The sequence below is a fragment of the Streptomyces sp. NBC_01216 genome, from assembly GCF_035994945.1.
Classification (GTDB): Bacteria; Actinomycetota; Actinomycetes; order Streptomycetales; family Streptomycetaceae; genus Streptomyces.
In genome coordinates, this window is record NZ_CP108677.1 from 1,949,828 (window position 1) to 2,065,170 (window position 115,343).

The 115,343-nt window shown below is 71.8% G+C and carries 86 protein-coding genes, 3 pseudogenes and 1 riboswitch (2 of these 90 running past the window's edge); of the genes and pseudogenes, 19 read left to right on the plus strand and 70 right to left on the minus strand.

The window, feature by feature from the left end:
• A protein-coding gene (gene dnaN / locus OG393_RS08190; RefSeq protein ID WP_327373963.1) for a DNA polymerase III subunit beta crosses the window boundary here: on the plus strand, positions 1–48 show its end. It extends 1,071 nt beyond the left edge of the window; only the last 48 of its 1,119 coding nucleotides appear in the window; the start codon falls outside the window, past its left edge; it ends in the stop codon at positions 46–48.
• A gap of 18 nt (positions 49–66) precedes the next feature.
• On the opposite strand, the gene OG393_RS08195 is transcribed toward dnaN, so the two are convergent.
• The 7 genes and pseudogenes from OG393_RS08195 to ureA all read right to left on the minus strand — a co-directional run bounded on the left by OG393_RS08195 (position 67) and on the right by ureA (position 9,971).
• Positions 67–1,413: a hypothetical protein gene (locus OG393_RS08195; RefSeq protein ID WP_327373964.1), complete on the minus strand. Its 1,347-nt coding sequence runs from the start codon at positions 1,411–1,413 to the stop codon at positions 67–69.
• Between the two features lie 105 nt (positions 1,414–1,518).
• Positions 1,519–3,777, minus strand: a pseudogene (locus OG393_RS08200) (glycoside hydrolase family 3 protein); the annotation flags it as partial.
• A gap of 83 nt (positions 3,778–3,860) precedes the next feature.
• The gene (cimA, locus tag OG393_RS08205) at positions 3,861–5,477 is read right to left on the minus strand and encodes a citramalate synthase (RefSeq protein WP_327373965.1); all 1,617 of its coding nucleotides are present in this window, start codon (positions 5,475–5,477) and stop codon (positions 3,861–3,863) included.
• Positions 5,478–5,821: 344 nt separating this feature from the next.
• Positions 5,822–6,367 (minus strand): TetR/AcrR family transcriptional regulator, encoded by a 546-nt coding sequence (locus OG393_RS08210; protein ID WP_327378350.1) that lies wholly within the window; start codon positions 6,365–6,367, stop codon positions 5,822–5,824.
• A gap of 188 nt (positions 6,368–6,555) precedes the next feature.
• Complete coding sequence (locus tag OG393_RS08215; protein ID WP_327373966.1) at positions 6,556–7,572, minus strand: agmatine deiminase family protein; 1,017 nt, start codon at positions 7,570–7,572, stop codon at positions 6,556–6,558.
• Between the two features lie 9 nt (positions 7,573–7,581).
• A complete protein-coding gene (locus OG393_RS08220; protein ID WP_327378351.1) occupies positions 7,582–9,264 on the minus strand; it encodes an urease subunit alpha in 1,683 nt (560 codons plus the stop codon).
• Positions 9,265–9,272: 8 nt separating this feature from the next.
• Positions 9,273–9,971 carry an urease subunit gamma gene (ureA, locus tag OG393_RS08225; protein WP_327373967.1) on the minus strand — a complete coding sequence of 233 codons (699 nt, stop codon included), beginning with the start codon at positions 9,969–9,971 and terminating at the stop codon, positions 9,273–9,275.
• A gap of 139 nt (positions 9,972–10,110) precedes the next feature.
• On the opposite strand from ureA, the gene OG393_RS08230 reads away from it, so the two are divergent.
• On the plus strand, positions 10,111–11,544 hold the full coding sequence (locus tag OG393_RS08230) for a cytosine permease (RefSeq protein WP_327373968.1): 1,434 nt from the start codon (positions 10,111–10,113) through the stop codon (positions 11,542–11,544).
• Positions 11,545–11,653: 109 nt separating this feature from the next.
• On the opposite strand, the gene OG393_RS08235 is transcribed toward OG393_RS08230, so the two are convergent.
• The 5 genes from OG393_RS08235 to OG393_RS08255 all read right to left on the minus strand — a co-directional run bounded on the left by OG393_RS08235 (position 11,654) and on the right by OG393_RS08255 (position 17,302).
• Positions 11,654–12,742: a branched-chain amino acid aminotransferase gene (locus OG393_RS08235; RefSeq protein WP_327373969.1), complete on the minus strand. Its 1,089-nt coding sequence runs from the start codon at positions 12,740–12,742 to the stop codon at positions 11,654–11,656.
• A gap of 241 nt (positions 12,743–12,983) precedes the next feature.
• Positions 12,984–14,024, minus strand: a complete 1,041-nt coding sequence (locus tag OG393_RS08240) for a 3-isopropylmalate dehydrogenase (RefSeq protein WP_327373970.1) — start codon at positions 14,022–14,024, stop codon at positions 12,984–12,986.
• 166 nt (positions 14,025–14,190) lie between these two features.
• On the minus strand, positions 14,191–14,319 hold the full coding sequence (locus tag OG393_RS08245) for a hypothetical protein (protein ID WP_327373971.1): 129 nt from the start codon (positions 14,317–14,319) through the stop codon (positions 14,191–14,193).
• A gap of 394 nt (positions 14,320–14,713) precedes the next feature.
• Positions 14,714–16,345, minus strand: a complete 1,632-nt coding sequence (gene pruA / locus OG393_RS08250; RefSeq protein WP_327373972.1) for an L-glutamate gamma-semialdehyde dehydrogenase — start codon at positions 16,343–16,345, stop codon at positions 14,714–14,716.
• Positions 16,346–16,375: 30 nt separating this feature from the next.
• Positions 16,376–17,302: a proline dehydrogenase family protein gene (locus OG393_RS08255; protein ID WP_327373973.1), complete on the minus strand. Its 927-nt coding sequence runs from the start codon at positions 17,300–17,302 to the stop codon at positions 16,376–16,378.
• A gap of 194 nt (positions 17,303–17,496) precedes the next feature.
• Here OG393_RS08255 and OG393_RS08260 point away from each other — a divergent pair, with 194 nt between their 5' ends.
• Positions 17,497–18,612: a PucR family transcriptional regulator gene (locus OG393_RS08260; protein ID WP_327373974.1), complete on the plus strand. Its 1,116-nt coding sequence runs from the start codon at positions 17,497–17,499 to the stop codon at positions 18,610–18,612.
• A 179-nt stretch (positions 18,613–18,791) separates the two neighbouring features.
• On the opposite strand, the gene serA is transcribed toward OG393_RS08260, so the two are convergent.
• The 6 genes from serA to OG393_RS08290 all read right to left on the minus strand — a co-directional run bounded on the left by serA (position 18,792) and on the right by OG393_RS08290 (position 28,688).
• Positions 18,792–20,381 (minus strand): phosphoglycerate dehydrogenase, encoded by a 1,590-nt coding sequence (serA, locus tag OG393_RS08265; RefSeq protein WP_327373975.1) that lies wholly within the window; start codon positions 20,379–20,381, stop codon positions 18,792–18,794.
• Positions 20,382–20,617: 236 nt separating this feature from the next.
• Complete coding sequence (gene ilvC, locus OG393_RS08270; RefSeq protein ID WP_327373976.1) at positions 20,618–21,619, minus strand: ketol-acid reductoisomerase; 1,002 nt, start codon at positions 21,617–21,619, stop codon at positions 20,618–20,620.
• Positions 21,620–21,745: 126 nt separating this feature from the next.
• On the minus strand, positions 21,746–22,270 hold the full coding sequence (gene ilvN / locus OG393_RS08275; protein WP_327373977.1) for an acetolactate synthase small subunit: 525 nt from the start codon (positions 22,268–22,270) through the stop codon (positions 21,746–21,748).
• 32 nt (positions 22,271–22,302) lie between these two features.
• Positions 22,303–24,159, minus strand: a complete 1,857-nt coding sequence (locus tag OG393_RS08280) for an acetolactate synthase large subunit (RefSeq protein WP_327373978.1) — start codon at positions 24,157–24,159, stop codon at positions 22,303–22,305.
• Positions 24,160–24,363: 204 nt separating this feature from the next.
• Positions 24,364–27,342, minus strand: a complete 2,979-nt coding sequence (locus OG393_RS08285; RefSeq protein ID WP_327378353.1) for a putative bifunctional diguanylate cyclase/phosphodiesterase — start codon at positions 27,340–27,342, stop codon at positions 24,364–24,366.
• A gap of 383 nt (positions 27,343–27,725) precedes the next feature.
• On the minus strand, positions 27,726–28,688 hold the full coding sequence (locus tag OG393_RS08290; protein ID WP_327373979.1) for a 2-hydroxyacid dehydrogenase: 963 nt from the start codon (positions 28,686–28,688) through the stop codon (positions 27,726–27,728).
• A 75-nt stretch (positions 28,689–28,763) separates the two neighbouring features.
• On the opposite strand from OG393_RS08290, the gene OG393_RS08295 reads away from it, so the two are divergent.
• From OG393_RS08295 to OG393_RS08305, 3 genes are all read left to right on the plus strand, one after another.
• Positions 28,764–29,762, plus strand: coding sequence for an aldo/keto reductase (locus tag OG393_RS08295; protein ID WP_327373980.1), 999 nt, complete (start codon positions 28,764–28,766; stop codon positions 29,760–29,762).
• Positions 29,763–29,990: 228 nt separating this feature from the next.
• Positions 29,991–31,112, plus strand: a complete 1,122-nt coding sequence (locus OG393_RS08300) for a PQQ-dependent sugar dehydrogenase (protein WP_327373981.1) — start codon at positions 29,991–29,993, stop codon at positions 31,110–31,112.
• A 13-nt stretch (positions 31,113–31,125) separates the two neighbouring features.
• Positions 31,126–31,359, plus strand: coding sequence for a DUF6191 domain-containing protein (locus OG393_RS08305; protein WP_327373982.1), 234 nt, complete (start codon positions 31,126–31,128; stop codon positions 31,357–31,359).
• A 59-nt stretch (positions 31,360–31,418) separates the two neighbouring features.
• Here OG393_RS08305 and OG393_RS08310 read toward each other — a convergent pair whose 3' ends face one another.
• From OG393_RS08310 to OG393_RS08330, 5 genes are all read right to left on the minus strand, one after another.
• Positions 31,419–32,048, minus strand: coding sequence for a flavin reductase family protein (locus tag OG393_RS08310; protein WP_327373983.1), 630 nt, complete (start codon positions 32,046–32,048; stop codon positions 31,419–31,421).
• A gap of 153 nt (positions 32,049–32,201) precedes the next feature.
• Entirely contained in the window at positions 32,202–33,431 is a 1,230-nt protein-coding gene (locus OG393_RS08315; RefSeq protein ID WP_327373984.1) for an acyltransferase family protein, read from the minus strand.
• The gene (locus OG393_RS08320) at positions 33,428–35,518 is read right to left on the minus strand and encodes a bifunctional polysaccharide deacetylase/glycosyltransferase family 2 protein (protein WP_327378354.1); all 2,091 of its coding nucleotides are present in this window, start codon (positions 35,516–35,518) and stop codon (positions 33,428–33,430) included. Before OG393_RS08320 ends, OG393_RS08315 begins: the two co-directional genes overlap by 4 nt.
• A gap of 116 nt (positions 35,519–35,634) precedes the next feature.
• Complete coding sequence (locus OG393_RS08325) at positions 35,635–36,366, minus strand: hypothetical protein (RefSeq protein WP_327373985.1); 732 nt, start codon at positions 36,364–36,366, stop codon at positions 35,635–35,637.
• 119 nt (positions 36,367–36,485) lie between these two features.
• The gene (locus OG393_RS08330; protein ID WP_327373986.1) at positions 36,486–36,611 is read right to left on the minus strand and encodes a hypothetical protein; all 126 of its coding nucleotides are present in this window, start codon (positions 36,609–36,611) and stop codon (positions 36,486–36,488) included.
• A 399-nt stretch (positions 36,612–37,010) separates the two neighbouring features.
• Between OG393_RS08330 and OG393_RS08335 the strand changes: the two genes are divergently transcribed.
• Entirely contained in the window at positions 37,011–37,910 is a 900-nt protein-coding gene (locus OG393_RS08335) for a chitosanase (RefSeq protein WP_327373987.1), read from the plus strand.
• A 131-nt stretch (positions 37,911–38,041) separates the two neighbouring features.
• Here OG393_RS08335 and OG393_RS08340 read toward each other — a convergent pair whose 3' ends face one another.
• The 14 genes from OG393_RS08340 to mnmA form a co-directional block, all read right to left on the minus strand.
• On the minus strand, positions 38,042–40,390 hold the full coding sequence (locus tag OG393_RS08340; RefSeq protein ID WP_327373988.1) for an MMPL family transporter: 2,349 nt from the start codon (positions 40,388–40,390) through the stop codon (positions 38,042–38,044).
• A 295-nt stretch (positions 40,391–40,685) separates the two neighbouring features.
• Positions 40,686–42,785 (minus strand): phosphocholine-specific phospholipase C, encoded by a 2,100-nt coding sequence (locus OG393_RS08345; protein ID WP_327373989.1) that lies wholly within the window; start codon positions 42,783–42,785, stop codon positions 40,686–40,688.
• 271 nt (positions 42,786–43,056) lie between these two features.
• Positions 43,057–44,559: an Asp-tRNA(Asn)/Glu-tRNA(Gln) amidotransferase subunit GatB gene (gene gatB, locus OG393_RS08350; protein ID WP_327373990.1), complete on the minus strand. Its 1,503-nt coding sequence runs from the start codon at positions 44,557–44,559 to the stop codon at positions 43,057–43,059.
• Between the two features lie 16 nt (positions 44,560–44,575).
• On the minus strand, positions 44,576–44,809 hold the full coding sequence (locus OG393_RS08355; RefSeq protein ID WP_327378355.1) for a hypothetical protein: 234 nt from the start codon (positions 44,807–44,809) through the stop codon (positions 44,576–44,578).
• A 5-nt stretch (positions 44,810–44,814) separates the two neighbouring features.
• The gene (gene gatA / locus OG393_RS08360) at positions 44,815–46,308 is read right to left on the minus strand and encodes an Asp-tRNA(Asn)/Glu-tRNA(Gln) amidotransferase subunit GatA (protein ID WP_327373991.1); all 1,494 of its coding nucleotides are present in this window, start codon (positions 46,306–46,308) and stop codon (positions 44,815–44,817) included.
• Between the two features lie 5 nt (positions 46,309–46,313).
• Positions 46,314–46,610 (minus strand): Asp-tRNA(Asn)/Glu-tRNA(Gln) amidotransferase subunit GatC, encoded by a 297-nt coding sequence (gatC, locus tag OG393_RS08365; RefSeq protein ID WP_028813792.1) that lies wholly within the window; start codon positions 46,608–46,610, stop codon positions 46,314–46,316.
• Positions 46,611–46,716: 106 nt separating this feature from the next.
• On the minus strand, positions 46,717–48,831 hold the full coding sequence (locus OG393_RS08370; RefSeq protein WP_327373992.1) for a putative bifunctional diguanylate cyclase/phosphodiesterase: 2,115 nt from the start codon (positions 48,829–48,831) through the stop codon (positions 46,717–46,719).
• 232 nt (positions 48,832–49,063) lie between these two features.
• Positions 49,064–51,250, minus strand: coding sequence for an NAD-dependent DNA ligase LigA (gene ligA, locus OG393_RS08375; RefSeq protein WP_327373993.1), 2,187 nt, complete (start codon positions 51,248–51,250; stop codon positions 49,064–49,066).
• A 33-nt stretch (positions 51,251–51,283) separates the two neighbouring features.
• Positions 51,284–52,300 (minus strand): methionine synthase, encoded by a 1,017-nt coding sequence (locus OG393_RS08380; RefSeq protein ID WP_327373994.1) that lies wholly within the window; start codon positions 52,298–52,300, stop codon positions 51,284–51,286.
• 28 nt (positions 52,301–52,328) lie between these two features.
• On the minus strand, positions 52,329–53,027 hold the full coding sequence (locus tag OG393_RS08385) for an SDR family oxidoreductase (RefSeq protein WP_327373995.1): 699 nt from the start codon (positions 53,025–53,027) through the stop codon (positions 52,329–52,331).
• A gap of 14 nt (positions 53,028–53,041) precedes the next feature.
• Positions 53,042–53,626 carry a hypothetical protein gene (locus OG393_RS08390; protein WP_327373996.1) on the minus strand — a complete coding sequence of 195 codons (585 nt, stop codon included), beginning with the start codon at positions 53,624–53,626 and terminating at the stop codon, positions 53,042–53,044.
• A complete protein-coding gene (locus tag OG393_RS08395; protein ID WP_327373997.1) occupies positions 53,623–55,431 on the minus strand; it encodes an alpha/beta hydrolase in 1,809 nt (602 codons plus the stop codon). The genes OG393_RS08390 and OG393_RS08395 overlap by 4 nt, the downstream gene beginning before the upstream one ends.
• Entirely contained in the window at positions 55,428–55,817 is a 390-nt protein-coding gene (locus tag OG393_RS08400) for a hypothetical protein (RefSeq protein WP_327373998.1), read from the minus strand. The genes OG393_RS08395 and OG393_RS08400 overlap by 4 nt, the downstream gene beginning before the upstream one ends.
• A 357-nt stretch (positions 55,818–56,174) precedes the next feature.
• Positions 56,175–57,305, minus strand: a complete 1,131-nt coding sequence (gene mnmA / locus OG393_RS08405; protein WP_327373999.1) for a tRNA 2-thiouridine(34) synthase MnmA — start codon at positions 57,303–57,305, stop codon at positions 56,175–56,177.
• A 61-nt stretch (positions 57,306–57,366) separates the two neighbouring features.
• Between mnmA and OG393_RS08410 the strand changes: the two genes are divergently transcribed.
• Positions 57,367–58,020, plus strand: a complete 654-nt coding sequence (locus OG393_RS08410) for an N-acetylmuramoyl-L-alanine amidase (RefSeq protein ID WP_327374000.1) — start codon at positions 57,367–57,369, stop codon at positions 58,018–58,020.
• Here OG393_RS08410 and OG393_RS08415 read toward each other — a convergent pair.
• The 11 genes and pseudogenes from OG393_RS08415 to OG393_RS08465 all read right to left on the minus strand — a co-directional run bounded on the left by OG393_RS08415 (position 58,013) and on the right by OG393_RS08465 (position 69,525).
• Positions 58,013–59,176: a cysteine desulfurase family protein gene (locus OG393_RS08415; protein ID WP_327374001.1), complete on the minus strand. Its 1,164-nt coding sequence runs from the start codon at positions 59,174–59,176 to the stop codon at positions 58,013–58,015. The genes OG393_RS08410 and OG393_RS08415 overlap by 8 nt on opposite strands.
• A 471-nt stretch (positions 59,177–59,647) precedes the next feature.
• Positions 59,648–60,487, minus strand: a complete 840-nt coding sequence (locus OG393_RS08420) for a thioesterase family protein (RefSeq protein WP_327374002.1) — start codon at positions 60,485–60,487, stop codon at positions 59,648–59,650.
• A 23-nt stretch (positions 60,488–60,510) separates the two neighbouring features.
• Positions 60,511–60,792 (minus strand): annotated as a pseudogene (locus OG393_RS08425) (trimeric intracellular cation channel family protein); the annotation flags it as partial.
• A 160-nt stretch (positions 60,793–60,952) separates the two neighbouring features.
• On the minus strand, positions 60,953–62,086 hold the full coding sequence (locus OG393_RS08430; protein ID WP_327374003.1) for an ABC transporter ATP-binding protein: 1,134 nt from the start codon (positions 62,084–62,086) through the stop codon (positions 60,953–60,955).
• A complete protein-coding gene (locus OG393_RS08435) occupies positions 62,083–63,084 on the minus strand; it encodes an ABC transporter ATP-binding protein (RefSeq protein ID WP_327374004.1) in 1,002 nt (333 codons plus the stop codon). The genes OG393_RS08430 and OG393_RS08435 overlap by 4 nt, the downstream gene beginning before the upstream one ends.
• Positions 63,085–63,090: 6 nt before the next feature.
• The gene (locus OG393_RS08440) at positions 63,091–64,044 is read right to left on the minus strand and encodes an ABC transporter permease (protein ID WP_327374005.1); all 954 of its coding nucleotides are present in this window, start codon (positions 64,042–64,044) and stop codon (positions 63,091–63,093) included.
• A gap of 1 nt (position 64,045) precedes the next feature.
• Entirely contained in the window at positions 64,046–65,050 is a 1,005-nt protein-coding gene (locus tag OG393_RS08445) for an ABC transporter permease (RefSeq protein ID WP_327374006.1), read from the minus strand.
• Positions 65,051–65,137: 87 nt separating this feature from the next.
• Complete coding sequence (locus OG393_RS08450; protein ID WP_327374007.1) at positions 65,138–66,808, minus strand: ABC transporter substrate-binding protein; 1,671 nt, start codon at positions 66,806–66,808, stop codon at positions 65,138–65,140.
• Between the two features lie 260 nt (positions 66,809–67,068).
• A complete protein-coding gene (locus OG393_RS08455) occupies positions 67,069–67,857 on the minus strand; it encodes an enhanced serine sensitivity protein SseB C-terminal domain-containing protein (protein ID WP_327374008.1) in 789 nt (262 codons plus the stop codon).
• 54 nt (positions 67,858–67,911) lie between these two features.
• Positions 67,912–68,652, minus strand: a complete 741-nt coding sequence (locus OG393_RS08460) for an enhanced serine sensitivity protein SseB (protein WP_327374009.1) — start codon at positions 68,650–68,652, stop codon at positions 67,912–67,914.
• Positions 68,653–68,853: 201 nt separating this feature from the next.
• Positions 68,854–69,525 carry an AAA family ATPase gene (locus tag OG393_RS08465; RefSeq protein WP_327374010.1) on the minus strand — a complete coding sequence of 224 codons (672 nt, stop codon included), beginning with the start codon at positions 69,523–69,525 and terminating at the stop codon, positions 68,854–68,856.
• Between the two features lie 143 nt (positions 69,526–69,668).
• Positions 69,669–69,780, plus strand: a riboswitch (glycine riboswitch).
• Between the two features lie 171 nt (positions 69,781–69,951).
• Here OG393_RS08465 and gcvT point away from each other — a divergent pair.
• The 4 genes from gcvT to OG393_RS08485 all read left to right on the plus strand — a co-directional run bounded on the left by gcvT (position 69,952) and on the right by OG393_RS08485 (position 74,392).
• Positions 69,952–71,088 (plus strand): glycine cleavage system aminomethyltransferase GcvT, encoded by a 1,137-nt coding sequence (gene gcvT, locus OG393_RS08470; protein ID WP_327374011.1) that lies wholly within the window; start codon positions 69,952–69,954, stop codon positions 71,086–71,088.
• A 100-nt stretch (positions 71,089–71,188) separates the two neighbouring features.
• A complete protein-coding gene (gcvH, locus tag OG393_RS08475) occupies positions 71,189–71,569 on the plus strand; it encodes a glycine cleavage system protein GcvH (RefSeq protein ID WP_327374012.1) in 381 nt (126 codons plus the stop codon).
• A gap of 20 nt (positions 71,570–71,589) precedes the next feature.
• Complete coding sequence (glyA, locus tag OG393_RS08480; protein WP_327374013.1) at positions 71,590–72,849, plus strand: serine hydroxymethyltransferase; 1,260 nt, start codon at positions 71,590–71,592, stop codon at positions 72,847–72,849.
• Positions 72,850–73,006: 157 nt separating this feature from the next.
• Positions 73,007–74,392: an L-serine ammonia-lyase gene (locus OG393_RS08485; protein ID WP_327374014.1), complete on the plus strand. Its 1,386-nt coding sequence runs from the start codon at positions 73,007–73,009 to the stop codon at positions 74,390–74,392.
• 446 nt (positions 74,393–74,838) lie between these two features.
• Here the strand turns inward: OG393_RS08485 and OG393_RS08490 are convergent, their stop codons facing one another.
• The 12 genes from OG393_RS08490 to OG393_RS08545 all read right to left on the minus strand — a co-directional run bounded on the left by OG393_RS08490 (position 74,839) and on the right by OG393_RS08545 (position 84,436).
• On the minus strand, positions 74,839–75,252 hold the full coding sequence (locus OG393_RS08490) for an RNHCP domain-containing protein (RefSeq protein WP_327374015.1): 414 nt from the start codon (positions 75,250–75,252) through the stop codon (positions 74,839–74,841).
• A complete protein-coding gene (locus OG393_RS08495) occupies positions 75,252–75,632 on the minus strand; it encodes an RNHCP domain-containing protein (RefSeq protein WP_327374016.1) in 381 nt (126 codons plus the stop codon). The genes OG393_RS08490 and OG393_RS08495 overlap by 1 nt, the downstream gene beginning before the upstream one ends.
• Positions 75,633–75,922: 290 nt before the next feature.
• Positions 75,923–76,834, minus strand: a complete 912-nt coding sequence (locus OG393_RS08500) for a CopD family protein (protein WP_327374017.1) — start codon at positions 76,832–76,834, stop codon at positions 75,923–75,925.
• A gap of 131 nt (positions 76,835–76,965) precedes the next feature.
• A complete protein-coding gene (locus OG393_RS08505; RefSeq protein WP_327374018.1) occupies positions 76,966–77,181 on the minus strand; it encodes an EF-hand domain-containing protein in 216 nt (71 codons plus the stop codon).
• 105 nt (positions 77,182–77,286) lie between these two features.
• A complete protein-coding gene (locus tag OG393_RS08510) occupies positions 77,287–77,478 on the minus strand; it encodes a hypothetical protein (protein ID WP_327374019.1) in 192 nt (63 codons plus the stop codon).
• The gene (locus tag OG393_RS08515) at positions 77,475–77,684 is read right to left on the minus strand and encodes a hypothetical protein (RefSeq protein ID WP_327374020.1); all 210 of its coding nucleotides are present in this window, start codon (positions 77,682–77,684) and stop codon (positions 77,475–77,477) included. Before OG393_RS08515 ends, OG393_RS08510 begins: the two co-directional genes overlap by 4 nt.
• A gap of 76 nt (positions 77,685–77,760) precedes the next feature.
• On the minus strand, positions 77,761–78,948 hold the full coding sequence (locus tag OG393_RS08520) for a YncE family protein (protein ID WP_327374021.1): 1,188 nt from the start codon (positions 78,946–78,948) through the stop codon (positions 77,761–77,763).
• Positions 78,948–79,784 (minus strand): polysaccharide deacetylase family protein, encoded by an 837-nt coding sequence (locus OG393_RS08525; RefSeq protein WP_327374022.1) that lies wholly within the window; start codon positions 79,782–79,784, stop codon positions 78,948–78,950. The genes OG393_RS08520 and OG393_RS08525 overlap by 1 nt, the downstream gene beginning before the upstream one ends.
• 390 nt (positions 79,785–80,174) lie before the next feature.
• A complete protein-coding gene (locus tag OG393_RS08530; protein WP_327378356.1) occupies positions 80,175–80,690 on the minus strand; it encodes an ATP-binding protein in 516 nt (171 codons plus the stop codon).
• Between the two features lie 191 nt (positions 80,691–80,881).
• Positions 80,882–81,649 carry an enoyl-CoA hydratase/isomerase family protein gene (locus OG393_RS08535; RefSeq protein ID WP_327374023.1) on the minus strand — a complete coding sequence of 256 codons (768 nt, stop codon included), beginning with the start codon at positions 81,647–81,649 and terminating at the stop codon, positions 80,882–80,884.
• A 108-nt stretch (positions 81,650–81,757) separates the two neighbouring features.
• Positions 81,758–83,023, minus strand: a complete 1,266-nt coding sequence (locus tag OG393_RS08540; protein WP_327374024.1) for a L,D-transpeptidase — start codon at positions 83,021–83,023, stop codon at positions 81,758–81,760.
• A 183-nt stretch (positions 83,024–83,206) separates the two neighbouring features.
• Entirely contained in the window at positions 83,207–84,436 is a 1,230-nt protein-coding gene (locus OG393_RS08545; protein ID WP_327374025.1) for a L,D-transpeptidase, read from the minus strand.
• 169 nt (positions 84,437–84,605) lie between these two features.
• Here OG393_RS08545 and glgX point away from each other — a divergent pair, with 169 nt between their 5' ends.
• Entirely contained in the window at positions 84,606–86,840 is a 2,235-nt protein-coding gene (glgX, locus tag OG393_RS08550) for a glycogen debranching protein GlgX (protein ID WP_327374026.1), read from the plus strand.
• Between the two features lie 6 nt (positions 86,841–86,846).
• On the opposite strand, the gene OG393_RS08555 is transcribed toward glgX, so the two are convergent.
• Positions 86,847–87,929 carry a hypothetical protein gene (locus tag OG393_RS08555; protein WP_327374027.1) on the minus strand — a complete coding sequence of 361 codons (1,083 nt, stop codon included), beginning with the start codon at positions 87,927–87,929 and terminating at the stop codon, positions 86,847–86,849.
• A gap of 391 nt (positions 87,930–88,320) precedes the next feature.
• Between OG393_RS08555 and OG393_RS08560 the strand changes: the two genes are divergently transcribed.
• The 3 genes from OG393_RS08560 (at position 88,321) to OG393_RS08570 (ending at position 95,015) form a co-directional block, all read left to right on the plus strand.
• Positions 88,321–90,240: an ABC transporter ATP-binding protein gene (locus OG393_RS08560; RefSeq protein WP_327374028.1), complete on the plus strand. Its 1,920-nt coding sequence runs from the start codon at positions 88,321–88,323 to the stop codon at positions 90,238–90,240.
• Positions 90,237–92,243: an ABC transporter ATP-binding protein gene (locus tag OG393_RS08565; RefSeq protein WP_327374029.1), complete on the plus strand. Its 2,007-nt coding sequence runs from the start codon at positions 90,237–90,239 to the stop codon at positions 92,241–92,243. Before OG393_RS08560 ends, OG393_RS08565 begins: the two co-directional genes overlap by 4 nt.
• A 750-nt stretch (positions 92,244–92,993) precedes the next feature.
• The gene (locus tag OG393_RS08570) at positions 92,994–95,015 is read left to right on the plus strand and encodes a M4 family metallopeptidase (protein ID WP_327374030.1); all 2,022 of its coding nucleotides are present in this window, start codon (positions 92,994–92,996) and stop codon (positions 95,013–95,015) included.
• A 173-nt stretch (positions 95,016–95,188) separates the two neighbouring features.
• Here the strand turns inward: OG393_RS08570 and glgP are convergent, their stop codons facing one another.
• From glgP to OG393_RS08595, 5 genes are all read right to left on the minus strand, one after another.
• Positions 95,189–97,771 (minus strand): alpha-glucan family phosphorylase, encoded by a 2,583-nt coding sequence (gene glgP, locus OG393_RS08575; RefSeq protein WP_327374031.1) that lies wholly within the window; start codon positions 97,769–97,771, stop codon positions 95,189–95,191.
• A gap of 138 nt (positions 97,772–97,909) precedes the next feature.
• Positions 97,910–99,385 carry an FAD-dependent monooxygenase gene (locus OG393_RS08580; RefSeq protein WP_327374032.1) on the minus strand — a complete coding sequence of 492 codons (1,476 nt, stop codon included), beginning with the start codon at positions 99,383–99,385 and terminating at the stop codon, positions 97,910–97,912.
• A 10-nt stretch (positions 99,386–99,395) separates the two neighbouring features.
• On the minus strand, positions 99,396–100,553 hold the full coding sequence (locus tag OG393_RS08585) for a monodechloroaminopyrrolnitrin synthase PrnB family protein (RefSeq protein ID WP_327374033.1): 1,158 nt from the start codon (positions 100,551–100,553) through the stop codon (positions 99,396–99,398).
• A 138-nt stretch (positions 100,554–100,691) separates the two neighbouring features.
• Positions 100,692–102,212 carry an MFS transporter gene (locus OG393_RS08590; RefSeq protein WP_327374034.1) on the minus strand — a complete coding sequence of 507 codons (1,521 nt, stop codon included), beginning with the start codon at positions 102,210–102,212 and terminating at the stop codon, positions 100,692–100,694.
• Between the two features lie 112 nt (positions 102,213–102,324).
• Positions 102,325–103,755 (minus strand): 4-hydroxyphenylacetate 3-hydroxylase family protein, encoded by a 1,431-nt coding sequence (locus OG393_RS08595; protein WP_327374035.1) that lies wholly within the window; start codon positions 103,753–103,755, stop codon positions 102,325–102,327.
• Between the two features lie 185 nt (positions 103,756–103,940).
• Between OG393_RS08595 and OG393_RS08600 the strand changes: the two are divergent.
• Positions 103,941–104,219, plus strand: a pseudogene (locus OG393_RS08600) (site-specific integrase); the annotation flags it as partial.
• Positions 104,220–104,339: 120 nt separating this feature from the next.
• Here the strand turns inward: OG393_RS08600 and OG393_RS08605 are convergent.
• The 4 genes from OG393_RS08605 to OG393_RS08620 form a co-directional block, all read right to left on the minus strand.
• Positions 104,340–105,122 (minus strand): transposase family protein, encoded by a 783-nt coding sequence (locus OG393_RS08605; protein WP_327378357.1) that lies wholly within the window; start codon positions 105,120–105,122, stop codon positions 104,340–104,342.
• Between the two features lie 222 nt (positions 105,123–105,344).
• On the minus strand, positions 105,345–105,623 hold the full coding sequence (locus OG393_RS08610) for a hypothetical protein (protein WP_327374036.1): 279 nt from the start codon (positions 105,621–105,623) through the stop codon (positions 105,345–105,347).
• Positions 105,620–111,370 carry a polymorphic toxin-type HINT domain-containing protein gene (locus OG393_RS08615; protein ID WP_327374037.1) on the minus strand — a complete coding sequence of 1,917 codons (5,751 nt, stop codon included), beginning with the start codon at positions 111,368–111,370 and terminating at the stop codon, positions 105,620–105,622. Before OG393_RS08615 ends, OG393_RS08610 begins: the two co-directional genes overlap by 4 nt.
• Positions 111,371–112,048: 678 nt before the next feature.
• Positions 112,049–113,155, minus strand: a complete 1,107-nt coding sequence (locus OG393_RS08620; RefSeq protein ID WP_327374038.1) for an AraC family transcriptional regulator — start codon at positions 113,153–113,155, stop codon at positions 112,049–112,051.
• Positions 113,156–113,271: 116 nt separating this feature from the next.
• On the opposite strand from OG393_RS08620, the gene OG393_RS08625 reads away from it, so the two are divergent.
• Both OG393_RS08625 and OG393_RS08630 read left to right on the plus strand, forming a co-directional pair.
• Positions 113,272–114,213 (plus strand): SDR family oxidoreductase, encoded by a 942-nt coding sequence (locus tag OG393_RS08625; RefSeq protein WP_327374039.1) that lies wholly within the window; start codon positions 113,272–113,274, stop codon positions 114,211–114,213.
• Positions 114,214–114,766: 553 nt separating this feature from the next.
• Positions 114,767–115,343, plus strand: partial view of an alpha-1,4-glucan--maltose-1-phosphate maltosyltransferase gene (locus OG393_RS08630; RefSeq protein WP_327374040.1) — the 5' portion only. The gene runs 1,418 nt beyond the window's last position; only the first 577 of its 1,995 coding nucleotides appear in the window; its start codon is at positions 114,767–114,769; its stop codon lies off the right edge, out of view.

Below are 115,343 nucleotides of genomic sequence, written 5' to 3' on the forward strand. Positions count from 1 at the left end.
ACCTCCCACCGCCACCTGCTGATGTCGGTCCGGGCGCCTCTGGACTGAGAGCCTGACGGCACGGCGTCAGAATCCGCCGCCGCCGTCGAAGCCGCCGCCCCCGCCGAAGTCACCGCCGCCGAACCCGCCGCCGAAGTCGCCCGACCCGAAGTCACCGGAGCCGGAGTCACCGCCGGAGAAGCCACCGCCCTGGAAGTCCCCGCCTCCGTATTCGGCGGCGTAGGACGGGGTGGCGAGCATCGACCCGAGCAGGGTTCCGGCAAGAATGCCTGGGAGCATGCCGCCGCCGAAGTAGCCGCCCGCCCACGGGCCGTAGGCCGGGCCCGCCTCCCAGTAGGGGCGGCGGGTGCCGTCGGCGTCGACGATGCGGGACACCGGGTCCCGCCCGTCGTCGAGGCGGGCCGCGTCGGCGGCGCAGACCGGGACCTCGCGGACGGCGCCACCGGGCGGGCACCAGGAGCGGTCCGTCACCGAGGGGCCGTGGCGCGGGTCGAAGAAGCAGGGTGCGCGGCGTTCGGGCAGCGGGCGCGCCTCCCGGCGGGCGGCCAGGACCGCGAGCGAGTAACGGCCGTCCTCCAGCTGCTCCGTGACCGGTCGCACCTCGTGCGGACGGGTGGCCGAACCCATCAGGGACTTGGCCTTGTCGTAGGCGTCCAGCGCTCGTTCGTAGTCGCCGCGCATGCCGTCGGTGGCGCCCGCCTCCGCCGGGTGGAAGTCGAGGCGTTCCAGTTCCTCGCCGAAGGCGGTGATGTCCTCGTCCACGACGACCCGCAGCTTGTCGAGCGCGTCGCGTTCCTCGGCCTCTCTGCGCAGCCGCTTGCGCCGGGACACCGTGTAGGCGCCGGCGCCGGCGGCGAGGACGACCGCGCCGAGGGTGATCAGTCCGCCGACCGGGACGCTGTCCGGCCCGGTTCCCGCGGTGCCCCAGGAGGCGGGTGCGGCTCCACGCAGGGCGGGAAGGGCCTGGTCGGCGAAGTTGTTCAGCTCGGTGACGGCGTCCACCCCGGGGCCGCGTACCGAGGTCACGAGGTCGTCCACGGTGCCGCGCGGCATGACCGCGCTGTCGGCGCGGGCGTCGAAGGCGTCACCGAGCCGGACGGCGTACAGCCCGGTGATCCCGGTCTCGTTGCGCAGGTCCTGGAACAGGTCCTCGGCGGGGAACCGTGCGTCGGCGGGCAGGACCGCCACGAAGAGCGGCTTGTCGGCGTCCTTGATCTTCTGGGCGAGGGCGTCGGCCTGGGCGGCGGACAGCTGGTCCGCCGCGCCTGGGTCGACGTAGACCGGGCCCTGCTTCAGCGCCGCGGCGGCGTCCTCGATCCCCGTGGTCCTGGCCCCCGCGGCGGGGGCCAGGACCAGGAGCAGCAGCAGGAGCAGTCCGCCGACGGTGGACAGCACCGGAATCCTCGTCCTCATACCACCTGCATTACCCCCAAAAGGGGGCATTGAGTCCTCTTGGTCGGGTCGCTGTACGGCCGGACCGGGCGGCGGCCGTACGTCCGGTCAGCGCGCACGGACCCGGGTGGTGAGGCCCCAGCCGTACGGGAACTCGGGGTCGTAGCCGCGGTCGCCCGCGTTCAGCGGCAGCTGCGCGGCCGACTTCGGCCAGCTCAGCGGCAGGCGGCCGGTGAAGGGCCGCCGCCCGTAGAGCACGTCGGCGACCCCGTCGCCCTCGCTGCCCGGCAGCCAGGAGGCGACCAGGGCGTCGATCCTCCCGAGCCGGTCACCGAGGAGCTGGGGGCGCCCGGAGACGACCAGGACCGCACAGCGCATCGCGGCGCACACACGGTCCACGGCCTTCTTGTCGGCCGCGGACAGCTCCAGGTCCCGGCCGTCGACGCCGACGTCTCCGACCCCCTCCGCGTACGGGGTCTCGCCGACGACGACCACGCCCACGTCGTGCCCGGCGGTCGACGCGGAGGCGTCCGCGGAGTAGGTGACCCGGGCCCCGGGATCCGCCCGGCGGATGCCCTCCAGGATGGTCGTGCCCCGCAGGGGGCGGTCGCCGGCGCCCTGCCAGCCGACGGTCCATCCGCCCGCCTGGTGGGCGAGGTCGTCGGCGTTGGATCCGGCGACGTACACCCGGCCGCCGACCGGCAGCGGCAGCGTGTCCCGGTCGTTCTTCAGCAGCACCTGGGACCGGGCGACGGCCTCACGGGCGACGGCGCGGTGCTCGGCGGAGCCGATCCCGGCGAGGTGGGTGGTGTCGGCGTACGGCTTCTCGAAGAGTCCGAGCCGGAACTTCTGCTCCAGGACACGGCCGACCGCGTCGTCGACGCGGGCGAGCGGGATGCGGCCCGCGGCTACCTCGTCGGCGACGATGCGGCCGAACTGCTTGTACGTCAACGGGGCCATGGTGACGTCGATGCCGGCGTTGACGGCGGCGCGCACGTCGGCGGCCGCGTCGCCGGGCATCTGGTCGACGGCCTCCCAGTCACTGACCACGATCCCGCGGAACCCGAGCTCCCCCTTGAGCAGCCCGCTGATCATCTCGCCGTCCGCGTGCATCTTGACCGGGCCGCCGCGCCGGCCGGCCAGCTCCAGCGAGGAGAAGGAGGGCATGACCGCTCCCGCGCCGAGCCCGACGGCCCGCCGGAACGGGGTGACGTGCACGGCCTCCAGCTCGTCCCGGTCGATCCGGGTGACGCCCTGGTCGATGGTGTACGGGGAGCGGCCGGAGCCGAAGGCGGTGCCTCCGTCGCCGACGAAGTGCTTGGCCGTGGCCAGGACCTTGTCGTTGCGGGCGAGGTCGCGGCCGTCGGCGGCACCCTGGAGCCCTCGGACGGCGACGGCCATGGACGCCACGAGTTCCGGGTCCTCCCCGAAGGACTCGTAGGTCCTCCCCCAGCGCACGTCGCGCACCACGCACACACAGGGCGCGAAGTTCCAGGTGATGCCGGTCGCGCGGGCCTCCTCCGCGGTGATCGCGGCGAGCCGCTCGACGAGGGCCGGGTCGCGGGTGGCACCGAGGCCGATGTTGTGGGGGGTGATCGTGGCACCCTTCACGAGGGCGTGGCCGTGGACTGCGTCGGCCGCCAGGAGCAGCGGGATCTGCAGCCGGGTGGCGCGGGCGTACCACTGGTAGGTGTCCGTCGCCTTCCGCCATGCCTCCGGAGGCCGCGCGGGCGATCCGTTCGCCTCGGCCTCGTAGATGACCGAGCCGAGCGCGTAGGTGGTGACGTCCTCGGCGGAGGCGAGGTAGTTGCGGCCGGCCTGGGTCATCTGACCGGCCTTCTCGGCGAGGGTCATCCTTCCCAGGAGGTCGGCCACCCGCTCCCGGACGGGGCGGCGCGGGTCGAGGTACGGCAGGTCGTGGGCGTCCACGACGACCAGGGGTGGCTCCTCGGGTGCGGCGGCACCGGTGACGTCGAGTGTGACCGGCACGGCCTCGGCGGTCTCGGCCGTCCGGTCGCGCAGGGTGGCGACCTCGATGGTGCGTACCGCCCCGGACCGGGTCCCGGCGGGGAAGGTGAGGGTCCCCGCCGCGGCCCGGTAGTCCCGCCCCGCCTGCGCGACACCCGCCCGCGGGGCGGCACCCGCCCGGACGGCCGGACCGGCGGCGGAGCGGGCCGCCGTCTTCCAGCGGACCGTCACCGGGCGCGCCAGCGGCCGGGCGGATTCGATGCCGAGGCGGATCCGGGCCGTGGCGCCTTCGGCGACGGTGGTGACCGGGGAGACGGTGAGCCGCGCGGGCCCCGGGGGGTGCGCGGGCGCCGTCGCCGCCGTCGCGGTGAGACATCCGGTGAGGACGGCGCCGGCCGCGACGGCCGCCGCCGTACCCGCCCGCGTCCCACGAAACATATGACAAGTCATATCGGACATGGTGGGGCGTACCGCCCCCGAAGGGCCGGTACGACGCGCGGCTACTCCGCCGGGTCGACCCCCACCCGCAGCAGGCCGTACGTGTACGCGTCCTCCAGCGCCTGCCAGGACGCGGCGATCACGTTCTCGCCGACGCCGACGGTCGACCAGTCGTTGTTGCCGTCGCTGGTCGTGATCAGGACGCGGGTCGTGGACTCCGTGCCGTGACGCCCCTCCAGGATGCGGACCTTGTAGTCCACCAGCTCGAACTTGGCGAGCTGCGGGTAGATCCGCTCCAGGCCGACCCGCATGGCACGGTCGAGGGCGTTGACGGGACCGTTGCCCTCGGCGGTGGCGACGATCCGCTCGCCCTTGGCCCAGAGCTTCACCGTGGCCTCGTTGGCGTGGGTGCCGTCCGGCCGGTCCTCCACGATCGCCCGCCAGGACTCCGTACGGAAGTAACGGCGCGCCCTGCCCTCGGCCTCCTCGCGGAGCAGCAGCTCGAAGGAGGCGTCCGCTGCCTCGTAGGTGTAGCCGCGGAGCTCGCGCTCCTTGACCCGCGCGACGACCCGGCCGACGAGTTCGCGGTCGCCGCCGAGGTCGACGCCGAGTTCCTTCCCCTTGAGTTCGATGGAGGCGCGTCCGGCCATGTCCGAGACGAGCATCCGCATGGTGTTGCCGACCAGCTCGGGATCGATGTGCTGGTAGAGGTCGGGGTCGACCTTGATGGCGGACGCGTGCAGTCCGGCCTTGTGGGCGAAGGCGGAGACGCCGACGTACGGCTGGTGGGTGGAGGGCGTCAGGTTGACGACCTCGGCGATGGCGTGGGAGATCCGGGTCATCTCGGCGAGCGCGCCCGGCGGCAGCACGGACTTGCCGTACTTGAGCTCCAGGGCCGCGACGACCGGGAAGAGGTTGGCGTTGCCCACTCGCTCGCCGTAGCCGTTGGCGGTGCACTGGACGTGCGTGGCGCCGGCGTCGACGGCGGCCAGGGTGTTGGCGACGGCGCAGCCGGTGTCGTCCTGGGCGTGGATGCCCAGGCGGGCGCCCGTGTCGGCGAGGACGGTGGCGACGACGGCCTGGATCTGGGCGGGCAGCATGCCGCCGTTGGTGTCGCAGAGGATGACGACCTCGGCGCCGGCCTCGTGGGCGGCGCTGACGACCGCCTTGGCGTACACCGGGTCGGCCTTGTAGCCGTCGAAGAAGTGCTCGCAGTCGACGAAGACCCGGCGGCCCTGGGAGCGCAGGTGGGCGACGGTGTCGCGGACCATCTCCAGGTTCTCGTCCAAGGTGGTGCGCAGGGCGAGTTCGACATGCCGGTCGTGCGCCTTGGCGACGAGCGTGATCACCGGGGCGCCGGAGTCGAGCAGCGCCTTGACCTGCGGGTCGTCGGCGGCGCGGCCTCCGGCCCGGCGGGTGGCGCCGAAGGCGACGAGCCGCGCGTGCCGGAAGTCGATCTCCTGCCGGGCGCGGGCGAAGAACTCCGTGTCACGCGGGTTGGCTCCGGGCCAGCCGCCCTCGATGAAGCCCACGCCGAACTCGTCGAGGTGCCGCGCGATGGTCAGCTTGTCCGCGACGGTGAGGTTGATGCCCTCACGCTGCGCCCCGTCGCGCAGCGTCGTGTCGAAGACGTGGAAGCTGTCGTCGGGACGCGGGCTCGCGTCGGTCTCCGTGGTCATGACTCTGATGGCTCCTGTCGGATGTGGCTCCGGAAGGTATGGATCCACTTGCCCCCATTTTCACGCGCCGCCCGCCTCCGGCCTCGGTGGGGCCGGAAAACGAAAAAACCCCTCGCGGGTGCGAGAGGTCTGCGCGCGGGTCTGGGGCACGGTGTCCACTGCCGCGGGGGATCGAGCCACGGGTCAGTGGTCACTGCGGACCGGCGCGCTGCTGCCGATAATCATGGTGGGAGCAGACACGCCCGCAGTCTCCCATACGGCCGCGGTCCGCGGGACACGGATCTCACGATGCGGGCAGGTCCCGGTCGCGGGCGGACTGCCCGGCCCGCCGCCGTGTGCGGTCGTCAGGGGCGCGCCAGCAGGCTCTGCTCGACGAACTCCCTCACGTGCTCCAGGACCTGTTCGCGCCCGGTGCCGGGGAGGCCGACCGCGACGTGGACGCTGAATCCGTCGAGCAGGGCGCGCATCCGGGCGGCGAACCGGTCCGGATCGACGGCCCGGAACTCGCCGCGCGAGATGCCCTCGGCGAGCAGGGCGACCAGATCACGGTGCCAGGCCCCCTCGATGGCGGCCTGCCGGACGCGGGCGTCGGCGTCGGCGTTCTGGGACCGGTTCCAGACCTCGAGCCAGAGAGTCCAGTGCGGATCGCGCGGGCCGTCGGGCAGGTAGACGTCGACGTATCCGGCGAGCCGCTCGCGGGCGGTGCCGGGCCGGGACAGCAGTGCGCTGCGTTCGGCGCCCAGGCGGCCCTCGCTCCACTCCAGGGTCTGCAGCAGCAGCTCGTCCTTGGTGCGGAAGTAGTACAGCAGGTGCCCGCTGCTCATGCCGACCTCACGTCCGAGCCCGGCCATGGTCAGCCCGTCGAGTCCGCGCGCCGCGATGGTGTCCATGGCGGCGGCGAGGACGTCCTCGCGGGGCGGGGCGGACTGGTTGCGGCGGCGGGGGCCGGCGGGCGGGCTGCTGCTGTTCACTCGTACGTTCTACCGCATGGTCCCGGCGGGTCCGCGGCCGAAGCCGGCGTTCCGGCGGACGCGGGACTGCCGCGTCCGCCGGTCCGCACCGGTGGACGGGCGGGCGCTCAGGGCCTGGGCTGCTGCTGCGTGATGCAGTGGATGCCGCCGCCGCCCGCGAAGATCGCGCGCGCGTCCACCAGGGTCACGGTCCGCTCGGGGAAGAGCCGTCGGAAGACGCCCGCCGCGATCTCGTCGTTCGGGTCGTCGAATCCACAGAGCACCACGCCCCCGTTGCAGAGGTAATGGTTGATGTACGAGTAGTCGACCCAGTCACCCTCCTCGTCCCTGAGGACGGTGGGGGCGGGGACCTCCACGACCTCCAGGGCGCGGCCCTTGGCGTCCGTCTGGCGGCGCAGGAGTTCGACGTACGCGCGGGAGCGCTCGTGGTCGGGGTGGGCCGGGTTCCGCTGGCTGTGGACGACCACCACTCCCGGCCCGGCGAAGGCGGCGACGATGTCCACGTGGCCCTGGGTGCCGTACAGGCCGTAGTCGCCCGCCAGGCCGTGCGGGAGCCAGATGGCCTTGGTGGTGCCGAGCCGGGCGTGGATCTCGGCCTCGACCTCCTCGCGGGTCCACTCGGGATTGCGGCCGGGGCCGAGCTGGACGGTGTCGGTGAGCAGGACCGTGCCCTCGCCGTCGACGTGGACGGCACCGCCCTCGTTCACGAGGGTGCTGGCGTGGACCGGGACACCGGCGAGGTCGGCGACGTGACGGGCGATCTTGGAGTCGTGCTCCCAGCGGGCCCAGTCCTGGCCGCCCCAGCCGTTGAACACCCAGTCGACGGCGGCGAGTCCGGAGCCGTCGGTGACGAACGTGGGGCCGATGTCCCGCATCCAGGCGTCGTCGAGTTCGCGTTCCACGAGGTCGACGTCCGGCCCGAGCAGGGCACGCGCGGAGTCCGTTCCGCCGGGCCCGACGACCATCGTCACCGGCTCGAAGCGCCGCACGGCGCGGGCCACCGCTGCCCACGCGGCACGCGCCCGCGCCAGTTCCTCCTCGTCGGTGAAGGTCGGGTTGGGGCCGGGCCAGGCCATCCAGGTGCGCTCGTGGGGGGCCCACTCGGGCGGCATGCGGAACGTCATGGTCGGGTCCTAGAGGAAGTAGAGGCGGTTGAGGGAGACGGAGTCGGCCGGTTCGGAGCGGACCGGCGCGCCGTCCAGGGAGACGAGACCGGTCCGGCCGTCGACGCCCACCTCGCCGATGCGGGAGTTCAGCAGCAGGTCGGCGGGGCCGATGCCCCGGGTGCCGCGGACGGCGACCCGGCGACGGCGGGTGGTCATCGCGTCCGAGCCCAGGTCGACGGCGGCCTGCGCGACGAAGGCGACCGAGAGGTCGGCCGGTGTCGCCCCGTGGGCGCCGAACAGCGGCCCGAGGACGAGGGGTTCGCAGGTGTCCGTGGCGGCGTTCGGGTCGCCCACCACCCCGTGCGCCGGGAATCCCGACTTCAGCACGAGCTGGGGCTTGGCGCCGAAGAACCGCGGTCGCCAGAGGACGAGGTCGGCCATCTTGCCGACCTCGATGGACCCGATCTCGTGCGCGAGGCCGTGGGCGATGGCCGGGTTGATGGTGAGCTTGGCGATGTAGCGCAGGACGCGCGCGTTGTCGTCGTGCGCGCCGTCGCCTTCCAGCGGGCCCAGCTCGGCCTTCATCTTCCCGGCCATGGCGAAGGTCCGGCGTACGGTCTCGCCGGCCCTTCCCATGCCCTGGGCGTCGGACGAGGTGATGCCGATCGCGCCCAGGTCGTGCAGGACGTCCTCCGCTCCCATCGTCCCCGCCCGGATCCGGTCGCGTGCCATCGCGGCGTCGCCGGGCAGGTCGGTCTTGAGGTCGTGGACGGACACGATCATCCCGTAGTGCTCGGCGACGGCGTCGCGGCCGAAGGGGAGCGTGGGGTTGGTCGAGGAGCCGATGACGTTCGGTACGCCCGCCATCTTGAGGACGTTGGGCACGTGCCCGCCTCCGCAGCCCTCGATGTGGAAGGCGTGGATGGTGCGGCCGTCCAGGACGCGGAGGGTGTCCTCCACCGAGAGGCACTCGTTCAGGCCGTCGGAGTGGAGGGCGACCTGGACGTCGTGCTCCTCGGCGACCCGCAGCGCGGTGTCCAGGGCGCGGGTGTGGGCGCCCATGTCCTCGTGGACCTTGAAGCCGGAGGCGCCGCCCTCCGCGAGCGCCTCCACCAGCGGAGCCGGGTCGGAGGACGAACCGCGGGCCAGGAAGCCGATGTTGACCGGCCAGGCGTCGAAGGCGTTGAACGCGTGCCGGAGCGCCCAGGGAGAGTTGACCCCGACGCCCCAGACGGGGCCGAACTCCTGGCCGATGATCGTGGTGACACCACTCGCGAGCGATGCCTCCATGATCCGCGGCGAGAGCAGGTGGACGTGGGTGTCGACGGCACCGGCGGTGGCGATCAGCCCCTCACCGGAGACGATCGAGGTGCCGGTGCCGACGACGACGTCGACGCCGTCCAGGGTGTCGGGGTTCCCGGCCCGGCCGATGGCGTGGATTCGGCCTTCGCGGATGCCGATCGACACCTTCCTGATGCCCAGGACAGCGTCGATCACCAGGACGTTGCTGATGACGACGTCGCAGGTCTCGCGGACGGCGGCGGCCTTGAGGTGCAGGCCGTCCCGGGCGGTCTTGCCGAAGCCGGCGAGGAACTCGTCGCCGGGCCGCTGGGAGTCGGACTCGACCCGGACGACGAGCCCGGAGTCGCCCAGGACGATCCGGTCGCCGGCGCGGGGGCCGTGCACCGAGGCGTACGCGTAGGGGTCCATGGGGTCCGTCACGCACGCTCCTTTGGGTTCCCGGCGCCCAGGTAGCCGCAGGCGGCGGCCCTGCGCAGGGCCTCTTCCCTCGCGCCGGGCGCGTCCAGCGGGCCGTCGACCAGGCCCGCGAAGCCGATGGCGACGCGGGCACCGCCGATCGGCACCAGGCCGACTTCGGCCTCGCCGCCCGGCTCGAAGCGGAAGGAGGAGCCCGCGGGGACCGCGAGCCGCAGGCCGTAGGCGGCGGCACGGTCGAAGTCGAGGCGCGGGTTGGCCTCGAAGAAGTGGAAGTGGGAGGTGACGCTGACCGGCACGGCCGCGGTGTTGCGGACGGTCAGGGTCACCACCGGCGCCCCCACGGCCCGCGCGGGTCCGGGCAGCAGCGCGCCGGGGGCGGCGTCGCCCAGCGCTCCCCCGCCGATCGGGTCGGAGACGACCGCGAGCCGCGAGCCGTCGTCGAAGACGGCCTCGACGTGCACTTCGGTGACGACGTCGGCCACTCCCGGCAGGACGTCGTCGGGGCCGAGGACGGAGCGCGCCGCGGCGATGGCCTCGGCGAGCCGCCCGCCGTCGCGGGCCGCCTCGCAGACGGTGTCCGCGATCAGGGCGGTCGCCTCGGGCACATTGAGCCGCAGGCCCCGGGCCCGACGGGTCCGGGCGAGCTCGGCGGCGCCGAAGAGCAGCAGCCGGTCACGTTCCGTGGGGGTCAGTCGCACCTGGAAAACACCTCCTGTTTGATCGACACTCTAAACGCTCGATCCGTGCGATCCAAGGATTGACTTGCGCGGCTGCCATGCGCCACATTGAGCGCCACTCAAATTCTTGGCGAACGGCGCACACCACAGGGAGTCCCGCATGCCGATCGAACAGCGCGGAGTCGACACGATCCCGGAGGCGGAACGCACCAGCGGCCCCCGCGACCTCTTCTCGATCCTGCTCGGCTCGAACCTCTGTCTGGGCGTGATCGTCTTCGGCTGGCTGCCGGTCTCCTTCGGCCTCGGGCTGTGGGCGTCGGTGACCTCCGTCGTCACCGGCACGGTCGTCGGGGTCGCCGTCACGGCGCCGCTCGCGCTCGTCTCGCTGCGCACAGCGACCAACCTGTCCACCTCCAGCGGCGCCTTCTTCGGCGTGCGCGGCCGGCTCGTCGGCTCGGTGGTCGGCCTGCTGCTCTCCCTCGGCTACACCGCGCTGACCCTGTGGATCGGCGGTGACGTGATGGCCGGCACCCTGGCCCGGCTGACCGGACTGACGGCCGACGGCCTCGCGCACACGGTGATGTACGCCCTGCTGGCCGCCGCCACGGTCGTCGGCGCCGTCTACGGCTACCGGCTGCTGCTGCGGCTCAGCAAGGCCCTGACCCTGGGCATGACCCTGCTGCTCGCCCTCGGACTCGTCGCCTACGCGGGCGACTTCACCACGGCCGCGGTACCGGGCACGCCGTACCTGCTCGGCTCGTTCTGGCCGACCTGGGCGCTGTCCGCGGTGGCGGCCGGACTCAGCGGGCCGGTCGCCTTCATCACCCTGCTCGGCGACTACACCCGTTACATCTCACCGGAGCGCCACCACACGTGGACGGTGTGGCGCACCACCTGCCTGGGGCTGCTCGCCGGACTGCTGGTCCCCCAGCTCTTCGGTACGTACACGGCGCTGGCGGCCCGCGGCGGCCTGGACTACGCCGGCCCGCTCGTGGCGGCCTCACCCGTCTGGTACCTGGTGCCGCTGCTGCTCGCGGCGACCGCCGGCTCGGTCGGCAACGCGGGGCTGATGCTCTACTCGATGGGCCTGGACCTGGACGCGATCCTGCCGCGGGCGACCCGGGCCAGGGCGACGCTGGTGGTCGCCGCGGTGGCGACGGCGTTCGTCTTCCTCGGGCACTTCGCCTCGGACGCGCAGACGGCGATGACCTCGTTCGTGCTGCTGCTGACGGCGATCGGCACGCCCTGGGCGGTGATCACGCTGATCGGCCACCGGCGGTGCCAGGGCGCGTACGACCCGGAGGCGCTCCAGGTCTACAACCGGCGCTCGCGCGGCGGCGCGTACTGGTACCGGTCGGGTTGGCACCCGCGGGCCACGGCGTCCTGGGCCGTCGGCGCGGCGGTGGGCCTCGCCGGAGTCTCGACCCCCCTCTACGAAGGACCGCTACTGGCCCTGACCGGCGGGATCGACTGCAGTTTCGTCCTGTCCGGGCTGGTGGGCGGGGTGCTGTACGCGGTCCTCACCCCGCGGGCGGTCCCCGTGCGGGAACCCGGGCCGGGCCTCGGCAGGACGCGGGAAGCGGTCGCCTCCTGAACGGCCGCGCGGGCCGCCTGCCCGCCACCGCGCGGCGCATCGCGAGGGACGCCCGGGGTGACCCGGGCGTCCGGCGGGCGGGAGCCGCGGCGCGGCCCCCGCGCGGCACTCAGCCCAGCTCGTGCGTCCAGCCGTGGACGTCCTCGGCCTTGCCCGTCTGGATCGCGAGCAGCGCGTCGCGCAGCTTCATCGTGACCTCGCCCGGCCGTCCGCCGGACTGCTGCCACTCGCCCCGCGCCGACTTCACCGTGCCCACCGGCGTGATCACCGCCGCCGTACCGCAGGCGAAGACCTCGGTGAGGGTGCCGTTCTCCGTGTCGGCCTTCCACTGGTCGATCGAGACCCGGCTCTCCTCGGACTCGAATCCGAGGTCCCCGGCCAGCCGGAGGAGCGAGTCACGGGTGATGCCCGCGAGCAGCGATCCGGTCAGCGTGGGGGTGACGATCTTGTTTCCGTACACGAAGTACAGGTTCATGCCGCCGAGTTCCTCGACCCAGGTGTGCTCCACCGCGTCGAGGTACGCGACCTGCTCGCAGCCCTTCGAGGCGGCCTCGGCCTGCGCCAGGAGGGAGGCCGCGTAGTTGCCGCCGGTCTTCGCGTCACCCATGCCGCCGGGGACGGCGCGGACGCGGTCCTCGGACAGCCAGATGGAGACGGGCTTCACGCCGCCGGGGAAGTACGGGCCGGCGGGCGAGGCGATGACCACGAAGAGGTACTCGTTGGCCGGGCGGACCCCGAGCCCGACCTCGGTCGCGATCATGAACGGGCGCAGGTAGAGGGACTCCTCGCCGCCGTGCGCCGGAACCCACGCCTTGTCCTGCTGCACCAGCACGTCGCATGCCTCGATGAAGGTCTCGACGGGGAGCTCCGGCATGGCCAGCCGGTGGGCGGACGCCTGGAAGCGGCGCGCGTTGGCGTCGGGGCGGAAGGTGGCGACGGAGCCGTCGGGCCTGCGGTACGCCTTCAGACCCTCGAAGATCTCCTGGGCGTAGTGCAGGACGTTGGTGGCCGGGTCGAGGGAGAGCGGGCCGTAGGGCACGAGCTGACCGTCGTGCCAGCCGCGCCCCTCGGTCCACCGGATCGTCACCATGTGGTCGGTGAAGTGGCGGCCGAATCCGGGGTTGGCCAGGATCGCCTCGCGCTCCGCGTCGGACAGCGGGCTGGAGGAGGGCTTGAGCTCGATGGTGGGCGTCGTCATGAGTGCTTGTCCTTCACCGGTTGTGTGTGACGGACCGCGCTCACGCCGCTATCAGTGCTCTGCTAGGACGTCCGAGCTTTCCCGCATGACGCGGCCCCACGTCCGATTATCGCTCGTGAGGGACGGTGCACGGAAACGGCGTGTGCGTGGTCCATGAAGGGATGGTGGCACCCGACGCCCACACAGGTACAGCCGCCGGGTGCGGAAACGACCCGGCGGCTGTGAGAGAGCAGTCCGCGGGTCAGCTCGCTACGCGTACCGCGAGCGCGTCGCCGATCTCGCCCGTGGTCCGCACGGAGTCGCCCCGCTCGGTCAGATCGGCGGCGACGGCCGCCTCGACACGGGCGGCCTCGGCCTCGAAGCCGAGGTGGCGCAGCAGCAGCGCGACGGAGAGGACGGTGGCCGTGGGGTCGGCCTTGCCCTGACCCGCGATGTCCGGCGCGGAGCCGTGGACCGGCTCGAACATCGAGGGGAACTCGCGGCTCGGGTTGATGTTGCCCGAGGCGGCGACGCCGATGCCGCCGGAGACGGCCGCGGCGAGGTCGGTGATGATGTCACCGAAGAGGTTGTCGGTGACGATCACGTCGAACCGGGCCGGGTCGGTGACCAGGAAGATCGTCGCGGCGTCGACGTGCAGGTAGTCGGTGGTGACCTCGGGGAACTCCGTGGCGACCTGGTGGAAGATGTTGGTCCACAGGTGGCCGGCGAAGGACAGGACGTTGTTCTTGTGGACCAGCGTCAGCTTCTTGCGGGGGCGGGCCTGCGCGCGGGCGAAGGCGTCACGGACCACGCGCTCGACACCGAAGGCGGTGTTCACGGAGACCTCGGTGGCGACCTCGTGCGGTGTACCGGTGCGGATGGAGCCGCCGTTGCCTGTGTACGGGCCCTCGGTGCCCTCGCGGACCACGACGAAGTCGATCTCGGGCTGCCCCTTCAGCGGGGTCGACACGCCCGGGAGCAGCTTCGAGGGCCGCAGGTTGACGTGGTGGTCGAAGAGGAAGCGGAGCTTCAGCAGGAAGCCGCGCTCCAGGACGCCGGAGGGGACCGACGGATCGCCGATCGCGCCGAGCAGGATGGCGTCGTGTCGCTTCAGGGCCTCGGCGTCCGCGTCGGTGAGGGTCTCGCCGGTCGCGTGGTAGCGCCGGGCTCCGAAGTCGTACTCCTTGGTCTCCAGCTTCACATCCTGCGGGAGGACGGCCGCGAGGACCTTGAGGCCCTCGGCCACGACCTCCTGGCCGATGCCGTCGCCGGGGATGACTGCGAGATCGATGCTGTGAGACATGTCGGCACCCTACTCCTCGTCCCAGTTCCTGACACGCTTGGTCCACCATGCGGACAGGGGCGCGTCGTCGGATCGTGCGCCGCCGCCCCGGGGCCGTGCACGACGGGCTCCGGGCGGCGTCGCCGGACGTCACCGGCGACCGGACGAATCGCTTCGGCGACCGGCCTCAGTGGCCGGTCTCACCGCCGTTGTCGCGGCGGTCGAGGGCCCGCTGGAGGGCGGCGGCGGCGTTCTTGCGGGCGTCGTCGCCGGGACGGACGGTGCGGCGGACACGACGGGCGGTCTGAGTGGCCATGAGGGATCGACTCCTTGAGATCAGTGATGATCCGAGATCAGTGGTGATCGAAGGCGCCGGAGGGGGCGGGGAGCGCCGCCGCAGGGGTTGCCTGCACAGGGGCGTCGCGCTCTCGACCGCCATTCGCTGATGAAGCGAGACGTTCGGCTCCTACAAAGCTAGGACAGGCATCCGCTTCTGTCTCCACAATTACTCGGACTTCCTACTATCTGAGACGGCCGGCCGCGAAGACCCCGACGAGACCGCTCACCGGGCACGGTGCCGGACCGGACGACGGCACCGTGGCGGACCGGCGTCCGGGCGTCCCCATGAGAACCGCCCCCGTCCTCGGTTGGGGGACCAAGGAGGGGGGCGGTGTCGGTGGACGGGCCGCCGCGGGGGGCCCGGGTGGGCGTCAGCCCATGTGGGGGTAGGAGTAGTCGGTCGGCGGGACCAGCGTCTCCTTGATCGCGCGGGTCAGCGTCCAACGCATCAGGTTCTGCGGAGCGCCGGCCTTGTCGTTCGTGCCGGAGGCGCGGCCACCGCCGAAGGGCTGCTGGCCGACGACGGCGCCGGTCGACTTGTCGTTGATGTAGAAGTTGCCCGCGGCGAAGCGGAGCTTCTCCATCGTGTGGGCGGTCGCGGCCCGGTCGCCCGAGATGACGGCGCCGGTCAGCGCGTAGTCCGAGACCGACTCCATCTGGGTCAGCATCGCGTCGTAGGCGTCGTCCTCGTAGACGTGGACGGCGAGGATCGGGCCGAAGTACTCGGCCGTGAAGACCTCGTTCTCCGGGTCCGCGCACTCGATGACGGTCGGGCGGACGAAGTAGCCCTCCGAGTCGTCGTAGGTGCCGCCCGCGATGATCGTGCAGCTCGGGTCGGCGGCGGCGCGGTCGATGGCCGCCTTGTTCTTGGCGAAGGAACGCTCGTCGATGACGGCGCCGATGAAGTTCGACAGGTCGGTGACGTCACCCATGCTGAGGGCGTCGACCTCGGTCGCGAACTGCTCCTTGAAGCCGTCGTTCCAGATCGAGGCGGGGATGTAGGCGCGCGAGGACGCCGAGCACTTCTGGCCCTGGTACTCGAAGGAGCCCCGGGTCAGCGCGGTCTTGAGGATGGTGCGGTCGGCACTGGGGTGCGCCACGACGAAGTCCTTGCCGCCGGTCTCGCCGACGATCCGCGGGTAGGAACGGTACTTCTCGATGTTGTTGCCGACCGTCTTCCACAGGTGCTGGAAGGTCTTGGTCGAGCCGGTGAAGTGGATACCGGCCAGGTCGGGGTGGTTCAGGGCCACCTCGGAGACGGCGATGCCGTCACCCGTCACCAGGTTGATGACGCCCTTGGGCAGACCGGCCTCCTCCAGCAGCTCCATGAGGAGCACCGCGGCGTGGGTCTGGGTCGGGGACGGCTTCCAGACCACCACGTTGCCCATGAGGGCGGGGGCGGTGGGCAGATTGCCGGCGATGGCGGTGAAGTTGAACGGCGTGATCGCGTAGACGAAACCCTCGAGCGGGCGGTGGTCCAGCCGGTTCCACACACCCGGGGAGTTCGCCGGCGGCTGCTCGGCCAGGATCTGGCGGGCGTAGGCCACGTTGAAGCGCCAGAAGTCGACGAGCTCGCAGGGGGTGTCGATCTCGGCCTGCTGGGCGGTCTTGGACTGGCCGAGCATCGTGGAGGCGGCCAGCGTCTCGCGCCAGGGACCGGCCAGCAGCTCGGCGGCGCGCAGGATGATCGCGGCGCGGTCGTCGAAGGACATCGCGCGCCAGGCCGGAGCCGCGGCCAGGGCCGCGTCCACGGCGTCCTGGGCGTCCTGCTCGGTGGCGCCCGCGAAGGTGCCGATGACGGCCCTGTGGTTGTGCGGCTGCACGACGTCGAAGCGCTCGCCGCCGCCCATTCGCTTGACGCCGCCGATGGTCATCGGCAGGTCGCGCGGGTTCTCGGCCAGCTCCTTGAGCTTCGTCTCCAGACGGAGGCGCTCGGGGGAGCCGGGGGCGTAGCTGTGCACCGGCTCGTTGACCGGAGCGGGGACCTGGGTGACAGCGTCCATGAGTCTCGTTACTCCTTGTGAGAGGTGGGATCAGCCCTTGGTGAGGATGGAGCGGGCGAAGAAGAGCAGGTTGGCCGGCTTCTCCGCCAGACGGCGCATGAAGTAGCCGTACCAGTCGGTGCCGAAGGCCGTGTAGACGCGCATCCGGTGGCCCTCGGCGGCGAGCCGGTTCTGCTCCTCGCTGCGGATGCCGTACAGCATCTGGAACTCGTACTCGTCCAGCTTGCGCCCCGCGCGCCGGGCGAGCTCCTGGCCGATGGAGATCAGGCGCGGGTCGTGCGAGCCGATCATCGGGTAGCCCTCGCCCTCCATCAGGATCTTCGTGATCCGGACGTACGCCTTGTCGATCTCGGCCTTGTCCTGGAGGGCGACGGAGGCGGGCTCCTTGTAGGCGCCCTTCACGATGCGGACCCGGGAGCCGTCGGCGGCGAGGCGGCGGGCGTCCTCCTCGGTGCGGAAGAGGTACGCCTGGATGACGCAGCCGGTCTGCGGGAAGTCCTTCCGCAGCTCCTGGTGGATGGCGAACATCGAGTCGAGGGTGGTGTGGTCCTCGGCGTCCAGGGTGACCGTGGTGCCGATGGCGGCGGCGGCCTCCACGACGGGACGCACGTTGGCGAGCGCGAGCTCGTGACCGCCCTCAAGTGCCTGGCCGAACATCGAGAGCTTGACCGACATCTCGGCGCGCGGGCCGAGGCCCAGCTCCTCGAGGCGGCCGACCAGCTCCAGGTAGGCGTCACGGGCGGCGTGGGACTGCCCGACGGTGGTGATGTCCTCACCGACGACGTCGAGGGTGACCTCCAGGCCGCGGCCCGTGATGTCCTCGACGACCGGGATGACGTGGTCGACCGTCTCGCCGGCGATGAAGCGGCCGACGACCTGCTTGGTCCCGGGCGCGGCCGACACGAAACGGCGCATCTTGTCACTGCGCGACGCGGCGAGGATCACGGGACCCAGCACGGGGCACCTCCGAAGGGCGGGGGGTCGAAAGGGGCTGTACCCGGTCGTGGGGAACATGTCGGGAACAGCGAGGAGAACCACCGTGAAACCTAAGGATCGCTCCGATCCTGTGCCATCGACAGCTGTCACGCATCCGCGGACGGCATCTCAGACATTTGGATGAAGGGCCGTGGCGCGGGTGCGAGAATGTCGGCGTGAAGGGCGATTACCAGGAGTTGGTGGACGAGATCTCGGCGCTGCTCGGCGCCCCGGCCACACTGGAGAACCGCGATTTCGGGCTGATCGCCTTCGGGGCCCACGACAGCGACGACGACAGCGCCATGGACCCGGTCCGCACCCGGTCGATCCTGACCCGGAAGTCCACCCCGGCGGTCCGCGCCTGGTTCGAGGACTTCGGCATCACGCGGGCGACGGGCCCGGTACGCATCCCGGCGGCGCCGGACGCGGGCGTCCTGCGGGACCGGATCTGCCTGCCGGTACGCCATCGGGGCGTCGTCCTCGGCTACGTCTGGCTGCTGGACGCCGAGCCGGGCCCGGCACCCGACCGGCTGGCGGCGGCCATGGACGTGGCCACCCGGATCGGGGGGCTGCTCGCCGACGAGGAGCGCGCCGGCCTGGATCTCTCGCGCGAGTTCGCCGCTGTCCTCACCGCCGGCGGAGGGCGGCGGGGCGACGAGGCCGTCGCGGCGCTCCGGGCGGCCCTCGGGCCGGGCGCGGACGGACTGCACACCGTCGTCTGTGTCACACCGTGGCGGGGGGAGGCTCCCTCCGTCCCGGCGGTGCCCGGGGCGGCGGCGGTGGCCACGCTGCCGGAGGCCGACTCACTGGCGGTGCTCGTGCGGCTGCGCACCGCCGAGGACCTCTCCCCCGCCCGCACGGCCGCGGAACGGCTGCGGGGTACCGCCCCGGCCGGCATCGCGACACCGTCGCGGGGCCTGGCGGAACTGCCGTCGGCCTGGCACGAGGCCGCCACGGCGGCCCGCACCGTCGCGGCGCAGCCCTCGCTGGGCCCGGTGGCGGTGTGGGCGGACATCGGCCCGTACCGGATGCTCGCCTCGCTCCCGCACCCCGCCGCGGACCCCGCCGTGGCGCCCTTGCTGGCCCCCGCCCACACGGAACTCGCCCGCACCGCCGAGGTGTTCCTCGACAACGCGGGCCAGGCCGGCCGCACGGCCGCCGCCCTCCGGGTGCACCGGCAGACCCTCTACTACCGGCTGTCCCGGGTGGAACAGCTGACGGGCCTGGACCTGGACGACGGCGAGGACCGGCTGCTGCTCCACATGTCGCTGAAGGCCGCGAGGCTCCGGTAGGGCCTGGTCGGGTTCGGGCGAGGAGCATCCCGGCCATTGCCGAGCCGGCTCGTGCGCCGCGGCTCCTTGATCGCGTCCCGGAGTCTCGCGGTGTCCCGTGCCGGCACCGCACCCGGCCCATCGACGAACGTCCGGAGATCGTCTGTGGGCCGGGTGGCCGTGCCGGGGAACGCCGTGGATCAGACCAGGTTGACCGAACGCGCCGAGTTCGCGCCGATGGCGGCCGAGATCTCGGTGATCACCGTCGCCGGAACGGTGTCGTCCACGGTGAGCACGACGAGTGCCTCGCCGCCTTCCTCGGTGCGCGAGACCTGCATGCCGGCGATGTTCAGACCAGCCTCGCCGAGGATGCGGCCGACCGTGCCGACGACGCCCGGACGGTCCTCGTAGCGCAGCACCACCATGTGGTCGGCGAGCGCCAGGTCCACGTCGTAGTCGCCGACCGCGACGATCTTCTGGAGGTGCTTGGGACCGGCCAGCGTGCCGGAGACCGCGACCTCCTCACCGTTCGCCAGCGTGCCGCGCACGGTGACGACGTTGCGGTGGTCGGGCGACTCGCTCGACGTGGTCAGCCGGACCTCGACCCCGCGCTCCTGCGCGAACAGCGGGGCGTTGACGTACGACACCGTCTCGTCGACCACGTCCTCGAAGACGCCCTTGAGCGCGGAGAGTTCGAGCACCTTGACGTCGTGCTGGGTGATCTCGCCGTACACCTCGACGTCGAGCCGGGCCGCGACCTCGCCCGCGAGAGCGGTGAAGATCCGGCCGAGCTTCTCGGCCAGCGGCAGCCCCGGCTTCACGTCCTCGGCGATGACACCGCCCTGGACGTTGACCGCGTCCGGCACGAGCTCACCGGCGAGCGCCAGACGCACCGAGCGGGCGACGGCGATACCGGCCTTCTCCTGGGCCTCGTCCGTGGACGCGCCCAGGTGCGGGGTGCAGACGACCTGGTCGAGCTCGAACAGCGGGGAGTCGGTGCAGGGCTCCTTCGCGTACACGTCGAGGCCCGCGCCCGCGACCCGGCCCTCCTTGAGGGCCGTGTACAGCGCCGCCTCGTCGACGATCCCGCCGCGCGCGGCGTTGACGATCCGGACGCTCGGCTTGACCTTGTGCAGGGCCTCGTCGCCGATGAGACCAAGGGTCTCGGGGGTCTTCGGCAGGTGGACGGTGATGAAGTCGGCGACCTCCAGGAGTTCCTCCAGGGCCAGCAGCTTCACCCCCATCTGGGCGGCGCGGGCCGGCTGCACGTAGGGGTCGTACGCGACGATCTTCATGCCGAAGGCGGACATCCGCTGGGCGACCAGGACGCCGATGCGGCCGAGGCCGACGACACCGAGGGTCTTCTCGCTGAGCTCGACGCCCGTGTACTTCGAACGCTGCCACTCGCCGTTCTTCAGGGCGGTGTTGGCCTGCGGGATGTTGCGGGCGGTCGCGACGATCAGGCCGCAGGCCAATTCGGCGGCGGTGACGATGTTGGAGGTCGGGGCGTTCACGACCATCACGCCGGCCTTGGTGGCGGCGGAGACGTCGACGTTGTCCAGACCGACGCCGGCCCGGGCGACGACCCGGAGCTTCCTGGCGGCGGCGATGGCCTCCGCGTCGACCTTGGTCGCGGAGCGGACCAGGATCGCGTCCACGTCGGCGATGGCGGGGATCAGCTCGGCACGGTCCGCGCCGTTGCAGTGCCGGATCTCGAAGTCCGGGCCCAGCGCGTCGACGGTGGCGGGCGACAGCTCTTCAGCGATGAGTACGACAGGTTTCGAGCTCACGTGAGTCCTCACAGATCCAGTGCGGACGGCCGTCCCGACGGCCGCAGGCGGTGGAGGGGCTTGCCGCGTGAAAGCGCACGACGCTGTGGGCCTGACGCGAATGTTGTTGAGCAGTGTAGTGGGGCGCCGACGCCGTGCATGCGCCTCGTCGGAAGGATCACCCGTCCGTGGTTGGACGGGCTGTCCAACGATGCGACGGGGGGCCGGACCAGGTGTCCGGCCCCGCGCCGGAAGGCTTACGCCTCCTCGTCGTTCACCCAGCTCATGAGCTTGCGCAGCTCCTTGCCGGTGGTCTCCAGGAGGTGGTTGGAGTCCTGCGTCTTGTACTCGTTGTACTTCTTCAGGCCGCCGTGGTACTCGGCCATCCACTCCTTGGCGAAGGTGCCGTCCTGGATCTCGGCGAGGACCTTCTTCATCTCGGCCTTGGTGGCCTCGGTGATGATCCGCGGGCCGGTGACGTAGTCGCCCCACTCGGCAGTCTCGGAGACCGACCAGCGCATCTTCTCCAGGCCGCCCTCGTACATGAGGTCGACGATGAGCTTCAGCTCGTGCAGGCACTCGAAGTAGGCGATCTCCGGCTGGTAGCCGGCCTCGGTCAGGGTCTCGAAGCCCGCCTTGACCAGCGCCGCGGTACCACCGCAGAGGACGGCCTGCTCACCGAACAGGTCGGTCTCGGTCTCCTCGGTGAAGGTCGTCTTGATGACGCCCGCGCGGGTGCCGCCGATGCCCTTGGCGTACGAGAGCGCCAGCGCGAAGGCGTTGCCGGTCGCGTCCTGCTCGACGGCGGCGATGCAGGGAACCCCGCGGCCTTCCTCATACTGGCGGCGGACCAGGTGACCCGGGCCCTTCGGGGCGACCAGGGCGACGTCGATGCCTTCGGGCACCTTGATGAAGCCGTAGCGGACGTTGAGACCGTGGCCGAAGAAGAGCGCGTCGCCCTGCTTCAGGTTGCCCTTGATGGACTCCTCGTAGACCTGGGCCTGGATGGGGTCCGGGGTGAGGATCATGATCAGGTCGGCCTCGGCCGCGGCCTCGGCGACGGAGACGACACGCAGGCCCTGCTCCTCGGCCTTGGCCTTGGACTTCGAGCCCTCCTGCAGACCGACACGGACGTCGACACCGGAGTCACGGAGGGACAGCGCGTGGGCGTGGCCCTGGCTTCCGTAACCGATCACCGCGACCTTGCGGCCCTGGATGATGGACAGGTCGGCGTCGTCGTCGTAGAACAGCTCGGCCACTGGAATCTCCTTGATGTGCTGGTGTTGCGTCCCACCGTACGGCGGGCAGCGGGAGGGAAGTCTTCGGGTCTCGCCAGGCGGACCGCCGGATGCGCCGGCGGGAGCGGCCGGCGGCCGGGGGGTCGGTCAGGCGCTGCGGTCGAGAGCGCGGAGGGAACGGTCCGTGATGGACCGGGAACCACGCCCTATGGCGATCGTGCCGGACTGCACGAGTTCCTTGATGCCGAACTGCTCCAGCATCTTGAGCATGGCCTCGAGCTTGTCACTCGAACCGGTGGCCTCGATGGTGACCGCCTCGGGCGAGACGTCCACGGTCTTGGCGCGGAACAGCTGGACGATCTCGACGATCTGGGACCGGGTCTCGTTGTCGGCGCGGACCTTCACCAGCACGAGCTCGCGCTGGATCGCGGCGCCGGGCTCGAGTTCGACGATCTTCAGGACGTTGACCAGCTTGTTGAGCTGCTTGGTCACCTGCTCCAGGGGCAGGTCCTCGACATTGACCACGATGGTGATGCGGGAGATGTCGGGGTGCTCGGTGACACCGACGGCGAGCGAGTCGATGTTGAAACCGCGGCGGGAGAACAGCGCGGCGATCCTGGCCAGGATGCCGGGGGTGTTCTCCACCAGGACGGAGAGCGTGTGCTTGGACATGTGCGTCGTACCTCTTCCTACGGCTCTTCGTCTCAGTCGTCTTCGTTGTCGCCGAAGTCGGGGCGGACTCCCCGGGCGGCCATGACCTCGTCGTTGGAGGTGCCGGCGGCGACCATCGGCCAGACCTGGGCGTCCTCGTGGACGATGAAGTCGACGACGACCGGGCGGTCGTTGATGGCGTTGGCCTCGGCGATGACCCTGTCCAGGTCGGCCGGGGACTCACAGCGGAGTGCGACACAGCCCATGGCCTCGGACAGCTTGACGAAGTCCGGGATGCGGGTGCCCTTCGAGGGCTCCAGGCCCGTCGCCCCCGGGCCGGAGTGCAGCACCGTGTTGGAGTAGCGCTGGTTGTAGAACAGGGTCTGCCACTGGCGGACCATTCCGAGGGCGCCGTTGTTGATGATGGCGACCTTGATCGGGATGTTGTTCAGCGCGCAGGTGACGAGTTCCTGGTTGGTCATCTGGAAGCAGCCGTCGCCGTCGATCGCCCAGACCGGACGGTCCGGCTGGCCGGCCTTTGCGCCCATGGCGGCGGGGACCGCGTAGCCCATCGTCCCGGCGCCGCCGGAGTTCAGCCAGGTGGCCGGCCGCTCGTAGTCGATGAAGTGCGCGGCCCACATCTGGTGCTGGCCGACGCCGGCGGCGTAGATGGTGTCGGCGGGGGCGAGCTGGCCGATGCGCTGGATGACCTGCTGCGGCGAGAGGCTGCCGTCCTCCGGCAGGTCGTAGCCGAGCGGGTAGGTCTCGCGCCAGCGGTTCAGGTCGCTCCACCACGCGGTGTAGTCGCCCCGGTGGCCGTCGCTGTGCTCCAGCTGGACGGCCTGGACCAGGTCGGCGATGACCTCGCGGGCGTCACCGACGATCGGCACGTCGGCGACCCGGTTCTTGCCGATCTCGGCCGGGTCGATGTCGGCGTGGACGATCTTGGCGAACGGGGCGAAGCTGTCCAGCTTGCCGGTGACGCGGTCGTCGAAGCGGGCTCCGAGGGCGACGATCAGGTCGGCCTTCTGCAACGCGGTGACGGCGGTGACCGCACCGTGCATGCCCGGCATCCCCACGTGCAGCCGGTGGCTGTCGGGGAACGCGCCCAGCGCCATCAGCGTGGTGGTGACGGGGGCGCCGGTGAGCTCGGCGAGGACCTTCAGCTCGGCGGTGGCACCGGCCTTCAGGACGCCGCCGCCGACGTACAGGACGGGACGCCGGGCGGTGGTGATGAGCTTCGCGGCCTCGCGGATCTGCTTGGCGTGCGGCTTGGTCACCGGGCGGTAGCCGGGCAGGTCCGCCTGCGGGGGCCAGCTGAAGGTGGTCTTCGCCTGGAGGGCGTCCTTGGCGATGTCGACCAGGACCGGTCCCGGGCGGCCGGTGGAGGCGATGTGGAATGCCTCGGCGATGGTCCGCGGGATGTCCTCGGCCTTGGTGACCAGGAAGTTGTGCTTGGTGATCGGCATCGTGATACCGCAGATGTCCGCCTCCTGGAAGGCGTCCGTGCCGATGGCCTTGGAGGCGACCTGGCCGGTGATCGCGACCAGCGGAACGGAGTCCATGTGCGCGTCGGCGATCGGGGTGACGAGGTTCGTGGCACCGGGACCCGAGGTCGCCATGCAGACGCCGACCTTGCCGGTGGCCTGCGCGTAGCCGGTCGCGGCATGCCCCGCGCCCTGCTCGTGGCGGACCAGGATGTGGCGGACCCGGGTCGAGTCCATCATCGGGTCGTACGCGGGGAGGATGGCGCCGCCCGGGATACCGAAGACGGTGTCGGCCCCCACTTCCTCGAGAGAACGGATGAGGGACTGCGCACCCGTGACGTGCTCGACGGTGGTGGCGGTCTGTCCGCCGCTACGGGCCCGCGGCTGCGGATGGTGCCCGGTGGCCTGCTCGGTCATCAGCATTCTCTTCTCGAAGCAGAGGTTTTTGCGAGGGTTTGGGGTGATCCGGTGCAACAAAAAACCCCTCGTGCCGGGAGGCAAGCGAGGGGAGCGCGTCGGTAGCGTTCTCAGCGGGCCGTTCAAGGCCCTGCTTCAGCCGACGCGCTTTCCAAGTACGAGAATTCGGGTGCGCATGGCCCTGACCCTCCCCCCGACGCACCATCAGTGTCAAGCGGGTGGGACGGGCGTCTCATTATTTGAGCGGAACGGAGGATGGAAACCGGCCGCAGCGCGACTACCCGGCAGGCCGGCCGCACCCCCGCTGAGCACGGGCAACGGTGTCGCGCCCGGTAGGGGGTACGCGCCCCGGAGCAGCGCCCGGCGCAGCCGGTACTCGTCCAGCGGGCCCGAGAAGGCCAAGCCCTGACCGTGGGTGCACCCCATGGCCCGCAGGGCGGCCACCTGCTCCGGTACGTCGACGCCGTCGGCGACGGACTGGAGCCCGAGGTCCCGGGCGATCCGCAGCAGCCCACTGGTGATCTTGCGCAGCCGGGCGGACTCGACCACGCCCTCGACCAGCCCCTTGTCGAGCCGCAGCACGTCCACGGGCAGACGGCGCAGCGCGTGGATGGCGGCGTAGCCGCTGCCGAAGCCGTCCAGGCCGATCCGGACGCCGAGTCTCCGCAGGGCCACCAGCCGCTGTTCCAGCTCGTCGAAGGAGGTCCGGGGGTCGTTGTCGACGATCTCGATCATCAGGGAGCCGGAGGGCAGCCCGTGTCGGGTGAGCAGGGACTCGACGGAGTCGAGCGGCAGGGAGCGGTCCAGCAGACCGCGGGCGGAGAGGCGGATGGAGACCGGGGTGAGATAGCCGAGGCCGGCCCGTTCGGCGGCCTGCTCGACGGCCTCCTCCAGGAGTCGGCGGCCCAGCTCGGCGGTGAGCTCGCCCTCACCGGAGTCGACCGGGTCGGTGACCCGGAGGAACTCGGCGGGGGTGAACAGGATGCCTTGCGCCGAGCGCCAGCGGGCCTGGGCGGCGATGGCGGTGACACGGCCGGTGGAGAGGTCCACCACGGGCTGGTGGAGCAGCGCGAACTCGCCCTCGTGCAGGGCGGCGCGCAGCCGGGTCGCCCGTTCCGTCCTGCGCACGACGTCGGCCTGCATCTGCGGGGCGTAGAGCTCGACGCGGTCCTTGCCGCCGGCCTTGGCCCGGTACATCGCGAGGTCGGCGTTGCGCAGCAGGTCGCCGGCTCCGATGCCGGGCTCGGCGAAGGCGACGCCGATGGAGGCGGCGACCCGCACCTCGTTCCCGTGGTCGAGGCGGTACGGCTGCGAGAGCGTGAGGCGCAGCCGGTCGGCGATCTCCCGGACCTGGGCCTCGCGGGCGGCCTGGTCCCGGGTGCCGTCACCGAGGATGAGGGCGGCGAACTCGTCGCCGCCGAGGCGGGCGGCGGTATCCCCGGCCCGCACGGAGTCCTGGAGCCGGCGGGCGGCCTGGACGAGCAGTTCGTCGCCGGCCTGATGGCCGAGCCGGTCGTTGACACCCTTGAAACCGTCGAGGTCGATGAAGAGCACGGCGGTTCCGGGGTCGGAGGAGCGCCGGCCCGCGAGCGCGCCCCGGACCCGCCGGGTGAACAGGGCACGGTTGGGCAGGTCGGTGAGCGAGTCGTGCTCGGCGTTGTGCTGGAGCTGCGCCTGGAGTCGGACCCGTTCGGTGACGTCCCGGCTGTTGAAGATCAGCCCGCCCTGGTGGCGGTTGACGGTGGACTCGACGTTGAGCCAGTCCCCGCGACCGGAGCGGAAGCGGCACTCGATCCGGGTGGTGGGTTCCTCCGCGGGGGATGCGGCCAGGAAGCGGCGGACCTCGTGCACCACGCCGCCGAGGTCGTCGGGATGGATGAGGGAGGCGAGTTCCTCGCCGATGAGCTCCCCGGCCTCCCTTCCGTAGACCCCGGACGCGGCGGGGCTGACATAGCGGAGTATGCCGGTGGGCGCGGCGATCATGATGACGTCGCTGGAGCCCTGCACCAGCGACCGGAAGTGGTTCTCCTTCTGGGCCAGTTCGTGGGTGAGGGCGATGTTGTCGAGGAGCATGATGCCCTGGCGCACGACCAGCGCGAGCACGACCGTGCAACTGGTCATGACGACCACGCGGTCCACGCTTCGCCCCTCGACGACGTTGTACAGGATGCCGAGCATGCAGACGGCGGCGGCGAGGTACGGGGTGAGGGCGGCGAGCGAGCCGGCGACCGGGCGGCTGGGCGACCGCTGGCCACGCGCCGCGGGCGGGCCGGGGTCGGGGCCGCGGCAGGCGCCCCACGGGGCGTAGGCGAGGAGCAGCGAGCCGGCGAACCAACCGGCGTCGAGCAGCTGGCCCGAGGTGTAGTTCTCGCGCAGCAGGGGCGAGGTGAACAGGGCGTCGCAGAGCACGGTCAGCGCGAGCGCGGCGATGGCGGTGTTGGTCGCCGAGCGGTTCACCTGGGAGCGACGGAAGTGCAGGGCGAGGACCATGCTGACGAGCACGATGTCCAGGAGGGGGTAGGCGAGGGAGAGCGCGGCGCGGGTCACGCTCTCGTCCTGGAAGTGCGCGGTGTGCGCGAGAGCGAGGCTCCAGGAGAGCGTCAGCAGGGAGCCGCCGATGAGCCAGGCGTCCAGGGCGAGGCAGACCCAGCCGGCCCGGGTGACGGGTTTCTTGGCGAGCACGAGCAGGCCCACGATGGCGGGCGGGGCGAAGAGAAGGAAGAAGACGTCGGCGAGGGAGGGACTGGGCACCTCCCTGCGGAGCACGACCTCGTACCAGCCCCAGACGGCGTTACCGGCGGCGGCCATGCCGGAGGAGAAGGAGAAGAGCAGCCAGGCGGGGCGGAACCGGTTCCCGCGGACGCGGGCGTGGAGCAAGCAGGAGACGCAGGCGGCGAGGGCGGCGGCGCTCAGGCCGAAGTCCCCCATGAAAAGGGCGAGTTCCTCGGAGCCCCAACCGAGGGCGGCGCCGGTGGCGTAGCCCGCGCAGACCAGTCCGAGGAGGATCTGGGCCACGATCGCGCCGGTCCCGGTGTCGGTGCGGCCCGGCCCCGGGTCCTGGGCGCCGGGAGTGCGGGGGCCGGGGATCCATGGCCCTGGACCGCTCCGCCGGGGGCCGGGCGCCTCCGAGCCGTCGGTACCGCCGCGCCCGCCCGTGGCCTCGGCGTCGCGGGCGCCGCCCCTCCGCATCCCGAGGAGGGCGCCCGGGGTGCTCACCGCGTCCCCCGGGGCGGCTTCGTGTCGGCCGCGTGGGCCTTCGGGCATGGCCGGGCGGGCGGCCTGGCTCGGGAGAGGATGGCCGCCACACGTCGCGCCCGCGGGGCGCACCGGGGTCGGCGACGGCTGCCCCGCCGCATCGGATCGTCGGTCCGTCGGCCGTCCTTCACCCGCTACCCCCCTCAGTGCCTGATGACCCGTCACATCGCTCCCCGGCGTCAACTCGTACTCGACGCGGCCCCCCACCCTCGGGACGATACACCAGGACCGTCACTCAGGGACAGGGCTCCTCTACTCAGCGTGACGGACCGGAGGGGTTGGCGGGCGCCTGGGGGCGCACGGCGCACGGGCGCGGCTCAGGTGGTGAGGACCACGTTGGCCAGTGGTTCCCCTGCCGCGAAGCGCCCCAACTGCGCGACGAGGAGACGCTTCGCCCGCGGCATGAACGCCGAAGTGGAACCGCCGACATGGGGGCTCAGCAGTACACCGGGAGCGTGCCACAGGGGGTGACCGGGCGGCAGCGGTTCCGGATCGGTGACGTCGAGCGCCGCCGTGACGCGGCCGGTCTCCGTCTCCTTGAGCAGGGCGGCCGTGTCCACGACCGGACCCCGGGCCACGTTGACCAGCAGGGCGCCGTCCTTCATCCGGGCCAGGAAGGCCGCGTCGGCGAGATGCCGGGTCTCGGGCGTGAGCGGTGTGGAGAGCACCACCACGTCCGCCTCGGGCAGCAGGACGGGGAGATCGGACAGGGGGCGCACCGGGCCGCGCTCCGTGGCACGGGCGGAGCGCGCGACGCGCGCCACCCGCGCACACTCGAAGGGAACGAGCCGGTCCTCGATGGCGGCGCCGATCGAGCCGTACCCCACGATCAGCACGGACTTGTCGGCGAGGGCGGGGTAGAAGCCGGCCCGCCACTCCTCGGCGTCCTGGCCGCGGACGAATCCGGGGATGCCACGCAGCGAGGCGAGGACGAGGGCGAGGGCGAGTTCGGCGGTGCTGGCCTCGTGGACGCCCTTGGCGTTGCACAGTTCGACGCCGGAGCGCAGGGACCCGACGCCGGGGGTCACGTGGTCGATGCCGGCGGACAGGGTCTGCACGGCCCGAACGGCGGTCATCCCGGCGAGCGGCCGGCAGGCGATCTCGGAGCCCTTCATGTACGGGACGACGTAGAAGGCGCAACGCGCCGGGTCCGCGGGGAAGTCCGGCCCGCCGTCCCAGAACCGGTAGTCGAGCCCCGAGGGGCCCGGCTCGGGCAGGCCGTCGATCTCGTCCGCCGGGATCGGAAGCCACACGTCAGAGGTGGTGTCGTCAAGTGTCATGTCCGGGAGGCTATGCGATGGATCCCGGGCGTCATTGGTTACTTTGGGGGACGGCACAGGGAGGGGTTGCGGCGGGTGGAGCGCAGGACTATCGGGGCGGCGGCGCTCGACGTGGGGGCGGTCGGTCTGGGCTGCATGCCGATGAACTGGGCCTACAGCGCCTCGCAGCGGCGGGGTGACCGCTCACTTCGGACGGTGCACGCGGCGCTGGACGCCGGGGTGAGCCTGCTGGACACCGCGGACATGTACGGGCCGTTCACCAACGAACTCCTGGTGGGGCGGGCGCTGAAGGAGCGCCGGGCCGAGGCGTTCGTGTCCACGAAGTGCGGGCTTCTCGTCGGGGACCAGCACGTGGTCGCCAACGGCCGCCCCGCGTATGTCCGGCGGGCCTGCGACGCCTCGCTGCGGCGGCTCCAGACGGACGTGATCGACCTCTACCAGTTGCACCGGGCGGATCCGGAGGTGCCGGTCGAGGAGACCTGGGGCGCGATGGCCGAGCTGGTCTCGGCGGGCAAGGTGCGGGCGCTCGGACTGTGCGCGGTGGGCGCGCGGGCTTCCCGGCGGGGCGGGGCCGACCGCTACGAGGGAACAATCCGCCGGCTGGAACGGATCCAGCAGGTCTTCCCGGTGAGCGCGGTGGAGGCGGAGCTGTCGGTCTGGTCGCCGGAGGCGCTGCGGCGCCTGCTGCCGTGGTGCGAGGCGCGCGGCGTGGGGTTCCTGGCCGCGATGCCGCTGGGCAACGGCTTCCTGACCGGGACGCTGACGCCCGGCGGTGGCTTCGAGCCGGACGACCCGCGGGCCCGGCACCCGCGGTTCACGGCCGAGATGATGGCCGCCAACCAGCCGGTGGTGGCCGGGCTGCGGCGGGTGGCGGGCCGGCACGGCGGGGACGTCACCCCGGCGCAGGTGGCACTGGCCTGGACGCTGCGGCAGGGGACGCACGTGGTGCCGATCCCGGGAACGAAGCGGGAGACCTGGGCGGTGGAGAACGCGGGTGCGGCGGGTCTGCGCCTGACGGCAGGGGACCTGGCGGAGATCGCGTCCCTGCCCGCGCCGCGCGGCTCCTGGGACTGACCCCCCGCCGGGGCCGTGCCGGGCCGCCGCGGACGCACGGGGGGTGCGGCCGGGAGGCGGGACCGGGGCGACGGGTGAGGTCACGGGGCGGGCCGCCGGGCTCGCGCCGGGCCGCCGGGGCCGCGCCGGGCCGCCGGGCTCGCGCCGGGCCGCCGGGCTCGCGCCGGGCCGCCGGGGCCGCGAGAGGTGTATCAAGGGAGAGGATCGCCGTGAGAAGGGACCGGGGCCATGCGTCGAGCCGGAGCGGGGGCCGTGGCGGCCGCCGTCACGTGGGTACTCGTGGCGGGATGCTCCCCGCAGGGGACCTCGGGTCCGGGAACGGGGAGTGAGCCCGGGGCGGCCCCGCCGTCTGCCTCCGCGGGTTCGTCCGTTCCGTCCGGGGCTCCCGAGCGGGGCCGGGTGAGCGTGGCGGGCACCCTCACCACCGGTCTCGCCTCGCCCTGGGGTCTGGCCGAGCTGCCCGACGGGGATCTGCTGGTGTCCTCACGCGACGAGGGCACGATCACCCGGGTCGACGCCGGGACCGGGGCCAGGACGACGGCCGGAGAGGTCCCCGGGGTGGTTCCGGGGGGCGAGGGAGGACTGCTCGGCCTGGCAGTGCGGGACGGCTGGGTGTACGCCTACCTCACCGCAGTGTCGGACAACCGTGTCGTGCGCATGCGGTACGGGGACCGGCTGGGGCCTCCCGAGGTGGTCCTTCCGGGGATTCCCAAGGGGTCCGTCCACAACGGCGGCCGGATCGCCTTCGGGCCGGACGGCATGCTGTACGCGGGGACGGGCGAGACCGGGCGGACGGGCCTGGCGCAGGACCGGGACTCGCTGGGCGGGAAGATCCTGCGGATGACGCCGGAAGGGCGTCCGGCACCGGGCAACCCCTTCCCCGGCTCGGTCGTCTACTCGTACGGCCACCGCAACGTCCAGGGCCTGGCCTGGGACGAGGACGGCCGGCTGTGGGCGTCCGAATTCGGCCAGAACACCTGGGACGAGCTCAATCTGATCGAGCCGGGGAAGAACTACGGATGGCCCGTGGCGGAGGGCCGGGCGGGCGTGTCCGGCCTGGTCGACCCGGTGGCCCAGTGGAGGACGCGGGATGCCTCGCCGAGCGGCATCGCCTACGCCGGGGGCTCGATCTGGATGGCCGGACTGCGCGGCGAACGGCTCTGGCGGATCCCGCTGTCCGGAGCGGAACAGTCCGGGGCACCCCAGGCGTTCCTCCAGGGAGAGTACGGCCGCCTCCGCACGGTGCTCGCCGCGGGCGACGGCCGCCTCTGGCTGACGACCAGCGAGACCGACACCCGGGGCACACCCGCCGCGGACGACGACCGAATCCTCCGGCTGGAGGTCGAGTGAGGCGGTTGGGACGATGTTCAACCTGGTGGAGGAGCTCTTCGCCCCGGGGCGGAGGCACATCGACGAAGAGCGGCGCAGGATCGCGCTGACCAGGGAGGACCTGGGTGACGGCGACCCCTCTCAGGGGCCGATAGACCTCACCTCGGGCCGGGTGACGATACGCGTCCCGGAGCCGGGCGAAACGCCGCCGGCGGCCGGTCGGGGGCCGGATGAGGACGGCGCCCCGGCCTGGTCCGCGACCGGGTAACCCCGACGGACGGGACACCGCGTCGGCCGGCGGGGCGGGTGAGCACGGCCAGGCCACGATCACTCGCCACGCCCGACGCGCTCCCGTCCGGCGAACCGTCCGAAGCGCCCCTGGTGGAAGAGCAGCGGGTCGCCCGTCTCCACGGCACCCAGGGACTCCACCCTGCCGACCACGACCAGATGGTCGCCGCCGGTGTGGACGGTGGTGAGGACGCAGTCGATCCAGGCGGGGGCACCGGGCAGCCGCGGGGACCCCGTCGACGGGGACGGCGTCCAGTCCACCCCGGCGAACTTGTCGGCGCCGCTCACCGCGAACGCCCGGCAGACCCCCTCCTGGTCGGCCCCCAGGATGTTGACGCAGAAGTGTCCCGCACGGGCGATCCGGGGCCAGGTCGTCGACGTGCGGGCGACCATGAAGGCGACCAGTGGCGGATCGAGGGAGAGCGAGGCGAACGACTGGCAGGCGAATCCGGCCGGCCCGTCGTCGTCGAGGGCTGTCACGACGGTGACACCGCTCGCGAAGTGGCCGAGCACGCGCCGGAACTCGGCGGGATCGAGCGGCATCCGCTCGTCCTCCCGTACCGCCCGGAGCGCGGGCGGAGGCAGTTCCACGGCCGTGGGCGCACCGGCCGACCTGAGGTACCGGACGGCGGTGGCCGCCATCCCCGCGTGTCCCATCACGCCACCCATTGAACCTGACGGATCGTCAGATGAGAAGCCCCGAGCCCCGTACGGACGCGCACGACCCCGCCGGGAATCCGGCGGGGTCGTGGGTCGGCTCGGGCCGGCTCGTCCGGCGGCGACTCGTGCCGCGCCGGTCGAGGCGTGGTGCCAGGGCGGGGCCTACGCCCGGCGGGCGCGGCGGGCGGCCCGGTTCGCCGGCCCGTCGGGCCACAGCCTCGGTCGTCGGCGTGCCGCGATGTCCTCGATCCAGCCGAACGCGAGGACCGCCAGGGCGATCAACGGCCAGGTAACGACGAAGCTCCACAGCATGTACGAGGCGTCGAGTGCCGCGTTGCCCCGGTCGCTGTCCAGGAACGGCAGCCGGTACCCCTGGTTGACGATCAGCTCCGCCACTCCGACCAGCAGGTTGTGCCAGAGGTAGATCGTGACCGCGCGGTTGTTGGACAGCGTGACGAGCTTGTCCCACTTCGCCAGTCCGCCCGGGAGTTCCTGCCAGGAGGGGGCGTACTGGAGCAGGATCACCACGAATCCGAACGACCACATGGCCTGCGCCAGCGGGATCTCGTTGAGGTCCCAGCCCTCGGAGCCCAGGTGGCCCGACGCCCACCACAGACCGAACGCCATCGCCAGGAAGGCCCAGGACACCGCGGCGTAGCGCGGAATCCGCTTCAGCAGTCCGTCGTGGTGCGCGAAGCCCAGGACCCAGCAGGCGCCGTAGACCGCGAAGTCCTTGACCGCCTCACCGGTCTCGCCGGGGATCGTGACGAGTCCCGTCCCGACGACCGCCGTCAGCGCCAGCGGAGCGAGCAGCGTCGCCCACGGGACGCGGCGGAAGGCCCACAGCAGCAGGGGGGACGCCAGCACGAACCACAGGTAGGCGCGCAGGTACCACAGGGGCCCCGCGGCCTGCATCGCCCAGTCGTCGCCGGACGGGTAGGGGGGAGCGCCGACCGGCACCAGATACGTGAACAGTCGGGCCAGGCCCCAGGCGCCGTCGTTGTCCGGGTCCTTGAGCGGATTCCAGCCGTTGAAGAAGAGCAGCGCCAGCGTCACCGCGCTGAACGCCCACAACGGCGGCAGGAGACGGCGTATCCGGCTCGTGATCACCTGGCGCGCCGGACGGTCCAGCGAGCGTGCCATCAGCAGGCCCGCGAGCGCGAACATCACTCCCATGGACGGGAAGACGATCGACAGCCAGCCCCAGCCGAAGACGTGGTAGGCCACCACGCGGACCAGGGCGATCGAACGCAGCATGTCCAGGTAGCGGTCCCGGCCCGGCTTCGGGACGGCCGGGGCGGCGGGCCCGGAAGCAGGGCCGCCCCGCTCCGGGAGGTGGGTCGGTGCGCCCGGCGACGTCAGCGCCCCCGTTGCCTGCTCGTGCGTCGTCATCCGACGGGCCTCCGATCGCCTGCGGTCTTCCCGGCGGCCTGCTGCTGGGGCACCCCACCCGGCGCCGACCCCACCACTCCGGTGCGCCGCAGCTTCTGCCAGCGCAGCCGGCCGCCGGTGAGCGCGGTGATCCAGGACTGGAGCAGGACCACGTACATCAACTGCCGGTAGAGGATCTGCTGCAGGGGCAGCGAGATGAGATGCGTCATCTTCTCCCGGTCCAGCCGGAACGCGTAGGCGGCGCAGACCACCTGGACCGCGAGGACGCCCAGCCATGCGGTGACCGTCTTCCCGGTGGGGCCGAAGACCAGCCCGTACAGGAGGAACACGTCGATCAGCGGCGCCAGCAGCGGGGCCACGACCATGAACAGGGAGACCAGCGGCAGGCCCACGCGGCCGAAGCGGCCCGACGGCCCGCCCTCCACCAGGGCGCGGCGGTGCTTCCAGATCGCCTGCATCGTGCCGTAGGACCAGCGGTAGCGCTGCGACCACAGCTGCTGGACGGTCTCCGGTGCCTCGGTCCAGGCACGCGCGTTCTCCGCGTACACCACGCGCCAGCCGTCGCGGTGCAGGGCCATGGTGATGTCGGTGTCCTCGGCGAGCGTGTCGTCGCTCATGCCCCCGACCCGTTCCAGGGCCGAACGCCGGAAGGCCCCGACCGCGCCCGGGATCGTCGGCATGCAGCGCAGGACGTCGTACATCCGGCGGTCCAGGTTGAAGCCCATCACGTACTCGATGTGCTGCCAGGCACCGATCATCGAGTCCTTGTTGCCGACCTTGGCGTTTCCGGCGACCGCGCCCACCCGGGCGTCCGCGAAGGGCTGCACGAGTTCACCCACGGTGGAGGGCTCGAAGACGGTGTCGCCGTCCATCATCACGATGAGGTCGTACCGGGCGTTCGCGACGCCCCGGTTGAGCGCGGCCGGCTTGCCCGCGTTGAGCTGACGTACGACCCGTACGTTCGGCAGCCCCAACTCCTCCACGATGCGGGCGGTACCGTCGGTGGAACCGTCGTCGATGACGACGACCTCGATGGGGTGTTCGCTGCTCATGAGGGAGCGCACGGTGTTCTCGATGCACTTGGCCTCGTTGTACGCCGGCACCAGCACCGAGACGGGCTCGGTGACCGGGACCGGGCCCCAGCGGAAGTTCTTGCGGCGCACCCGGTGCGCGTGGGCGCCGGACAGCACGAGCATCAGGCCGAAGCGGGTGAACACCAGCACGCCGATGATCGCCAGCGCGACGACGAGCCCGTCGGTGAGGTCGTCAGATGCCTGGACCATGAAGACCCACGCCTTGCCCTTCCACAGCTCCAGACCGGTGACCGGCGCGTTCGCGCTGGGGGCGTCGAGCGCCTCGGTGAGGTTCTGGAAGCGGTAGCCCTCCTCCTGCATCCGCGGCAGGAACTTGTCCAGGGCGCGCACGGTCTGGCTGCGGTCGCCACCGGAGTCGTGCATGAGGACGATCGCGCCCTTGCCGTCCTCGGGGGTGGCGTTGCGGATGATCCGGCCGACGCCGGGTCGGCGCCAGTCCTCGCTGTCGGTGTCGTTGACGACGGTGAGGTAGCCGTGGGTGCCGACGTACTCGGTCACCGGCCAGGACGCGTTGTCCATGGCGTCGGCGAACGAGGAGTAGGGCGGCCGGAACAGGGACGAGCGGATACCGGCCGCCCCGACGATCGCCAGCTGGTTCTGGGACAGCTCCCAGTCCACGCGGCGCTTCGTCTGGAAGGACAGGTCGGGGTGGTTGAAGGTGTGCAGCCCGACCTCGTGGCCCTCGGCCACCATCCGGCGGACGAGTTCGGGGTGGCGCGACGCCATCGTGCCGGTGACGAAGAAGACGGCGTGCGCCCGGTGCTTCTTCAGCACGTCGAGCACCTGGGGGGTCCACGTGGGGTCCGGGCCGTCGTCGAAGGTGAGGACGAGGCTGTGGTCGGGGACCCGGAGGCTGGACACCTTGTCCCCGCGGGTGTCGAGGATCGGACCGCCCTCGAGGACCTCCTCCGGCACCTGGTCCGTTGCGGCCTCGGCACGGACGCGGTGGTCGGCGAGGATCTCGCTGTGCACGTAGCCGCGCAGCATCATCATCGTGACGACGGCGACCAGGAGCAGCGAGGGCAGCACGAAGCGGAGGGGGAGCGAGCGGCGACGGCCGCCCTGGGCGTCGCCGGGAGCGGAGCGGCGTCTACGGGTGCGCGGTGGGGTCACAGGATGTTCTCTGGGGAGGGGGCGACGGCCTGGCCGTGCTCGGTGGGTATCGGGTGGCCCAGGCCGATGGCCATGGAGTCGCCGTTGGCGGGGGACGTGGTGGTTTCCGGTGTGACGGTGCCGGAGGGAACCGGGGAGGTCGGCGTGGGGGTGGCCGGACCGGAGGGGGCGGGGCTCTGGGTGGTGGCGTCCGGCGCGGGCGCCGTGGCGCTGGCGGAGGCGGAGGGGGTGCTCGGGACGCGGGTGGTCGCCGAGGGGCTGGCCGTCCGGGTGGGTGCCGTGGTGCGCCTGCCCGCGTCGGTCGCGCTCGGGGTGAGGGTGGCGCTCAGGGAGGGGGAGGGTGTCGTCGACTCGGTCGGCGACGCGGAAGCCTCGTCCTGCCCGGCCGGCACGGCCTGCTCCTGGTTCGGGACCGGCACCCAGGGAGCGGAGGAGTTACCCGTCAGCACGGTCGCCACGATGACCACGGCGTAGACCGCGCAGGCGACCCCGACGAGGGTGCCGAAGCGCCGGAAGCGGCGGCTGCGACGGCCGGACTCGTCCACGAAGACAGGGCCGTTGGGCTCGCGGCGGAGCTCGGGGACGGCCTCGGCCGGCCGGAGCGACCAGTCGCCGTCCCCGCCGCCTATGCGCACGGCGTCGAGCTGGACCGTGACCTCGTTGGGGTCGTGTGAATGATCGGCCACGTCGCCGTCCGGGGAGGGGGACACGGGCAGCGGTCGTGTCATGCGCGCGTCACCAGAGGGGTGCGGCTCGTCCCGTCGCGGGGTCGGGAACTCCCGCCTTCGGGCGTCCCCTCCCTCGGAGGGGACGGGCTTCGGCTCGGACTCGGCCCCCGGCTGCCTCGTCATGTCGCGTTCATGTGGCAGACCGCCTCCACCCGACGGGATGCCGCGATCCGGGCGATCGACGTCTGGGCCACTCTCGTGGCCGACGTCCCGTCGACCAGGTTGGCCAGGTTGGCCATGATCAAGCCAGTTTTCCACTGCGGCGCACTTCCCCAAGGACATGTTTCGGGCGCGCATACGCTCCCGGGCCGACGTACCTGTTCACAGGATCGAACCCACGTTGGCTCGAACGCCCCCTCTGTCACACTGTGCCCGGGGGCCATGAGGGTAGCGCATGCGTCTGTCGGGAATATGTTCTCGCCGGCTGTGGATTTCCTGTGAAGTCTGAGATCTGGCCGAAACTGGCCGAACCCGGATGCCTACCGATCCGTAACCCCGTGGGGTCATTCACACGGAGGGCATTCCGACCTCGCTCTCGGCCGTGCTCTCGCTGCAGTGACGCAGGGAGGCCCCGGTTCGGTTCGACGGGAGCGTGAATCCGTCCGTAGCAGGGCTGTGCGAGTCCCGCGACTACTCTATGCGCCATGAAACGCGCCGGATGCCTGCTCTTCGCGACCCTGCCCGTCCTCGTGACGGCGATCGCCTACCTCGTCGCGTCCGACCACCCGGACAGTGACATACCGATGGGGTCGGGCGCTTCCGCGGCGCCCTCTTCCCGCCAGGAGGCGAAGGCCGCCGCGGAGGACCCGGACGACGACGCGGCGGTCGCCGCCATGCCCCCGGGGCTGGCCGCGCCGAAGAAGAAGGAACTGGCGGGCAAGATCGTGGCGAGCGCGGTCAACTCCACGCTCGACTGGCGCACTACGTACGGCTCCGTCAAGGACATCGGAGACGGACAGGGCTACACCGCGGGAATCGTCGGTTTCTGCACGGGCACCCATGACCTGCTCACCCTCGTCGAGCGCTACACCGAGAAGTACCCCGGCAACGGCCTGGCCCGCTATCTCCCCGCCCTGCGCACGGTCGACGGCACGGACTCGCACGAGGGCCTGGACCCCGGCTTCACCGCGGCGTGGAAGGCGGAGGCGAAGGTCGAGGCGTTCCGCGAGGCCCAGAGGGTGGAACGCGACCGCGTCTACTTCGATCCCGCGGTGCGCCTGGCCAAACTCGACGGCCTCGGCACGCTGGGCCAGTTCGTCTACTACGACGCGATGGTCTTCCACGGTCCCGACACCACCGAGAACGGTTTCTACGAACTCCGCGAACGCGCCCTGGCGGAGGCGGACACCCCGGCGGAGGGCGGAACCGAGGAGCACTACCTCGACGTGTTCCTCGACATGCACCGCAGGGCCATCGAGGAGAAGCGCCTGGACCACGACACCAGCCGGGTCGACACGGCCCTGCGGAAGTTCCTCGCAGAAGGCAACCTCGACCTCGACACCCCGCTCCGGTGGACGATCTACGGACAGACGTACCGGATCTGACGGGCCCACGAGTCCGGCGCACGGACCGGCCCGTCGGGCGCACCGGCCGGATGACGGCGTCCGGCACGGCCGGTGGCCGCCGGCCCCGGAAGGGGCACCCCCGGGGGGAGCCGTCCGGCTGGGCGCCGTGCTCAGCCCGCCGTGCCGGGCACCTCTTCGTCGTCCTCCGCGGTCGATACCGTCGCACGCTGCGACGGTATCGTGGCGCGCGCCACGGCCGCACCGTCCTCGCCCCGGGCGGACGCGTCGGAGAGGGTCCCGGAGACCGCGCCCGTGGGCACCGGATCGGCCTCGCCGGGGAGGGACTCCCGGGCGTCCGCGGCGGCGCGGCACTCCGGCGGCTCGATGCTGATCCGCGGCATCCGGCGGTCGAGCCAGCGCGGCAGCCACCAGTTCGCCCCACCCAGCATGTGCATGAGGGCCGGCACGAGCAGGGTGCGCAGCACGAAGGCGTCCAGGGCGACGGCCGCCGCGAGCCCGATCCCGAACATCGCGACGACCCGGTCTCCGCTCAGCACGAAGGCGAGGAAGACGGAGATCATGATGACCGCCGCGGAGTTGATCACCCGGCTGGTCTCCGCGAGGCCGACCCGGACCGCACGACGGTTGTCGCCCGTCTCCAGCCACTCCTCGTACATCCGGCTGACCAGGAAGACCTGGTAGTCCATGGAGAGCCCGAACAGGACGGACACCATGATCACCGGTAGGAAGGGTTCGATCGGTCCCGCGCTGCCGAGGCCGAGGAGCTCGCTGCCCCAGCCCCACTGGAAGATGGCGACGACGACCCCGAAGGCGGAGGCGACGGCGGCCACGTTCATGAGGGCGGCCTTCAGCGGGATGCCGACGGACCGGAAGGCGAGCAGGAGCAGCAGACAGCCCAGCGCGATGACGACGCCCACGAAGAGCGGCAGCTTTCCGACGATGATCTCGGCGAAGTCGTCGTAGGAGGCGGTGACACCGCCCACGTGCACGTCCAGCGAGGTGCCGTTCTCGGCGGCGGGCAGGACGTCCTGCCGCAGCCGGTCGACGAGGTCGCTGGTGGCCTTCGACTGCGGGGAGGAGTCCGGCACGACGGTCAGGACGGCCGTGTCGCCGGCGCCGTTGTAGGTGACCGGTGAGACCGACTCGACGCCGCGGGTGTGCGCCAGCTCCGCGGGGAGGGCGGCGAGGGCGACCCGGTCGTCGGCGCCGTCGATCTCGGCGACCAGGGTGAGGGGTCCGTTGACGCCGGGGCCGAAGCCTTCGGCGAGCAGGTCGTACGCCTGGCGCGTGGTGGCCGTGCCGGGGTTGTTGCCCTGGTCCGAGGTGCCCAGGTGGAGCGAGAAGGTCGGCAGGGCCAGGACCAGCATGACCACGGCGGCGATCCCGCCGAGCAGCTTGGGGTGGCGCTCGACGAAGGCCGACCAGCGGGCCGCGAACCCGGTGGGCAGTTCGGGCTGCGGTCCGTGCTCGGCCAGCTGCCGGCGCTCGCGCCTGCTGAGTGCCCGCATGCCGATGAGTGAGAGCAGCGCGGGCAGCAGGGTGACGGAGGCGGCGACCGTCAGGACGACGGTGAGCGAGGCGGCCAGGGCGACCCCGTTGAGGAAACCGAGCCGCAGGATCAGCATCCCGAGCAACGCGATGCAGACCGTGGCACCGGCGAAGACGACCGCGCGGCCGGTGGTGGCGACGGCGATCCTCGCCGCTTCGTCGACGGGCAGGCCGCGTTTGAGGCCCTTGCGGTGTCGGGTGACGATGAAGAGCGCGTAGTCGATGCCGACGCCGAGACCGATGAGCAGGCCGAGCATGGGGGCGAAGTCGGCGACCGTCAGGACGTGTCCCAGGAGGACGATCCCGGAGTAGGCGGTGCCGACGCTGACGAGGGCGGTGGCGATGGGGAGCGTCGAGGCGGCGAGGGAACCGAAGGCCAGGAAGAGGACGACGGCCGCGACGACGACGCCGACGGCTTCGGCGATGTGGCCGCCCGGCGCCTCGGTCAGGGCGACGGCGCTGCCGCCGAGTTCCACCCGGACACCGTCGTCGGCCGCCTGCCGGGCGGTGTCGACGAGGGCCTGGGCCTCGGTCGCGGGGATGTCGTCGGCCTGTTCACGGAAGGTGACGGTGGCGTAGGCGGTCCGCCCGTCCTGGCTGATCCGGGCCTGGGCCGCGGGGTCGTCCCCGTAGGGGGAGGCGACGGCGGCGATGCCGGGGAGCCGGGCGACCTCGTCGAGCATGCCGGTCATGCGCTGCTCGACGGCACCGGCGCGGACGCTGCCCCGGTCGGTGTGCCAGACGATGGTGTCGCTGTCGCCGCCGGCGCCGTGGAAGCCCTTGCCGAGGAGGGCGGTGGCCCGGCCCGACTCGGTCCCGGGGACCTCGTAGTCGTTGGAGTACGCGCTGCCGGCGAGCGACGCCCCGGCGACGGTGCCGCCGAGCGCGACGAGCCAGAGCAGTACGGCGACGAGGCGGTGCTTGATGCACCACCGTGCGATGGCTGCCAAAGGGGGTGCTCCCTGGGTGGTTCGTGGCTCTTTGATCGAGAACAGCCCGCAAAGAACACATGGACCTACGTCAGGTCACTCTCGCAGCCTTACGTGATCCTTTGCCCCTTTCGTGTCGTTACTCACAGCGGTGCACGGGAGCCCCTTCGGCCTGCCCTTCTCACCCCTGCCCCGGCTCTCCCACCCGCCCCGGCGGCTCCCCCGCCGGCTCCGCGCCGGGTCTGCCGGGTGACCTCCGACCGGGAGCGTGCGTGCCGGGGCGTTTCCGCCCGGTCGAGGACCACCCGGCGGACGCTCAGCCGGAGACGCTCGGGCGGCCGTTCTCGATGTGTCCCATCAGCCTCCTGCGGAAGCCTCCGGGGGCGCTCACCTCGACGTCGTACCAGCCGTGAGCGTCGGCGGCCGAGTGCACGACCCTGCGGGTCCGGCCGGGCTTGACGGTGATCGTGCGGGTCCAGTCGCCGAGGTCGTCCTCGTCGACGTAGCCGAGCGGCCGGACGGTGAAGAAGACCGGGGTGCCGCCGGTGTTGCGGACGATGAGGTGCAGGTCGCGATCATGGTGGTCGATGTGCGAGCGGAGCTCGGCGCCCCCCGCGGCCGGGCCCTCGAACTCGCGGCGGAAGCCGTTCGGGCCGGTGATCGTGAAGCGGTAATGGTCCCCCGGGACGGGGACCTTCCACTGAGCCGTGCCCCGGACGTCCCGGTGCTGGGGGACGGGGAACTCCCCCGCGTAGGGGTACAGGGCGAAGTGCGCGCTCGCCTTCCCCCTGTTGCCGAGCGCGACCGTGACCTCGCCGCGCTCGACCGTCGCGGAGGCGTCCGGCTGATAGGGCAGGGGGCGCGCGGGTCGGCGGCCCGGCTCCTGGACCGGCATGCGCTGGATCGCCGGTGGCTGGGGCCGCCAGCGGCCGGTGAAGGGCGGGACGGCGCCGGGCTGCTCGACCTCGGGCTGCCGGTGGGCACGGTGGAAGTCGAAGGCGGAGGTCAGGTCGCCGGTGACGGCGCGCCGCCAGTCGGTGATCTGGGGCTCCCGGACTCCGGTGAGCTTCTCCAGGAAGCGGATCACCGAGGTGTGGTCGAAGGTCTCGGAGCAGACGTAGCCCCCGACCGACCAGGGGGAGACGACGAGCATGGGGACGCGGACACCCAGGCCGGTGGGCCGCCCCTGCCAGCGCTCGGCGTCGCCGGCGGGATCGCCGGCGGCCGGCACGGGCGGCGGCACATGGTCGAAGAAGCCGTCGTTCTCGTCGTAGTTGATCAGTACGACGGTGTGGCGCCAGACGTCCGGATGCGCGCCGAGGGCGTCGAGCACTCGGTAGACCAGAGAGGCGGAGGCGATCGGGGAGGAGGAGCCGGGGTGCTCGGAGTCGATCGCGGAGGGGACGAGGTACGAGACCTCGGGCAGGGTGCCGGCGGCCACGTCGGCGCGGAAGGCGTCGGCGAGGCCGCCGGTCTCCACCCGGCGCAGTCCGCGCTCGAAGAGGGAGCGCTCGGCGTCCGTGAGGGCGGCGACGCCCTCCTCAAGGGAGTCGAGCAGCGCGGCCCGCTCGGCGGCGTCCCGCGTACCCCGGACGGCGGAGTAGAAGGACTCCATGAAGGTGTGCCCGCCGGTGGGGGCGAGCGCCTTGCGGGCGATCTCCTTGAAGCGGGTGAAGAACTCGATGTTGTTGTCGGTGAAGTTCTCCCACTCGGTGTACGTCTTCCAGGTCCGGCCCGCCGCTTCGAGTCGCTCGGCGTAGGTGGGCCAGGGGTATCCGGGGTGGGTGGCCTCGGCGTAGGCGTCGTTGCCGACGGCCCGTCTGCCGTCGGCCTCGTGGCCGGTCCAGCCGGACCACAGGTGGTTGCGGTTCGGGCTCGTCGAGGTGTGGATGGACGAGTGGTAGGCGTCGCAGACGGTGAAGGTGTCGGCGAGTTCGTAGTGGAGCGGGATGTCGCGCCGGTCGTAGTACGCCATGGTGGCGGCGGTCTTGGCGGTGACCCAGCCGTCCATCCAGCCCTCGTGCCAGGCCGCGGCGCCGCCGTTCCAGGAGTGGTCGAGGGCCCCGATGTACTGGAGGTCCTTCCGCTGGGTCTCGGCCGCGTCGCGGATCGGGAAGGGCAGCACGGTCCGGCCGGCCGTGGCGGGCTGCTCGAACACCGTGGTGCCGGAGGGCAGTTCGACGGCGTTGCGGTCGCCGAATCCGCGGACGCCGCGGAGGGTGCCGAAGTAGTGGTCGAAGGAACGGTTCTCCTGCATCAGGATCACCACGTGCCGGACGGCCGCCAGCCCCCCGGACGGTGGCCCCGCCGCCATCGCGGCCTGCAGGGACGGCGGAAGCAGCGAGCCGGCCGCGGCGACGCCCAGGGCACCGCCGCCCAGGGCGAGAAGCCTTCTGCGGGAAATCTCGGGTGACAAGACCGACCTCCAGTCGACGGCCCATGGTTCGCCTTCGAGCCATTGGGGGGTTCCGCCGGGGACGGTAGTGAGAGCGGATGTCCGCTGGAAGACTCCGTGACGACCTGGTGGTGAACGTCCGAGAGGCCGGGCGGGCGCTCGACGCGTCCGGCCCGGCCTATGTGGACCGGTGTGAGAACGGGGCGCCGACGCGCACGCGAGGGCGGCCGGCACCGGACTTCCGGCGCCGGCCGCCCTCGCGGCTCGTCCGGCGAGGCCGGCTCAGCCCTCGTCAGACGCCCAGGCGCTCCAGGATGAGCTCCTTCACGCGGGCCGCGTCCGCCTGGCCGCGGGTCGCCTTCATGACCGCGCCCACCAGCGCGCCGACCGCCGCGACCTTGCCACCGCGGATCTTGTCGGCGATGGCCGGGTTGCCGGCGATGGCCTCGTCGACGGCCGTGCCGAGCGCGCCCTCGTCGGAGACGACCTTCAGGCCGCGCTTCTCGACGACCTCCTCCGGGCCGCCCTCGCCCGCGAGGACACCCTCGATGACCTGGCGGGCGAGCTTGTCGGTGAGGTCGCCGGAGGCCACCAGCTCGGTCACCCGGGCGACCTGCGCCGGGGTGATGGCCAGCTCGTCCAGGGCCTTGCCCGACTCGTTCGCGGAACGGGCCAGTTCACCCATCCACCACTTGCGGGCCTGGTCCGCGGGGGCTCCCGCATCCGTGGTGGCGACGATCAGGTCGACGGCACCCGCGTTGAGGATCGACTGCATGTCGTGCTCGGAGACGGCCCACTCCTCGCGCAGCCGGTTGCGGCGCAGTCGCGGCAGCTCGGGCAGCACGGCCCGCAGCTCCTCGACCCAGTCACGGGACGGGGCGACCGGGACGAGGTCGGGCTCCGGGAAGTACCGGTAGTCCTCGGCGTTGTCCTTGATCCGGCCCGCCGTGGTGGTGCCGTCGTCCTCGTGGAAGTGCCGGGTCTCCTGCACGATCGTGCCGCCGGAGGTCAGCACGGCCGCGTGGCGCTGGATCTCGAAGCGCGCCGCCCGCTCCACGGAACGGAGCGAGTTGACGTTCTTGGTCTCCGAGCGGGTGCCGAAGGTCGCGGTGCCGTGGGGGCGCAGCGACAGGTTCACGTCGCAGCGCATCTGGCCCTTGTCCATCCGCGCCTCGGAGACGCCCAGCGCGCGGATCAGCTCGCGCAGCTCGGCGACGTACGCCTTGGCGACCTCGGGGGCCCGTTCGCCCGCGCCCTCGATCGGCTTGGTGACGATCTCGATGAGCGGGATGCCGGCCCGGTTGTAGTCGAGCAGCGAGTGCGAGGCGCCGTGGATACGGCCGGTCGCGCCGCCGATGTGCGTCGACTTGCCGGTGTCCTCCTCCATGTGGGCGCGTTCGATCTCCACGCGGAAGATCTCGCCGTCCTCCAGCTGGACGTCCAGATAGCCGTCGAAGGCGATCGGCTCGTCGTACTGCGAGGTCTGGAAGTTCTTCGGCATGTCCGGATAGAAGTAGTTCTTCCGGGCGAAGCGGCACCACTCGGCGATCTCGCAGTTCAGCGCGAGGCCGATCTTGACGGCGGACTCGACGCCGATGGCGTTGACGACCGGGAGGGAGCCGGGCAGGCCGAGACAGGTCGGGCAGGTCTGCGAGTTGGGTTCGGCGCCCAGCTCGGTCGAACAGCCGCAGAACATCTTCGTCTTCGTACCCAGCTCGACATGGACCTCCAGGCCCATGACGGGGTCGTACGACGCGAGGGCCGCGTCGTACGACAGCAGTTCAGTGACGGTCACGGTGAGACTTTCCCTCTCAGCCCAGCAGGACGTCGTCGTCGCCCAGGCGCTTCAGCTCCCGGTACAGGATCGCCAGGCCGGTCGCGATGGCGGCGGCGGACACCGCGGCGTCCATCAGCCGCAGGACGTCGTTGTCGTTACGGGCCAGCTTGATCTGCTTGGCGACGCTGACCGCGCCGAAGGCGGTGCTGGCCAGCGAGATGTACAGGCCGGTCTTGGACTTCTTGAAGTTCTTCGCCTTCTTTGCCATGGCACTCACAGCGACGGAGCCTCCTCGAGCAGCGGGTGGCCCCACTTTTCCACGAAGGCGGCCTCGACGGCGGCGCCGACCTTGTACAGCCGGTCGTCCTTCATGGCGGGGGCGATGATCTGCAGTCCGACGGGCAGGCCGTCCTCCGGCGCGAGGCCGCAGGGCAGCGACATGGCGGCGTTGCCCGCCAGGTTGGTCGGGATGGTGCACAGGTCCGCGAGGTACATCGCCATCGGGTCGTCGGCTCGTTCGCCGATCGGGAAGGCGGTGGTCGGGGTCGTCGGGGAGACGATCACGTCCACGTCCTCGAACGCCCGCTCGAACTCACGGGTGATGAGGGTGCGGACCTTCTGGGCCGAGCCGTAGTACGCGTCGTAGTAGCCGGAGCTCAGGGCGTACGTGCCGAGGATGACACGGCGCTTGACCTCGTCGCCGAAGCCGGCCTCACGGGTGAGCGCGGTGACGTCCTCGGCCGACTTCGTGCCGTCGTCGCCGACCCGCAGTCCGTAGCGCATGGCGTCGAAGCGGGCGAGGTTGGAGGAGCACTCGGACGGCGCGATCAGGTAGTACGCCGAGAGCGCCAGGTCAAAGCTCGGGCAGTCCAGTTCGACGATCTCGGCGCCGAGCTCCCTGAGGAGCGCGACGGACTCGTCGAAACGCTGGACGACACCGGCCTGGTAGCCCTCGCCGCGGAACTGCTTGACGACACCGACGCGCATGCCGGCGACTGAGCCGTTGCGGGCCGCCTCGACGACCGGCGGGACCGGGGCGTCGATGGAGGTGGAGTCGAGCGGGTCGTGGCCGGCGATGGCCTCGTGCAGGAGCGCCGCGTCCAGCACCGTACGGGCACAGGGGCCGCCCTGGTCGAGGGAGGACGAGAAGGCCACCATGCCGTAGCGGGAGACCGCGCCGTAGGTCGGCTTGACTCCGACGGTGCCGGTGACGGCCGCGGGCTGGCGGATGGAGCCGCCGGTGTCCGTGCCGATGGCGAGCGGTGCCTCGTAGGAGGCGAGGGCGGCGGAGGAGCCGCCGCCGGAGCCGCCGGGGATCCGGGTCAGGTCCCAGGGGTTGCCGGTCGGGCCGTAGGCGCTGTTCTCGGTGGAGGACCCCATGGCGAACTCGTCCATGTTGGTCTTGCCGAGGATGACGACGTCGGCGGCCTTGAGGTTCTTCACCAGGGTCGCGTCGTACGGCGGGATCCAGCCTTCGAGGATCTTCGAGCCGACGGTCGTCGGGACGCCGAGGGTGGTGAAGATGTCCTTGAGGGCGAGGGGCACGCCGGCCAGGGGGCCGAGCTTCTCGCCCTTCGCGCGCTTCTCGTCGACGGCGCGGGCCTGCGCGAGGGCGCCCTCGCGGTCGACGTGCAGGAAGGCGTGCACCTTCTCGTCGACGGCCTCGATGCGGGCCAGGTGGGCCTCGGTCACCTCGACGGCGGTGAGTTCGCCGGCGGCGATCCTCCGCGCGATCTCGGCTGCGGTGAGCTTGATGATGTCCGTCATGCTGATCAGTCCTCCCCCAGGATCCGCGGCACCTTGAAACGCTGCTGCTCCTGGGCCGGGGCGCCGGAGAGCGCCTGCTCGGGGGTGAGCGACGGACGGACCTCGTCCGCGCGCATGACGTTCGTCAGCGGCAGCGGGTGGGAGGTCGGCGGAACGTCTTGGTCGGCGACCTCGGAGACGCGGGCGACCGCGCCGATGATGTCGTCGAGCTGACCGGCGAAGTGATCGAGCTCTTCGCCCTTCAGCTCCAGACGCGCCAGCCGTGCGAGGTGTGCGACCTCCTCGCGCGTGATGCCAGGCATGCAGCGATCCTCAGGGGTGAGTGCGTGTGGTGTGAGCCCAATCCTATGGGGCGGCGGGGTCCGACCGTTAAACGGTTCGCGCTCCACCGCCCGGACGGGCCCCGTCCTACTGCACCACCTGGCCCGAGGGCTGCTCGGCCTCCAGCGCCGCGGCCTCCTCGGAAGGGCGGCGCCAGCCGTGTTCGCCACGGGCGCGCAGCCAGGCCGTGGTCTCGGCGGGCGGCATGGCCGCGGCCACCAGCCAGCCCTGGACTGCGTCGCAGCCCAGGTCCCGCAGCCGCTCCCAGGTCTCGTCGTCCTCGACGCCCTCGGCGACGACGAGCAGCCCCAGCGAGTGCGCCAGGTCCAGGGTGCAGCGGACGATCTCGGCGTCCTCGGTGTCCACGGCGAGCCGGGCCACGAAGGAGCGGTCGATCTTCAGTTCGCTGACCGGCAGGCGCCGCAGGTGCACCAGCGAGGAGTAGCCGGTGCCGAAGTCGTCCAGGGACATCTTCACGCCGTGGCCGGTCAGGCCGGCGAGCGTGTCGGCGGCGCGTTGCGGGTCCTCGAGGAGCACGTGCTCGGTTATCTCCAGCTGGAGCGCGCCGGCCGGGACCCCGTGCCGGGCGAGCCGGGCCGCGACCGCGCCGGCGAAGCCGGGCGTGTGGACGTCGCGCGGGGAGACGTTGACCGCGACGGGGACGTTCAGGCCCTGGGCCCGCCACCGGGCGACCTGGGCGAGCGCGGTCTCCAGGACGTACTCGGTGAGGTGCGGCATCAGGCCGGAGGACTCGGCGATGGCGATGAACTCGTCCGGGGGGACGCGCCCGCGCTCGGGGTGGACCCAGCGCACCAGCGCCTCCAGGCCGGCCACCTGGCCGTCGAAGCGGACCTTGGGCTGGTAGTGCAGCTCGACGTCGCCGGCGTCGAGCGCGCGGCGCAGGTCGCCGAGGAGCCCGAGCCGGTCGGGGGTGTTGGAGTCCCGTTTGGACTCGTACACCTCGACGCCGGTGCGGTCGCGCTTCGCCTGGTACATCGCCACGTCGGCGCGGCGCAGCAGGCCCTCGGCGTCGAGGGCGTGGTCCGGGAAGACCGCCACGCCGGCGCTGGCCTCCAGGACGAGGGTGAGGCCGTCGAGGTCGAGCGGGGAGGAGAGTTCGGCGACGAGGTGGCGGGCGACCCGCTGGGCGCTCGTGGTGGAGTCGGCGGCCGGCAGGAGCACGGCGAACTCGTCCCCGCCGAGCCGTGCGGCCTCCGCCCCGCGCGGCAGGGCGAGCTTGAGCCGTTCCGCGATCTGGAGCAGCAGGCGGTCTCCCGCGAGGTGTCCGAGGGTGTCGTTGACCGAGCGGAAGCGGTCGAGGTCGATCAGGACGAGGGCCGACCGGGCCCCCACGCCCTCGGCCTCCTCGAGTGCCGTCCAGGTCCGTTCCAGGAGCCATTGCCGGTTGGGCAGCCCGGTCAGCGGGTCGCGGAGCTGCTCCTCGGCACGGGCGCGGGCGATCCACAGGGTGGAGTCGAGGGCGATGAGCGGGACGGCGAAGAGGGGAAGCAGTACCGGCAGGGAGGCGGCGACCACACAGATCAGCGGCGCGATGCCGAGCAGGGCGACGGCGACGAGACCTTGCCGAAGCAGGGCCGTCCGGGTGGCGGTGGGGAGGGAGGCGCCCTGCGGTGCGAGGGCGTACCAGAGCAGGAGCCGGGTCACCACGAGGTAGGCGCCGGCGGAGAGCGCCACCTCCGGGATGTCGCCGATCGTCCAGTCGAGTGGCTGCCAGGGGCGGTCGACGGACGGGACGTCCCCGAAGGCCGCCAGGACCAGGGCGGCGACGCCGATTCCCAAGACGTCGGCCGCGCCGTGCAGCAGTCCCTGACGCCAGCGGTGGCGGCGGGCGGCGCCGACCAGCACCACGACGGCGAGGGAGACGAGGCCGGCGGGGACCCAGCCGTAGAGGAGCAGGACCGCGAGGGTCAGGGCGGCGCCGGACCCGGTGCCGCCCCACCAGCGGTCGCGGCCGAGCGCGACGAGGTGTCCGACGATGAAGCCGGTGAGAACGGCGAGGGACCAGCCCGCTGCGTCGCCGGGGAACAGTCCCTGTCCGGTGCTCACGCCCTGGTAGAGGCCGACCGCGAGCACGACGGCGGCGACGGCCACCACGGCTCCGGGCAGCCCGGAGGCGATGCCCACGATGGCCGCGCGGCCAGGCGGCCGGGGAACCGGGGCGGCACTCTCGGTCGGTTTCATTCCGTCCCTCTCACAGCCGGCGGTGCCGTTACAACGCGATGGGCCGTTGCCATGCCACCACGACCGCCGGAGCCCCACGCGGCCGTGGTCGACAGACGCACGTCACCACAGTAGGGCGCGGAGCGCTCCGACGGGCGGCGCTCTCCCTCTCTTGCCCGAATGCGGCCCGGTCACCCCTCACCGTCTGGTATGACCCGAACGGGTGATGTGGGGCGGGCGGTTCGGGTGGTACTCAGGGTGAGCCGGTGACCGGAACCGCCGCTTCCCGAGCGGCCTCGGGACCCTGTTCCAGCAGCACCGAGAAGCCGTCCTCGTCCAGAACCGGAACCTTCAGCTGCATCGCCTTGTCGTACTTGGAGCCGGGGTTGTCACCCACGACGACGAAGTCGGTCTTCTTCGAAACGGAACCGGTCACCTTCGCACCGCGGCTCTGGAGCGACTCTTTTGCGCCATCTCTGGTGAACTCCTGCAGGGTGCCGGTCACCACGACCGTCAGCCCCTCCAGCGGACGCGGCCCCCGGTCCTCCTCGGCGCCCTCGTCCTCCAACCGGACCCCGGCGGCCCGCCATTTGCGCACGATCTCCTGGTGCCAGTCCTCGGCGAACCACTGCTTCACCGCCGCCGCGATGATCCCGCCGACCCCGTCGACGTCCGCCAGCTCCTGCTCCGTGGCCTGCTCGATGCGGTCCAGGGAACGGAACTCACGGGCGAGGGCCTCGGCGGCGACCGGACCCACATGACGGATCGACAGACCGTTGATGAAGCGGGCCAGCGGACGGGTCTTGGCCGCGGCGATGTTCTCCAGCATCGCCAGCGCGTTCTTCCGGGGTTCGCCCTTCTGGTTGGCGAAGACGGTGGCGACCTTCGCCTCCCCCGTCTTCGGGTCCCTCTTGGGCAGTCCGCTGTCCTGGTCCAGGACGTACGCCTTGATGGGCAGCAGCCGCTCGATGGTCAGGTCGAACAGGTCGCCCTCGTCGGCCAGCGGCGGCTCGGCGGGCTCCAGCGGGCGAGTGAGCGCGGCGGCGGCGACCGCACCGAAGTTCTCGATGTCCAGGCAGGCCCGACCGGCCAGGTAGAACAGGCGTTCACGCAGTTGGGCGGGGCAGGTCCGCGCGTTGGGGCAGCGCAGATCGATGTCGCCCTCCTTCATGGCCCGTAGGGGTGTCCCGCACTCGGGGCACTCGGACGGCATCACGAACGGGCGCTCGGTGCCGTCCCGCAGGTCGGCGACCGGACCGAGGATCTCCGGAATCACGTCGCCGGCCTTGCGCAGCACGACGGTGTCCCCGATCAGCACGCCCTTGGCCTTGACCACCTCCTGGTTGTGCAGGGTGGCGAACTCGACCTCGGAGCCGGCGACCGTGACCGGCTCCACCTGCGCGTAGGGGGTGACCCGCCCGGTGCGCCCGACGCCCACCTTGATGTCCACCAGCTTGGTGTTGACCTCCTCCGGCGCGTACTTCCAGGCGATCGCCCAGCGCGGGGCCCGTGCCGTGGAGCCGAGCCGGCCCTGCAGCGGGATCTCGTCCAGCTTGACGACGACCCCGTCGATCTCGTGCTCCACGGAGTGCCGGTTCTCCCCGAAGTACGCGATGAACTCCCGCACTCCGTCGAGGGATTCGACCACCCGGTTGTGCCGGGCGGTGGGCAGGCCCCAAGCGCGCAGCAGTTCGTAGGCATGGCTGAGGCAGTCGATGTCGAAGCCCTCGCGTGCGCCGATGCCGTGGACCACCATGTGGAGCGGGCGGGTCGCGGTGACCTTGGGGTCCTTCTGGCGGAGCGAACCCGCCGCCGCGTTCCGCGGGTTGGCGAAGGGCTTGTCACCCGCCTCCACGAGACGGGCGTTGAGCCCCTCGAACGCCTCCATCGGGAAGTAGACCTCGCCACGGATCTCCACCAGGTCGGGGACGCGGTCCCCGTGCAGCCGGTCCGGGACGTCCGCGATGGTCCGGACGTTGGGGGTGATGTCCTCACCCGTGCGGCCGTCGCCGCGGGTCGCCGCCCGGGTGAGCCGCCCGTGCTCGTAGGTGAGGTTGACCGCGAGGCCGTCGACCTTCAGCTCGCACAGGTAGTGGAAGCCGGGCGAGCCGACGTCCCGCGCGAGCCGCTCGGCCCAGGCGGCGAGCTCCTCGTCGTCGAAGGCGTTGTCGAGCGAGAGCATCCGCTCGCGGTGCTCCACGGACGTGAACCCGGTCTCGTACTGCCCGGCGACCTTCTGGGTCGGCGAGTCCGGCGTGCGCAGCTCCGGGTACTCCTCCTCCAGCGCCTCCAGGGCGCGCAGAAGCCTGTCGAACTCGCCGTCACTGACGACCGGCTGGTCCTTCACGTAGTACCGGAAGCGGTGCTCCTCGACCTGTTCGGCCAGGTCGGCGTGCTTCTCCCGCACCTCGGCGGGCAGAGCCCCCTGTTCGACTGCCACCGTTACTCGTCCTCCCGTTGCCTCGAAAACCCGTCACTCAGGGTTGTCCGCGAGCGATCTCGCCGCCCGGGCGCAGTGGGCGAGCGCCGCGCGGGCGTAGGCGGGTGACGCACCCGCGAGCCCGCACGTCGGGGTGATCACGACGGACTCGGTGAGGGTCCCCGGATTCAGCCCCAGTCTGCGCCACAGCGTCCTGACACCCATGACGCTACCGCCCGGGTCGGACAATGCGGCGTCGGTCGACGGCACCATGCCGGTGAAGAGGACGGTTCCGGCCTCGACGGCCTCACCGATCGACTCCTCGTCACGCTCGGTGAGCAGTCCGAAGTCGAACGAGACACCGGCGGCACCGGCCCGCCGTAGCAGCGCGAACGGCACGTCGGGCGCGCAGGAGTGCACGACCACGGGGCCGTCGTGAGCTCCGGACACCTCGCGCAGGGTGCTCTCCACCACCTGCCGGTCGACGGCCCGGTAGGTGCGATATCCGCTCGCGGTACGGACCTGCCCGCGCAGGACGGCCGTCAGGGAAGGCTCGTCGAGCTGGAGGACGAGACGGGCACCCGGGACGCGTCGGCGCAACTCGGCGAGGTGGCCGCGCAGCCCCTCCGCGAGGGAGCCCGCCAGGTCGCGGCAGGCTCCGGCGTCTCCCAGCGCGGCCTCGCCGCCGCGCAGTTCCAGGGCGGCGGCGAGCGTCCACGGGCCCACCGCCTGGACTTTCAAGGGTCCTTCGTAGCCCTGGGTGAACTCCTCCAGGGCGTCCAGGTCCTCGCCGAGCCAGGAGCGGGCGCGCCGGGTGTCCCGACCGGGCCGGTCGCTGACCCGCCAGCCGCTGGGCTCCACGTGCCCGTACATGTCGACGAGCAGTCCGATGGTCCGCCCGATCATGTCGGCACCGGGCCCACGGGCGGGCAGCTCCGCCAGGAAGGGGAAGTCCTCGAAGGAACCCGCCACGGTCTTGGCGGCCTCCCTGGCGTCCCCGCCGGGCATGGATCCGACGCCGGTGGCGGGGCCCCAGGTGAAGGGGGTCTTCTCGTCGCTCGTCTCGCTCACCCGGGAAGCGTACGCGGCGCGGGCCGCACTACCGCCCCGGTCGCACGCTCAGGTCGTTGATCTCGGCGTCGTGCGGCAGGTCGATCGCGGTGAGGATCGCCGTCGCGACCGACTCGGGGTCGATCCAGCGCGAGGGGTCGTACTCCTTCCCCTCCTGGGCATGCACCTTCGCCTGCATGGGGCTCGCGGTCCTGCCCGGGTAGACCGAGGTGACCCGTACTCCGTGGGCGTGCTCCTCGTGGCGCAGGGCGTCGGCGAGAGCCTTGAGGCCGTGCTTGGAGGCCGCGTACGCACCCCATTCGGCGTGGGCGTTGAGCCCGGCGCCCGAGTTCACGAAGACGACGTGTCCCTTGCAGACGCGCAGTTGCGGCAGGAAATGCCGGGTCAGCTCGGCCGGGGCGACGAGGTTGACGTTCAACTGGTGGTGCCAGGTCTTCGGGGTGAGCTCACCGACCGGCCCGAGGTCGACGACACCCGCGATGTGCAGCAGCGTGTCGACCCGCTCGGGCAGCGTCTGGTGGGAGAACGCCCAGGACAGCCGGTCGGGATCGGCGAGGTCCCCCACCAGCGTCCGGGCCCCGGGGAATTCGGCGGCCAGTTCCTTGGCCCGCCCCGCGTCGCGGGCGTGCAGCACGAGTTCGTCACCACGGGCGTGAAGGCGCCGCGCGACGGCCGCGCCGATGCCGGAGCCGGCTCCGGTGATCACATGAGTTGCCATGGGAGCCATGCTCCCACCCGCGCTCAGGAAGAGGCGGGGGCGGGAGCCGCGGCCGACCAGAAGTCGGAGCGCACGTTCGGGGTCGGGATCTGACCGAGGGGGTAGGCGGGGCCGTTGGGCTTCGTCGTGGGCTCGGCCACCTCGGACTCCGTGACGCAGGGGGTGGCGACCTCGAAGAACGCCTGCCCTTCGTGCCCGAACACCACGCTGATCCCGAATCCCTCCGTAGAGACGGCGTAGAGACGGGGGCGCTCCGCGCTGGGGTGCGTCGCCGTGATCTCGTAGCCACTCTTGATCCAGAACCGTTCAATGACGCCAAGGAAGCTGCCACGCCGCTGCGGCGCGATGACGGTCATCACCGTCCGACGCCGGGACAGGTCACAGCTCCCGGCGGTGGTCGTGCCGTGCACCCACACGATTTCCGGCGTGATCGCCCTGATCGTTGCGTCGAGCATGGCGTCTGCACGCTCCGCCGCTCCTTGCATGTTCATGCGCTCCACCGATCCACTTCTGTCCTTCGAGTCGCCCGACGGCCCGCACGCAGCGAGCAGCCCGGCTGTCACGACGACCGCGAGCAGGGTTCGAACGGTCCGTGCCATGCCCGTCATCGGTGCTTCTCCCTCACGATGTCCTCGGGATGTCCGCCGACGATCGTCGCGATGTTGTCCGCGGAGATTTGGTCCTTCGCCGGTGTGAAGTACTGCGAGTGGGCATCGAACCCGCCACCCTCGAGGACCATCCTCGGTCCGTCATCGACCTTGAAGCGGCGGGCTCCGAACGCCTCGCTCGCCGGGTCCTTGCCGAAGTACACGTCGTCGTCGCCGATGTCGAAGAGATCCCGGCCGGCCAGGACGCCCACCGGGCCTCCCAGCACCCAGCCGAGCGCCGCCTCGCCCTTCGTCGGCAGGTGGGTGACCGGGTCGTTGTCGGCCGCGCCGACGAAGACGTGGTCCTTGCCGACCCCGAGCTCCGTCGCCTTCTGCGCGTCCACGCCAGGGCTTCCGAGGAGAATGACGTCGTCCACTCCCGGGATCCCACCGGACCGCTGGGCCGCCACGCCGACGGTGAGGGAGCCGTAGGAGTGGCCGATCGCCGTCACATGAGGGTCCTGGTTCTCGTTGGTCGCCGAGAGCCCCGCCATGAACTGGTTGTACGCCGGGGCTCCGCGTTCGGCGTCGCCCTTCGACATGACGTCGACGTTCTGCGGGGCGTCGTAGCCGAGCCAGACGATCGCGGCACTGGACGGGTCCACGATCCGCGCGCCGACGGCCGTGTCCTGCGCCCGCTTCATCGTGTCCTTGGCGAACTCATCGTCGAGCTTGGTGCCCAGGCCCGGTACGTACGCCGAGACGTTCTTCGCGGAGTCCGGGTTGCCGTACGCGACGATCGCACGCCCGTTTCCCTCGTCGCCGATGCCGAGAAGGAACATGGGCGGGTCACTCGGCTTGTTCAGCTTGTCCTGGATCAGGCGGAGGGCGTCGAGCTTGGTCCCCGCGTCGTCGCCGCCCCGGCGTGCGAGATCGTCCATGAGGACCGGCAGGTAGGCGCGGTTCGCCTCGTCGCGGGCGACGGCAGGGATTCCGTCCAGGCCGCCGATCAGGTCGGGCGCGATCTCCAGGTACTCCTGGCGCTGTTCGTCGGTCAGCCCGTCCCACCACTGCTTGCGCTCGGCGGGGCTCCTGTCCTCCGGAACCGCTTCGCCGAGGTACGTGCCGGCGGTGGAGCGGACGTCCGCGGTGTCCCGGCGGACGTCCTTCAGCGTGGCCTCGGTGACGTCGAGTCCCTTCTCCGCCTTGAGGCCGGCGAGGGTCTTCGCGTACCGGGCGTCGATCTCGGCCGCGGACCGTACGGCGCGGGCGACACGGTCCGCCACGTCCTGTGCCTTCGCCGCGTTCGGATTGACCGGCGTGAAGCCCGAGTAGCCCGGGTACAGCGGCGACTGCCCGCCGACGCCGAAGCCGGGCGGCTCCAGCGGGAGGCGGGCGCTCCCCCGCACGCTGCTGCCCGGGGCCTCCTTCCTCGCACCGGTCAGGTCCTCGACCTCGGCGGCCGGGTAGCTGACGGAACCGTCCTCGTGGACGGTGAAGTCGAGGGCCGCGGCGTCGGCGAGGGCCTGCTTCAGTTGGTTCTGCGGCTCGGCGAGGTCGGCGGCGAGGCCGTTGAGCGTGGTGCGGACGAGCCCGCTCTCGGTGTGCACGTAGCGGAAGTTGCGGCTCAGCCGCCGGAGCCTGCCGAGCGCCGCCTCCGCCGACTCGCTCTCCTGGGTCTCGCGCAGCTTCGCGGACATCGCGCGGTCCACCCGCACGCGGTCGGCGTCCGCACGGCCCGAGACCTCGTTCCACGTGTCGCCCGTGTCCGTGAACTCGGAGACCTTGAGGTCGCGCAGCTGCTGCCAGGTGAGAGTCCCCGTCATCGCCTGCCGCCCGCCGAGCCTGAGGAACCGTCGGCGGAACGGTCGGCGCCCGCGAAGGACTTCCTGATCGCGACCTCGGTCTCGCCCATCTCCTTGGCCACGGTGCGCAGGCTCCCCGTGAGCTGTTCGCACTCGTCCCGTACGGCCGAGAGACGTTCCTCCCAGGACGTCAGCACGGCGCGCAGGGACCCGGCGGAGGCGAAGCCGGCGGCTGCCGTCCCGATGCCCTCGTGCCCGGGGCCGAGCGCCGACCGGCTCGTCTCCGTGCTGGTACGCAGGTCCGCGGCGGTGGCGGAGGCGCTGGTCCAGGGACCGCCGCTGTGCTTGAGCTTGTCGCCGCCACCCCCGGCTGTGCCCGGTTCAGGGGCCGTCGAGGCGAGGCTCATGACGGCCCCTCCCCCGTCGGCCGTGCCGAACAGTTCCTGCCAACGTTCCGAGTACGACACCGCTCCCCCGTTCGATCCGCGTTCGTTTCCGCGTTTCGCAAAACTAGCGCAGCGCATGATCGTGTACGCAGTCGGCGAGGGGCTCCGGGCGGAGAATTCGCTTCATCCCGTAGCAGGGGCTCCGAGGGGGCGCAAGAGTGCCCGTACGCACCCCGCGGGATCAGCCGGTGGGTCGCGCGGCTCAGACCGCCCTCGACTCCGGACAGGCGAGGGCGGTGCGGGCGAGGGCGGTGGTGACGTCGTCGGTGAGGAGCGCGAGCGGCCCCGGCGGACCGCCGGGGCCGGGTCCCGGGGAGCTCAGGCCGTCGTCGTGGCCGTCGTGTGGCGGGTCGTCGTGGCGATCGTGGCGGAGCCCACCACGCGCGTGCCGTCGTACAGCACGATCGCCTGGCCGGGCGCCACGCCGCGGACCGGCTCGGCGAAGGCGACCGCCAGCTCACCGCCCCGCAGCGAGGCCGTCACCCCGGTCTCGCCGCCGTGGGCGCGGAGCTGGGCGGTGTAGTGGCCCTCCCCTTCGGGTGCGGTGCCGCACCAGCGCGGCTTGATCGCGGTGAGCGCGGTGACGTCGAGCGCCTCGGCCGGTCCCACGGTCACCGTGTTGTTCACCGGCGAGATGTCGAGGACGTAGCGGGGCTTGCCGTCCGCGGCAGGGTGTCCGATCCGCAGGCCCTTGCGCTGGCCGATGGTGAACCCGTAGGCGCCTTCGTGGCTGCCGACCTTCGTACCGGTCTCGTCGACGATGTCGCCCTCCGCCTTGCCCAGCCGGGAGGCGAGGAAGCCCTGGGTGTCGCCGTCGGCGATGAAGCAGATGTCGTGGCTGTCGGGCTTCTTCGCGACCGCGAGCCCGCGCCGTTCGGCCTCCGCCCGGATCTCGTCCTTGGTGGTCAGCGTGTCGCCCAGCGGGAACATGGCGTGCGCCAGCTGCTTCTCGTCGAGCACCCCCAGCACGTACGACTGGTCCTTGGCCATGTCGGAGGCGCGGTGCAGCTCGCGGGTGCCGTCCTCGCGCGGGACGACCGTCGCGTAGTGGCCGGTGCAGACCGCGTCGAAGCCGAGGGCGAGGGCCTTGTCGAGCAGTGCCGCGAACTTGATCTTCTCGTTGCAGCGCAGGCACGGGTTGGGAGTGCGGCCCGCCTCGTACTCCGCGACGAAGTCGTCGACCACGTCCTCGCGGAAACGCTCGGCGAGGTCCCAGACGTAGAAGGGGATGCCGATGACGTCCGCCGCCCGTCGGGCGTCGCGGGAGTCCTCGATGGTGCAGCAGCCGCGCGCGCCGGTGCGGAAGGACTGCGGGTTCGCGGAGAGCGCCAGGTGGACCCCGGTCACGTCGTGCCCGGCTTCGGCGGCCCGGGCGGCGGCGACGGCGGAGTCCACGCCGCCCGACATGGCGGCCAGGACACGGAGGGGGCGGGAGGGAGTCGTAGTCATAGCCCTACCAGGGTACGGGGCGTCGGGAACCGTGGTCGCGTGCGTAAGCGTTGATGATCACATGGGGAGAGAGAAAGCCACGAGGGGGGTCGGGCGCCGCGCGGTGCTGCTCGGCGGCGGGGTCGCGGTGGCCGGCACGGCCGTACTGGCCCGGGAGGAGCTGCTCCGTGCCTGGTGGCGGCTGCCGGGCACGCGGAGGAAGCGGGTGGAGGGCGAGCTGGACTACCGGAGCGCGGAGTGGACGACGGCGGCGCGGGCGAACTGGCGGCGGGCCGACCGGCCCGACGACTACGTCATCGACCGTGTGGTGATTCACGTCGTCCAGGGCAGCTACGGCAGCGCCCTGAAGGCGTTCAAGAACCCGGGGCACGGTGCCGCCACGCACTACGTGGTGCGCAAGGACGGGCATGTGACGCAGATGATCCGCGAGCTCGACGTGGCCTTCCACGCCGGGAACCGCGACGTGAACGAGCGGAGCGTCGGCATCGAGCACGAGGGCTTCGTGGACCGGCCCCGGGACTTCACGGCGGCGATGTACGCGGGATCGGCCCGGCTGACCGCGGACATCTGCTTCCGCTACGAGCTCCCCGTCGACCGGGAGCACATCATCGGGCATGCGGAGGTCGAGGGGACGGACCACACCGACCCCGGTCCGCACTGGGACTGGCCGCGCTACCTGAAGCTCGTGAAGGCGGAGTCCGCCAGGCTCAGCTGAGGCCGGCGGTGCGGGCCCGTTCGACGGCCGGTCCGATCGCCCCGGCGACCGCCGCCACGTCCTCCTTGGTGGAGGTGTGGCCGAGGCTGAAGCGCAGGGTGCCGCGGGCCAGGTCCGGGTCGGTGCCGGTGGCGAGGAGCACATGGCTGGGCTGGGCGATGCCCGCGGTGCAGGCGGAGCCCGTCGAGCACTCGATGCCCTGGGCGTCGAGCAGCAGGAGCAGGGAGTCACCCTCGCAGCCGGGGAAGGTGAAGTGGGCGTTGGCGGGGAGCCGGTCGACCGGGTCGCCGCCGAGGATCGCGTCCGGGACGGCGGCGAGGACGGCCGCGACCAGGTCGTCGCGCAGGGAGCCGATCTCCCGGGCGAAGTCCTCGCGCCGTTCGGCGGCGAGGCCACCGGCGACGGCGAAGGCGGCGACGGCGGGCACGTCGAGGGTGCCGGAGCGCACCCGGCGCTCCTGCCCGCCGCCGTGCAGGACGGGCACGGGGCTCTGATCGCGGCCGAGCAGCAGCGCGCCGATGCCGTAGGGACCGCCGATCTTGTGGCCGGAGACGGTCATGGCGGCGAGCCCGGAGGCCGCGAAGTCGACCGGAATCTGACCGAGGGCCTGCACGGCGTCGGAGTGCAGCGGCACGTCGAACTCGAGCGCGACGTCCGCGAGTTCCCGGACGGGCATGATCGTGCCGATCTCGTTGTTCGCCCACATCACGGTGGCGAGCGCGACGTTCCCCGGGTCGCGGGCGATGGCCTCGCGCAGGTCGGCGGGGTGGACCCTGCCGTACCGGTCGACGGGCAGGTACTCGACCGTGGCGCCCTCGTGGGTGGCGAGCCAGTCGACGGCGTCGAGGACCGCGTGGTGCTCGACGGGGCCGCACAGGACACGGGTGCGACGGGGCTCGGCGGCACGCCGGGCCCAGTACAGACCCTTGACCGCGAGGTTGTCGGCCTCGGTGCCGCCGGAGGTGAGGACGACCTCGCTGGGCCGGGCGCCGAGTGCCGCGGCGAGTGTCTCCCGGGCCTCCTCGACGGTACGGCGCGCCCGTCGTCCGGCGGCGTGCAACGAGGAGGCGTTGCCCGTGACGGCGAGGTGGGCGGTCATCGCCTCGATCGCCTCGGGAAGCATGGGCGTGGTGGCCGCGTGGTCGAGGTAAGCCATGGTGGGTCGATTCTACGAGGCCGCTGTCGCGCCTCGGGCCCCTGGCCGGTTTGCACCCCCGGCGCACGGCGACCACCCGGGCGGGACGGCCGCGCGCCCCGCCTCGGGCATGCCTGTGCCGCCGGGACCTCATGGCGAAGCGCCGGGAGCGTCCTGAGGTGTCCGCGCGGACCGTCCTGCGGCGCCGCGCGTCATCGTCCGGCCGGGGACTCGGCGACGGAGCCCGCCGCCGGGCGCGGGGACAGCGCCCGCGCCAGGGAAGGGGTGCTGAGGGCGAACATCGTCACGCCCAGCGGCACATGGGGTGAAGGCAGGTGGGCCGTGCGGCGGGGTCGCCGCCCGCACGGAGCCTGCGGTGATCCGCGGGGAGGCGCACCGGCGCGAGCGGCGACGACCGTCCGGAGCGGGGCGCCGTTGCCGTTCTCGTTGCCGTTGCCGTTGCCGTTGCCGAGTGAGCGCCCCTCCTGGGGGCTAAGCGCGCGGCGCGCGGGCCAGCTGGCGGGACTGGGCCACGAGACGGTCGGCGCTGTCCCAGACCTCCGCGTCCTCCTCCAGGAAGCCGCCCGCGAGGTTCCGGGTGGTGATGGAGACGCGCAGCGGGCCGGGGGCCGGGCGGCAGCGGATGTGGGTGGTCAGCTCGACCGTGGGGGTCCAGCCCTTGAGGCCGAGTTCGAAGGCGGTCGGCGGCATCGCGTCGACGGTCAGCAGCAGCGGCAGCGCGTCGGGCTCGCGGCCGTCGGCGAGGCCGAACCAGCCGCGCATCTCTCCCTTGCCCGAGGGGGCGCCGACGGCCCAGCCGACGGTGGCCGGGTCGAGCCGGAGGTCGAGCCGGTCGGTGATCGCGGAGGAGCCGGGGATCTCCGGCCGGGGGCCGTCGGAGGCGCCGAAACACTGCTCGATCGGGGCGATGGCCGGGGGGCCCACCGCGGTGCGGACGTCGTCGGTGAGCGTGTCGAGGTCTCCGTACGAGGCGAGGACGCGGATGCGCTCGACCTCGGCGCCGTCGGCGTCGTACTGGACGAGCGATGCCTGGCCGGTGGAGAGCGTGCGGCCGGTACGGACCGTCTCCGTGCGGATCACCGCGGGACCCGGGGTGGACGGCGTGAGGTAGTGCGCCGAGATCGTGAAGGGGTCCGGGTGCGGGAGGTGCTCCCCGAGTGCCCTGCCGAGCAGGGAGAGCAGATATCCGCCGTTGACGGCCGAGATGATCGTCCAGCCGGCGGAGAGGTAGGCGTCGTAGACACCGGGGGTGCGCAGGGTGACGGCGGTGTCGCGGTCGAACTCGCTCGTCGTCTCGATGCTCGTGCTCATGGTCCTGAAGGTACCGCACGAAATTACTGAGCGGTAGCTTTTTCGTCGCTCTCGCGAGCGGAGGACCGGCGGTTCCAGGCTCGGGGCGCGCGCCAGTGGTAACGCATCGCGAGCAGGCGCAGCAGGAAGGCCACGATCACGGCCGTGCCGCTGGTGAAGGCGTTGAGGACGTCGAAGCGGATGCAGAGCACGACCATCGTGGCGCCGACCATCGCGGGCACCGCGTAGAGGTCGCGGTCCCAGCGCAGCAGGGAGGGGATCTCGTTGGCGAGCACGTCACGCAGGACGCCTCCGCCGGGCGGTGTCCCGGAGCGCATGGGACCGCTCCCGGCCGGAGACCCCGCGGTCCGGGGCCGGGCCACCCGGACGTGGACAGCCGACGGCCGGTCCTCGCGGTGGCGACCGCCACCGCGAGGACCTTCGCCCCGGTCGGTGCCGCGACCCGGGGGCACCCCCGGCGCGACTCTAGGGCTGCTCGGCGGACTCCGCGGACCCGGCGGGCTCGACCGCGTCCGCGGGCTCGACCGGGTCCGCGGGCTCGACCGGGTCCGCGGGCTCGACCGGGTCCGCGGGCTCACGCGCCTCCGGCACCGCGCCCGCCGGCGTCAGCGTCCCCGCCTCGATCTCGGCGGTGAAGTGGCACGCCACCCGGTGGCCGTCGCCCGTGTCCGTCAGCGCGGGGCGCTCCTCGGAGCAGCGCGGCTGGGCCCACGGGCAGCGGGTGTGGAAGCGGCATCCCGTCGGTGGGGCGGCCGGCGACGGCAGGTCGCCGTGGAGCAGGATGCGCTCGCGCCGGTCCTCGACCTCGGGGTCCGGCACCGGCACCGCCGACATCAGCGCCCGGGTGTACGGGTGCTTCGGCCCCTCGTAGAGCGAGTCGCTCGGCGCCTCCTCCACCAGCGAGCCCAGGTACATGACCCCGATGACGTCCGAGATGTGGCGGACGACGGCCAGGTCGTGGGCGATGACGAGATAGGTCAGGCCCAGCTGCTCCTGGAGTTCCTCCAGGAGGTTGATCACCTGGGCCTGGATCGACACGTCGAGCGCGGAGACGGGCTCGTCGCAGATGATGACGTCCGGCTCCAGGACCAGCGCCCGTGCGATGCCGATGCGCTGCCGCTGTCCGCCGGAGAACTCGTGCGGGTAGCGGGACAGGGCGTTCGCCGGCAGGCCGACCCGGGTGAGGATCTGCTTGATCGTCTCCCGGCGTTCGTCCTGGTTGGCGCCGATGCCGTGGGCAGCCATCCCCTCGCTGAGGATCGACTCGATGTTCTGTCGCGGGTTCAGGCTGCCCAGGGGGTCCTGGAACACCATCTGGAGGCGGCGGCGGAAGCGGCGCATCTCCTCTTCGGGCAGCTTCGCCAGGTCGGTCCCGTCGAAGACCACCTCACCGTCGGTGATGTCGACGAGCCGCAGCACGGCCCGGCCGAGCGTCGTCTTGCCGCAGCCCGACTCGCCGACCAGGCCGTAGGTCTGACCGGCCTCGACGCTGAGCGAGACACCGTCGACGGCGTACACGTGCCCGACGGTGCGGTTGACGAGAACGCCCTTCTTGACGGGGAAGTGGACCTTCACACCGTCGAGTTCGAGCAGGCTCATGCCGAGACCTCCGACTTGTCCGACGCGGGAAGGACCGGGTTGACGCAACGCACGTGGTGGCCCTGGGCGCGTGGTTCGGTCAGCTCGGGTGTGCCGGTGAGGCACTCCATGGTGTAGAGGTCGCAGCGGGGCGCGAAGGCACAGCCGTCGGCCCAGGCGATCTTGTCGTTGATGGATCCCCGGATGGGGCGGAGCGGCTCGCCGCGGGGCGCGTCGAGTCGGGGGATGGAGCCGAGCAGCCCGTGCGCGTACGGGTGGGTGGGATGCGCGAACAGTTCGCGGCGGGCCGCCGACTCGACCGCGCGGCCCGCGTACAGCACGTTGACCTCGTCGCACAGCCCGGCGACGACCCCCAGGTCGTGGGTGATCATCAGCAGGGCGGTCCCCTCCTGGTCGACGAGCTCCTTGAGCAGCTCCAGGATCTGCGCCTGGATCGTCACGTCCAGCGCGGTGGTCGGCTCGTCCGCGATGAGCAGCCGGGGCGCGCAGGCCACCGCCATGGCGATGAGCGCACGCTGGCGCATCCCGCCGGACAGCTGGTGCGGGTACTCCTTGAGGCGACGGTCGGGGTCGGGGATGCCGACCCGGTCGAGCAGGTGGGCGGCCTCCTTGCGGGCGGCCTCGCCCTTCATGCCGCGGTGCCGCTTGAGGATCTCGGTGACCTGGATGCCGATCGGGATGACCGGGTTCAGCGAGGACAGCGGGTCCTGGAAGATCATCGCGAGACGGCTGCCTCGCATGTCCCGCATCTTCTTCTCGCTCAGGGACAGCAGGTCGACACCGTCGAAGTCGGCGCGACCGCCGATGGTGACGCCCTTGCGCGGGAGCAGGCCCATCAAGGCGAGCGAGGTCACGGACTTGCCGCAGCCCGACTCGCCCACCAGGCCGACGACCTGGCCCTGGTCGATGTCGAAGGAGACCCCGTCGACCGCGGTGGAAGGCTTGCGGCCGCGTCCGCCGAAGGTGACGGAGAGTTCGTCAACTGAAAGCAGTGCCATGGGACTTCAGCCTCGCAGCTTCGGGTCGAGAGCTTCGCGCATGGCCTCGCCGAGAAGGGTGAAGCCGAGAGCGGTGATGACGATCCCGACCGCCGGATAGACGGCCATCATCGGCTCGTTGTCGAAGAACCGCTGCGCCTGGGAGAGCATCACGCCCCACTCCGGGATCGCCGGGTCCGGGTTGCCGAGGCCGAGGTAGGACAGGGCGGCGGCCTCGATGATCGCGGTGGCGAGGCTGAGGGTCGCCTGCACGATGACCGGGCTCAGCGAGTTGGGCAGGATCTGGGTGACGACGATCCGCTTCCTGCGAATGCCGAGCGCCTTCGCCGCGAGCACGTAGTCCGTGCCCCCCTGGGAGAGCATCGAGCCGCGCAGGAGCCTGGCGAAGATCGGGATCTGCACGACACCGACGGCGATCATCACCGTGGTGAGGGACTGGCCCATCACCGCCGCGATGGAGACCGCGAGGAGCAGCGACGGCAACGACAGCATGATGTCGATGAAGCGCATGATGACGGTGTCGACCCGCTGGCCCGACCTGCCGCCGAGGGTGGCGGCGGCGCCGGAGAGCATGCCGATCAGGGCGCCGACGATCAGGCCGATGAGCATCGACACGACGCCGACGAGCAGGGTCTGGCGGGCGCCGACGAGCATCCGGGAGAAGAGGTCACGGCCGAGGTGGTCGAGACCGAACCAGTTCTCGCCGCGCATGCCGACGAACTTGCCCTGGTTGGCGAAGACCTCGCCACGCCAGTCCTGCGCGGTGGGCGAGTAGGGCGCGACCCAGGGGCCGATGATCGCCACGACGACGAACAGGCCGATGACGATGGCGCCGAGGACGGCCATCTTGTTCGCCTTGAGACGCCGGAACGCCTCGCGCCACAGGCTCGCTCCGACGGTGGCCTCGTTCTGCTGGGTGAGCTCTGCGAGGCGGTCGATCTTGTCTGTCTTGGTGCTCACGTCAGTGCACCCGCACTCTCGGGTCAATAAGGCTGTACGCCAGGTCGACCAGCAGGTTGATGAGGACGTACACGACGGCGATGAACATGATGAAGCCCACGAGCACCGGATAGTCGCGGGCGTCGATGGAGGTGCGGATGAAGGAGCCGATTCCGCCGAAGGAGAAGACGGATTCGGTGAGGACCGCACCGGAGAGGAGGCTGCCGGTCAGCAGACCGATCGCGGTGACGACGGGGAGTAGCGCGTTGCGCAGCACGTGGCGCACGCGGATGACGTTCTTCTCCAGGCCCTTGGAGTCGGCGGTCCGGATGTAGTCCTCGCCCAGCACTTCGAGCACGCTGGCGCGGGTCATCCGGACGATGACCGCGAGCGGGATGGAGGCGAGGGTGACGGCCGGCAGGATCAGGTGCATGAACGCGTCCCAGGAGGCGTCGAACTCACCGGTGAGGATGCCGTCGAGGATGGCGAGGCCGGTGACGTGGGTCGCGTCGAGACCGGTCGAGAGCCGTCCGTAGCTGGGGAAGATGCCGAGCTGGACGGCGAAGACACCCTTGAGGATCAGGGCGAGGAAGAACACCGGGATACAGATGCCGACGAGTGAGCCGGAGACGGAGGCGACGTCGAGCCAGCCGCCCCGCCGCTTGGCCGCGAGGTAGCCGAGCGGGATACCGAGGACGACGGCGATGATCATCGCGGCGACGCTGAGTTCCACGGTGGCCGGGAAGCGCAGGGCGAACTCGTCCCACACCGGCTGCCCGGTCTGGGTGGAGGTGCCGAGGTCCAGCTCGAAGATGCGCTTGAGGAAGCGGCCGTACTGCACCCAGACGGGCTGGTCGAGTCCCAGTGTCCGGTTGATGCGTGCCACTTCGGCTTCGGTCGCCCGCTCGCCCAGGATCGCTGAGGCGGGTCCGCCGGGCAGCCGGTTCAGCCACAGGAAGAGGAGAACCGACAGGCCGAGCAGGGTGGGTATGAGCTGTAGCAGTCTTCGTACGACGAGTCGCAGCACCCCGCGTGCCCCTTTCTTACGTGTGCGTGTGAAGCGGGTCCGCCCGGCCACTCAGTGGTGGCCGGGCGGACCCCGAGTGTGATGCGCTTACTTGAAGGAGACCTCGGCGAAGTTCTCCTGCGTCAGCGGGGAGACCTTGGGCGGGTTGACGTTCTTGGCGAACGCGATGGCCGGCGGCGAGGAGGAGATCGGGAGACCCGGCAGGTACTCCATGATCGTCTCGTTGGCCTTCTTGTACGCCTCGACGCGCTGCGTCGGGTCGGCGATCTTCGAGGCGCTGTTCACAGCGTCGAAGACCTTGGCGTCGTCGAAGCCCCACTGCTTCTCCGGCTTGGCGAACCAGGTACCGATGAAGTTGAAGCCGTCGTTGAAGTCACCGGTCCAGCCCAGCATGTGCAGGTCGCACGAGCCGGCCTCGGTGGCGTCCAGGTAGTCCGGGGCCCACTTCATGGGCTTCGGGGTGACGGTGATGCCGGCCTTCTCGAGGTCGGCCTTCATCAGCTCGAACATGTCCTGCGGGGCGGGCATGTAGGGGCGGGTGACCTCGGTCGGGTAGCAGAACTCGACCTTGAGGGCGGACTCGTCGGCGCTCTTCAGCAGCTCCTTGGACTTCGCGGTGTCGAAGGCGTACGTCTTCACCTTGTCCGAGTAGCCGGCGACCGTGTGAGGCATGAACTGCGTGGCCACCTTGCCGCCTTCGGGCAGCTGGGTCTTCACGATGTTCTCGCGGTCGATGGCGTGCGCGATGGCCTGGCGGACGGCGGGCTTCTTCAGCGCCGCGTTCTTGCCCTGGCTCATGCCCACGTAGAAGAGGTTGAAGACGTCGCGGGTCGGGACCTCGTAGCCCTCCTTCTCGAGGGTCTTCACGTCCGCGGGCGACACCAGGTCGTAGCCGTCGATGTCACCGGCCTGGAGCGCCTGACGACGGCCTTCCTCGGTGTCGATCGTACGGAAGACCAGGTTCTTGACCTTGGCCTTCTCGCCCCAGTAGCCGTCGAAGCGCTCGAGGGTGACTTCCTTGTTGCCCTTGTTCCACTTCACGATCTTGTACGGGCCGGTGCCGGCGACCGTGCCGGCCTCCTGGCTGTACTTCGGGTACGTGATGGCGTCGCCCTTGGCGGAGGCGTCCTGCTTCTCGTACTCCTTGAGCGCCTTCGGCGAGTGGATCGCCAGGGCCTGGAGGGAGAAGCCGCCGGGGAGCTGCGCGGAGGGCTCGTTGACCTCGATGACGGCGGTCTTGTCGTCCTTCGCGGTGCAGGACTTGTAGTTCGCCTTCGGCGCCTCGGGGTCCTCGTTGTTCGCGAAGCCGCCCATGATGGACTGCCAGTAGTACGAGACCGCGCTGGACTGGTAGGTGCCCTTCCAGTTGAACCAGTGGTCGTAGTTCGCGCAGACGGCCGCGGCGTTGAACGCCTCGCCGTCGTGGAACGTGACGCCCTGGCGCAGGTTGAAGGTCCACACCGTGCCGGCCGGGTTGCTCGACCAGGTCTCGGCGAGGCCGCCGACGAGCTTGCTGCCGCCGGACTCGTGCTCGAGGAGCGCCTCGAATGCCTGCCGGGTCACCCGGAAGGTCTCACCGTCGCTGGCGAGAGCGGGGTCGAGTGAACCGGGGTCACCGGCACCGGCGAACACGAACGTGTCCTTGGCGCCACCCTTGTCACCGTCCTTGCCGCGCTCACTGGAGCATCCGGTGGCGATCAGGCCGACGGCGACAGCCGCCGTCATGGCCCGTACGGCTCTGGACTTGAATATTCGCATGGGTCCACCCCAGGGTTCCGCCGTGTGGAGAGGTCTTGACCGGCCGAACACTACCCACGGGCAACCAGCAGGAGAACAGTCCGGATAACGGTGATACCTAGTCGAGACCCGGACACTCGCCAAACCGGTCAGATCCAGGACAACTGCACGGCGGTCGTTAACGCCCCTGACATCCCGGCGAGTTCGAAGCGCCTTCCGGGGCCCCTCCGACGACCTCGCCGTCCGGTGGTTCCGGCGGTTCCTGCGGTGGAACGACCGGGTCAGTACGCGCGGGGAGCGGGCGGCGGGTAACCGTAGCCGGGGGCCTGGGGGGCCGGGGCCGCGTGCGCCTCACGGTCGTAGAAGGGGCGGGCGTTGGACCGCAGCCACATCGTCACGGGGTCGTGCTCGTCGGACATGGCGACGGTCGACACCGGCAGTCCGTCGGGCACGGCGGAGACCGATTCCCGCATCATGGCCCGCACCGTCTCCACCGAGGTCGCGGAGGAGTCGTAGAGGTCGAGGCCGATGGCGAGGTAGGGAGAGCCCAGCGCGGGCTGGACCCAGGCGCGGCGCAGCGACCGGACCGGCGGGGTGCGGTGCGCGTTCTGGGTCAGCAGGGCGTAGAACTGCGGGATCTCCAGGGCTGGTTCGGACAGCCGCAGGGGTCCGGCGGGCATCCGGTCGAGACCGGTGGCGATGCGCCGGAGGTCGGCCCAGGGGATGCCGACGCCGCCGCCGGGGTCGTGCGGGTTCAGCCAGATGCCCCAGCGGTCGGGGTAGAGCGCGCGGGCGATGTCCCGTCCTGTGACGACCTCGTGGGCCCGGTTCCATCCGGAGACGGCCAGCTCCTGCGCGGAGGTGACGCAGGGCGCGTACCCGAGGCCGTCGATCTCCATCTTCCCGTACTGGGCGTCCGGCGAGCCGGACCGGCCGTGCCAGAGCAGCATCCAGACGTTGCCGTCGGCAAGGGCGTGGAGCAGCCGTTCGTACGCGTCGTAGCGTCCGGGTGTCACCTGGCGCAGCATGTACTCGACCTGTCCGGCCGCAGCGGTGCCTGACGCGCTCACCGTGGGTCCCGCCCCTCTTTCGTCCACCGAAAACCGCTTCCTTGACTGCTTTCCCTACGCGGGGACCCGCTGGTAGAAGGGACGCACCCGCTCCAGCATCCAGTCCCCGACCGGGTCCTGCGCGAGGTCCAGCAGGATGAGATTGACCGGCCAGGCCACCTCGACCCGGCCCAGTGCGCGGCCGAGCGCGTCCAGGGGCGCGTTGCGGTCGACGCCCTCCTGGGCGACGAGCTGGACGCCGACGAAGAGGGCCGGTTCGGTGCCCTCGACGCTGGCCAGGGCACGGCGGGCGGTGACGACGACTCCGGTGGCCTCGAACTCGGCGGCGGCGACGGAGAGGAAGTCGACCGGGTCGTCCTGCCAGTCGGGTTCGAAGAGCCGGACCCGGCCGCCGGTCGCGGGCCCGTCCAGCACGGTACGGCCGACCCGGCACAATTCGGCCACGGCCGGCGCGGGCAGCGGAGCGCCGACGGTGCCGCCGGGGTTCACGGCGATGCCGAGCTGCGGGGGCAGGCCGCGGGCGAAGTCCCGGGCGGGGGCGACCGTGAAGGACATGTGGCTGCCGACGCAGGCGAGGAACTGCTGCTCGGAACTGAACACGGGGACGTACGGGAAACCGTCGATCTCCATGGTGGGCAGGTCGAGCTCGGTGCTGTCGGGGCCGCCGCCGTTGGGCAGCGGCACCCAGACGGAACTCCGTCCGAGTACCTCGACGAGCCGGCCCCCGGCCGCGGGGTTGCCCAGCGAGGCGGCCAGCACCTCTTCGAGCTCGTTGCCCGGCCACGTAACGTCCACGGTTCTCGGTTCCCCTTCTCGCACGCTGTCGTCACGCGCCCTCGGGGCAGAACCCTAACGCTGCCCTGGCGCCACCGTGGCCAGATACGCACGGAGTATGCCGGTCCGTGACGTCCGGCACGGCCGTCCGCTCGGCCCTGCAACCCCCACTGGGCCCCCCGTCGACCGCCTTCCGCCTCCTCGTGCGCGGCGCCTCGGTGGTCAGCCGGCGTCACGGAAGTCGATCCTGCGCAGGGCGCCGGCCGCGTCACGGTCGAGGAGGGTCGCCGAGGCGCAGCCCCGGGGCAGGCGGCCGGACTCCACGGCACGCAGCAGGCGGCCGATGGCGCGGCGGTGCCGGGCGAAGGCGTAGCCGGAGACCCCGCGGCCCCGCTCGCGCTGTCCCTCGCGGGCCGCCTCGGGGGTGACGTCGAGCATCACCAGGTGCAGGGCGCGGCCCCGCCGGCGCGCCTCCCGGGCGAGCCAGGCCCGCACCCAGGTCTGGGTACCGCAGTCGTGGACGATGACGCTGCGGCCGGAGCGCAGGTCGCGACGGAGCCCGGCGTAGTGGGCGATCCGTACCAGCGGCCGGTAGACGGCGTAGGGCAGGAGCCGCGGGACGCGGGCCTCCCAGCGTTCCCGGGCGTTCTGCGAGTCGACGCCCCGGCCCTCTGCCGCGCGTGCCATCAGGGTCGACTTGCCGCTGCCGGGCAGCCCGGATACCACCACCACGTCGCCGGTGGTGAAGGTCAGGACCCGGGGCCCGCGACCCTCGCGTTCGCGGAGGTCACGCAGCAGGGGCACGGCCGCGGTGGCCTTGCGGGTCCTGGCCCTGGCCCGGCCGCCCGGCAGTCCCGCCTCGGCCGCGTAGGCACCGGTCCGCTGGAACGTCATCGCTTCTCCCCCCGTCGGGCCCCTGCGAAGGGCCTCGCCTCAAGAAGTGTAAAGAGACGGTAATGCGGCACAAGCGATTTGCCGATCAGATCCCGCGTGCAATGATGTGCGCGCCAAGCGCACACAACCTCATACCGGCCGCTCGAATCCGCGCGGGAGAGTCCTGGACAGGCTGTAGCACTGCTGTAGCAGTCCGGGCGCCGAAGGAGCAAGACCCTCCCTTGAATCTCTCAGGCCCCGTACCGCGTGGATGAGGCAGATCTGAAAAGCGAACCGCCCCGGCAGCCCCGGTGCGGTTCCACCCAAGGTGCAAACCGGGGATGCCCTCGGTGAACCTCTCAGGTTCCATGACAGATGGGGAGGATCGTCCTCATCCGTCATGCACGTCGTGCCCTGCACGCCCTCCTGGGACTTGGGAGCCACCCCATGAGCAACACCCCCCGCCTGACCGCCCTCGATGCCGTGCATCGTTCGCTGGGCGCGACCATGACCGACTTCGCCGGCTGGGACATGCCGCTGCGCTACGCCAGCGAGCGCGACGAGCACAACGCCGTCCGCACCAGGGCCGGCCTCTTCGACCTCTCCCACATGGGCGAGATCACGGTGACCGGCCCGCAGGCCGTCGAGCTGCTCGACCACGCGCTGGTCGGCAACATCTCGACCGTGGGTCCCGGCCGTGCCCGCTACACGATGATCTGCCGGGAGGACGGCGGCATCCTCGACGACCTGATCGTGTACCGGCTGCAGGAGCGGGAGGCACCGGCCGAGTACCTGGTCGTCGCCAACGCCTCCAACGCCCAGACCGTCCTCGACGCCCTCACGGAGCGCGCGGCCGGCTTCGACGCCGAGGTGCGCGACGACCGTGACGCGTACGCCCTGATCGCCGTCCAGGGCCCGGAGTCCCCCGGCATCCTGAAGTCGCTCACCGACGCCGACCTGGACGGTCTGAAGTACTACGCCGGCCTGCCCGGCACGGTCGCCGGGGTCCCCGCCCTGATCGCCCGGACGGGCTACACCGGCGAGGACGGCTTCGAGCTGTTCCTGAAGCCCGAGCACGCCGAGGGCGTGTGGAAGGCGCTGACCGAGGCGGGCGCCCCGGTCGGCCTGATCCCGTGCGGGCTGTCCTGCCGTGACACGCTGCGTCTGGAGGCGGGCATGCCGCTGTACGGGCACGAGCTGACCACCGCGCTCACCCCCTTCGACGCCGGTCTCGGCCGAGTCGTGAAGTTCGAGAAGACGACGAACGGCGGTGCCTTCGTCGGTCGCGAGGCGCTGGAGGCCGCCGCCGAGCGCGCCGCCGGCAGCCCGCCGCGCAAGCTGGTCGGCCTGATCGCCGAGGGCCGCCGGGTCCCGCGGGCGGGCATGCCGGTCGTCGCCGACGGCGTGGTCGTCGGCGAGGTCACCTCGGGGGCCCCGTCCCCGACCCTCGGAAAGCCGATCGCCATGGCCTACGTGGACGCGGCGCACGCCGAGGCCGGCACCCAGGGTGTAGGTGTGGACATCCGCGGCACCCACGAGCCGTACGAGGTCGTCGCCCTGCCGTTCTACAAGCGCCGGAAGTGACGTTTCCCCGGGCCGTCGGCGCCCGGGTCCGTCTCGGCTCGCGTCTCACGTGGCAAGACCCACGTTCATCAGCACTCCCCCGATCCAGGAGAATCAGGTCATGAGCAACCCCCAGCAGCTGCGTTACACCAAGGAGCACGAGTGGCTGTCGGACGTCGAGGACGGCGTCGCGACGGTCGGCATCACGGAGTTCGCCGCCAACGCGCTCGGTGACGTCGTCTACGCCCAGCTTCCCGAGGTCGGCGACACGGTCACCGCGGGCGAGACCTGCGGCGAGCTGGAGTCGACGAAGTCGGTCAGCGATCTGTACTCCCCGGTCACCGGCGAGGTCGTCGCCGCCAACCAGGACGTCGTGGACGACCCGTCCCTGGTGAACACCGCACCGTTCGAGGGTGGCTGGCTGTTCAAGGTACGCGTCGCCGAGGAGCCGAAGGACCTGCTCTCCGCCGCCGAGTACGCCGAGTTCTCCGCCGGGAACTGAGACCCCTTAGGGATCGATTCATGTCGCTTCTGAACACCCCTCTCCACGAGCTGGACCCCGACGTCGCCGCCGCTGTCGACGCCGAGCTCCACCGCCAGCAGTCCACCCTCGAGATGATCGCCTCGGAGAACTTCGCTCCGGTCGCGGTCATGGAGGCCCAGGGCTCCGTCCTCACCAACAAGTACGCCGAGGGCTACCCGGGCCGCCGCTACTACGGCGGCTGCGAGCACGTCGACGTGGCCGAGCAGATCGCGATCGACCGGATCAAGGACCTGTTCGGCGCCGAGTACGCCAACGTGCAGCCGCACTCCGGCGCCTCCGCCAATCAGGCCGCGCTGTTCGCGATCGCCAAGCCCGGCGACACGATCCTCGGCCTGGACCTGGCGCACGGCGGCCACCTCACCCACGGCATGCGCCTGAACTTCTCCGGCAAGCAGTTCGAGGTGGTCGCCTACCACGTCGACGAGGCAGGTCTGGTCGACATGGCCGAGGTCGAGCGCCTCGCCAAGGAGCACCGCCCCAAGGTGATCATCGCGGGCTGGTCCGCCTACCCGCGTCAGCTGGACTTCGCCGAGTTCCGCCGGATCGCGGACGAGGTCGAGGCGTACCTGTGGGTCGACATGGCCCACTTCGCCGGCCTGGTCGCGGCGGGTCTGCACCCGAACCCGGTCGAGTACGCGGACGTGGTGACCTCCACCACGCACAAGACGCTCGGCGGCCCGCGCGGCGGCATCATCCTGGCGAAGAAGGAGTTCGCGAAGAAGCTGAACTCCTCGGTCTTCCCCGGCTTCCAGGGCGGTCCGCTGGAGCACGTGATCGCGGCCAAGGCCGTCTCGTTCAAGATCGCGGCCTCGGAGGAGTTCAAGGAGCGCCAGCAGCGCACGCTGGACGGCGCCCGCATCCTCGCCGAGCGCCTGGTCCAGGACGACGTCACCCGGCACGGTGTCTCCGTGCTGTCCGGCGGCACGGACGTGCACCTGGTCCTGGTGGACCTGCGGGACTCCGAGCTCGACGGCCAGCAGGCCGAGGACCGTCTCCACGAGGTCGGCATCACGGTCAACCGGAACGCGGTCCCGAACGACCCGCGTCCGCCGATGGTCACCTCGGGTCTGCGCATCGGCACGCCGGCGCTCGCGACCCGCGGCTTCGGCACCGAGGACTTCGCCGAGGTCGCCGACATCATCGCCGAGACCCTGAAGCCGGGCTTCGACGCTCCGGCCCTCAAGGCACGGGTGACCGCTCTGGCAGACAAGCACCCGCTGTACCCCGGCCTGAAGTAGTTTCGTACCTTTCCGTTCGTACGAACATGCGGGGCACCGCGCACACTGGACTGTGAGCGCGGTGCCCCGACCCGTGTCCCACCCGCTCGTGATCTTCCTGCTCCGTTCTGCACCACCCCGGCAGACAACGGCGTCTACCACCCACAAGGAGTCCCCCGTGGCCATCTCGGTCTTCGACCTGTTCTCGATCGGCATCGGGCCGTCCAGCTCCCACACGGTGGGCCCGATGCGCGCGGCCCGCATGTTCGCGCGGCGGCTGAAGAACGAGGGCCTGCTCGCCCACACCGCCGCGATACGCGCCGAGCTCTTCGGCTCGCTGGGCGCGACCGGTCACGGCCACGGCACCCCGAAGGCGGTCCTGCTGGGCCTGGAGGGCGACTCGCCGCGCACCGTCGACGTCGAGACGGCGGACGAGCAGGTCGAGCGGATCAGGTCGACCGGCCGGATCAGCCTCCTCGGGGCCCACGAGATCCCCTTCGACTTCGACGCGGACCTGATCCTGCACCGGCGCAAGACGCTCCCGTACCACGCCAACGGGATGACGATCTCCGCGTACGACACCGAGGGCGCGCCCGTCCTGGAGAAGACCTACTACTCGGTCGGCGGCGGCTTCGTGGTGGACGAGGACGCCGTCCAGGGCGAGAACCCGATCGTCCCCGACGACACCGTGCTGAAGTACCCCTTCCGCACCGGCGACGAACTGCTGCGCCTGGCGAAGGAGACCGGCCTGTCGATCTCCGCGCTCATGCTGGAGAACGAGAAGGCGTGGCGCACGGAGGACGAGATCCGCGCGGGCCTCCTGGAGATCTGGGGGGTCATGCAGTCCTGCGTCTCGCGCGGCATGTCCCGCGAGGGCATCCTGCCCGGCGGCCTGAAGGTCCGGCGCCGCGCCGCGCACACGGCGCGCAAGCTCCGCTCCGAGGGCGACCCGGCGGCACTGGCGATGGAGTGGATCACGCTCTACGCGATGGCGGTGAACGAGGAGAACGCGGCCGGGGGCCGGGTGGTGACCGCCCCGACGAACGGCGCGGCCGGCATCATCCCCGCGGTGCTCCACTACTACATCAACTTCGCGGCCGGCGGTGCCTCGCAGCAGGAGAAGGAGGACGACGTCGTCCGCTTCCTGCTGGCGGCGGGCGCGGTCGGCATGCTCTTCAAGGAGAACGCCTCGATCTCCGGCGCCGAGGTCGGCTGCCAGGGCGAGGTGGGGTCGGCCTGCTCGATGGCGGCCGGCGCGCTGGCCGAGGTGCTCGGCGGCTCCCCGGAGCAGGTGGAGAACGCGGCCGAGATCGGCATGGAGCACAACCTCGGTCTGACCTGCGACCCGGTCGGCGGTCTGGTCCAGATCCCGTGCATCGAACGCAACGGGATGGCCGCGGTCAAGGCCGTGACGGCGGCCCGGATGGCACTGCGCGGCGACGGGAACCACCTGGTCTCGCTGGACAAGGTCATCAAGACCATGCGGGAGACCGGCGCGGACATGTCCGTGAAGTACAAGGAGACGGCCCGCGGCGGTCTCGCCGTGAACATCATCGAGTGCTGAGGCTGTAGGCCCACCCACCGACCAGGACACCGTCGACAGCGTCTATCCTCCCTCCACCGGCTGACGGCCGCACCGGCGCAGCGATCCGCTCGGCGGAAGTGACGCCGGTCTTCCGAGCCGCCGGCGGGCGGCGGGAACTCCGGTTCCCGCCGCCCGCCGGCTACTGTCGCAGCCCCTCACCAGCCGATCGCCGTCCCGGGGGCCACCGTCCGCACGTCTGCGCCCCTGGCCCGCAGCGCGCCCCGCACCGCCGCCTGGAGCAGAGTGGTCGTCAGGCCCTCGCTGACGAGAAGCCCCGCCGACGCCGGACAGCGCGGCTGAAAGCAGTCGTCACGAAGGCCGGATTCCACTCACTCGGAAGTGATGCGCGGCCTCCCCGAGGCCCCTTGCACGGCCGCGCCGGGTCCCCGGCCGGGCTCCGGGACCGGCCGGGAACCACCCGGGTTCTACCGGGTGCGCAGGGCGTCGCGGACCGGGGCACCCGGGTCCGTCAGCGGGCGGACCGCGAGACGGATCAGGGCGAGCGGGTTGTCGTCACCCGCGATGCGGTTGGCGCTCAGCTCGCCGCAGGACAGACAGTGGTGGATGATCATCCATTCCCCGTCGGCCCGGACGGCCACGCTCAGTGCCGTCATCCGCCCCCGGCACGTCGCCGCCCGGTCGCCGGGTACGTTCCGGTCGACATGGAGGCTGGCGAGGCAGTGCGGGCAGTGGTTGCGGTGGGCCGTGCCGGGTGCGGCCAGCGGGACGTCCAGCCGGCAGCCGGCGCAGCGGAAGGCGTCGCCCGTCTCGCCGCCCCGGCCGTGCAGGACGTCCTTGCGCCGCTGAGGCCGGCGTACGGGGGCCTTGCGGCGCGCCATCACAGCTCCCCGAGGACTTCGAGGGGGAACGGCGGCTCGGCCAGCGGCCGGACGGCCAACCGCATCAGGACGAGCCGGTTGTCGTCCGCGCGGACCGGGCTGGAGGTCAGCTCGTCGCACCGCGCACAGCGGTGGACGACCGCCCAGTCCCCGGTCCGGAGGACGGCGATGGAGATCGGGGCCATCCGTGACCGGCAGCCGGACGGGCCGCCCTCCACATGGTCCTGGACGTGCCGGGAGTGGAGGCAGCTCGGGCAGTGGTCGCGCGGGACGCGGTCCGGTCCCAGGAAGGCGACGTCCAGACCGCAGCGCACGCAGGTGAACGTGGAGGTGGAGCGGGAGACGGAGCTCCGCGGGAGGTTGCTGGAAGGGGTCGACACTCGGAATGACTCCTGGCTGAGGCGTGAAGCGTGGACAGCAGGAGGAGGCCGAGCGGTTCCTCGGGGACGAGGGTCAGCGGCGAGGAGCGCTCGGCTCGGTCCGGGTCATGAAACACCCTCTCCGGGCCGGTGGCCCCTGATCGGTACGGCTGTGGTCGGGTCACCGCGACGCTACCGGCCGGGGCCGGCGGGAGTCCACCGGATTTCCCCGACGACGCGGGAACGACACCACGGGCCGCCCGCCACGCGCCGGGGCGTGAACGCCCGGTCAGAGGCCACCCGACAGGCTCTCAGGCGGGGTGCAGCCAGTGGGGATCCGGCACGACCGTGAGGACCGCGGATACCAGCATGATCACGGCGAGCACCCCGAGCTCGGTCCGCGCGGGCGCCTGCGCGTCGCCACCCCGCAGCATCCGGCGCCGCGCCGCGAGCGCGAGCAGGCTCGCCACGCCCACCAGCCCCAGTTTGGCCAGCAGCACCCTGCCGTACGCCGTGCTGAGAACGACGTCCAGCGGGAGGCGGCGGAGCGTCGAACAGGTGCCGGTGGCCATCAGCGCGGCGTAGAGCCAGGCCGCCATCCGGGCGTAGCGGACGAGGACTTCGCGCCCGCCGCCGCGCAGCCGCATGGTGCGCAGGACGTACAGCAGGGTGCCGAGCCAGAGGGAGGCCGCGGTCAGGTGCACCACGGTGAGCGCGACACCGATCGCCGGGCTGTTCGGCTCGGGATGCGCGCGCAGCGCCTCCGCGGTGATCGCCGCGGCCAGCGGGACGAGAGCGAGGACGGGCCGCCGGCTCGCGGCGCAGAGGGCCGACAGGGCGAGGGCGTTGGCGGTGACGAGCAGCAGCCCGCCCTCGCGTGTGCCGTACACGGTGGCGAGGCCCAGGCCGCTGACGGTGGCGAAGAGGACCAGCAGTCCGGCGGAGGCGGCGGCGCCGAGGAGGGCTGCGGGAACGGACCGGCCCCGGGGCAGCGGGCCGTCGCCGGCCAGGCGGGCACCGGCGATCTCGCCGATCTGGACCGCGAGCGCGGTGAGGACGAGGACCCGCAGCAGGGTGGTGGTGCCGGCCGCCGGTATGCGGAGCTCACCGGTGCCGGTCTCGGCCAGTCCCGCGCCGAGTACGGCGAGGGTGATCACGGCGAGCGCGGCGAGTGTCGCCGCGGTCAGGCGGGTCGGGGTGACCAGGGGTGCGGGAGGCGTCACCGGTCGATCGTCACCGAGGGCCGGACGGGCGGCAACTCACGTACGTACGCACGTGGAGCCCCGCCCGTCCTCCCCCGCGGCCCGGACCTGCCGGGTGGCCCCTGAACGGGCGAACGTCACCCGCCAGGCGGTCAGGCCTTGTTGATGTGCGTCCAGAACTCGTCCCAGGACAGCATGCCGTCGCCGTTCAGGTCGCGCTGGTTGATGAGGGCCTCGGCGACCGTCTCGGTGACGTTGAAGTCACCCAGCTGCGCCATGACGCTCTTGTACTCCGCGGCGGTGATGAGACCGTCCCCGTCCACGTCGAACCGCTCGAAAGCCCTGCGTGCCGCCTCGATGTCCGCCACTGTTTCCGCCCCTTCTCGGTGCTGATCTGACGGGCTCAGATTATCCGGCCGCCGGGGGGCGGGGGACCGAGCCCCGGTGCGGGGCGCCGGGGCCGGGCCGGGTGTTCAGGGCCGCTTGATCAGGACGACGGCGTTGCCCACCTCGCGGCGGGTGTGGGTGTCGTCCGCCCACGGGTCCATCGGCCGGTTGTCCAGGGCGCCGTCCCGGACGGACTGCGCGTCCCCGCCGCCGCCGCGGGCGATCGCCTCGGTCGCCCCGAGCCACTTCACGACCTCGGCCGACTGCCGCAGGGTCACCCCGACGCTGTGGCGGCGGCGCGCCCGTCGATGGTGACGAGCGGCAGTTCGCCGGCGGGGGTCACTCCGGCCAGGGTGCGGGCGTGGCGTTCCGCGAGGGATCCCGACGGCTGGCCGCGTTCGTCGCCGGTGAGCTGGGCGGGATCGCAGGGGTTCGGCGAGCGGAGGTCACGGCGGACCCCGGACGGATGGTCCGGGGTCCGCATGCGCCGGGGTGCTCGGGTCGGTGCGGCTCGGAGCCCGTCGGGTGATCTCCGGCCGGCCGGGGCGCCCGGCCGGTGCTCAGCGGAAGATTCCGGTGTGTCCCAGCGAGTAGCGGCCGGGCTGGGGGTAGACGGCGAGGCCGTGGGGGCCGCCGCCGACGGGGACGCGGGCCACCTGCTTGCCGGTCCGGGTGTCGATCGCGTAGACCTCCGAGTCGTAGCGTCCCGACAGCCACAGCACCTTGCCGTCGGCCGAGACGCCTCCCATGTCCGGGGAGCCGCCATCCGGCAGCCACCACTTCTTCGTGAGCCGGTTCTGTCCGAAGTCGAAGACCGAGACGGAGCCTTCGCCGCGGTTGGACACGTACATCTCCTTGGAGTCCCGGGAGACGTAGAGGCCGTGGCAGCCCTTGCCGGTGGGCAGGAGGGTCGGCGTGGTGAACGCGTCGCCGTCCAGGACCCACATGCCGTGGGCCACCATGTCGGCGATGTAGAAGGTGCTGCCGTCCGGCGAGATCTTGACGTCCTGCGGCATGGCGCCGTCGAGGGGCAGTTTCTGCTGGCCGACGACCTCCATCTTCTCGGTGTCGACCTTCAGCAGTTCGCCGGAGAACTCGCAGGAGACGACGAAGTACCGTCCGTCGGCGGAGAAGTCGGCGTGGTTGACGCCGTAGCAGGAGACCGGGACGGTCTTCTTCCGTTCCATCGTGTGGGGGTCGCGGAAGACCAGCTCGCGGTCGAGCGAGGCCATGACGATGGCGTACTTGCCGTTGGGCGTGAAGTAGAGGTTGTAGGGGTCGTGGACCTCGACCGGTTTGCCGGCGGTGCCGGTGGCGGGGTCGATCGGGGTGAGGGTGTGGCCGCGGTTGTTGTTGACCCAGAGGGTCTTCATGTCCCAGGAGGGGACGACGTGCTGCGGCTGGATGCCCACCGGGATCGTCTCGATGACCTTGTACGTCGCCGGGTCGATGACCGAGACGGTGTTGGAGTTGGTGTTGGGTACGTAGACCCGGGAGGGGAAGTCCTTGACCACCGGCGAGAGCTGGTTCGGCCGGTCGGCGGCGTACACGTCGTCGGCGTCGAGGAGCGGTGGCATGCCCGGCAGCCCGGCCGGGACGGGCTTCTTCGGTGCGGCGGGTCGCGCGGCGGGTTCCTTCCTGGCGCCGCTGTTCGGTTCGGCCGCCTTGTCGGCGGTGCCGCAGCCGGCGAGCGCCGTGAGGAGGGCGGCGGCGAGGAGGCTTTTCGATCGCTTGGTGAGAGGCAGCATCAGGTCAGCAGCTCCGTGGTGGTCACCGCGCGCAGGCCGCGGCGGTCGAGGTCGGCGAGGAGGGGCGGCAGCGCGGCGACCGTGTCCGCGTAGCCGAAGTGGAGACTCACCACCGATCCGTTGCGGATCTGCCCGGTGACCTGCGCGACGACGGCCGAGGCACCGGGCGAGGTGAAGTCGAGGGAGTCGACGTCGTACGAGAGGACGTGTGGGTAGCCGGCCCGGCGGGCGGCCCGCTGGACGGCCGGGGTGGCGTGCCGGGTGCGGGAGGGGCGGAACCAGGTGCCGATGGAGCCGGTGAGGCGGCGCAGCCGTTCGGCGCAGGCTCTGATCTCGTCGTAGGCCCGCCGCTCGGTCATGGTGTTGATGTCGAGGTGGCGCTGGGTGTGGTTGCCGAGGTCGTGGCCGCCGTCGAGGACCCGCCGGGCGAGTCCGGGGTTCCGGTCGAGCCAGTCGCCGACGGCGAGGACGGTGATCCGGGCGCCGGTCTTCTCGGCCTCGGTGAGCAGGGCGCGCGCGACGGCGGGGTCGCCCTGTCCGTGGAAGGTGAGCGCGACGCGGGGGCGGTCGCGGGGCCCGCTCTCGATCTCGGCGGGGTGGCCGGGGAAGCGGCGCGGCGCGGGGGCCGCGGCGGCGCTTCGGCGGGGCGGGGCGGCCTCGGACGGCCCGGGGGGTCCCGTGGGTCCGGAGGGCCGGGAGGAGTCGGAGGATCGGGAGGGGTCAGGGGGCCGGGAGGGGGCGGGGCGGGGGTCCGTTCCGCAGGCGGTGGTGAGCGCTCCCGTGAAGGCGACGGCCGCACCCGCCCGCAGCGCACCGCGGCGGTCGGTCAGATACACAGGACCATTTAAGGGCGTTTATGACCGATTTATTACGATTAGGCCGATCGGGGACGTTTGCACGACGTGCAGCGAGAGCTTCAGGAGTGCACCCGCCCATGGAAACGCCCGGTGAACGCCATATCTATTCACCGTTCACAAGGCGAGTGCTTCGTATCACCAACGATTCACTGCCGGAATAGTTCCCTATCGCCCGGTTCGCCATCGTATGGACTTTTGGCGGTATGGCCCCCCGTCTGCCATAGTCGAGGACACGACCTCCTTTGACCCGGGCCAGGTCGATGTCGCCGCCGTGGAACACCCCTCGCGATCCACGGCGCCCCCTGCAGAAGCCCCCAGGCGCCCCACCACGGCGAACAGGGGCTTTTGTGCGTGACGGGGCGCGGAGGGTCAGCGGTCCAGGACACGCATCTCGAACCAGGTGGTCTTGCCACGGGGCTGGAGATCCACGCCCCAGCGGTCCGAGAGCTTGTCGACGAGGAAGAGACCGCGCCCGCTGACGTCCATCTCCTGCACGGGCATCAGGCAGGGCAGTCCGCGCGAGGGATCGCGCACCTCGACCCGGATCCAGCCGCGACGGCGCAGCATGCGTAACCCGAAGACCCGCGCCCCGGTGTGCCGGACCGCGTTGCCGACGAGTTCGGAGACGAGCAGGACGGCGTGTTCGGAGATCTGCGGGGTCAGCGCCCATTGCCGCAGGACGACGCACTGCGTGAGCCGGCGGGCGACGGCAGCCGACTCGGGGCGGGACGGCAGCCGGACATCCTCCTCGGCCGGGTTTCCGTACAACTCAAGCGCTTTGAGAGCCTGTTCGTCCTCGACGGCCGACATCCACCGAGCCGCGGCGGCACCCCCGTGCTGCCGCGGCTGCTCCACACCCTCCAGGCCCGCCATGCCCCCCATCATGGCCGCCGGGGCCGACGCGCGGGGGCCGTTCCCGCGGAATCGCCCCTCCGGCACCGGCGATTCCGGGGACTTCGATCGGCATGTTCCGGAGGATCGTGGGGGCGCACGGGGGCGCTCGACCGGGCCCCGGTACGCGCCCCTCGCCTTCCCCGGACCCGGAGCCTGTCGGGTCGCCTTCGACCGACAGGCTCTCAGACGAACTTCGCCTTGCCCGGCCCTTCCTCGACGAAGCTGCGCATCCCGCGCTCACGGTCCTCGGTCGCGAACAGGCCGGCGAACCAGGTGCGCTCGATCGCGAGGCCGGTGTCGATGTCCGCCTCCAGGCCCTGGTCGATCGACTCCTTGGCGGCGCGCAGCGCGAGCGCCGGTCCCTGGGCGAGCTTCGCGGCCCAGGTGTGCGCCTGCTCGTACACCTCGCCGGCCGGCACGACCCGGTCGACCAGGCCGAGCCGGAGCGCCTCGTCGGCCTTCACCATCCGCCCGGTGAAGACGAGGTCCTTGGCCTTCGAGGGGCCGACCAGGCGGGAGAGGCGCTGGGTGCCGCCCGCGCCCGGGATCAGACCGAGCAGGATCTCGGGCTGGCCGAGCTTGGCGTTGTCGGCGGCGATCCGGTAGTCGGCGCACAGGGCCAGTTCGCAGCCACCGCCCAGGGCGTAGCCGGTGACCGCGGCGACGACCGGTTTGGGGATGCGGGCGACCGCGGTGAAGGAGTCCTGGAGCGCCCGCGACCGCCTGACCATGGCGGCGTGGTCCATGGCCTGCATCTCCTTGATGTCCGCGCCGGCCGCGAACACCTTCTCGCCGCCGTAGAGGACCACGGCCCGCACGTCGTCGCGGTCGGTCGCCTCCTGGGCGAGTTCGCGCAGCCGGTCCTGGGTGGCGATGTCCAGGGCGTTCATCGGAGGGCGGTCGAGGCGGATGACGCCGACACCCTCGGCGACTTCGAGGTTCACAGTCATGAGGGAAGGTTAGTGGGCGTTAACGCCGGGAGACCCGGTGCCGTTGGTCACAGCGCCGGGTCTCCCCGCGTACGGACCGGTCCCGGCCGGCCCCGTCCCCCGGACGGGCTACCTGATCCACTCCGACCAGTCCATGTTCCAGCCGTTGAGACCGTTCTCCGGCTGGATCTGCTTGTCCCTGGAGTTCTTCACGATCACCACGTCGCCGATGATCGAGCGGTCGTAGAACCAGGCCGCGGGCGTGGAGCCGTCACCCGCGCCGCGCGTGTCGCGCAGGCCGACGCAGCCATGGCTGACGTTGGCCGAGCCGAAGGTGCCGGCGGAGGCCCAGTAGTTGCCGTGGACGAAGGTGCCCGAAGTGGACAGCCGCATCGCGTGCGGCACGTCCTTGATGTCGTACTCGCCCCCGAAGCCGACGGTGGCCCCGTTCATCCGGGTGACCTTGTACTTCTCGCTGATGACCATCTGCCCGTTGTAGGTGGTGGTCGACGGGGCGCCCGCGGTGATCGGCAGGGTCTTGATGATCCGGCCGTCCCGCTCGATCTTCATCGTCTTGGCGGAGGCGTCCACGGTGGAGACCTGGCGGCGGCCGATGGTGAAGGAGATCGTCTTCTTCTGCTTGCCGTAGACGCCCGGCCGCCCCTCGACGCCGTCGAGATTGAGCTCGACGGTCACCTTGGTGCCCGAGGCCCAGTACCGCTCCGGGCGGAAGTCGAGGCGGTCGTTGCCGAACCAGTGGCCCTCGATCCGTACCGGCGGCTCCGCCGTCACCTTGATCGCCTTCTCGACGGCCTCGGTGTCGGTGATGCCCCGGGTGAAGTTGACGGAGACCGGCATGCCGACGCCGACGGTCGAACCGTCCTCCGGCGTGTACTGGCCGATGAAGGTGTTCTTCGGTACGAGGGTGCTGAAGGTGGTGTCCTTGGCGGACTCACGGCCCGCGGAGTCCGTCGCGACCGCGTGCACCTTGTACTGGGTGGCGGCGGCCAGGTGGCCGACGGGCTGCCAGTCGGCCCCGTCCGCGGACAGCCTGCCCTCGATCTCGTTGCCCTTGGAGTCGGCGACGGTCACCGTGGTCAGCTTGCCCTGGTCCGCCGTCACCTTCAGAGCACCACTGGTGGCGACGGCGTCCGCGCCGTCCTTCGGCGTGATCGTGACGACGGCCTGCGAGGCCGCGTTGTCCTGCTGCCCGCCGCCCAGCGACGAGGGGTCCTGCCCGTCCTTGCCCGCCCCGGCGGGGTCACCGCCTCCGCAGGCCGTGAGCGCCAGCAGCAACACCCCCACCGCGAGCGCCTGAAGGCGTCCCCCGCGCCGACGCGCCGGCCGCCCCGTGGTTCCGGCCGACGCCCCCGATATCGGCAGCCCCTTGACCATGGTCGTCTCCCCTCGCACGGCCTGGCCACGCCACGCCCGCACCCCCGCGCGGCGATCCGCGCACACGGAGTTAGACAATCACACCGCCGGACACGAAAGATCCTCGTGAATGTCACCGTTCAGTCCCAGTTGTGCCCGGGAGTCGCGCGGACGACGCAGGCCGGCGAGGGGAGTGCGCCGGGCTCAGCGCAGCAGGGAGCCGGCCTTCCACTGCGCCCAGTCCATGTTCCAGCCTCCCAGTCCGTTGTCGGGAGCCACCTTCCGGTCGCGGGAGTTGACCACCTCCACCACGTCGCCGATGAGCGTACGGTCGAAGAACCAGCCCGCCGGCGAGTCGGGGTTGCCGCCCTTGTCGTCCCGCAGCCCCACGCAGCCGTGGCTCACGTTGGCGGAACCGAAGGTGGACTCGTCGGCCCAGTAGTTGCCGTGCAGGAAGGTGCCGGAGTCGGTGAGGCGCATCGCGTGCGGCACGTCCTTGATGTCGTACTCGCCGCCGAAACCGACCGTGCGTCCGTCCATCCGCGTGACGTCGTACAGCTCGGTGACCACCATCTTGCCGTTGTACGTCGTGGTCTTCGGCGCCCCGGCCGTGATCGGCACGGTCGCGAGCACCTCGCCGTCCCGGCGCACCACCATGGTGTGCTCGGCGGCGTCGACCACGGACACCTGGGAGCGGCCGATGGTGAACCCGACGCGCTTGTCCTGGATCCCGTAGACGCCCCGCGCGCCCTCCACGTCCCGCAGGCGCAGGTCGACGGTGACCTCCGTGCCGGGCTTCCAGAACTCGGCGGGCCTGAAGTCGAGGCGTTCCTTGCCGAACCAGTGGCCGGCCACCTCCACCGGCGGGTCGGAGGTGACGCGGATGGCCCGTTCGACGGCCTCCCTGTTCTCGATCGGCCGGTTGAAACCGAAGGACACGATCATTCCGGTGCCGACCGTGGAACGGTTCTCCGGCTTGAAGTAGCCGATGAAGCGCCGCTCGGGGACGACCGTGGTGAACGTGGTGTGCCGGGCGGAGCGCCGGCCGTGCCCGTCGAGCGCGACCACGTCGACGCTGTACTTGGCGGACAGCGCGAGCCGTACGCCGGCGCCGGGCCGCCAGCGCAGCCCGTCCGCGCTGATCTCGCCGGCCACCTCCGCCCGCTGGGCGTCCTCCACCCGCGCCACCGTCACCCGTTCGAGCCGGCCGCTGTCGACGCTCACCTCGATGGGACCGTCGGCGGGCACGGCCCGGCTGCCGTCCCGCGGGCTGACCCGGATGACGTCGCCGGGTGCCCGCGCCTTCCCCGGGAGCGATACGCCGGCACCGCCGCCGTCGTCCTTCTCGGTGCAGCCCACCAGGCCGGCCACCAGTCCCGCCGCCGCCAAGGCGAGCACCGCACCGGCCCTCGCCCGCTTCAGTACGTGTTTCACGCCCGGCCCAACGACGGCCCCCCTCCAGGGGAAACGTCCGCGCGGGTCATGTTGGGAGTGCGGTACTCCGGGCAGAACAGGTGGGAGGACCACGTGCGGGAAGCCGCGGCCGGGACGCCGCACGCCTTCTTCGGGCACGGGGCCCGACGAGCCGCGGGAGGCAGGACAGGTGTCGAGCGCAGCCGAGCAGGAAGCGGTACGGGACGGGTCGCGGGGCGAGGCAAGGCCCGCCACCGTGGTGGAACGGCGCGGGCCGTCGGTGTGGCCGGGCACGCCGACCCCCCTGGGGGCCCGCTGCCGGGTCGGCCCGGACGGGGTGGCGGGCACGAACTTCGCGCTGTGGGCCGGCGGGGCGGAGGCCGTCGACCTGTGCCTCTTCGACGCCGACGGCAACGAGACCCGGCTGCCGCTCACCGAACTCACCCACGAGATCTGGCACGGCTTCGTCCCCGGGGTGGGAGCGGGCCGGCGGTACGGCTACCGGGTGCACGGCCGCTGGGACCCGTGGACGGGAGCCCGCTGGAATCCGGCGAAACTGCTGCTGGACCCCTACGCGCGGGCGGTCGACGGCGACTTCGCGCTGCCCCCGGAGGTGTACGGGCACGTCCGGGACTGGCCGCAGCAGCAGGTGGCCGACACCGTGCGCGACGAACGGGACTCCGCCCCGCACGTCCCCAAGGGCGTGGTCGTCCGGGACGACGGGCCCGACGAGTGGATGGACGACCGCAGGCCCAAGACGCCGTGGCCGGACTCGGTCATCTACGAACTGCACGTCAAGGGCTTCACCCGGCTCCACCCGGGCATCCCCGAGAGACTGCGGGGCACCTACGCGGGGCTGGCGCATCCCGCGGCGATCGAGCACCTCGTCAGCCTCGGGGTGACGGCGGTCGAACTGCTGCCGGTCCACCAGTTCGCGCACGAGGACCACCTGCTGCGGCGCGGGCTGCGGAACTACTGGGGCTACAACTCCATCGGCTACTTCGCCCCGCACGCGGGCTACTCCGCCTCGGGGTCGGCCGGCGGACAGGTCGGCGAGTTCAAGCGGATGGTGCGGGCGCTGCACGAGGCCGGCATCGAGGTCATCCTCGACGTGGTCTACAACCACACGGCCGAGGCGGGCGAGCTCGGCCCGACCCTGTCACTCAAGGGCATCGACAACCGCGGCTACTACCGGCTCCAGTCCGACGCCCGCCGCTACGCCGACTACACCGGCTGCGGCAACACCCTGCACGTCGTCCAGCCGCAGGTGCTCCGGCTGATCACCGACTCGCTGCGGTACTGGGTGACGGAGATGGGCGTGGACGGCTTCCGCTTCGACCTGGCGGCGGCGCTCGCCCGCTCGATGCACGACGTCGACATGCTCTCGCCGTTCCTCGCGGTCATCGCCCAGGACCCGGTGCTGCGCCGGGTCAAGCTGATCGCCGAGCCGTGGGACGTCGGCGACGGCGGCTACCAGGTGGGGGCCTTCCCTCCTCTGTGGACGGAATGGAACGACCGCTACCGCGACGCCGTCCGCGACTTCTGGCGCGGCGCCCTGCCGGACGTGCGGGACCTCGGCTACCGGCTCTCCGGGTCGAGCGACCTGTACGCGTGGGGCGGCCGGCGGCCGTACGCCTCGGTCAACTTCGTCACCGCCCACGACGGCTTCACCCTGCGCGACCTGGTGACGTACGAGCGGAAACACAACGAGGACAACGGTGAGGGCAACCGGGACGGCACGGACGACAACCGGGCCTGGAACTGCGGCGCCGAAGGCGAGAGCGACGACCCCGCGGTCGGCGCGCTGCGGCTGCGCCAGCTACGGAACCTGCTGACGACGCTGCTGCTGTCGACCGGAGTGCCGATGCTGGTCGCCGGGGACGAGATGGGCCGCACCCAGGGCGGCAACAACAACGCCTACTGCCAGGACAACGAGACGAGCTGGCTGGACTGGTCCCTGCCCGAGGACCCCGGCCGCCGCGGCCTGCTCGACCTGACCCGCCGACTGCTCGACCTGCGGCACCGTCATCCGGTGCTGCGCCGCCGGGCGTTCTTCTCCGGGCGTCCGCAGGCCGCGGACGGGCTGCGGGACCTGGCCTGGTTCACCGTGGACGGCGAGGAGATGACGGAGGGCGACTGGTACGCCCGCGCCACCACGCTCGGCCTGTACCTGTCGGGCCGCGACATCCCGGGACGGGACGCGCGGGGCGCGCAGATCACCGACGACAGTTTCCTGGCGATCCTGCACGCGGGAGCGCTACCGGTGGACCACCTGCTGCCGGGCCCGCCGTGGGCGGAGGCGTACGAGCTGGTCCTGGACACCTCGCTGGGCGACCAGACCCGCGCCCCGGGCACGGTGTACCGGGGCGCGGAGCGGGTGCGGGTGGAGGCGAGGTCGGTGATGCTGCTGCGGGTCCAGGAGTGAGGCCGGTCAGTACCCCGTGGCACTGACGGCGCAGGTGAAGTCGCCGTAGGCCCGGTGGTCGCTCCCGGGGGAGTATCCGGTCTGGGACGAGCCGATGGTGAGGAAGGTGTTGCGGGGCTTGGCCCGCGCGGTCCACGCGACGGGGGCCGCGGCGAACCGGGCCTCGCGCTTCTTCTCCGCCTCGGACTCGGCGAAGTCGACTCTCGGCTCCTTCCGGGAGGTCGTGTCGACCCGGACCCGACCGAAGACCCGCAGGTCGTGGTCGCGGTCGCAGTCGACCGGGCGGACCAGACCGTGGGAGCCTAGTCCGGTGTCCCGGGAGGCGCAGGCGCCGGGCTTCATCGCCGTCAGCTCGGTGAGCAGCTTCTCGGTGTCCTGCGCGCCGGCGGCGACCTGTTGCGGTACCGCGTCGCCGAAGTCGGTGAGGGTGTAGGCGGCCGTCAGCTCGGTGACCTCCCGCAGCGCTCCCTCCTGGTGCAGGACCTCGAGCAGCGGGGCGAAGTCGGCCGTTGCCTCCACGAGCCGGCCTTCGGCGTCGAGACGGACGTTCAGGGACAGGGGCGTGTGGGCTTGTTCGTCCGTGAGGCCGTCGAAGCCCGCCCCTTCCGGCAGGACGACGGCCGCCGTTCGCGCCGAGACGGTCAGCTCGTAGCGCCGGCTGCCGTCCTCGCCCACGACCGGCTCCTTCTCGGCCCGGCCCGCCCTGTCGACCACGTCGGCCAGGGTGCCGCCGTACGGAACACGGTCGCCCGACCGGTACAGCACCCCCGCCGCCTTCTCGGCGAACTCGGACGAGCCGGACGCGGAGTAGCGCAGCCAGTCGCCGCCCCGGGTGAGGAAGGCGACGTCGCTGCCCGCCACCTCGTAGACCTCCCTGCCCCGTCCGGTCGGCGCGTCCAGCTTCTCGGCCAGTTCGTCCGGGGCGCCCGACGGAAGGGTGAGGACCCGCTCGGCGTGAGCGGTGTGACGCGCGTCGTCCTGGGCCCCGGTCGTGAGGTCCTCGACGGCGCCGTGGCTCGTGCGGTAGGACAGGACGTACCGAAAGCGGGCGTTGCCGCCGGCCTCGGTCGCCTTGCGCGAGGCGCTCATCTGGTCCGCGAGCTTCTTGCCGTACAAGGGGTGCGCGGCGGGCTCGTCCGGACCGCCGCCCGTTCCGCACGCCGCCGCCCCCAGCAGCAGCGCCGCGCCGAGCGCCGCGCTCCGGATTCACCTGTTCGCCATACCGCCCCCCCCACTCTTGCTACATCCGTTCGAACCGGAGATGCTATGGGGCCGCCTGGACGGACCCCGCACCGGCGTCCCGTCACCGCGGCGCGGCGCGCCGTCACCGTGGGCCGGGACGAGACCCTCCCCGGCGGGGGACCGCCCCCGAGGCCCCGGTGCGCGCCTCCGGCCCGCGCGTCCCTCCGCCGCGGCACGGGTCGGGGCGGCGGGAAAACCGGATGTGGGGTGTCAGGGGTGAACTCTAGGATCGGCCCTGATGCCCGGAGAACGAGAAGTCGTCAGGAAGTCCCCGCAACGCTCGGCCGTGCGCACGCTGTCACGGCTGTGGCCCTACGTGCGGCCGGTGCGGGCGCGGTGGTTCGCCGCCGCCGTCGTCGCGGTCGTCGCCTCGTGCCTGTCCCTCGTCATCCCGCTCGTCCTCAAGTGGATGGTGGACGGCCCCGTCGCCGACGGCGACCCGGGAGGGGTGTGGCTCGGCGCCCTGTACCTGCTGCTGCTGGGTCTCACGGAGGCGGCGCTCTTCGGCTTCCGGCGCTGGCTGGTGGCCCGCCCCCTGGCCGGTGTCGAGGCGGGGATGCGCGCCGACCTGTACCGGCACCTCCAGCGGCTGCCGATCGCCTTCCACGACCGGTGGGCCTCCGGGCAGCTGCTCTCACGCGGCACCACCGACCTGATGCTGGTGCGGATGTTCCTGGCCTTCCCCCTGACGTTCCTGCTGGTCAACTCCGTCACCATCCTGGCCGGCTACGTCCTGCTGCTCGGCCAGGACTGGACGCTCGGTCTGGTCCTGCTCACGCCCGTCGTGCCGCTGGTGATCCTCTGTTCCGTCTTCGAGAACCGGTACGCGGTCGTCGCCCGCCGGTCCCAGGACCAGGTCGGTGATCTGACCACGGTCGTGGAGGAGAGCGTGCTGGGCATCCGGATCGTCAAGGGGTTCGGCCGCCACCGCAGCCAGGCACGCGCCTTCCGGTCGCTGGCCGAGCGGCTGCGCGGCACGGAGCTGGGCAAGGCCCGGCTGCTGGCCGGGATCTGGGCGCTCATCACCCTCGTACCCGAGCTGGCCATCGGTGCCGCGCTCGTCCTCGGGGTGGTGCGGGTCGCCGACGGTGACCTCTCCGCGGGGACCCTGGTCGCCTTCCTGTCGACCGTGCTCGCGCTCCGCTGGCCGGTGGAGTCGATCGGCTTCCTGCTGGCGATGAGCCAGGAGGCGGCGACGGCGACGGAGCGCTACTTCGAGGTGATGGACGAGCCCGGGGAGTCCTCGGGGGCGGTCCCCTCGGCACGGCCCCGGGGCCCCGGCGGGGAGCCGTCCCCGGCCCGGGACGGCATGCGCTTCGAGAACGTCTCGTTCCGCTATCCGGACTCCCCCGCCGACGCGCCCGCCGTGCTCGACCGGATCGATCTGCACGTCCGGCCCGGTGAGACCCTGGCGTTGGTCGGCGGGACAGGCTCCGGCAAGACGACGCTCACCGCGCTCGTCCCCCGGCTGCACGAGGTGACCGGGGGCCGTGTCCTCCTCGACGGCGAGGACATCACGCTCATGGCGCGCGAACGGCTCCGCGAACTGGTGTCGGTCGCCTTCGAGGAACCGACGCTCTTCTCGGCGAGCGTCGGCGAGAACGTCCTGATGGGCGCGGGACCCGGGCACGGTGAGCCCGAGCTGCGGCGGGCACTCGGCGTGGCCCAGGCCGAGCGTTTCGTCGACGCGCTGCCCCAGGGCCCGGCCACCCAGGTCGGCGAGCAGGGACTGAGCCTGTCCGGCGGCCAGCGCCAGCGTCTGGCGCTGGCGCGGGCGGTCGTCGGCCGGCCCCGTTTCCTGGTGCTGGACGATCCGCTCTCGGCCCTGGACGTCCACACCGAGGCACTGGTGGAGGCCGCGCTGCGCGAGGTCCTGCGCGACACGACGGCCCTGGTGGTGGCGCACCGCCCGTCGACGGTCATGCTCGCCGACCGGGTGGCGCTCCTGTCGGGGGGCCGGATCGCGGCGGTGGGCACGCACCACGAACTACTGCGGAGCAGTACCGAGTACGCCTGGCTGATGTCGGGCGCGGAGCGAGGGCCCGCCGACCGGGACCCGCGCGAGGCGAGACCCGCCGGAGGCACGGCGGAGACCGCGGAGACCGCGGACGGGCAGGACCTCAGGGGCCGGGGGCAGGAAAGGGAGCGGCATCGATGACGGATCCGACGACCGCGACGCCGGGGGCGACGGCACCGGGCGGCCACGCGCCCGGCACCGAGGGGCCCCCGGCCGCCCCGCCGGCGGACGGCACCGCGTCGGGTGCCACGGCCACGAAGGCCGGTGTTCCGGAGTCCGTCTCCCCCGCGCAGGCCGCCGCCGCGCCGCCGGGGCACCCGCCCGCGCAGGGCGGGGATTCCGGGGGTTCCGGGGACCCGTTCGACCGCGACGACCTGCCGTCGGCGGCCGGTGCCACCGGGGCCCTGCTGCGCTCCCTGCTCTCCGCGCACCGTGCGCGGGTGGTCGTCGCCGCGCTCCTGCTGCTGCTCCAGCAGGCCGCCGTCCAGACCGGGCCGCTGCTCGTCGCGTACGCCATCGACCGCGGCGTACCCGCCTTCCGCGCCGGGGACCACGGGCCGGTCGTGGCCGTCGCCGTCGGCTACCTGCTGTGCGCGGCGGGCGCCGGACTGCTGCAGTACGCCTTCGTCCGCGCCGCCGCCCGGATCAACCAGGACGTGCTGCTCGACCTGCGGGGCCGGATCTTCCGGCACGCCCAGGCGCTCAGCGTCGACTTCCACGAGCGGTACACCTCCGGGCGGCTCATCTCCCGTTCCACCACCGACGTGGAGTCGCTGCGCGAACTCCTCTCCGAGGGGCTGCAGGAGCTGATCGGCGTCGTCCTCGCCTTCGTCTACATCTCGGCGATGCTGCTCTGGCTGGATCTGGGCATCGGTGCCGTGGCCGTCGCCTCGTTCGCACCGCTGTACCTGCTGGTCCGGCGCTACCAGCGGCGCGCGTCCGTCGTCTTCGACGAGCGGTCCACGGCCATCGCCGGCGTGATCGTGAAGTTCGCCGAGACGATGAACGGTATCCGGCCGGTCCGTGCCTTCCGGCGGGAGCGGGCCAACGACAGCGAGTTCGCGGCCCTCAACCACCGGCACGAGCGGAGCAACGGCGACGCCCTGCTGGAGATGGCCCGGTACGTCGTCGGCTCCCGGCTCGTCGCGAACACCGCGGTGGCCGGCATGTGTCTGTGGGGCGCGTACCGGGTGGCGGGCGGCACGCTGGCGCTCGGCGTCCTGGCGGCGGCGGTGCTGTACATGCGCCGGCTGTACGACCCGATCGACCGGCTCGGGATGTTCCTCAACTCGTACCAGTCGGCCGCCGCCTCCCTCGGCAAGATCGCCGGTCTGCTGGCCCAGGAGCCGGGCGTTCCCGAGGCCGTCGCGCCGCGCCCGCTGCCGGCGGCCCGGCCGGGTGTCCCGGGCCGCGAGGTCACCTTCGAGGGGGTGCGGTTCGCCTACCGGACGGGCGGCGAGGTGCTGCCCCGCTTCGACCTGACGATCCCGGCGGGCCAGACGGTCGCGGTCGTCGGGTCGACGGGTGCGGGCAAGTCGACGCTCGCCAAGCTCCTCGCCCGCTTCTACGACCCGACGGAGGGGCGGGTGCTGCTCGACGGGGTCGACCTCGCCGAACTCGCCACGCCCGAACTGCGGCGGGGCGTGGTCATGGTGACCCAGGAGGCGTTCCTGTTCTCCGGCACGGTCGCCGAGAACATCGCCATCGGCCGGCCGGAGGCGACGCGGGAGGAGATCGTGCTCGCGGCCAAGGCGATCGGCGCGCACGACTTCATCGAGGGGCTCCCGGACGGGTACGACACGGACGTCCGGAAGCGCGGCGGCCGGATCTCGGCGGGGCAGCGTCAGTTGGTGGCCTTCGCGCGGGCACTGCTGGCCGATCCGGCGGTCCTCATCCTGGACGAGGCGACCAGTTCACTGGACGTGCCGGGAGAACGGGCCGTGCAGCGGGCCATGGACACGGTTCTGTCGGGGCGGACGGCCGTGGTGATCGCCCACCGCCTCTCGACGGTGGAGATCGCGGACCGGGTACTGGTGATGGAGTCGGGCCGCGTGGTGGAGGACGGCACTCCGGCCGAACTCGTGGGCGGCGAGGGCCGCTTCGCGACGCTCCATCGCGCCTGGCGTGACAGCCTGGTCGGTTGACGGCCCCGCCGCGCCCCTCCCCCGGCTCCTCGGCAGGCCCCGGCGCCCCGCGCCCGGGGGTGCGTGGTGCCGCGTCCGGGGGTGCCCTGGCCACCCGGGCCCCCGCGGTCTGTCTCACACTGCGAGACGGTCACGACCGCATCCGGGAGGCACTGCGCCTGCGCGGAGCGCGGGGGCGGGCCGGGGCCGCGCATCGTTCGCCGGCGTCCCGGCGCGCCCCCGGGAGCCGCCACCCGGGGGACGGCGGACGCCGGGCGCCCCGGGTGGCGGGCGACGGCGGACGCGACGATCCGTCCGCCCGCCCGGGGACGGAGCACGGTGGCGGACCTGGGGAAGCGGCCGCCGTCCGGGCGGCGGCGTCCCGGGCGGCGGGGGGACGGTCGGGAACGAGCCACGCCCCGAGGGGCCACCCGGGGCCGGTTCGACGCGGCCCGCGGACGGCGCTCGCGGGGTGCGGACGGGGGTCGAGCCCGGACAGCTCCTTCGAATCCGGTCATGGGCGAACGTCCGGCGGCAGCGCGGTCAAGATCGGGGAAACGTCCGCTTAACGAACCCGATCTTTCAGGCACCGGACGATTTCCAGCCAACTTGTTGACGCGGTCCTGACAGGTGCCCGTCATGGCTGCCACTCTCTGTCCGGTTGCTCGCACCACCGTTCGTGCCTCACAAGTACGCGTTTCGAAGCTCTGTTTGCTCTGCCCGGCCGGGCCCACCCAGTCGGCCGGTACCCCCCTCGCAAAAGGAGTTCGCGTGAGATCCACGCCCAGCCGTCGCGCCACCGCGACCGGCGCGCTGATCGCCGCCGCCGCCATGCTCGCCGCCGGTGTGCAGACCGGGTCCGCCACCGCGGCGGACAGCACCTGGACCGCAGCGCCGCAGGCGCAGTCCGTCCGCGGCGCCAACCCCGGCGCCCTCCCGGCCGACCTCTCTCCCGCCCAGCGCACCGCGCTGATCAAGGCCGCCGACGCCGACAAGGCGGCCACCGCCAAGCGCCTCGGCCTCGGCGCGCAGGAGAAGCTCGTCGTCCGCGACGTCGTCCAGGACCGCGACGGCACCACCCACACGCGCTACGAGCGCACCTACGCCGGACTGCCCGTCCTCGGCGGCGACCTCGTCGTCCAGGAGTCGAAGGCCGGCGCGACCCAGGCCGTCACCAAGGCGTCCCGCGCGGAGCTGAAGAACGTCGACACCACCGCGACCGTGGCCCCGGCCGCCGCGTCGAAGCAGGCCCTGAGCGCCGCGAAGGCGGAGGGCTCCGGCAAGGCCAAGGCCGACCGCGCCCCGCGCAAGGTCGTCTGGATGGCCCAGGGCAAGCCCGTCCTCGCGTACGAGACCGTCGTCGGCGGCCTCCAGCACGACGGCACCCCGAACGAGCTGCACGTCGTCACCGACGCCAAGTCGGGCGCGAAGCTCTACGAGTGGCAGGCCATCGAGACCGGCACCGGCAACACCATGTACAGCGGCCAGGTGACGCTCGGGACCGCGCCCTCGTACACGCTGACCGACACCGGGCGCGGCAACCACAAGACGTACAACCTCAACGGCGGTTCGTCGGGTACCGGGACGCTGTTCAGCAACAGCACGGACGTGTGGGGCAACGGCTCGCCCTCCAACAAGGAGACGGCCGGCGCCGACGCGCACTACGGTGCCGCCCTCACCTGGGACTACTACAAGAACGTGCACGGTCGCTCCGGCATCCGGGGTGACGGAGTCGGCGCGTACTCGCGCGTCCACTACGGCAACGCGTACGTCAACGCCTTCTGGTCCGACAGCTGCTTCTGCATGACCTACGGCGACGGGTCCGGCAACTCCAAGCCGCTGACGTCCATCGACGTGGCCGCGCACGAGATGACGCACGGCGTCACCTCCAACACCGCCGGCCTGCAGTACAGCGGCGAGTCCGGCGGCCTCAACGAGGCCACCTCGGACATCATGGCGGCGGCCGTCGAGTTCTACGCCAACAACCCCCAGGACAAGGGCGACTACCTGGTCGGCGAGAAGATCGACATCCGCGGCAACGGCACCCCGCTGCGCTACATGGACAAGCCGAGCAAGGACGGCGCGTCCAAGGACTCGTGGTACTCGGGCATCGGCAACATCGACGTCCACTACTCCTCGGGCCCGGCGAACCACTGGTTCTACCTGCTCTCCGAGGGCAGCGGCGCGAAGAGCATCAACGGCGTCAACTACGACTCGCCGACCTCCGACGGCCTGCCCGTCACCGGCATCGGCCGGGACAAGGCCGCGCTGATCTGGTTCAAGGCGCTCACCACCAAGTTCGGTTCGACCACGAACTACGCGGGTGCCCGTACCGGCACGGTCGACGTCGCCAAGGCACTGTACGGCGCGACCAGCCCCGAGGTCACGGCCGTGGAGAACGCCTGGGCCGGCATCAACGTGGGCCCGCGGCCCGGCACCCCCGGCGGGACGGTCTTCGAGAACACCGCCGACGTGTCGATCCCGGACTACGGCTCCGCCGTCACCTCGACGGTCAACGTCACCGGCGTCGCCGGCAACGCCCCGAGCAACCTCGCGGTCGGCGTGGACATCATCCACACCTGGCGCGGTGACCTCGTGGTCGACCTGATCGCCCCGGACGGCAGCGTCTACAACCTGGCCAACCGCTCCGGCGGCAGCGCCGACAACATCCAGGAGACCTTCACCGTCAACGCCTCCAGCGAGGTCGCCAACGGCGCCTGGAAGCTCCGTGTCCAGGACAAGGCCCGCTACGACACCGGCTACATCAACAGCTTCAAGCTCACCTTCCCGTAAGCCCCGGCGCGGGGTGACGGAGTGACGGAAGTCTGACGGACGCCCGGAGGGACACGATCCCCTCCGGGCGTCCGTGCGTCCGGGCATCCCGGCATCCGGGCGTCGTGACCGGGCCCGGTGACCCGGCGGCCCGGTGACGGCGGCCCGGGAGCCGCCGTCACCGGGTACGCCGGTCAGCGCAGCAGCACTCCCGCCCCCTGCCCGACCGTGTCCGCCGGCAGCGTCACCAGCCCCAGCTCCGCGGGCGAGGCCAGCAGCGGATGCGCCGGCAGGACCCGGATCGTGCAGCCGAACGGGCCGGTACGGTCCAGCGTCAGCGAACCCTCGTACGGCCACTGGCCGTCCAGGTCCGGCCCGCCGGCCGGCTTCAGGGAGACGGTGCGGGCCGCGGCGATGGCGTCGTCCGCGTCGACCCGGCCCGCCACCGCCTGGACCTCGACGTCCTCCGGGCGGAGCGCGCCGAGCGTCACCCTGACCCGTACCGCCAGCGTCGCGCCGAGTTCGGCGTCGCCCAGGTCCTCGCCCGCGTCGACGTGGCCGACCGCGACCGCGGGCCACGCGGCGCGCACCCGCGCCTTCCAGTCGGCCAGTTCCCGCGCGGTGTCCGGGTCCAGGCTCCGGTGCGCCCCCGCGGCCGGGGCGTACAGCCGCTCCACGTACTCCCGCACCATCCGGTCGGCGAGCACCTTCGGCCCGAGGCCGTTCAGGGTGCCGCGGACCATCGCCGTCCAGCGGGCCGGCACACCGTCCGCGCCCCGGTCGTAGAAGCGCGGTGCGACCCGGCGCTCGATCAGTTCGTAGAGCGCGGCGGCCTCCACGTCGTCACGGCGCTCCTCGTCCGCCGCCGCCGCGCCGTCCGCGGTCGGGATGGCCCAGCCGAAGTCGGGGGCGAACCACTCGTCCCACCAGCCGTCCAGGACGGAGAGGTTGAGACAGCCGTTCAGCGCGGCCTTCATCCCGCTGGTGCCGCACGCCTCCAGCGGCCGGAGCGGGTTGTTCAGCCAGACGTCGCAGCCGGGGTAGAGCCGGCGGGCCATGCCCATGCCGTAGTCCGGCAGGAAGACGATCCGGTGGCGCACCCTCGGGTCGTCGGAGAACCGCACCAGCTCCCGGACCAGCCGCTTCCCGCCGTCGTCCGCGGGGTGCGCCTTGCCCGCCACGACCAGCTGGACGGGCCGCTCGGGGTGGAGCAGCAGCGACCGCAGCCGGTCGGGGTCGCGCAGCATCAGCGTGAGCCGCTTGTACGAGGGGACCCGGCGGGCGAAGCCGATGGTGAGGACGTCCGGGTCGAGCACCGATTCGGTCCAGCCGAGTTCGGCGTCCGCCGCGCCCCGCTGGCGCCACGAGGCCCGGACCCGTTCCCGCACCTCGGTCACCAGCTGCTCGCGCAGGGTGCGGCGCAGCTCCCACAGCTCCCGGTCGTCCGGCTCGCCCGCCTCGGCAGCGGGCCGGTGACGCCCGACTTCGGGAGCGGTCCAGGTGGGGGCGTGGACGCCGTTGGTGATCGAGGTGATCGGCACCTCGTCGGCGTCGAAGCCGGGCCACAGTCCGGCGAACATCGCCCGGCTGACGGTCCCGTGGAGGGTGGAGACGCCGTTGGCGCGCTGGGCCAGGCGCAGCCCCATGGCGGCCATGTTGAAAAGGCCGGGTTCGCCGCCGAGCGGGGTCTCGTCGCCGAGGGCGAGGACACGGTTCACGTCGACGCCGGGGAGTTCGCCGTCCTCGCCGAGATGGCGGGCGACCTGGGCGCGGTCGAAGCGGTCGATGCCCGCGGGGACGGGGGTGTGGGTGGTGAAGACGGTCCCGGCTCGGACGGTCTCCAGGGCCGCGTCGAAGGCGACGCCCTCGCCGGCGAGTTCGCGGATGCGTTCGAGACCGAGGAAGCCCGCGTGGCCCTCGTTGGTGTGGAAGACCTCGGGGTCCGGTGTGCCGGTGAGCCGGCAGTAGGTGCGGACGGCGCGGACGCCGCCGATGCCGAGGAGCATCTCCTGGAGCAGCCGGTGCTCGCTGCCGCCGCCGTACAGCCGGTCGGTGACCTCGCGTTCGCCGGGCGCGTTCTCCTCCACGTCGGAGTCGAGCATCAGCAGCGGCACCCGGCCGACCTGCGCGGTCCAGACGTGGGCGTGCAGTCTCCGGCCGCCGGGCAGGGCGAGCGTGACGCGGGCGGGGGTGCCGTCGGTCTCGCGGAGCAGCTCGACCGGCATCTCTCCGGGGTCGAGGACGGGGTAGTGCTCCTGCTGCCAGCCGTCCCGGGACAGGGACTGGCGGAAGTAGCCGTGGCGGTAGAGGAGGCCGACGCCGACGAGGGGGACGCCGAGGTCACTGGCGGCCTTGAGGTGGTCTCCGGCGAGGATGCCGAGGCCGCCGGAGTACTGGGGCAGGGCGGCGGTGACGCCGAACTCGGGCGAGAAGTAGGCGACGGCGGCGGGCAGCTCGCCGTCGTGTTCCGGGTGGAGCTGGTACCAGCGGGGTGCGTGCAGGTACTGGTGGAGGTCCTCGGCCGCGGCGCGCAGGCGGGCCAGGAAGTCCTGGTCCGCGGCGAGGGCGGCGAGGCGGGTGGCGGAGACGGCACCGAGCAGCCGGACGGGATCGAGGTCCTCGCCGCGGCGGCCCGGCGGGTTGCCGGGGTCGACGGCGGCGAAGAGTTCCCTGGTGGGCTCGTGCCAGGACCAGCGCAGGTTGCGCGCCAGATCGCTGAGGGGTCGAAGGGTGTCGGGGAGGACGGGGCGCACGGTGAATCGACGGATTGCCTTCACGTGTTCCACCTTCGCGGGAGTACGGAGCGGAGTGGACGCACCACGCTGTGCATCCGGCTGTGCACCCCACCGACGGTAGGTCACGTGCTCCTTCCGGACCACGGCGCGCGGGGGTCGTGCCGTGGTCCGGAGGGGGCGTCAGCGTGGCGCGCCCGCCCGGAGGGCGCCGGTCCGGGTCTCGTAGGGCGATCCCTGGTTGACGGCGGTGGGGTCGAAGGCGCCGGTGGCGGCGTACCGGGCGGCGATCTCGGCCAGTTCCGGGGCGGGGATCACCTGGTGGATGTCGGTGAAGCCGTGCGGGGCCCGCTGGTGCGCGAGGTTGATGACGACCTCGGGGCCGAGCTGCCGGTTGGCCCGCTGGAGCGCGGTCATCGCGGGCCGGCGTGTCTCCTCGTAGGCGGCGAGGCCCTCCGCGGGGTCGCGGTGCAGGGCGAGGGCGTGGGCGAGGGCGCGGGCGTCGACGATGGACTGGGTGGCTCCGTTGGAGCCGATCGGGTACATCGCGTGGGCGGCGTCGCCGATGAGGGTGGTGCGGCCGTGGCTCCACCGGGCGAGGGGCTCCCGGTCGACCATGGGGTACTCGTGGGCGGAATCGGCGGCGCGCAGGACGTCGGGGACGCTGACGCCGTCGAACTCCCAGCCGTCGTAGTGGTGCAGGAAGGAGTCCACGGCCACCGGGCGGTTCCAGTCGCCCCGGTAGCGTTCGTCCGCGCTGTCGGCGGGCCGGGCGAGGGCCCAGTTGACGAGGACCTCCCCGTTCGGGTCTCCGCCGTCGGGGCCGGAGGGGGCGCTCATCGGGTAGACGACGGCCTTCTGCCGGTCGTCGCCCGCGATGAACATGAAGGGGGCGACGGCGCGGGCCGGCATCCGGGACACGCCGCGCCAGACCAGCATGCCGTTCCAGGGCGGGCTGCCCTCGCCGGGGTTGAGGGAGGCCCGGACGGCGGAGCGGATGCCGTCGGCGCCGATCAGCACGTCCGGTTCGAGGGAGGCCCGGCCGCGGGTGGCGCCGTCGCGGTGCTCCAGCCGGATGCGGGGGCGGCCGTCGGGCAGGGGCTCCACACCGGTGACGCGGACGCCGGTGACCAGGGCGGCCGGGCCGAGGCGTTCGCGTACGGCCTCGGCGAGGACCCGCTGGAGGTGGGCGCGGTGTACGGAGAGCTGGGGCCAGCGGTATCCGGCGCCGAGTCCGCGCGGCTCGCGGGAGATGAGGGCGCCGCACCGGTGGTAGTAGCGGAGTTCGCGGGTGCGGAGCGCGCCGGATTCGAGTCGGCTCCGCAGGCCGAGCGCGTCGAGTTCGCGGACCGCGTTGGGCATGAGGTTGAGTCCGGCGCCGACCGGGAGGCTGGTGCGGACCGATTCGACGACGGTGACCCGGCCGAATCCGGCGGCGTGCAGGGCGAGCGCGGCGGTGAGGCCCGCGATGCCGCCGCCGGCGACGACGATGTGGAGGTGCCGGGGGCCGGCCAGATCACGCCGGCCGTCCGGCAGGACGTCGGAGAGGCCGCCGGGGAGGGCGTCGGAGGGGGATTCGGGGAGGGAGTCGGGCAGGGCGTCCGCCGGTCCTTCGGCCGGGAAGGACAGCGGGTGCGGGGAGGGGACGCGGGAGATCATCGGTTCTCCTTCAGGCCGCCGACGAACCGGCGCGGACGGGGGACGCGCCCGTCCGGGGCGCGGGCCGGCCGTTCGTGGCGTGGCGCACCAGGGTCTCGTTGTCCCGGGTCAGGTCCAGGATCGAGCGCAGCAGGGCGACCGGAGCGCCGCCGCTGCCTTCCTCGTACAGCCGCAGGTCCTCGCTGTACGCCTTGCGGGCGATGCCGATGTGGCGGGCGCGGAAGGTCTTGAGGATCTTCAGGACGCGGCCGAGTGCGCGGGCGGAGGCGGCCAGCCGCGGGGGCAGCCGCTCCGCGTTCTCCCAGCTGAGGGCCGCGGAGAGCTTGCTGACGGCGGAGACCCCGCCGGCGTACTGGGCGTGGAACTCGCGCCAGGACGGCAGGCTGTACGGGAGCGATTCGGCGAGGAAGGCGTCGTAGGCGGCGTCGGAGCGGTCGCACTGCCACAGCGTCAGGTCGACCAGCCAGAGCGGGACCTGGGCGGCCGCGGGGCCGAGGTAGGAGCGCCCGGCGATGTCGATCTCCTCGAAGTAGGGGCGCAGGGTGAGCGCGAAGTACTCCGGGGAGACGTTGGCGACGGTGAAGTCGATGGAGTCGACGATCGACTGCACGTGGTGGGCGGTGCGGTCCAGGGCGGTGGCGAAGCCGGGGTCGTACGGTTCGAGGCAGGCGACCCGGGCGCAGGTGTCGAGGGCGGCGACCAACCCGGGGAACGCCATCCGGACGGCTTCCTGCAGGTCGGCCTCCATCGGGTGGCCGGTGTACGTTCGGCGGCGCGGGCCGGCCGGGTTCCACGTGGTGTAGTGGTGCACGGTGTCCCGGGGCACCATGTCACTCCGCCGGCCCAGGAGTTCGAGGACCGGGACGGCCTCGGGGACGGCTTCGGCGGGCTGGACGCCGTGACGTTTCAGCGAACCGAGCAGGATGCCGAGGTCGCGCATGGCCGCGAGCGCGGCCTCCACGCTCCACTCGGCGGCCCGGTCGAGGTCGGGCAGCAGGGTGCGCAGGGCCACGACGAGCGCGTCGGTGTCGGCGTCGGCGTTCATCGCGGGCAGCGCGGCCAGCAGGGCGTCGGCGCCGAGCGGGTCGGCGCCGCGTATGTGGTCGATGCGGTAGCGCGGGTCTCCGTGTTCTTCGAGACCGGGCGCGACGAGGTCGTACAGGGTCAACGGAATGCCCCTCTGTCTTTGGTCGGGTGTGGTGCGCCGCCGGGGCGGCGGGCGGATGCGTCGACGGTAGGCCCGTCGACACCCGCGCCCGCGCCCCGGCGGCTCACTCGCCGAGGTCACATGTGGTCACCCACGGGGTCACCGCGGGTCGGTCACCCTGTCCCGGGCCGGTGGCGCCGGGGCGGGGACGGGCAGCCGGAGCCGTCCCGAGAGCAGTGCGGCGGACGCGGCGAAGGCGGCGCCGACGAGCAGGGCGACACGGAAACCGGGGGTCTGGGCCGCGGCTCCGGCTCCTTCGGCGCGGCCGGTGGCGATCGCCACCAGGACCGCCAGGCCGAGCACCGAGCCGAACTGCTGGCTGGTGTTGACGAGCCCGGAGGCGAGTCCGGTCTCCTCGGGCGCGGCCTCCGCGGTGGCGGCCACGTTGGTGGTGACCATGACCAGCGGCAGGGCGACGCCGATGAGGAGGCTCGGTGCGAGGACGGTGCCGGCGAAGGTGCCGTCGGAGTCGAGCGCGAGGGCCAGCCATGCGGTTCCGGCGCACAGCAGCACGAAGCCGAGCACCATGGTGCGGGTCAGGCCGATCCGGAAGATGAGCCGGCCGGTCAGCGGGGCGACCAGGACGACGACCACGGACAACGGCAGCAGACCGAGCCCGCCGCCGAGCGGGCCGTAGCCGAGGACGCTCTGCAGATACAGGCTGACCAGGAAGAACATCGGGAACATCGCCATTTGGCCGAGGGCGCTGAGGGTGTTGGCCAGCCGCAGGGCGGGACGGGCGAGAACCTCCGGCGGGACGAGCGGCACGGCGGTACGGGTCTCGGTGACGGCGAACACGGCGAGCAGCGCCAGCCCGGCACCGCCCGCCCCGAGGGTCCGTCCGGACAGCCAGCCGGACGTGCCCGCGCCGACGAGCGCGTACGCGAGGAGGCCGAGCCCGGCGGTGGCGGTCAGCGCCCCGACGAGGTCGAAACCCCGGCCGGCGGACGCGCCCGGGAGCCGGCCCGCGGCGGCCGGTGCGCAGGGCGGGCCATCCGGGGCCGGGGTGACGGCGGGCGGGGTGACGGCGGGCGGAACGCGGGGGTCCGGGGTGGCGGCGGGCGGCAGGACACGCGGGGCCAGGGCGGCGAGGAGGACGGCGGCGAGCACGTTGAGCCAGAAGGTGGAGCGCCAGCCGAGGAGGTCGGTGAGGACCCCGCCGAGGACGGTCCCGAGGACGCCGCCGAGGCCGCCCATGGCGGCGAAGGCGCCGAGGGCCCGGTGCCGGGCGGGCCCGTCGGGGAAGAGCACGAGCAGCAGAGCGAACGCGGACGCGGCGGCGAGGGCTGCGCCACAGCCCTGGACGGCGCGTGCGGCGACCAGGGCCTCCGTACGCGGGGCGAGGGCGCCGACGGCGGACGCGGCGGCGAGCAGCCCGAGCCCGACGAGGTAGAGCCTGCGGTGGCCGAACAGGTCGGCGGCGCGTCCGCCGAGCAGCAGCAGCCCGCCGAAGGTGATCAGGTAGGCGTTGGCCACCCAGGACAGTCCGGCCGATCCGGCCCCGAGATCCGCCCCGACGGAGGGCAGCGCCACATTGACGATCGCGGTGTCCAGGATCAGCAGGCACTGCGTGGCGGCGAGCAGCACCAGCGCGCCTCTCGGAGCGCGGTCGCCGCTCACCGCACACCTCCCCGGGTGGGGCGTCGGGCTCCGGTGCCGACGAGGCGGGGCGGGGTCGCGGCCGGGGCTGCCGCCGGGCCGGCGGCGCCCGGCCGCCGACGCGGCCCGGCCGTCACCTCGTCGTCCCGAGGTCGTAGCCGTCCAGGCAGCCTTGGGCCAGCGAGACGCAGTCGTCGGCCCCGCCCGCCCAGGTCTGCATCGTGAGGTAGACGTGCGGGGCGCCCTGGTAGAAGCGCTCGTACTGTTCGTGCCGGCCGGCGAACTCCGAACCGAGCGCGTCCCAGGCGAGCTTGAGCAGCTTGACGCGGTCCTCCGCCGGCTGGCCGGGGGCCCGGAAGTACTGCTGGACCAGCGGCCCGAGTTCGGGGTGGAGGAGGTCACGGCCGGACGCGGGCTGCTGAATGAGCGCCCCGCCCGCCAGCAGTTTGATGTCCTGTACCGCGCGCGGGTACAGCTCGCCGGCCATGATCCGCTGGGCGAAGGAGATCTCCTGCCCGGGCCGGACGCCGCCGCGTCCCTCGTCGACCGCCTCCCAGGACGCCTCCGCCGCGAGGACGAACGCCTTGGCCTGCGCGACCATGCCGAGAAGCCGCCCGGTCGCCTGGGTGACGGCCGGCACCTGGTCGGTTCCGTTCGAGCGGGCGATCAGGATCGCCAGTCCGGTGAGGAACTCCAGCTTGGTCCAGAACCGGGTGGCGGACTGGTGCACGAAGTTCAGGTAGGCCGGGGTCCGCCACCACATCGCGGCGGTCGCGTCGACGTCCCGGTAGGTCAGGACCCGTTCCCAGGGGACGAACACGTCCTCGCAGACGAGCAGCGCGTCGTTCTCGTCGTACCGCGAGGAGAGCGGGTGGTCGAAGACGGAGCGGGCCGCCGCCTCGTAGGAGGTGCGGGAGATCAGCCTGAGGCCGGGGGTGCCGGCGGGAATCGAGAAGCTCACGGCGCGCCCGTTGTCCTCGGGCGCGAGGGGTTCGATCGTGCCGACGAGGATCTCGTCGGCGAAGACCGCGCCGGTACCGATGGACTTGGCGCCACGCACCACGATGCCGTCGTCGCGTTCCGCCACCACCCGCACCACCAGGTCGTCCTCGCCGCGCCCCGACGCGGGGTTCGTGATGGTGAAGGCGCAGTACAGGCTGCCCTCGGCGAGCCGCCGGTGGTAGGCGAGGGCGTTGCCGGCGCCGTCGAAGCCCTCGGTGGTGAAGACCCCGGGCACGGCGGCGAATCCGGCCGCGCCCGAGGCCATGTAGTCGGGGGTGCGGCCGAGGAAGCCGTAACTGGCCTCCGCCCACACCTTGTACGCCCGCCGGCGCGCCACCAGGTCCTCGTACGAACGCGGCACGGCGTACGCGCGGTGCACGCCGTCCCGGAGCAGGGCGGAGCTGTGCGGGGAGTCGCGGGCGAGGTCGAACAGCCCGGCGAAGGAGGCCGCGGTGGCCCCGAAGGCGGGGTGCGTGGTGACGTCCTTGATCCGCTCCCCGTCGAGCCAGATCTCGCGCCCGTCCCGCAGCGCCTCCAGATACTCCTGCCCGGACCTCGTCACCGCTTATCGCCTCTCCTCGTATGCCATGGCTGTCGCCGTCCTGAGCCTGTCCGGCCCAGGGCACCCGGGCAATGAACGTCCGTCCAGCGGTCCTTAAGAACCGGCCAGCCGAATGTCACGAATAGGCCGATTCGGGGGATTCCCCGAGGCCGAAGGCCGCGAGAGGGGCACGAGCGAGGCGCGCCGGAACGGCCAGCATCCGCCGCTCGCTCCAGCGCACCCGCACCGGCGGCCTCACCCACCTGCCCACCAAGACCCGGGCGTCCGAGCGACATGTCGCGCTCCCGACCGCATGCCTCCACTCCCTCAAGGAGTACACAGGACGGCAGGACAAGGAGCGAGAGACAGCAGGGTCAGCCTGGCAGGACAGCGGGCTCGTCTTCACCACGCCGACGGGCCGGCCTCTCGACCCCGCCAACCTCACCCGCCGTTTCCTCGAACGGGCCGGGCTCCGGCGCATCCGCTTGTTGAGTCGGCCCGGGGCGCGGTGCCGGGATTGCTCCCGGTCCGTTTCCCGGGACCGCTCGCCGAACCCGCCGTACCGATCTCTCGGTAACGGGCTCTCCACGGAGCGTTTTCCAACCTCACGCTGATGCGTGGTGAAGGACGAGGACGGCCTTCACCACGTCGGTGATGCGGTTGGTGCTGCAGCGGAGCTTCCGCAGGAGGCGCCAGCCCTTGAGGGTGGCCATGGCCTGCTCGCCGAGGCAGCGGATCTTGGCATGGGTGGTGTTGTGGCGGCGCTTCCATCGCTTGAGGCGACGGCCGCGAAACGGTACCCGGACGGGTCCGCCGGCGCCTTGATACGCCTTGTCGGCCCAGCATTCGAGTCCTGCTTCGGTGAGGGCTTCGATGATGCCGTGCTGTCGTGCGGCGGTGAGGTCGTGAGTCGATCCGGGCAGCGCCGGCGAGGCCCAGAGCAACCGTCCGAACGGGTCGGTGAGGACCTGGACGTTCATGCCACGGCGCTTGTGCTTCCCCGAGTAGTAGGGGGTGTCAGCGGCGATGCGGTCGATCGGCGGCAGAGTGCCGTCGAGGATGACGAACGCCTTCGTCCGGATCGTCCTCATCGCCTCGGCCAGGGACGGGGCCAGAGCGGCCAGGATGTCGACGGCCTCGCGTATGTAGCGGAAGGCGGTCGCGATCCCGATGCCGAAACCGGCCGCGAGTTGGGCGTAGGTGTCACCACACCGCAGGTGGGCCAGGGCCAGCAGAGCCTGTCGCGAGGCGGGAAGCCGCCGCCACCGCGTGCCGATCTCCTGCCGTCTGGCGGTCAGCCGCCCGGCCAGGAACCGCAAGGTGCGGCTGGACAGATCGATCGAAGACGGATAGACAAGCGCGCGAAGCTCCTGGCAGACACGGGTGATCTTGGTCGAGAACCCGTCCACCAGGAGCTTCGTCGTCGCGCAGGACTGTCCACCTCGCGGTCAACGAAACCAGCTTGGAAAAGGCTCACTGCCGTCAAAGGCAGCGGGTCGCCCCACCGAAAGGTTTCGGTGGGGCGACCCGCTGTCTATTTGCGTCCGACTGTTCTCATTTCCGCAAAACTCGGTAGATCCGTGCTGATTCAATTCAGCCAGGCATCGAAATCAATCGACTGATCGCCCCAGGCGTTCCGCAAGTGAAATCTGACCGGGTGGCCTCAGGATGAATTTGTCTTTCCGCTCGTCAAAGCAGTCCAGATAGCAGCTGACCCGCCCTCCGACCTCATAACGGTCTCCGTCATCGATATAGAGAGCGTCGATCAGCCCGACCCGAGACAGCCCCAGGTCAACGATGATCCCCCAGCGGAATACCGCCTCGACCTGTCCATCGATCATCTCGCCAATGAGACACTGCTCACGTGCACTGAGCTGCTTGTTCATCATCCGCCGACCATGCTTCGAGGGTACTGGTTAAGGCGGTCAAACGCCGTATTCGGGATCGCCACCTCCACGTTGGGCACGCCGTTGTGCGAGCCTACGTACTGACTGAAGTGCTGCTCGAAGTCGGCCTTAGGAATCCTGACCTGCACGACACCACCGTCGTAGCCTCCCCGGCTCGCATAGTCAAGCGCAATCGTCTTGCCGTCATCTTCGAGGCCGAAGTACGCGCGTCCATCAGGGTAACCGTTACCGGATCCCGGAAAGTCCTTCTCCGTAAATCCGTCCTTGAGCAGTCTGTCCGTCATACCCCTACCCGGCGCCTTGTAAATCGTGATGTCACAGTTGGGTCCACCACTGTTATGCACGAGAACCGGCGTGTTGCCCGCCAGCACATAGTACGTGTGCAGGTCACTGACGGTCAGGTTGTGGACGGTGGCGCCCTGGCTGGTCCAGCGCTGGACCGAGGAGACCCGGACGTAGGTGCCCGTGCTCGTCTGGAGCCACTGGCCCGACTTCAGGTCGGTGGCGTCGATCCACTTGCCGATTTCCGGAACCCAGAAGGGGTGGCCGTCGGTCGCGATGACCTGGGCGGTCTTCGTGCCTTTCTTACCGTCGGCGTCTATGGTGATCTTGACGAGGTGCTTGAGGCCCTCGCCCTTGATCTCGGCGGTGACGGTCTCGATCCGGGTCTCCCCGGTCTTCTCGTCGGTCGCGACGACCTTGTCGCCAGCCTTAACGTTCTCGATCGGCTTGCTCGTGCCGTCGGCCATCAAAACCTTCGTGCCCGGCACGAAGCTGTTACATGGGCCGCCCTTGCCTCCCTTAAGCGCCCCAGGACCGGTTCCACCTGCAAGCATGAAGGGGAATGCTGCGGCAACTTCCCGGAGAGCATTGTGAGTGCTTTGCGCGTTCCCGCAATCACTGGGATTTTCAATGCAATATGTCGCGGCGATTTTCTTGGCGCCAGAAACGTCGCCGGTTTCACGCAGATATATTGCCGCTTTGTGGCATGCCGTTCGCCCATAACACAGGTACTTTTCGCCGATCTTGGCCCCGGTCCAGTAGTTGCCCGACTGAGCCATCGCACCGTGAGTCCAGGTGAAGTAGCGCTGCTCGAGAGTTACCAGATCGTCTGGCCCTGCACCGAACGTCTCTACCCATGCTTCCAGCTCATCGGCCGGTTTAGCATCGTCAGTAGATCCATGCCCACTGTTGTCCCTGGCACCATTGTTCTTGTCCTTACCGGATGCCTGATCCGGGGTGCAGTACTTCACGTCCCACGAGCAGGTCCCCGGCGTTGAGCCGATCTCGAGCCCCGTCGGGTCGCTGTAGGTGACGGGATTCCCGTTGGCGTACGTGTACCCGTTCATCTGGAGCGGGTCAGTGATGTCGATGATCGGGTCGGCGGAGAGGAAGCGGCCGGTGGTGGCGTCGTATTCGCGGGCGCCGATGTGAGTCAGGCCCGTCGTGGGGTCGTCGACGCCGGTGCCGAGGAAGGTGTGGCGGCCGGGCCAGTCTGTGGGTTCGGTGCCGCGCGGGTTGCCGTACGGGTCGAAGAACCGGCGGGTGACGGCCTGATTGCCCGACTGGTCGACCGCCATGGTCGAGGTGTTGTGGTGGTCGGAGAGCAGAACCGTCAGCTTGTGTCCGGTCGCCTTGCCTCCGGTGGAGCGGACCGTGGTCGGAGCACCGGTGTGGCCGTAGTAGCGCTTGGCGTCGAGAGCCTGACCGGCGGTGTTGACGGATATCTCGGCTTCGCCGAGGTAGAGGGTTCGCTTGGTGCCGTCGTCCTCGATCAGACGGTTACCGGCCGCGTCGTAGAGGTAGGTGACGTTCGCCGCTCCGTCGTTGTCGGTGTCGGCCGAGGTGAGCTTGTTGCGCCGGTCCCAGGTGAACGTGCTGGTCTCGCCGCCCGCGGTGATGCGCTCGGTGGTGTTGCCCGAGGGGTCGTAGAGGTAGCTCTGACGCAGGCTGAAGGTCGAACCTCCGATGACCTGCCGGCTCTTGACGTCGGTGAGCGTGTGGGGCTGTGCGGTAGTCGTGGGCTGGCTGCCGTTGTTCGTGTCCCCACGGCCGTAGCTGTACTCGTACTCGTCCGTGGGTTTGACGCCCGCCGGATCGTGGACCGTCAGCTTGGTCCGGTTGCCGATCGCGTCGAACTCGTACGACTGCCAGTAGCCGCTGCCGTCGACACCGGTGGAAAGCCCGCCCTCGGCGGGGCCGGCGCCTTGCGCGGAAGTGGCGGTGGGGCAGGTGTCGCTGCCCGTCCACGCGTGGACCAGACGGCCCATCGGGTCGTAGGCGAAGCACTGCCGGTCGACCTGGTTCGTCGTCTGCGTGCCGGAGGTCTCCGACTGGGTGCCGGTGATGGAGGTGACGTTGCCGACGGTGTCGTAGCCGTAGGCCGTCGTCGACTTCCAGACGGGACTCGTGATCTCCCGCTGGGCCACCGTCTCCTTGAGGCGACCGGTGGCCTCGTCGTACGCGGCGGTGGTCCACAGGCGCTTGGATCCTTCGCCGGAGGTGGTGCGCAGCACCTGGCCGAAGGGGTTGTAGAGGGTGCCGGAGGTGTACCAGGCCAGGCCGGAGGTGGTGATCGGCGCGCCCTCGCCGTTGTAGCGGGTGATCACCTTTTCCGCGGCGAGACCGCCGGGGGTGGCCGGGAGGGTCACCGACTGGAGCTTGCCGGTCTCCGTATAGGTGTTGGTGTAGGCGTAGGTGCCGGCGAGGCCGGTCGTGCCCGGCGTCGCGGGAATGGTGATCTTCGAGCCCGTGGGGCGGTACTCGGTGTCGTAGCCCGTGACCTCGCTGGTGAAGGCCGCGCCGCCGTTGTAGCGCGTGGAGGCGACGGGATAGCCCTTGGCCCCGGGCAGGGTGTCGTAGGTCCACTTCGAGACGAGCGGGCCGGTCTCGGAGTCGTCGTGCAGCTCGGTCGGGCGGCCCAGCACGTCGTAGAGGGTGTACTGGGCGCGGTCCCGGCCGTCCCTGGACCAGGTCTGCTGGTCCAGGTCGTCGTAGCCGAAGCCGGCCGGGCCCATGTCGGGGTCCGCCGATGCCGTCAGCCGGCCGCGGACATCGTAGGTGTAGGTCCAGGTGTTGCCGTCGGCGTCGGTGACCCTCGCGAGCTTGCCCCGCGGGTCGTAGGCGTACCGCGTGTCGTCGGACGCCGGATCAGGGCCGATCAGGCCGGTGGTGGTGTAGTGCTCGATCTTCGCGGTACGGCCGAGTGCGTCGGTCCAGGTCTTCGCCGCGCGGCTGCCCTTGAGGGGTGTGGTCCCGTCGGCGGACATGCCGGTGCGGGTCAGCGTCCAGTCTCCCGCGTAGACGGCGGTGCTGGAGTGCTGTGCGTCGCCGTCGTGCAGCGTGGTCGTGCGGACGGCGCGTCCGAGACCGTCGTAGGCGACCTTCGTCGAGTTCGGGGCCTCGAAGACGGTTTCGGGGACGAAGATCTCGGGCTTCGGTTCGTCCTTGGTGAAGTAGCTGTTCCTGGTCTCGCCGACCGAGCCGTTGGCGTTGTACAGGGTGTCGCTGACGACGCGACCGCCGCCGAGCGCCTCCGTCTGGGTCTGGCGCGGACGCAGCAGACCGTCGTAGATGGTGACGGAGTCCGCGTAGGTGCCGTTGTCACGGAGCGCCCGCATGGTGACCGCCGGGACCTTGTCGGCGTCGATCTGGTAGTCGAAGTGGACCGACGCCTTGTCCGTGGAGGAGTCGCGGGACGGGGTCCACACGTCGGTGACACGGCCGAGGTCGTCGTAGTGGCTGGTCGTCGTGCGGCCGTTGGGGTCGGTGAGGGACAGGACGGAGCCGCGTCCCGGGTCGACGGTGGAGGTCGCGGTGTGGTTCAGCGCGTTCGTGGTCGTGGCCTGGAACGGGACACCGGTGGCCGGGCTGAAGGCGTTGGCGGTCGAGGCGCCCTGGGCGTTGACGCTCTTGACGGCCCGGCCGAGCGCGTCGTACTCGGTGCGGGCCGAGGTGATCCATCCGTCACCGTCGCCGTCGATCGTGTCGACCTGACGGGGAAGTCCCTTGACGGGCGCCGCGCCGAAGGCGTTCAGCGCGTCGTAGGAGGTGCGCGCGTCGAAGATGACCTGGTCGCCCGTCGCGGAGGCCGCGTCCTGGCAGTCGCCCACCGTCGTGCGGACACGCTGAGGAAGGCCGATGAGGTGCTTCGTGACGTTGTGGACGTACGAGGTGACGGCGCACGACTCGTCGGCCTTGGTGAGAGCGCCCCCCTCCGTCTCGGTCAGCGTGTAGCTCTGCGTCTCGAGCGGCAGGTCGTAGGCGTCGCGCCTGAGGGTCTCCGAGCGCGCGGTCCGGCTCTTGCCGCCGCTGATCGACTCCTCGGCGTCGGTCCGGTCCGTCCCCGTGCTGTACGCCTCCAGGGCGGGAAGGCCGTCGCCCCGTGCCCGGGTCGCGGTCTTCCGCGCGAACGGCCGGCTCGTCTCGCGTGCGACGAGGCTGCCGCCGTCCTTGGTGGAGGAGATCGTCTCGGCGGTGCGGCCCTGGTAGGCGGGCAGGTCCTCGCCGAGGGTCTCCTCACCGGTCGAGTCCTTGACGGTGACGACCGCCCGGCCGGCGTCGCGGGACATGCCGCGGAAGTAGCGCGTGACGGTCTGGGACCGCTCCGTGGCGGTGTCCGGGTCCGCGTGGGACGTGACACCCCGCTTCACGGTGACCTTGTCGTACCCGCGCCACTGGTCGTAGGTCCGCAGCTCGGGTTTGGTGAACTCGTCGGTGTTCTTGGCCCAGGCCGCGCCCTTGGCGGTGTCGTAGACGTACGTGGTGACGACGTCCGGCTGGCGGGCGACCCGGTCCTTCTCGACGATCCGGTCGACGACGTACTTGTTGAACCACTCGAGGGGAGGGTTCTCCAGGTCGGGATCGGGTGACCACTTGCTGGGGAAGCAGCGGCCGGTGTTCGTCTCCGGGGCGGGGTGAGCCGTGCCCTTCGGGCAGGGGGCGGAGTAGTCGACGTAGACCTCGCCGCCGGTCTCGGTGCGGACGGTCTCGACCCGGAGCCGGTCGAACTCCGGAGTCGGGTCGCTCGCGCTCTTCGCCACGCGGTTGGGCATGTCGTCGACGTTGGCGATGAAGGAGAGGTCCGGGAGCGTGGTGCTGGTCTGCGCTCCGTTCGCGCCGGGAACGCTGTATCCGGTGCGGCGGACCGACTCCAGCCACAGCGGCGGGTGGGTGTCGGTGCGCTGCCTCGGGAACGACTGGTGCAGGTCCCATCGGTCGACGGGTGACAGCGCGGTCGAACCGGGTGTGCGCTGACCGTAGGTGCTGACCGAGGCGAGCCTGACCCGGGTCCAGAAGGTGGGCGAGGTGATGTAGCAGTTCTCGGCGCCGGTCTTGCAGTGCAGCGTGGCGGGAGTGTCCCACCAGGGCTGCTTGTCCTCGTAGTCCTTCGACTCGAACTCGGCGACGGAGCAGCTGGTCGCACCCTCGACGACGCAGCGCTCCTTGGCGGTGAACACCACCTTGCCCGCGGGGGCGCCGGTCAGGTTGTCGCCGCGCAGACCATAGAGGACCTGCGTGGGATATCCGCCGCGGACGTAGGAGACGGCCTTCTTGAACTCCCCGTTCCTGGCGTACTCGTTGGTCTCCTGCTTCCAGTCGATGATCATGGCGTTGCCGTGGACGTCCTCGACGTGGTCGAGGTTCCAGCGCCACGCCTGGGTGCACGAGGAGCCGGCGTAGGACGTCTGGTGGCAGGGCTCACCGCTGTGGTTGCCGAAGACGGGCACGGTGAAGGCGGAGTGGGTGACGGGGCGGCTGCCCGCCCCGTCGAGGTCGTTGCGTCCGAAGTGGTAGCGGGTTCCGTCGCGGGTGGTGACGCGCCAGTACTCGCCGTCGTACGCGCCGGTCTGCTTGGCCTTGGGGTTGCCTGCCTTGTCCAGGTACTCGATCTTGGAGCCGTCGTCGTTGGCGGGAACCCACCTGCCGTCGGCGTCGTTGCGGACGAGTTCGGTCGACGATCCGCCGAGGGAGAGGACGAGGTTGTCGCTGGCCCAGCAGAGGTCGGACTTCTTCTTGTCGGTGTCGTTGTCGTTGTTGGGGCTGTTCTTGCGGTCGTCCGAGCAGGAGCGGTAGCGCCGCTCGACGAAGCCGGGGTGGTAGTCCCAGCCGTCACCGATCCAGGACGCCTGGCCGTTGGCGACCGAGGTCCTGCCGTCGACGGACTGCGAGGAGTAGTTGAACGCGATCTTCGGGGCGGGGCCGGCCGGAGGGCTTCTATCGCGGCGGGCGCACGTCCCACGAGTCCGCCTACTGGCGCGTCATCCTGCCGGCCGACGGTCTCTGGAGCGACCGGGTCGCCTTCGGGTAGCGCAGCGACGAAAGGGGCCCCGGTGCCCCCGGCCCGGTCTCCGGGGGCCGGGGGCACCGGGGCCCTCTTGTGCTCCGCCCCGCTCCGCCTCCCCCGGTCACGCCGCGTGGTCGTAGCCGGAGCGGTACTCCCCCGGGGTCATCCCGAACCACTTGCGGAAGGCCAGGTGGAAGCCGACCGCGCTCTGGTAGCCGACCCGGGGCGGGACCGCGGACTGCGGGATCGAGGTCTCGGTCAGCAGCCGGGCGGCCTCCTGCATCCGGCGTCCGGTCAGGTGGCGGGCGGGAGCCTCGCCGACGAGTTCCCGGAAGGCGGCGGTGAAGGCCGAGCGCGACATGCCGACCTCGCGGGCGAGGGACTCGATGGTCCAGGGTTCGGCGTAGCGTGTCGCGATCATCACCATGGCGCGGCTGATGCCGGGGTGCCGCAGGACCGGCAGCGTCGCCGGGTTGTCGGCGAGTTCGCGCAGCAGCGGGCGCAGCGCGAGAACCAGGGCCATCTCGAAGGCGCGCAGGGTGATGAGCCGGTCTCCGGGGCCCACCGGTCGGTCGGGCGCGGCGAGCAGCCGCAGGGTGTCGCGCAGCAGTGGTTCGCGGTCGACCTGGGCGCCGTCGAGGACGAGTGCCCAGGGCAGTGAGGTGTAGAGCCCGGTGGCGGCGCTGGCGTCGTAGTGGAGTCCGGCGCAGAGCATGCGGCTGACGGCTCCGTCTCCGGGGATGACGATCTCGCCGGAGGTGCCCGGCTGGCGTTCGGGCAGGACGGCCCTGAGGGGTACGCCCTGCCGGTCGGGGCGGTCGGAGAGGCGGTGGGCGATGCCGGTGGGGAAGACGATCAGGTCGCCGGCGCGCAGTTCGAGCGGGGCCTGGCCGTCGCCGGTGATCCAGCAGCCTCCTTCGACGATGTAGTGGAGGACGGCGCAGCTCTGTTCCGCGTCGCCCTCGATGGCCCAGGGGGCACGGACGTGCCAGCGGCTGTCGAAGACCCCGGTGAGGCGGAGTGGCTTCAGCAGTTCGCTCAGCAGGTCGTCCCGCTCCTCGCAGTCGTCCCCGCGCCGGTCGTCGCACGAGCCCCGAGGGCCGTCCTCTCCCCGCCCGTGGGGCCGGTCCTCGCCCCATTCCTCCGGCCGGTTCTCGCGCCGGTCTTCGCGCCGGTGCTCACGTCGGTCCTCACGTCGGTCGTCACGGTCGGTTCGCACGTTGTCCATGGACGATCCTTCAACTTCCGCCCCGGTTTGTTAATTGAACGGCCGAAGCCGCCGCCGCCAGCCTGAGAGAGCCGTCACGGCAGCCGTCACAGCCTATCGAAGGGCCCTTCACACACATGTCCAGTCAGATTCCGATGCGGGTCGCGGTCGTGGGAGCCACCGGTTTCCAGGGCGGCGCGGTGGCACGTCTGCTGACCGAACGGCACCACAAGGTGCGTACCCTGACCCGCCGCCCCGCGGGCGACCGTCCGCCGCTGCCCGGTGCCTCCTTCATCGCGGGGGACCTGGCGAGCCTGGCCGACGTGCGCCGGCTCTTCGACGGCATGACGCACGCCTCGGTGGTGATGCCGCTGGTGTACGAGGCGGAGCGGGTGCGGCTGTACGCGCGGAACATCGCGCACGCGGCCCGGGAGGCGGGCATCCTGCGTCTGGTCTACAACGCCAACACGCGGATCCCGCAGGGCCCGACCTCGGTGGCCGCGTTCGAGACCAGGCGGATCGCCGAGGAGGTCCTGCGGGACAGTGGTGTGCCGCTGGTCGTCGTCCGGCCACCGGTGTACCTGGACAACCTGTTCTCGCCGTGGAACGGCCCCGCGCTGGTCGACGAGGGCGTCCTCGCCTATCCGCTGCCGGCCTCCACCCCGACGGCCTGGCTCTCGCACCGCGACCTGGCGGAGGCGGTGCTGGCCGCGCTGACCGGGGAGGGGCTGGAGGGCCGGACCTTCGACATCGGCGGGGCGCAGGCGCTGACCGGTGCGGAGCTGGCCGCCGCGTTCGGCCGGGGGCTGGGCCGTTCGGTGCAGTACCTGCCGCTGCCGCCGGAGGTCTTCGAGCGGGGGCTCGCGCAGCTGCTGGGCCCGGCCGCGGCGGCCGGGGTCGCGGGGATCTACCACTACATGGCGACGGGCGTCGACCCGCTGCTGCTCACGGCCGACGACGGGGTGTCGGCGGACGTCCTGGCCGTGCGCCCGACACCGGTGGACGAGTGGGTCATGCGTCAGCCGTGGCAGGTGTGGTCCGGCAACACCGAGGGGCAGCCTGCCTCGCCTCAGGACTGACGCTCCCTCGGGCAGCGGGCGCACCACGACGCGCCGGGGGCACGCCCCCGGCGCGTCGTGGTGCGCCCGCGCGGAGCCCGAACCGTGATCCCTGACCCACCGTCATACCTGTGTCGGGAGAGGTCCCCGTCGTGCCGGTGCCCGGAGGGGTGCCCGGCGGCCACATCCCGCCGGTTTTCCGCCGACTTCCCGTCCCGTGTCCCACCCCGCCCCGGGGGCCGCCCGCGCCCCGCGCGCGGCCCCCGGCGCGCGCCGGAGCCGTGCTCCTGCCCGCGCCGCCGCGACCGCCGGTCTCGTCCGACAAGGACGGGGCCGGTTTCTTGTGGGTGCCGTGTGCTTGTCCGGACGACTACGTCCTAGTAGTTAACAAAGCGCCGGATTGCCCGCCCGAATGGAGTGGAAGGCTCCTCCGGTACAGCCCGTAGACCCGCCATCCGAGTGAACGCGGACAGGAGCGGCCATGCCCGCAACCCGCCAGCCGTCGACGGAGCTACAAAGAGCGCACCACCACCCGCACCCCCGTACCCCTTCAGGTGATGCTGTGAATCCGCTCATGGGACGTATTCCCGTACTGGACGTCCGCCCCCTGGTCGACTGTGGACGCCGGCCCGCGAAGGCCGTGGCCGGTGAGACCTTCGAGGTGTCGGCCACCGTCTTCCGCGAGGGCCATGACGCCGTCGCCGCCAACGTCGTGCTGCGTGGCCCCTCGGGCCGCCCCGGCCCCTGGACCCCGATGCGCGAGCTGGCGCCCGGCACCGACCGGTGGGGCGCCGAGGTCACGCCGGACGCCGAGGGTCTGTGGACGTACACCGTCGAGGCGTGGAGCGATCCGGTCGCGACCTGGCGCCATCACGCGAGGATCAAGATTCCGGCCGGGATCGACTCCGAGCTGGTCCTCGCCGACGGCGCGGCGCTCCACGAGCGCGCGGCGAAGGGCGTGCCCAAGAAAGGCGGTGGCCGGGAGGCCGTACTCGCGGCGGCCGACGCGCTGCGCGACGAGTCCCGCTCCGCCGCGGCCCGGCTGGCCGCCGCGCTCGCCCCCCGGGTGACCGAGACCCTGGACCGTCACCCGCTGCGCGAACTCGTGAGCGCCTCGCCCGCGTTGCCGCTCCGGGTGGAGCGCGAGCGGG

Bases quoted from the DNA above. Each gene is read 5' to 3' on its own strand.
- OG393_RS08195 (WP_327373964.1), bottom strand. From the start codon at position 1,413: ATGAGGACGAGGATTCCGGTGCTGTCCACCGTCGGCGGACTGCTCCTG.
- cimA (WP_327373965.1), bottom strand. From the start codon at position 5,477: ATGACCACGGAGACCGACGCGAGCCCGCGTCCCGACGACAGCTTCCAC.
- OG393_RS08210 (WP_327378350.1), bottom strand. From the start codon at position 6,367: ATGGACACCATCGCGGCGCGCGGACTCGACGGGCTGACCATGGCCGGG.
- OG393_RS08215 (WP_327373966.1), bottom strand. From the start codon at position 7,572: ATGACGTTCCGCATGCCGCCCGAGTGGGCCCCCCACGAGCGCACCTGG.
- OG393_RS08220 (WP_327378351.1), bottom strand. From the start codon at position 9,264: ATGGACCCCTACGCGTACGCCTCGGTGCACGGCCCCCGCGCCGGCGAC.
- OG393_RS08230 (WP_327373968.1), top strand. From the start codon at position 10,111: ATGCCGATCGAACAGCGCGGAGTCGACACGATCCCGGAGGCGGAACGC.
- OG393_RS08235 (WP_327373969.1), bottom strand. From the start codon at position 12,742: ATGACGACGCCCACCATCGAGCTCAAGCCCTCCTCCAGCCCGCTGTCC.
- OG393_RS08240 (WP_327373970.1), bottom strand. From the start codon at position 14,024: ATGTCTCACAGCATCGATCTCGCAGTCATCCCCGGCGACGGCATCGGC.
- OG393_RS08245 (WP_327373971.1), bottom strand. From the start codon at position 14,319: ATGGCCACTCAGACCGCCCGTCGTGTCCGCCGCACCGTCCGTCCCGGC.
- pruA (WP_327373972.1), bottom strand. From the start codon at position 16,345: ATGGACGCTGTCACCCAGGTCCCCGCTCCGGTCAACGAGCCGGTGCAC.
- ilvN (WP_327373977.1), bottom strand. From the start codon at position 22,270: ATGTCCAAGCACACGCTCTCCGTCCTGGTGGAGAACACCCCCGGCATC.
- OG393_RS08280 (WP_327373978.1), bottom strand. From the start codon at position 24,159: ATGCTGATGACCGAGCAGGCCACCGGGCACCATCCGCAGCCGCGGGCC.
- OG393_RS08285 (WP_327378353.1), bottom strand. From the start codon at position 27,342: ATGCGGAGGGGCGGCGCCCGCGACGCCGAGGCCACGGGCGGGCGCGGC.
- OG393_RS08290 (WP_327373979.1), bottom strand. From the start codon at position 28,688: ATGACACTTGACGACACCACCTCTGACGTGTGGCTTCCGATCCCGGCG.
- OG393_RS08300 (WP_327373981.1), top strand. From the start codon at position 29,991: ATGCGTCGAGCCGGAGCGGGGGCCGTGGCGGCCGCCGTCACGTGGGTA.
- OG393_RS08305 (WP_327373982.1), top strand. From the start codon at position 31,126: ATGTTCAACCTGGTGGAGGAGCTCTTCGCCCCGGGGCGGAGGCACATC.
- OG393_RS08310 (WP_327373983.1), bottom strand. From the start codon at position 32,048: ATGGGTGGCGTGATGGGACACGCGGGGATGGCGGCCACCGCCGTCCGG.
- OG393_RS08315 (WP_327373984.1), bottom strand. From the start codon at position 33,431: ATGACGACGCACGAGCAGGCAACGGGGGCGCTGACGTCGCCGGGCGCA.
- OG393_RS08320 (WP_327378354.1), bottom strand. From the start codon at position 35,518: ATGATGATGCTGCGCGGCTACGTGCACAGCGAGATCCTCGCCGACCAC.
- OG393_RS08325 (WP_327373985.1), bottom strand. From the start codon at position 36,366: ATGACACGACCGCTGCCCGTGTCCCCCTCCCCGGACGGCGACGTGGCC.
- OG393_RS08335 (WP_327373987.1), top strand. From the start codon at position 37,011: ATGAAACGCGCCGGATGCCTGCTCTTCGCGACCCTGCCCGTCCTCGTG.
- OG393_RS08355 (WP_327378355.1), bottom strand. From the start codon at position 44,809: ATGGCAAAGAAGGCGAAGAACTTCAAGAAGTCCAAGACCGGCCTGTAC.
- gatA (WP_327373991.1), bottom strand. From the start codon at position 46,308: ATGACGGACATCATCAAGCTCACCGCAGCCGAGATCGCGCGGAGGATC.
- gatC (WP_028813792.1), bottom strand. From the start codon at position 46,610: ATGCCTGGCATCACGCGCGAGGAGGTCGCACACCTCGCACGGCTGGCG.
- OG393_RS08370 (WP_327373992.1), bottom strand. From the start codon at position 48,831: ATGAAACCGACCGAGAGTGCCGCCCCGGTTCCCCGGCCGCCTGGCCGC.
- OG393_RS08385 (WP_327373995.1), bottom strand. From the start codon at position 53,027: ATGGCTCCCATGGCAACTCATGTGATCACCGGAGCCGGCTCCGGCATC.
- OG393_RS08390 (WP_327373996.1), bottom strand. From the start codon at position 53,626: ATGACGGGCATGGCACGGACCGTTCGAACCCTGCTCGCGGTCGTCGTG.
- OG393_RS08395 (WP_327373997.1), bottom strand. From the start codon at position 55,431: ATGACGGGGACTCTCACCTGGCAGCAGCTGCGCGACCTCAAGGTCTCC.
- OG393_RS08400 (WP_327373998.1), bottom strand. From the start codon at position 55,817: ATGAGCCTCGCCTCGACGGCCCCTGAACCGGGCACAGCCGGGGGTGGC.
- mnmA (WP_327373999.1), bottom strand. From the start codon at position 57,305: ATGACTACGACTCCCTCCCGCCCCCTCCGTGTCCTGGCCGCCATGTCG.
- OG393_RS08410 (WP_327374000.1), top strand. From the start codon at position 57,367: ATGGGGAGAGAGAAAGCCACGAGGGGGGTCGGGCGCCGCGCGGTGCTG.
- OG393_RS08415 (WP_327374001.1), bottom strand. From the start codon at position 59,176: ATGGCTTACCTCGACCACGCGGCCACCACGCCCATGCTTCCCGAGGCG.
- OG393_RS08420 (WP_327374002.1), bottom strand. From the start codon at position 60,487: ATGAGCACGAGCATCGAGACGACGAGCGAGTTCGACCGCGACACCGCC.
- OG393_RS08430 (WP_327374003.1), bottom strand. From the start codon at position 62,086: ATGAGCCTGCTCGAACTCGACGGTGTGAAGGTCCACTTCCCCGTCAAG.
- OG393_RS08435 (WP_327374004.1), bottom strand. From the start codon at position 63,084: ATGGCACTGCTTTCAGTTGACGAACTCTCCGTCACCTTCGGCGGACGC.
- OG393_RS08450 (WP_327374007.1), bottom strand. From the start codon at position 66,808: ATGCGAATATTCAAGTCCAGAGCCGTACGGGCCATGACGGCGGCTGTC.
- OG393_RS08465 (WP_327374010.1), bottom strand. From the start codon at position 69,525: ATGACGTTCCAGCGGACCGGTGCCTACGCGGCCGAGGCGGGACTGCCG.
- gcvT (WP_327374011.1), top strand. From the start codon at position 69,952: ATGAGCAACACCCCCCGCCTGACCGCCCTCGATGCCGTGCATCGTTCG.
- gcvH (WP_327374012.1), top strand. From the start codon at position 71,189: ATGAGCAACCCCCAGCAGCTGCGTTACACCAAGGAGCACGAGTGGCTG.
- glyA (WP_327374013.1), top strand. From the start codon at position 71,590: ATGTCGCTTCTGAACACCCCTCTCCACGAGCTGGACCCCGACGTCGCC.
- OG393_RS08490 (WP_327374015.1), bottom strand. From the start codon at position 75,252: ATGGCGCGCCGCAAGGCCCCCGTACGCCGGCCTCAGCGGCGCAAGGAC.
- OG393_RS08515 (WP_327374020.1), bottom strand. From the start codon at position 77,684: ATGCGGACCCCGGACCATCCGTCCGGGGTCCGCCGTGACCTCCGCTCG.
- OG393_RS08520 (WP_327374021.1), bottom strand. From the start codon at position 78,948: ATGCTGCCTCTCACCAAGCGATCGAAAAGCCTCCTCGCCGCCGCCCTC.
- OG393_RS08530 (WP_327378356.1), bottom strand. From the start codon at position 80,690: ATGATGGGGGGCATGGCGGGCCTGGAGGGTGTGGAGCAGCCGCGGCAG.
- OG393_RS08535 (WP_327374023.1), bottom strand. From the start codon at position 81,649: ATGACTGTGAACCTCGAAGTCGCCGAGGGTGTCGGCGTCATCCGCCTC.
- OG393_RS08540 (WP_327374024.1), bottom strand. From the start codon at position 83,023: ATGGTCAAGGGGCTGCCGATATCGGGGGCGTCGGCCGGAACCACGGGG.
- OG393_RS08555 (WP_327374027.1), bottom strand. From the start codon at position 87,929: ATGAGCGCCTCGCGCAAGGCGACCGAGGCCGGCGGCAACGCCCGCTTT.
- OG393_RS08560 (WP_327374028.1), top strand. From the start codon at position 88,321: ATGCCCGGAGAACGAGAAGTCGTCAGGAAGTCCCCGCAACGCTCGGCC.
- OG393_RS08565 (WP_327374029.1), top strand. From the start codon at position 90,237: ATGACGGATCCGACGACCGCGACGCCGGGGGCGACGGCACCGGGCGGC.
- OG393_RS08580 (WP_327374032.1), bottom strand. From the start codon at position 99,385: ATGATCTCCCGCGTCCCCTCCCCGCACCCGCTGTCCTTCCCGGCCGAA.
- OG393_RS08610 (WP_327374036.1), bottom strand. From the start codon at position 105,623: ATGATGAACAAGCAGCTCAGTGCACGTGAGCAGTGTCTCATTGGCGAG.
- OG393_RS08620 (WP_327374038.1), bottom strand. From the start codon at position 113,155: ATGGACAACGTGCGAACCGACCGTGACGACCGACGTGAGGACCGACGT.
- OG393_RS08625 (WP_327374039.1), top strand. From the start codon at position 113,272: ATGTCCAGTCAGATTCCGATGCGGGTCGCGGTCGTGGGAGCCACCGGT.